Source organism: Chryseobacterium turcicum (genome assembly GCF_021010565.1).
GTDB lineage: Bacteria > Bacteroidota > Bacteroidia > Flavobacteriales > Weeksellaceae > Chryseobacterium > Chryseobacterium turcicum.
Genome location: NZ_JAJNAY010000001.1, coordinates 768,015 through 883,357 on the forward strand (window position 1 = coordinate 768,015; position 115,343 = coordinate 883,357).

104 protein-coding genes, 6 tRNA genes and 1 other RNA gene (2 of these 111 cut by a window edge) are annotated in these 115,343 nt (G+C 34.0%); 82 read left to right on the forward strand and 29 right to left on the reverse strand.

Annotation, left to right across the window (positions count from 1 at the left end; genetic code table 11):
• A protein-coding gene (locus tag LO744_RS03620; protein ID WP_230667225.1) for a bacteriocin-like protein crosses the window boundary here: on the forward strand, window positions 1-133 show its 3' portion. 32 nt of this gene lie to the left of the window's left edge; 133 of the gene's 165 nt are visible here — the last part of the coding sequence; its start codon lies beyond the left edge, outside the window; the stop codon is at window positions 131-133.
• 96 nt (window positions 134-229) lie between these two features.
• On the opposite strand, the gene ssrA is transcribed toward LO744_RS03620, so the two are convergent.
• Window positions 230-631, reverse strand: a transfer-messenger RNA (tmRNA) gene (gene ssrA, locus LO744_RS03625).
• A 147-nt stretch (window positions 632-778) separates the two neighbouring features.
• Here ssrA and rpsU point away from each other — a divergent pair.
• From rpsU to LO744_RS03685, 12 genes are all read left to right on the forward strand, one after another.
• Window positions 779-976, forward strand: coding sequence for a 30S ribosomal protein S21 (gene rpsU, locus LO744_RS03630; protein WP_034723363.1), 198 nt, complete (start codon window positions 779-781; stop codon window positions 974-976).
• Window positions 977-1,057: 81 nt separating this feature from the next.
• Window positions 1,058-1,945 carry a tyrosine-type recombinase/integrase gene (locus LO744_RS03635; protein ID WP_230667226.1) on the forward strand — a complete coding sequence of 296 codons (888 nt, stop codon included), beginning with the start codon at window positions 1,058-1,060 and terminating at the stop codon, window positions 1,943-1,945.
• Window positions 1,942-2,232, forward strand: coding sequence for an HPF/RaiA family ribosome-associated protein (locus LO744_RS03640; RefSeq protein WP_191181427.1), 291 nt, complete (start codon window positions 1,942-1,944; stop codon window positions 2,230-2,232). The genes LO744_RS03635 and LO744_RS03640 overlap by 4 nt, the downstream gene beginning before the upstream one ends.
• A 107-nt stretch (window positions 2,233-2,339) precedes the next feature.
• A tRNA-Thr gene (locus tag LO744_RS03645) sits at window positions 2,340-2,413 on the forward strand.
• A 20-nt stretch (window positions 2,414-2,433) separates the two neighbouring features.
• Window positions 2,434-2,514: transfer RNA gene (locus LO744_RS03650), tRNA-Tyr, on the forward strand.
• A gap of 86 nt (window positions 2,515-2,600) precedes the next feature.
• Window positions 2,601-2,673, forward strand: a tRNA-Gly gene (locus LO744_RS03655).
• Window positions 2,674-2,713: 40 nt separating this feature from the next.
• Window positions 2,714-2,785: transfer RNA gene (locus LO744_RS03660), tRNA-Thr, on the forward strand.
• 280 nt (window positions 2,786-3,065) lie between these two features.
• The gene (locus LO744_RS03665; protein WP_230667227.1) at window positions 3,066-3,746 is read left to right on the forward strand and encodes a response regulator transcription factor; all 681 of its coding nucleotides are present in this window, start codon (window positions 3,066-3,068) and stop codon (window positions 3,744-3,746) included.
• A 42-nt stretch (window positions 3,747-3,788) separates the two neighbouring features.
• Window positions 3,789-5,153: a sensor histidine kinase gene (locus LO744_RS03670; protein ID WP_230667228.1), complete on the forward strand. Its 1,365-nt coding sequence runs from the start codon at window positions 3,789-3,791 to the stop codon at window positions 5,151-5,153.
• A gap of 446 nt (window positions 5,154-5,599) precedes the next feature.
• On the forward strand, window positions 5,600-6,841 hold the full coding sequence (locus LO744_RS03675) for a TolC family protein (RefSeq protein WP_230667229.1): 1,242 nt from the start codon (window positions 5,600-5,602) through the stop codon (window positions 6,839-6,841).
• A gap of 7 nt (window positions 6,842-6,848) precedes the next feature.
• Complete coding sequence (locus tag LO744_RS03680; RefSeq protein ID WP_230667230.1) at window positions 6,849-7,931, forward strand: efflux RND transporter periplasmic adaptor subunit; 1,083 nt, start codon at window positions 6,849-6,851, stop codon at window positions 7,929-7,931.
• 203 nt (window positions 7,932-8,134) lie between these two features.
• Window positions 8,135-11,236 carry an efflux RND transporter permease subunit gene (locus tag LO744_RS03685; RefSeq protein ID WP_230667231.1) on the forward strand — a complete coding sequence of 1,034 codons (3,102 nt, stop codon included), beginning with the start codon at window positions 8,135-8,137 and terminating at the stop codon, window positions 11,234-11,236.
• Between the two features lie 92 nt (window positions 11,237-11,328).
• Here the strand turns inward: LO744_RS03685 and LO744_RS03690 are convergent, their stop codons facing one another.
• Window positions 11,329-12,831: a DUF4394 domain-containing protein gene (locus tag LO744_RS03690; RefSeq protein ID WP_230667232.1), complete on the reverse strand. Its 1,503-nt coding sequence runs from the start codon at window positions 12,829-12,831 to the stop codon at window positions 11,329-11,331.
• Window positions 12,832-13,079: 248 nt separating this feature from the next.
• Between LO744_RS03690 and tuf the strand changes: the two genes are divergently transcribed.
• From tuf to nusG, 4 genes are all read left to right on the forward strand, one after another.
• Window positions 13,080-14,294, forward strand: a complete 1,215-nt coding sequence (gene tuf / locus LO744_RS03695; protein ID WP_076452082.1) for an elongation factor Tu — start codon at window positions 13,080-13,082, stop codon at window positions 14,292-14,294.
• Window positions 14,295-14,346: 52 nt separating this feature from the next.
• A tRNA-Trp gene (locus LO744_RS03700) sits at window positions 14,347-14,417 on the forward strand.
• A 12-nt stretch (window positions 14,418-14,429) separates the two neighbouring features.
• The gene (gene secE, locus LO744_RS03705; protein ID WP_079466818.1) at window positions 14,430-14,636 is read left to right on the forward strand and encodes a preprotein translocase subunit SecE; all 207 of its coding nucleotides are present in this window, start codon (window positions 14,430-14,432) and stop codon (window positions 14,634-14,636) included.
• Between the two features lie 18 nt (window positions 14,637-14,654).
• Complete coding sequence (nusG, locus tag LO744_RS03710; protein ID WP_230667233.1) at window positions 14,655-15,197, forward strand: transcription termination/antitermination protein NusG; 543 nt, start codon at window positions 14,655-14,657, stop codon at window positions 15,195-15,197.
• A 182-nt stretch (window positions 15,198-15,379) separates the two neighbouring features.
• On the opposite strand, the gene LO744_RS03715 is transcribed toward nusG, so the two are convergent.
• Window positions 15,380-16,348: an ISAon1 family transposase gene (locus tag LO744_RS03715; RefSeq protein WP_230667234.1), complete on the reverse strand. Its 969-nt coding sequence runs from the start codon at window positions 16,346-16,348 to the stop codon at window positions 15,380-15,382.
• Between the two features lie 4 nt (window positions 16,349-16,352).
• Entirely contained in the window at window positions 16,353-16,706 is a 354-nt protein-coding gene (locus tag LO744_RS03720) for an ISAon1 family transposase N-terminal region protein (RefSeq protein ID WP_230667235.1), read from the reverse strand.
• Between the two features lie 529 nt (window positions 16,707-17,235).
• Here LO744_RS03720 and rplK point away from each other — a divergent pair.
• The 19 genes from rplK to LO744_RS03815 all read left to right on the forward strand — a co-directional run bounded on the left by rplK (window position 17,236) and on the right by LO744_RS03815 (window position 41,870).
• Window positions 17,236-17,682, forward strand: coding sequence for a 50S ribosomal protein L11 (gene rplK / locus LO744_RS03725; protein WP_230667236.1), 447 nt, complete (start codon window positions 17,236-17,238; stop codon window positions 17,680-17,682).
• Between the two features lie 11 nt (window positions 17,683-17,693).
• Window positions 17,694-18,386, forward strand: a complete 693-nt coding sequence (gene rplA, locus LO744_RS03730) for a 50S ribosomal protein L1 (protein ID WP_230667237.1) — start codon at window positions 17,694-17,696, stop codon at window positions 18,384-18,386.
• Window positions 18,387-18,403: 17 nt separating this feature from the next.
• Window positions 18,404-18,991 (forward strand): 50S ribosomal protein L10, encoded by a 588-nt coding sequence (gene rplJ, locus LO744_RS03735; protein ID WP_230667238.1) that lies wholly within the window; start codon window positions 18,404-18,406, stop codon window positions 18,989-18,991.
• A gap of 47 nt (window positions 18,992-19,038) precedes the next feature.
• A complete protein-coding gene (rplL, locus tag LO744_RS03740; protein WP_066678612.1) occupies window positions 19,039-19,404 on the forward strand; it encodes a 50S ribosomal protein L7/L12 in 366 nt (121 codons plus the stop codon).
• 289 nt (window positions 19,405-19,693) lie between these two features.
• The gene (locus tag LO744_RS03745; protein ID WP_230667239.1) at window positions 19,694-20,383 is read left to right on the forward strand and encodes a hypothetical protein; all 690 of its coding nucleotides are present in this window, start codon (window positions 19,694-19,696) and stop codon (window positions 20,381-20,383) included.
• A gap of 161 nt (window positions 20,384-20,544) precedes the next feature.
• The gene (locus LO744_RS03750) at window positions 20,545-23,958 is read left to right on the forward strand and encodes a hypothetical protein (protein ID WP_230667240.1); all 3,414 of its coding nucleotides are present in this window, start codon (window positions 20,545-20,547) and stop codon (window positions 23,956-23,958) included.
• Window positions 23,959-23,976: 18 nt separating this feature from the next.
• The gene (locus LO744_RS03755; RefSeq protein ID WP_230667241.1) at window positions 23,977-24,561 is read left to right on the forward strand and encodes a hypothetical protein; all 585 of its coding nucleotides are present in this window, start codon (window positions 23,977-23,979) and stop codon (window positions 24,559-24,561) included.
• A gap of 443 nt (window positions 24,562-25,004) precedes the next feature.
• A complete protein-coding gene (locus LO744_RS03760) occupies window positions 25,005-25,634 on the forward strand; it encodes a hypothetical protein (RefSeq protein WP_230667242.1) in 630 nt (209 codons plus the stop codon).
• 80 nt (window positions 25,635-25,714) lie between these two features.
• Window positions 25,715-28,135 carry a thrombospondin type 3 repeat-containing protein gene (locus tag LO744_RS03765; RefSeq protein WP_230667243.1) on the forward strand — a complete coding sequence of 807 codons (2,421 nt, stop codon included), beginning with the start codon at window positions 25,715-25,717 and terminating at the stop codon, window positions 28,133-28,135.
• A 19-nt stretch (window positions 28,136-28,154) separates the two neighbouring features.
• Complete coding sequence (locus LO744_RS03770) at window positions 28,155-28,748, forward strand: hypothetical protein (RefSeq protein WP_230667244.1); 594 nt, start codon at window positions 28,155-28,157, stop codon at window positions 28,746-28,748.
• Window positions 28,749-29,168: 420 nt separating this feature from the next.
• Window positions 29,169-32,990 carry a DNA-directed RNA polymerase subunit beta gene (gene rpoB / locus LO744_RS03775; RefSeq protein ID WP_230667245.1) on the forward strand — a complete coding sequence of 1,274 codons (3,822 nt, stop codon included), beginning with the start codon at window positions 29,169-29,171 and terminating at the stop codon, window positions 32,988-32,990.
• A 127-nt stretch (window positions 32,991-33,117) separates the two neighbouring features.
• Window positions 33,118-37,383, forward strand: a complete 4,266-nt coding sequence (gene rpoC / locus LO744_RS03780; RefSeq protein WP_230667246.1) for a DNA-directed RNA polymerase subunit beta' — start codon at window positions 33,118-33,120, stop codon at window positions 37,381-37,383.
• Between the two features lie 85 nt (window positions 37,384-37,468).
• Window positions 37,469-37,777 carry a DUF3467 domain-containing protein gene (locus LO744_RS03785; protein WP_066676059.1) on the forward strand — a complete coding sequence of 103 codons (309 nt, stop codon included), beginning with the start codon at window positions 37,469-37,471 and terminating at the stop codon, window positions 37,775-37,777.
• A gap of 176 nt (window positions 37,778-37,953) precedes the next feature.
• Window positions 37,954-38,604, forward strand: coding sequence for a Crp/Fnr family transcriptional regulator (locus LO744_RS03790; RefSeq protein WP_230667247.1), 651 nt, complete (start codon window positions 37,954-37,956; stop codon window positions 38,602-38,604).
• Window positions 38,605-38,727: 123 nt separating this feature from the next.
• The gene (locus LO744_RS03795) at window positions 38,728-39,573 is read left to right on the forward strand and encodes a DUF5777 family beta-barrel protein (protein ID WP_230667248.1); all 846 of its coding nucleotides are present in this window, start codon (window positions 38,728-38,730) and stop codon (window positions 39,571-39,573) included.
• A gap of 91 nt (window positions 39,574-39,664) precedes the next feature.
• Window positions 39,665-40,015: a hypothetical protein gene (locus LO744_RS03800; protein ID WP_230667249.1), complete on the forward strand. Its 351-nt coding sequence runs from the start codon at window positions 39,665-39,667 to the stop codon at window positions 40,013-40,015.
• A gap of 10 nt (window positions 40,016-40,025) precedes the next feature.
• Window positions 40,026-40,568, forward strand: a complete 543-nt coding sequence (locus tag LO744_RS03805) for a YceI family protein (RefSeq protein ID WP_230667250.1) — start codon at window positions 40,026-40,028, stop codon at window positions 40,566-40,568.
• Window positions 40,568-41,095, forward strand: coding sequence for an ankyrin repeat domain-containing protein (locus tag LO744_RS03810; protein ID WP_230667251.1), 528 nt, complete (start codon window positions 40,568-40,570; stop codon window positions 41,093-41,095). The genes LO744_RS03805 and LO744_RS03810 overlap by 1 nt, the downstream gene beginning before the upstream one ends.
• Window position 41,096: 1 nt before the next feature.
• Window positions 41,097-41,870, forward strand: a complete 774-nt coding sequence (locus LO744_RS03815) for a T9SS type A sorting domain-containing protein (RefSeq protein ID WP_230667252.1) — start codon at window positions 41,097-41,099, stop codon at window positions 41,868-41,870.
• A 141-nt stretch (window positions 41,871-42,011) separates the two neighbouring features.
• On the opposite strand, the gene LO744_RS03820 is transcribed toward LO744_RS03815, so the two are convergent.
• From LO744_RS03820 to LO744_RS03860, 9 genes are all read right to left on the reverse strand, one after another.
• A complete protein-coding gene (locus LO744_RS03820) occupies window positions 42,012-42,944 on the reverse strand; it encodes a hypothetical protein (protein ID WP_230667253.1) in 933 nt (310 codons plus the stop codon).
• Window positions 42,945-43,056: 112 nt separating this feature from the next.
• The gene (locus LO744_RS03825; protein WP_230667254.1) at window positions 43,057-43,302 is read right to left on the reverse strand and encodes a hypothetical protein; all 246 of its coding nucleotides are present in this window, start codon (window positions 43,300-43,302) and stop codon (window positions 43,057-43,059) included.
• A gap of 817 nt (window positions 43,303-44,119) precedes the next feature.
• Window positions 44,120-44,374, reverse strand: coding sequence for a hypothetical protein (locus LO744_RS03830; protein ID WP_230667255.1), 255 nt, complete (start codon window positions 44,372-44,374; stop codon window positions 44,120-44,122).
• Window positions 44,349-44,744 (reverse strand): hypothetical protein, encoded by a 396-nt coding sequence (locus LO744_RS03835; protein ID WP_230667256.1) that lies wholly within the window; start codon window positions 44,742-44,744, stop codon window positions 44,349-44,351. Before LO744_RS03835 ends, LO744_RS03830 begins: the two co-directional genes overlap by 26 nt.
• Entirely contained in the window at window positions 44,741-46,060 is a 1,320-nt protein-coding gene (locus LO744_RS03840; RefSeq protein ID WP_230667257.1) for a glycoside hydrolase family 19 protein, read from the reverse strand. Before LO744_RS03840 ends, LO744_RS03835 begins: the two co-directional genes overlap by 4 nt.
• Window positions 46,048-46,746, reverse strand: a complete 699-nt coding sequence (locus LO744_RS03845) for a hypothetical protein (RefSeq protein WP_230667258.1) — start codon at window positions 46,744-46,746, stop codon at window positions 46,048-46,050. The genes LO744_RS03840 and LO744_RS03845 overlap by 13 nt, the downstream gene beginning before the upstream one ends.
• A gap of 18 nt (window positions 46,747-46,764) precedes the next feature.
• Entirely contained in the window at window positions 46,765-48,432 is a 1,668-nt protein-coding gene (locus tag LO744_RS03850) for a phospholipase effector Tle1 domain-containing protein (protein ID WP_230667259.1), read from the reverse strand.
• Window positions 48,433-48,447: 15 nt separating this feature from the next.
• The gene (locus LO744_RS03855; RefSeq protein ID WP_230667260.1) at window positions 48,448-49,542 is read right to left on the reverse strand and encodes a DUF2931 family protein; all 1,095 of its coding nucleotides are present in this window, start codon (window positions 49,540-49,542) and stop codon (window positions 48,448-48,450) included.
• Between the two features lie 39 nt (window positions 49,543-49,581).
• A complete protein-coding gene (locus LO744_RS03860; protein WP_230667261.1) occupies window positions 49,582-51,444 on the reverse strand; it encodes a type VI secretion system Vgr family protein in 1,863 nt (620 codons plus the stop codon).
• A 270-nt stretch (window positions 51,445-51,714) separates the two neighbouring features.
• Here LO744_RS03860 and LO744_RS03865 point away from each other — a divergent pair, with 270 nt between their 5' ends.
• Both LO744_RS03865 and LO744_RS03870 read left to right on the forward strand, forming a co-directional pair.
• Window positions 51,715-52,560, forward strand: a complete 846-nt coding sequence (locus LO744_RS03865; protein WP_230667262.1) for a GNAT family N-acetyltransferase — start codon at window positions 51,715-51,717, stop codon at window positions 52,558-52,560.
• A 66-nt stretch (window positions 52,561-52,626) separates the two neighbouring features.
• Window positions 52,627-53,904, forward strand: a complete 1,278-nt coding sequence (locus LO744_RS03870) for an alkaline phosphatase family protein (protein WP_230667263.1) — start codon at window positions 52,627-52,629, stop codon at window positions 53,902-53,904.
• Between the two features lie 121 nt (window positions 53,905-54,025).
• On the opposite strand, the gene LO744_RS03875 is transcribed toward LO744_RS03870, so the two are convergent.
• Complete coding sequence (locus tag LO744_RS03875; RefSeq protein ID WP_230667264.1) at window positions 54,026-54,910, reverse strand: NmrA family NAD(P)-binding protein; 885 nt, start codon at window positions 54,908-54,910, stop codon at window positions 54,026-54,028.
• Between the two features lie 100 nt (window positions 54,911-55,010).
• Here LO744_RS03875 and LO744_RS03880 point away from each other — a divergent pair, with 100 nt between their 5' ends.
• Complete coding sequence (locus LO744_RS03880; RefSeq protein ID WP_317207245.1) at window positions 55,011-55,373, forward strand: winged helix-turn-helix transcriptional regulator; 363 nt, start codon at window positions 55,011-55,013, stop codon at window positions 55,371-55,373.
• Window positions 55,374-55,557: 184 nt separating this feature from the next.
• Here the strand turns inward: LO744_RS03880 and LO744_RS03885 are convergent, their stop codons facing one another.
• Window positions 55,558-56,610, reverse strand: a complete 1,053-nt coding sequence (locus LO744_RS03885; RefSeq protein WP_230667265.1) for an NAD(P)-dependent alcohol dehydrogenase — start codon at window positions 56,608-56,610, stop codon at window positions 55,558-55,560.
• A gap of 356 nt (window positions 56,611-56,966) precedes the next feature.
• Between LO744_RS03885 and LO744_RS03890 the strand changes: the two genes are divergently transcribed.
• From LO744_RS03890 to LO744_RS03990, 21 genes are all read left to right on the forward strand, one after another.
• Window positions 56,967-57,869 (forward strand): helix-turn-helix domain-containing protein, encoded by a 903-nt coding sequence (locus LO744_RS03890; protein WP_230667266.1) that lies wholly within the window; start codon window positions 56,967-56,969, stop codon window positions 57,867-57,869.
• 82 nt (window positions 57,870-57,951) lie between these two features.
• Window positions 57,952-59,283 (forward strand): carboxylesterase family protein, encoded by a 1,332-nt coding sequence (locus LO744_RS03895; RefSeq protein WP_230667267.1) that lies wholly within the window; start codon window positions 57,952-57,954, stop codon window positions 59,281-59,283.
• A gap of 563 nt (window positions 59,284-59,846) precedes the next feature.
• Window positions 59,847-61,166, forward strand: a complete 1,320-nt coding sequence (locus tag LO744_RS03900) for a phenylacetate--CoA ligase family protein (protein ID WP_230667268.1) — start codon at window positions 59,847-59,849, stop codon at window positions 61,164-61,166.
• Complete coding sequence (locus LO744_RS03905; protein WP_230667269.1) at window positions 61,163-62,248, forward strand: 2Fe-2S iron-sulfur cluster-binding protein; 1,086 nt, start codon at window positions 61,163-61,165, stop codon at window positions 62,246-62,248. Before LO744_RS03900 ends, LO744_RS03905 begins: the two co-directional genes overlap by 4 nt.
• A gap of 114 nt (window positions 62,249-62,362) precedes the next feature.
• Entirely contained in the window at window positions 62,363-63,301 is a 939-nt protein-coding gene (gene paaA, locus LO744_RS03910; RefSeq protein ID WP_230667270.1) for a 1,2-phenylacetyl-CoA epoxidase subunit PaaA, read from the forward strand.
• Window positions 63,302-63,410: 109 nt separating this feature from the next.
• Window positions 63,411-63,692 carry a 1,2-phenylacetyl-CoA epoxidase subunit PaaB gene (paaB, locus tag LO744_RS03915; RefSeq protein WP_039364405.1) on the forward strand — a complete coding sequence of 94 codons (282 nt, stop codon included), beginning with the start codon at window positions 63,411-63,413 and terminating at the stop codon, window positions 63,690-63,692.
• 110 nt (window positions 63,693-63,802) lie between these two features.
• A complete protein-coding gene (gene paaC / locus LO744_RS03920; protein WP_230667271.1) occupies window positions 63,803-64,552 on the forward strand; it encodes a 1,2-phenylacetyl-CoA epoxidase subunit PaaC in 750 nt (249 codons plus the stop codon).
• Between the two features lie 96 nt (window positions 64,553-64,648).
• Window positions 64,649-65,113 carry a 1,2-phenylacetyl-CoA epoxidase subunit PaaD gene (gene paaD / locus LO744_RS03925; protein ID WP_034679200.1) on the forward strand — a complete coding sequence of 155 codons (465 nt, stop codon included), beginning with the start codon at window positions 64,649-64,651 and terminating at the stop codon, window positions 65,111-65,113.
• Between the two features lie 105 nt (window positions 65,114-65,218).
• Window positions 65,219-66,019, forward strand: coding sequence for an enoyl-CoA hydratase/isomerase family protein (locus tag LO744_RS03930; RefSeq protein ID WP_230667272.1), 801 nt, complete (start codon window positions 65,219-65,221; stop codon window positions 66,017-66,019).
• A gap of 85 nt (window positions 66,020-66,104) precedes the next feature.
• A complete protein-coding gene (locus tag LO744_RS03935; RefSeq protein ID WP_230667273.1) occupies window positions 66,105-67,238 on the forward strand; it encodes a 3-hydroxyacyl-CoA dehydrogenase NAD-binding domain-containing protein in 1,134 nt (377 codons plus the stop codon).
• A gap of 92 nt (window positions 67,239-67,330) precedes the next feature.
• Complete coding sequence (locus LO744_RS03940; protein ID WP_230667274.1) at window positions 67,331-67,645, forward strand: hypothetical protein; 315 nt, start codon at window positions 67,331-67,333, stop codon at window positions 67,643-67,645.
• Window positions 67,646-67,647: 2 nt separating this feature from the next.
• Window positions 67,648-68,061: a hydroxyphenylacetyl-CoA thioesterase PaaI gene (paaI, locus tag LO744_RS03945; protein WP_230667275.1), complete on the forward strand. Its 414-nt coding sequence runs from the start codon at window positions 67,648-67,650 to the stop codon at window positions 68,059-68,061.
• 87 nt (window positions 68,062-68,148) lie between these two features.
• A complete protein-coding gene (pcaF, locus tag LO744_RS03950) occupies window positions 68,149-69,357 on the forward strand; it encodes a 3-oxoadipyl-CoA thiolase (RefSeq protein WP_230667276.1) in 1,209 nt (402 codons plus the stop codon).
• A gap of 129 nt (window positions 69,358-69,486) precedes the next feature.
• Window positions 69,487-70,080 carry an acyltransferase gene (locus tag LO744_RS03955; RefSeq protein WP_230667277.1) on the forward strand — a complete coding sequence of 198 codons (594 nt, stop codon included), beginning with the start codon at window positions 69,487-69,489 and terminating at the stop codon, window positions 70,078-70,080.
• Between the two features lie 10 nt (window positions 70,081-70,090).
• Complete coding sequence (locus LO744_RS03960) at window positions 70,091-70,918, forward strand: alpha/beta hydrolase (RefSeq protein WP_230667278.1); 828 nt, start codon at window positions 70,091-70,093, stop codon at window positions 70,916-70,918.
• 119 nt (window positions 70,919-71,037) lie between these two features.
• Window positions 71,038-73,527, forward strand: coding sequence for a phenylacetic acid degradation bifunctional protein PaaZ (gene paaZ, locus LO744_RS03965; RefSeq protein ID WP_230667279.1), 2,490 nt, complete (start codon window positions 71,038-71,040; stop codon window positions 73,525-73,527).
• Window positions 73,528-73,670: 143 nt separating this feature from the next.
• Window positions 73,671-74,405 (forward strand): DUF4241 domain-containing protein, encoded by a 735-nt coding sequence (locus LO744_RS03970; RefSeq protein ID WP_230667280.1) that lies wholly within the window; start codon window positions 73,671-73,673, stop codon window positions 74,403-74,405.
• 2 nt (window positions 74,406-74,407) lie between these two features.
• Window positions 74,408-75,103: an SMUG2 DNA glycosylase family protein gene (locus tag LO744_RS03975; RefSeq protein ID WP_230667281.1), complete on the forward strand. Its 696-nt coding sequence runs from the start codon at window positions 74,408-74,410 to the stop codon at window positions 75,101-75,103.
• A 992-nt stretch (window positions 75,104-76,095) separates the two neighbouring features.
• Window positions 76,096-76,560: an IS200/IS605 family transposase gene (tnpA, locus tag LO744_RS03980; protein WP_230667282.1), complete on the forward strand. Its 465-nt coding sequence runs from the start codon at window positions 76,096-76,098 to the stop codon at window positions 76,558-76,560.
• Window positions 76,561-76,679: 119 nt separating this feature from the next.
• On the forward strand, window positions 76,680-77,444 hold the full coding sequence (locus LO744_RS03985; RefSeq protein ID WP_230667283.1) for a methyltransferase domain-containing protein: 765 nt from the start codon (window positions 76,680-76,682) through the stop codon (window positions 77,442-77,444).
• Between the two features lie 298 nt (window positions 77,445-77,742).
• A complete protein-coding gene (locus LO744_RS03990; protein WP_230667284.1) occupies window positions 77,743-78,507 on the forward strand; it encodes an enoyl-CoA hydratase/isomerase family protein in 765 nt (254 codons plus the stop codon).
• Window positions 78,508-78,535: 28 nt separating this feature from the next.
• Here the strand turns inward: LO744_RS03990 and LO744_RS03995 are convergent, their stop codons facing one another.
• Together LO744_RS03995 and LO744_RS04000 are read right to left on the reverse strand one after the other, a co-directional pair.
• On the reverse strand, window positions 78,536-79,078 hold the full coding sequence (locus LO744_RS03995) for a GNAT family N-acetyltransferase (protein ID WP_230667285.1): 543 nt from the start codon (window positions 79,076-79,078) through the stop codon (window positions 78,536-78,538).
• Between the two features lie 146 nt (window positions 79,079-79,224).
• The gene (locus tag LO744_RS04000; protein ID WP_230667286.1) at window positions 79,225-80,826 is read right to left on the reverse strand and encodes a class I SAM-dependent methyltransferase; all 1,602 of its coding nucleotides are present in this window, start codon (window positions 80,824-80,826) and stop codon (window positions 79,225-79,227) included.
• Between the two features lie 101 nt (window positions 80,827-80,927).
• On the opposite strand from LO744_RS04000, the gene LO744_RS04005 reads away from it, so the two are divergent.
• The 10 genes from LO744_RS04005 to LO744_RS04050 all read left to right on the forward strand — a co-directional run bounded on the left by LO744_RS04005 (window position 80,928) and on the right by LO744_RS04050 (window position 86,890).
• Window positions 80,928-81,545, forward strand: a complete 618-nt coding sequence (locus tag LO744_RS04005; RefSeq protein ID WP_230667287.1) for a hypothetical protein — start codon at window positions 80,928-80,930, stop codon at window positions 81,543-81,545.
• Window positions 81,546-81,584: 39 nt separating this feature from the next.
• Window positions 81,585-82,067: a hypothetical protein gene (locus tag LO744_RS04010; protein ID WP_230667288.1), complete on the forward strand. Its 483-nt coding sequence runs from the start codon at window positions 81,585-81,587 to the stop codon at window positions 82,065-82,067.
• Window positions 82,064-82,354: a winged helix-turn-helix domain-containing protein gene (locus tag LO744_RS04015; protein WP_230667289.1), complete on the forward strand. Its 291-nt coding sequence runs from the start codon at window positions 82,064-82,066 to the stop codon at window positions 82,352-82,354. The genes LO744_RS04010 and LO744_RS04015 overlap by 4 nt, the downstream gene beginning before the upstream one ends.
• A 65-nt stretch (window positions 82,355-82,419) precedes the next feature.
• Entirely contained in the window at window positions 82,420-82,710 is a 291-nt protein-coding gene (locus LO744_RS04020; protein WP_230667290.1) for a hypothetical protein, read from the forward strand.
• A 17-nt stretch (window positions 82,711-82,727) separates the two neighbouring features.
• Window positions 82,728-83,567 carry a metallophosphoesterase gene (locus tag LO744_RS04025; RefSeq protein WP_230667291.1) on the forward strand — a complete coding sequence of 280 codons (840 nt, stop codon included), beginning with the start codon at window positions 82,728-82,730 and terminating at the stop codon, window positions 83,565-83,567.
• 10 nt (window positions 83,568-83,577) lie between these two features.
• A complete protein-coding gene (locus LO744_RS04030) occupies window positions 83,578-83,874 on the forward strand; it encodes a hypothetical protein (protein ID WP_230667292.1) in 297 nt (98 codons plus the stop codon).
• Between the two features lie 7 nt (window positions 83,875-83,881).
• Complete coding sequence (locus LO744_RS04035; protein WP_230667293.1) at window positions 83,882-84,367, forward strand: ubiquinone biosynthesis protein COQ4; 486 nt, start codon at window positions 83,882-83,884, stop codon at window positions 84,365-84,367.
• Window positions 84,368-84,427: 60 nt separating this feature from the next.
• On the forward strand, window positions 84,428-85,801 hold the full coding sequence (locus tag LO744_RS04040; protein ID WP_230667294.1) for a DUF4153 domain-containing protein: 1,374 nt from the start codon (window positions 84,428-84,430) through the stop codon (window positions 85,799-85,801).
• 5 nt (window positions 85,802-85,806) lie between these two features.
• Window positions 85,807-86,331 (forward strand): hypothetical protein, encoded by a 525-nt coding sequence (locus tag LO744_RS04045; protein ID WP_230667295.1) that lies wholly within the window; start codon window positions 85,807-85,809, stop codon window positions 86,329-86,331.
• Between the two features lie 43 nt (window positions 86,332-86,374).
• On the forward strand, window positions 86,375-86,890 hold the full coding sequence (locus LO744_RS04050; protein WP_230667296.1) for a hypothetical protein: 516 nt from the start codon (window positions 86,375-86,377) through the stop codon (window positions 86,888-86,890).
• Window positions 86,891-86,962: 72 nt separating this feature from the next.
• Here LO744_RS04050 and LO744_RS04055 read toward each other — a convergent pair whose 3' ends face one another.
• The 3 genes from LO744_RS04055 to LO744_RS04065 form a co-directional block, all read right to left on the reverse strand.
• Window positions 86,963-87,790 (reverse strand): hypothetical protein, encoded by an 828-nt coding sequence (locus LO744_RS04055; RefSeq protein ID WP_230667297.1) that lies wholly within the window; start codon window positions 87,788-87,790, stop codon window positions 86,963-86,965.
• Window positions 87,791-88,001: 211 nt separating this feature from the next.
• Window positions 88,002-88,451: a D-aminoacyl-tRNA deacylase gene (gene dtd / locus LO744_RS04060; protein ID WP_230667299.1), complete on the reverse strand. Its 450-nt coding sequence runs from the start codon at window positions 88,449-88,451 to the stop codon at window positions 88,002-88,004.
• Window positions 88,451-88,909: a hypothetical protein gene (locus tag LO744_RS04065; protein ID WP_230667300.1), complete on the reverse strand. Its 459-nt coding sequence runs from the start codon at window positions 88,907-88,909 to the stop codon at window positions 88,451-88,453. Before LO744_RS04065 ends, dtd begins: the two co-directional genes overlap by 1 nt.
• A 109-nt stretch (window positions 88,910-89,018) precedes the next feature.
• On the opposite strand from LO744_RS04065, the gene greA reads away from it, so the two are divergent.
• The 9 genes from greA to LO744_RS04110 all read left to right on the forward strand — a co-directional run bounded on the left by greA (window position 89,019) and on the right by LO744_RS04110 (window position 98,455).
• Window positions 89,019-89,489, forward strand: coding sequence for a transcription elongation factor GreA (gene greA, locus LO744_RS04070; RefSeq protein ID WP_230667302.1), 471 nt, complete (start codon window positions 89,019-89,021; stop codon window positions 89,487-89,489).
• Window positions 89,490-89,518: 29 nt separating this feature from the next.
• Complete coding sequence (locus LO744_RS04075) at window positions 89,519-89,908, forward strand: HIT family protein (RefSeq protein ID WP_230667303.1); 390 nt, start codon at window positions 89,519-89,521, stop codon at window positions 89,906-89,908.
• Between the two features lie 65 nt (window positions 89,909-89,973).
• Window positions 89,974-91,161 carry an ATP-dependent Clp protease ATP-binding subunit ClpX gene (gene clpX / locus LO744_RS04080; RefSeq protein ID WP_230667305.1) on the forward strand — a complete coding sequence of 396 codons (1,188 nt, stop codon included), beginning with the start codon at window positions 89,974-89,976 and terminating at the stop codon, window positions 91,159-91,161.
• A 73-nt stretch (window positions 91,162-91,234) separates the two neighbouring features.
• Window positions 91,235-93,253, forward strand: a complete 2,019-nt coding sequence (locus LO744_RS04085; protein ID WP_230667306.1) for a T9SS type A sorting domain-containing protein — start codon at window positions 91,235-91,237, stop codon at window positions 93,251-93,253.
• 9 nt (window positions 93,254-93,262) lie between these two features.
• Entirely contained in the window at window positions 93,263-93,502 is a 240-nt protein-coding gene (locus LO744_RS04090; RefSeq protein ID WP_230667307.1) for a signal peptidase, read from the forward strand.
• A gap of 61 nt (window positions 93,503-93,563) precedes the next feature.
• A complete protein-coding gene (locus tag LO744_RS04095) occupies window positions 93,564-94,847 on the forward strand; it encodes a TlpA family protein disulfide reductase (protein ID WP_230667309.1) in 1,284 nt (427 codons plus the stop codon).
• Window positions 94,848-94,891: 44 nt separating this feature from the next.
• Window positions 94,892-94,965 (forward strand) — tRNA-Met (locus tag LO744_RS04100).
• Between the two features lie 159 nt (window positions 94,966-95,124).
• Window positions 95,125-96,681, forward strand: a complete 1,557-nt coding sequence (locus tag LO744_RS04105) for a tetratricopeptide repeat protein (protein WP_230667311.1) — start codon at window positions 95,125-95,127, stop codon at window positions 96,679-96,681.
• A gap of 145 nt (window positions 96,682-96,826) precedes the next feature.
• Window positions 96,827-98,455 carry a T9SS type A sorting domain-containing protein gene (locus tag LO744_RS04110; RefSeq protein ID WP_230667313.1) on the forward strand — a complete coding sequence of 543 codons (1,629 nt, stop codon included), beginning with the start codon at window positions 96,827-96,829 and terminating at the stop codon, window positions 98,453-98,455.
• 664 nt (window positions 98,456-99,119) lie between these two features.
• Here the strand turns inward: LO744_RS04110 and LO744_RS04115 are convergent.
• From LO744_RS04115 to LO744_RS04130, 4 genes are all read right to left on the reverse strand, one after another.
• Window positions 99,120-100,082: a DUF3810 domain-containing protein gene (locus LO744_RS04115; protein WP_230667315.1), complete on the reverse strand. Its 963-nt coding sequence runs from the start codon at window positions 100,080-100,082 to the stop codon at window positions 99,120-99,122.
• A gap of 91 nt (window positions 100,083-100,173) precedes the next feature.
• On the reverse strand, window positions 100,174-101,946 hold the full coding sequence (locus LO744_RS04120) for an MFS transporter (protein WP_230667317.1): 1,773 nt from the start codon (window positions 101,944-101,946) through the stop codon (window positions 100,174-100,176).
• A gap of 48 nt (window positions 101,947-101,994) precedes the next feature.
• Window positions 101,995-102,720 carry a lysophospholipid acyltransferase family protein gene (locus LO744_RS04125; RefSeq protein WP_230667319.1) on the reverse strand — a complete coding sequence of 242 codons (726 nt, stop codon included), beginning with the start codon at window positions 102,718-102,720 and terminating at the stop codon, window positions 101,995-101,997.
• A 3-nt stretch (window positions 102,721-102,723) separates the two neighbouring features.
• Window positions 102,724-103,182: a GtrA family protein gene (locus LO744_RS04130; protein ID WP_230667320.1), complete on the reverse strand. Its 459-nt coding sequence runs from the start codon at window positions 103,180-103,182 to the stop codon at window positions 102,724-102,726.
• 230 nt (window positions 103,183-103,412) lie between these two features.
• Here LO744_RS04130 and LO744_RS04135 point away from each other — a divergent pair, with 230 nt between their 5' ends.
• From LO744_RS04135 to LO744_RS04145, 3 genes are all read left to right on the forward strand, one after another.
• A complete protein-coding gene (locus LO744_RS04135; protein ID WP_066680021.1) occupies window positions 103,413-103,676 on the forward strand; it encodes a hypothetical protein in 264 nt (87 codons plus the stop codon).
• An 86-nt stretch (window positions 103,677-103,762) separates the two neighbouring features.
• Window positions 103,763-104,614 carry an ATPase gene (locus LO744_RS04140; RefSeq protein WP_230667322.1) on the forward strand — a complete coding sequence of 284 codons (852 nt, stop codon included), beginning with the start codon at window positions 103,763-103,765 and terminating at the stop codon, window positions 104,612-104,614.
• Between the two features lie 316 nt (window positions 104,615-104,930).
• The gene (locus tag LO744_RS04145; protein ID WP_230667324.1) at window positions 104,931-107,219 is read left to right on the forward strand and encodes an NADP-dependent malic enzyme; all 2,289 of its coding nucleotides are present in this window, start codon (window positions 104,931-104,933) and stop codon (window positions 107,217-107,219) included.
• A gap of 132 nt (window positions 107,220-107,351) precedes the next feature.
• On the opposite strand, the gene LO744_RS04150 is transcribed toward LO744_RS04145, so the two are convergent.
• The 5 genes from LO744_RS04150 to LO744_RS04170 all read right to left on the reverse strand — a co-directional run.
• Entirely contained in the window at window positions 107,352-108,695 is a 1,344-nt protein-coding gene (locus LO744_RS04150; protein ID WP_230667325.1) for an MATE family efflux transporter, read from the reverse strand.
• Entirely contained in the window at window positions 108,671-109,984 is a 1,314-nt protein-coding gene (locus LO744_RS04155; RefSeq protein WP_230667327.1) for a lysine N(6)-hydroxylase/L-ornithine N(5)-oxygenase family protein, read from the reverse strand. Before LO744_RS04155 ends, LO744_RS04150 begins: the two co-directional genes overlap by 25 nt.
• A 127-nt stretch (window positions 109,985-110,111) precedes the next feature.
• Window positions 110,112-112,532, reverse strand: a complete 2,421-nt coding sequence (locus LO744_RS04160) for a GNAT family N-acetyltransferase (RefSeq protein WP_230667328.1) — start codon at window positions 112,530-112,532, stop codon at window positions 110,112-110,114.
• Complete coding sequence (locus tag LO744_RS04165) at window positions 112,510-114,027, reverse strand: pyridoxal phosphate-dependent decarboxylase family protein (protein WP_230667330.1); 1,518 nt, start codon at window positions 114,025-114,027, stop codon at window positions 112,510-112,512. Before LO744_RS04165 ends, LO744_RS04160 begins: the two co-directional genes overlap by 23 nt.
• A gap of 263 nt (window positions 114,028-114,290) precedes the next feature.
• A protein-coding gene (locus tag LO744_RS04170) for a TonB-dependent receptor (RefSeq protein ID WP_230667332.1) crosses the window boundary here: on the reverse strand, window positions 114,291-115,343 show its end. The gene runs 1,179 nt beyond the window's last position; only the last 1,053 of its 2,232 coding nucleotides appear in the window; its start codon lies beyond the right edge, outside the window — the gene reads right to left on this strand; the stop codon is at window positions 114,291-114,293.

The following is a 115,343-nucleotide window of genomic DNA, read 5'->3' on the forward strand; positions in this document are numbered from 1 at the left end:
ATTAAAAACAATTAAAGGGTCGGGTGGAGTTAAAGAATTACCGGATCCAGATTTTTGCATGTATTACTGTGATGGGATTGTAATTTGTGCAACTTGTAGTGATGATTTTAAATGCCCGGATAATTCTATTTAATTAGATGGTTTAAAAGGAGTTCTAAAAGAGTCTTTAGGATGTCTAATGTTAAGAAATTAAAAAACCACTGATTGTCAGTGGTTTTTTTTTTGTGTAATGTGGAGTTGGAGGGATTCGAACCCTCGTCCAAACAAGCAATACATAAGATTTCTACATGCTTATTTTGCTGTTGGTTTTCGAATATAAGCAGAGAGCAAACACCCAACTTATACCTTATCTTCTAAAATTTTCGAGTCTTGGCCGAAGCTTCCAAAACCTTATTTTTGCATTACTATATCCCAGAATCAAACGCCGCAAAACAGAGCATTTGTGAGACATCTTGCTTCCCTACTGAAATCTTCGGGAAAACGCTTGATCTACTATACTTCGATATTAAGCTGCAAGAGCGAACTCTTCGTTGCCAGTTAAAATTTTGTAGCAAGGGATTAAAGAGATCGCGCTACGGTTCTCTGCATGCTTACTTACCCATTGGTCTTGCTGTCGAAACCAGTCAACCCCATAGATTAGTAATGCAAATATACGTTTTTTTGTTTAAATTAAACTTATTTTGAGATGGCTGTTGTAAAATATTTAAATTTAAAGCTAGATAATTTTGTGGTCTCGTAAAAAACACTTAGTTTTGCAATCCAAAATGAGATGTAAATTATGTTAATAATACCTGTAAAAGATGGTGAATCCATCGATAGAGCACTGAAAAAATACAAGAGAAAATTTGATAAAACTGGTACAGTTCGTCAATTAAGATCTAGACAAGCTTTTATTAAGCCTTCTGTAACTCTTAGACAATCTAGGCTGAAAGCAGCTTATAAGCAAAGAGGATTAAGCAAGGAAGAGCAAGCTTAAGAAATTTTCTTAAACACATACTAAATCACTTCTTAAATAGTTATATTTGAGAAGTGATTTTTTGTTTTTATACTTACCAAAATGCGAGATAAATTTTTAGATTATTTACAGTTTGAAAAAAGGTATTCGCCTCATACCATTATAAGTTATCGTCGTGATCTTGACGATTTTTACTCTTTTTATCTTAAAACCGAATCTTCAGAAGATCTTCTTAAAGCTGATAAAAAAATTATAAGAAATTTTGTTGTCGAGCTTAGTGAAAGTGGCATTTCTAAAAGAACGGTTAATCGAAAGCTTTCTACGCTTCGTAGTTTTTATTTATTCCTTCTAAGGTTGGGCGAAATTGAAGTTTCTCCAGTTGAAAGCATATCATCATTAAAATTTTATCCCGAAAAGCAAATTCCCATCTCTCAGGATGAAATGGAGGTTCTGCAGGATGAAGTTTTTTCTAATGTGGAAGATTTGCTTCAAAAATCTATTGTCGAAATCTTATATCAAACAGGAATTAGGAAATCTGAACTTTGTGGCTTAATATTTGAACGGGTAAACTTAGAAGAAAATGAACTGAAAATCTTAGGAAAAGGGAATAAGGAAAGGTATATACCGATTTCTGAAAATTTGAGTTTAATGCTTAAAGACTATAGTAAGACACGAAAACCATTAGAGGAATTTAAGTCTTATTTTTTTATCAATAAAAAGGGAAAAAAACTTACAGAAAAATTTGTCTATGTAGTAGTTAATAAGTACCTTAGTCTTATAACTTCTAAACAAAAAAGAAGTCCTCACATTTTAAGGCACAGCTTCGCGACGCATGTTTTAGATAATGGGGCAGAGATATCAAAAGTTAAAAAAATATTGGGCCATTCAAGTCTTGCAAGCACACAAGTGTACACTAATGCCAATATTGAACAGTTGAAAAAAGTGTTTAATCAAGCTCATCCAAGAGCAATTAAAAAAGAAGAATTATGAAGATTTCAGTACAAGCAATCGGCTTAACTCCACACGAACCACTAGAGTCACATGTAGACAAAAAAGTAAGTAAACTAGGTACGTTTTATGACAAAATTCAAGAATGTAAAGTTTTTTTGAAAGTTGAAAACAATGCCGATAAAACAAATAAAACCACCGAATTGATTTTGGTCGTTCCAGGTGATGATATTGTAGTAAAAAAGACATCTTCGAGTTTTGAAGAAAGTTTAGATCTTTGTGTTGATGCGGCTAAGAAACTGTTAATCAAGAAAAAAGAGCTGGCTTAGAAAAAAAAGTAAAAAAACTTTGATAAAAAGTTTGAGATTTCAAAAAATCTGTTCTATATTTGCAATCGCAAAAAAGAACATCGATCTTTTGAAATCTTTTTAATTTTGCCTCCGTAGCTCAGCTGGCTAGAGCAGCTGATTTGTAATCAGCAGGTCGTGGGTTCGAGTCCCTCTGGAGGCTCAATTTAATATAAAATATCTGGGGAGATTCCAGAGTGGCTAAATGGGACTGACTGTAACTCAGTTGCTTCGGCTTCGCAGGTTCGAATCCTGCTCTCCCCACATTTTATATTAAAAAAAGTCTTGTAAGTTATAAAGGTTTTCCTTTAGATTTACATCCGTTAACCAATAGTTTTGGAAACAAAATTGCGAAAGTAGCTCAGTTGGTAGAGCGTCAGCCTTCCAAGCTGAATGTCGCGAGTTCGACCCTCGTCTTTCGCTCAAAAAAAATCATACTCTATAGTGTGATTTTTTTGTTTAGGCCGACTTAGCTCAGCGGTAGAGTGCTTCCTTGGTAAGGAAGAGGTCACGGGTTCAAGTCCCGTAGTTGGCTCACTTTTTATCCCGATTTCTTCGGGATTTTTTATGCCTTCCACATTATTATAAAACTCATTGCGTATTCTTAATTTTCAAAATATATTAAACGCTTTCGTTTCGCTTAAATCAAAGTTTAATATTATTTTAATCAATCATAATATAAAGATTAAAAGACTTTAGAAATAAGACTTTAGATATTTCAAATATTTTTATCCTTGTACTTTAATGTTTCCACAGCGTTTAATTCAACGGATAATCTTGAAATTTTCATTAAATTCGTCATAAATATATTCTTGATGAACATTCTCTTATTAGAAGACGACCTTATTCTCTCTGCAGAATTGTGTAAGTTTTTAGAATCAAATCATTTTACCTGTGATCGAATTTATGATGGTGAAACTTTTCTCCGTCAAATAAAGAATAACAGCTATGATTTGTATCTTTTAGACATTAATGTACCAAAAGTAAATGGGCTTGATGTTTGCCAAACCATTCGTTCTTTCGATAAAAATACACCGATTATCATTATTTCCGCTTACGGCGATATTTCAGATAAGAAAGATGCTTTTACAAGATTGGCTGATGATTATTTGGTGAAACCTTTTCAGTTTGAAGAATTATTACTTCGCATGAACTCTCTTTTAAGACGAAAGGTTCCTGCAGACAATATAGATTTAGATATTATAAGAATTGATGATTTAATTATCAATAAAACGGAGCAAAAGGTTTTTAGAGCAGGAAACGAAATTGCGTTGACTTTAAAAGAGTTTCAGCTTCTCGTTTATCTTGCGGAAGCGCAGGGTAGGACGGTTTCTAAGCAACAAATTACTGAGAATGTATGGGAACATAATTTTAATACCAATACCAATACAGTAGAAGTTTATATCAATTTTCTAAGAAAAAAAATTGACAAAGAATATAAAGTAAAGTTGATTCATACCAGATCGGGTTTCGGTTACTATTTAAATCCTTTGTAAACAAAACTAAAAATCGACAACCAAAAACCAATAACTATTTAGATGTCTTTAAAAAGAAAGATTGCGCTTACGCTAAGTGTTTCGTTTTCCCTGCTTTTTGGGGTTGTTTTAATCATTATTTATCTTTCGTTTAATGATTTCCGTAGGGAAGAGTTTAAAGACCGATTTGTAAGGCGATTAGGGTTTACCACCAACTTTATTTCAAAATCTAAAAATTTTGAGAACGAAGCGCCTATTTTTTTTAATGAAAATTCAGATAACTTCCTTCTCAATGAAACCATTTTAATTTTTAATGGTCAAAAAGAGCTAATATACAGCACCATTAAAGACCAAAAAGTAACATGGAATAAAGAACTTCTTGTTGAGCTCGATAAGAAAAAAGACATCTACAACGAAGATGTTGTACCGGAAGTGTATGCTGCTTTAAAAAACATCAACGGAGAAAATTACTACATTCTCACCAGTGCATACGATACCAACGGGAAATCGAAGTTGGAGTATTTGAAATATCTTTTAATTACCGCTTTTATTACCTGCACCTTACTGATTGGTTTTTTTAGTTATTATTTTATGGGTAAATTTCTTCAGCCTTTGGAAGATTTAAATAAAGAAATTTCTGAAGTCACTGCTCATAAACTTACCACACAAATTCCGGTAGAGCAGTCGAATGACGAAATAAGTATTTTGGCAAATTCATTTAATACAATGATTTCGAGATTGAATGACGTTTTTCAGTCACAGAAAGATTTTACGGCAAGTGCATCCCACGAAATCAGGACACCGATTACAAGAATGGCTTTTCAGTTGGAAAATTTAATTAAACTCGAGCAACATTCTCCTGAAACTCTTTCTGCTTTAAAACAGATGCTGAAAGATGTATATCAATTGTCTGACCTTACGAATTCTTTATTGCTTCTTACAAAATTTGATAAAGAAAATATTCAGAGTATTTATGAAGAGGTAAGAATTGATGAAGTCATTTTTGAATCTTTCGACCGTGTACAGAAAAGTTATCCCCATCTTAAAATGGATTTTCTTATTTCCGAAGAAACTCAGGAAAATGCTTTTCTTACCATTAACGGAGTGCAGTCGCTTTTAGATATTGTATTTATTAATTTACTGAAAAATGCAGCAGTCTATTCTGATAATGCTGATGTGAAAATTCTTATAACCGAAAATGAAAATCATTTAACAGTTGATGTACTTTCTCAAGGTAATACGATTTCTGAAGAAGAGCTGCCAAAACTTTTTGAAGCGTTTATGCGCGGAAATAATTCTCAGAATATTTCAGGCTCTGGTTTAGGGCTTCGTATTGCTAAAAGAATTTTAGAATATCATAATGCTAAAATCAATTACAATTCCCCTGCTGAAAATATGAATAAGTTTAGCGTGATTTTCAATAAATAAAATTTTAAAATAAAATCTGTGGGAAAATTATAAGAGACTGTTTAAATTTTATTAATATAAATTCTGCAAGATTGGCTTTTGATTTTTTTTCAATCATTTTTTATATAATTCTCGCAGATCGTACAGATTTAGCAGATTAAAAACAGAGGAATCAATCTGCTAAATCAGCAAAATCTGCGAGATAAATTATTTTCATTTAAATTTAAACATTCTCTAAACCATTAAGAAGACTTACTGAGTTAAGAATATTAAGCTGAGCTTTGCTTTAAGTACTTGTCATTTTAAAATCTATTTGATTTTTCTTAATAAAACTTAACTTCTTAAATCTCCTTAATGGTTCAAAAAACGTTTTATTTTTTTCTAAAATCCAAATTTAATTTTTTTTTAAGCCTCCTTTAAGTTCGTTTTAATCGAGCAACCGCATTTTTGTCATCAAAATAGAGAGAATGAACAAAATTGCAGGACTGCTCGTGATTATTTCTTCAGTCATTTCAGCGCAGCAGCAAATGTCGCTTTTGGAGTGCGAAAATGCCTTTCAGCAAAACAATCTTCAACTTCTTGCCGAGCAATACAGCATCAACATGGCAGATGCAGATATCTTGCAGGCGAAAATCTGGGAACTTCCACAGATGAGTGGTTATATCAACGCTTACAATCCCCAAGACAAAAGGATTTTAGATGCTGGAAGAGCCAAAGGCTTCGAAGTAACCCAGCTTATTTATATGGGCGGCAAAAAGAAAAATGAAATCGCTTTTGCAAAATCTAATAAAGAGCTTGCACAGTTGCAGTTTTCCCAACTTTTGGTAGAGTTACGAACTCAGCTTCACACCAATTACTACAATCTTTACTACGAAAATTTAAAGCTTGAAAATACCAACAAGCAATTGGGATATATGAATGACCTTCTGAAGGCGTATAAAGTACAGTCTGCAAAAGGAAATGTTTCGCTGAAAGATGAAGTGAGACTTCAAAGTATCGTTATTCAACTCAACAATGATAAAGTAGGCATCAATAAAAATCTTTTGGAATTTGAGCAAAATCTTAAAGTGCTTACCGGAATTACAGAAGATATCGAGCCTCAGATTTCTGACGAGGAGGCTAAACAGGTTTTGACGGCACAACCTTTCGGGGATAATGAAGAACTGAAAAGAAAAGCGCTCGAAAACAACGCTGATTATTTATTCATTTTAAAACTGATTGATAATTCCAAATTGTATGCGCAGTGGCAACAATCTTTAAATGTTCCTGATTTGAATGTCGGTGCAGAATACGACCAAGCTTCCGGAACTTTTAATAATGAAATTAACTTAAAAGTAGGAATTCCGATTCCATTATGGAAGAGTAATAAAGGAAATGTAGAGAAAGCCAATTATGCAATTAAGCAGAATCAGAAAAACGCAGAATATCAAAAACTCAATTTAGAAACCAAAGTGCAGTCGGCTTTTCAAATCTGGAAAACCCAATATGACCAGTTGGCTGAAATAAAATCTACCGACTTAAACAATCTTGATTTGGTGTATGACGGTATCCTTAAAAATTTCAGAAATGGAAATGTCAGTCTGATTGAATTTACCGATTTTATGGAAAGCTATCGCCAAACTGCATTGCAGATTTATGATATGAAAAATGGTTTAATGGAATCTGCCATTCAGCTTAATCAATTAGTACAAACCAAAATCTTCTATTAACAATACAATGAAAAAAATAATTATACCCTTGTTTTCGGCTTTGCTTTTATGGTCGTGTTCAAAACCTGAAGCTCCAAAAACTCCCGAACCAAAAGGTTTTGAGTTGAGCAACACCATGCTTGAATCAATTTCAACGGCGAAAGTTGAGAATAGAAATATAGAAGATTCTTACAGTTTTTACGGCAAAATTTCTGCTGACAGAAATTCCTACATCGATGTTTTTCCGTTAGTCGGAGGAAATGTAATGAGTGTAAATGTAGAACTGGGAGATTATGTGAGAAAAGGTCAGGTTTTAGCAACGATTAGAAGTACCGAATTGGCAGAAGTACAAAAAGATGTAAGTGATGCAAGAACAGATTTGCTGGTTGCCCAAAATAATCTACGTGTTGCCAAAGAAATGTATGAAGGAAAACTGAATACCGAAAGAGACGTTTTAGAGGCTAAAAGTCAGGTTCAGAAAGCACAAGACCAAATGCAGAGAGCTTCTGCAGTGAGTACAGTTTATAATGTTAAAAATGGGAATATTTATAGTGTTTTGGCGCCAATTAGCGGGTATATAGTGCATAAAGATATTAATAAAGATATGCAGCTGAGAAGCGATCGAAGTGAAAATATTTTTGATGTTGCCAATACCACCAATGTTTGGGCAATTATGAATATTAATGAAGCGGATATTGATAAAATAAGTCTTGGAATGCCGGCTCAGGTTTCTACATTGTCTTATCCGGATAAAGTTTTTAACGGAAAAATTGATAAAATATTTAAAATTATCGACCCCGAAACCAATGCAATGCAAGCAAGAGTAGTGCTTGACAACTCCAATGGATTATTGATTCCTGATAGCAAGGCGACGATAAAAGTTTCGAAATCTGAAAACAAAATGGCTCTGTCTATTCCTTCAAAAGCGATGATTTTTGATGATGACAGAAGCTATGTAGTCGTTTTTAAATCGAGAACGGATGTGAAGATTAAAGAAATTCAGGTTTTAAAACAACTTGGAGAGGTAGCCTATATTTCTGAAGGTCTTAAAGAAGGTGAAAATGTAATTACCAATAATCAGTTATTAATTTATCGCTCTCTAAAAAATTAATTCATCTAAACCATTAAGATTTTTTGAAGCAGTAAGTCGATTAAGAATGACCGATTACTTAACCTTTCAATTCAGACATCATGAGATGTTTCTTATTTACGCTTACAGTTTCATTTTCTTAATGGTTTTAAAATTATTTAGATACCATTAAACATTAGTGATTAGGCTAAAACCTAAAAATCTAATATCTAACATCTATTCACATGAATAAATTCATAAAAAATATAATCTCATTTTCACTTAAAAATAAAGCATTTACCTTTATTTGGGTAGCGATTTTGGCTGTTGCAGGATTTGTAAGTTTCAAAAACATGCCCATTGAGGCTTTTCCTGATGTTACCAATACCCAAATCGTAATTATTACCCAATGGGATGGTAGAAGTGCCGAAGAAGTGGAACGTTTTGTAACGACCCCTATTGAATTGGCAATGAGCCCGGTTCAGAAAAAAACAAGTGTGAGAAGCACCACCATGTTTGGGCTGTCTATTGTTAAAATTCTTTTCGATGACGGTGTAGATGATATGTTTGCTCGAAATATGGTCAACAATCAGCTTAGAAATATAAGCCTTCCCGAAGGAATTGACCCTGAAGTACAACCTCCTTACGGACCGACAGGTGAAATTTTCAGATATACTCTTGAAAGCAAGAAAAAAGATTCTCGTGAGCTGTTGACCTTACAAAATTGGGTTATTGACAGAGCACTGCGTGGTGTTCCAGGCGTTGCAGACATCAATGTTTTTGGTGGACAGGATAAAGTTTTTGAACTGAGTATCGACCCGAGAGCATTAGATAAATACAATTTAACACCACTTCAGGTTTATGAAGCGGTGACAAAGAGTAATCTGAATGTAGGAGGTGATGTTATTGAAAAAAACGGACAAGCCTATGTGGTACGAGGAATTGGTTTGGTACAGTCGATAGAAGATATCGGCAATATTACGATTCATAATGACAATGGAAATCCTATTTTGGTAAAATATGTTGCTGAAGTTCACGAAAGCTCACGACCGAGAGTAGGACAGGCAGGATTAAACAATCAGGATGATACCGTAGAAGGAATTGTCGTGATGAGGAAAGGTGAAAACCCACGTGAAGTTTTAGTAGGGGTGAAAGCTAAAATTAAAGAGCTTAACGAAAAAATACTTCCCAAAGATGTAAAAATGGTCACTTTCTACGACCGTGATAATCTGATGGATTTTACCACAGAAACCGTGATGCATAATTTATTGGAAGGAATCATCCTCGTTACGGTGATTGTCTTAATTTTTATGGCAGATTGGCGAACGACCTTGATTGTGTCTATCATCATTCCTTTGTCATTGCTTTTTGCGTTTTTATGTTTAAAAATAGCGGGAATGAGTGCCAATTTATTATCATTGGGAGCGGTAGATTTCGGGATTATCATTGATGGAGCCGTCGTCATGGTCGAAGGGATTTTTGTAATGCTCGACCATAAAGCCAAAAAATATGGTAATGAAAGATTCAATAAATTGGCAAAAGCCGGCTGGATAAAACAAACAGGAACGGGCTTAGGAAAAGCTATTTTCTTTTCAAAATTAATTATCATCACTTCATTAATCCCGATTTTCTCATTCCAGAAAGTGGAAGGTAAAATGTTTTCACCTTTAGCATTTACCCTTGGCTTTGCATTGTTGGGTGCTTTAATTTTTACATTGACTTTAGTTCCGGTGTTAACGCATTTGCTTTTAAATAAAAATGTAAGAGAGAAAAACAATCCATTTGTGAATTTCTGGGACAGAATTGTATTAAAAGGTTTCAGTTTTACATTTAAAAATAAGAGATTAAGTTTAATTATTTCTATTTCATTTGTAGCTGTAACTTTATTTTCAGGGAAATTTTTAGGAACTGAATTTTTACCTCAATTAAATGAAGGCTCACTTTGGATAACCGCAGAAATGCCGATGAGCTCATCTTTAAAAGAATCTTTGAAAACTGCCGATATTTTAAAGAAAGATATTATGAGTGTTCCTGAAGTGACTGATGTTTTGGCTCAAACAGGGCGAAGTAACGATGGAACCGATCCCAACGGATTTGGATTTGTACAGTTTGCAGTTAATCTAAAACCAAAAGCCGAATGGAAACGCAAGATTAATTACGAACAACTAACAGAAGAAATAGACAAAAAACTCAGGAATTATCAGGGAATAACATTTAATTATTCTCAACCGATTTCGGATAACGTAGCTGAAGCAGTTGCTGGTTTTAAAGCTGAGAATGGAATTAAAATTTATGGTGACAATCTTCAGACCTTAGATGAATTGGCAGATAAAGTTTTAAAATCAATAAAAGATGTGGATGGAGTAAGAGATGCCGGAATTATTAAAAATATCGGTCAGCCGGAAGTAAATGTCGTTTGGGACAGAAATAAAATGGCAGCTTATGGTGTAATGCCTGAAGATGCGCAAACTGTTTTGGAGATGGCTTTCGGTGGAAAAACAGCTTCAGAAATGTATGATGGAGAAAGAAAATTTCCGATTCGTTTAAGATATTCTCACGAATTCAGAAAAGATGAAAATGACATTGCCTCTCTGATGATTCCTACGCAAGACGGAACGATGATTCCACTGAAAGAAATAGGAAATATTGAGAAAAATAATGGTGCTGCATTTATTTATCGTGATGATATCAAACGTTATATTGGAATTAAATTTTCAATTCGTGACCGAGATTTAGGAGGAACGATTGCTGATGCCCAAAAAGAAGTGGCAAAAATAAATCTTCCTGAAGGCTATAAAGTAGGCTGGACCGGTCAGTTTGAAAACCAACAGCGAGCAACGGCACGTTTAACAGAAGTAGTACCGATTAGTATTTTGGGGATATTTTTCCTTTTGTTTATTCTGTTTGGAAATATGAAAGACTCTCTTTTGGTTTTGGCGAATGTACCTTTTGCTCTAATTGGAGGAATTATCGCATTGCATGTCACCAAGATGAATTTCGGAATTTCTGCCGGAGTGGGAATGATTGCTTTACTGGGAATCTGCATCCAAAACGGAGTTATTTTAATTACAGAGTTCCATCAAAATATCAAAGATGGCCTCAAATTGGACGAAGCTGTTTTTAATGGAGTAAAATCTAGAACAAGACCGGTAATTATGACGGCTTTAATGGCATCGATTGGGCTATTACCTGCAGCTTTATCAACAGGAATTGGTTCTGAATCTCAAAAACCTTTAGCCATTGTCATTATCGGAGGATTAATTACAGCTACAATTCTTACTTTATTAATTTTCCCAATTATTTTCTGGATTTTTAATAGAACGAAGAGAACAGAAGAAATTATTTAAAATTATCTTTCATTTACATTATATAGTTTGAAGCGCTGAAAAATTAATTTTTCAGCGCTTCTTTAATATTAAAATGATGTTAAATATATATTCTAGAAACCAAGTCCTATTGTAAATCCTCTTACCGAATTAGGATAATTGGCAAGTGGCGTGGTAGAACCGTTGGTTGTATTTACAGTGTATATTTTTGTAGTTCCAGCTGTAGTAGCCACCAAATAAGCCTTTTGGCTTGTACTTCCTATATCGAAACCATTTGCACCATCGATATTGATACCTAAAGATCCCAGCTCCATCAAAGTTCCATTGTTAGGCGGATTTTGTAAATATAATTTGTCGGTAGTATAATCAATCACAAAAAGTGAAGTTGTAGTGGCACCCGCAAAATTGTTGGTATATGCCGCTGCGCCTAAAGTAGGTGTCCCTGGATTAATTACGCCGTCTGTTGCTGTGATTCCTCCGGTTATAGGGTCTAGTCTTAAATTTTGTCCGGTATTGCTTACTACTCTTATTTTATCCACAGTAGGATTAAAATCAAAACCAAATTCTGTACCTGCCAATAGCGTAGGGAATTGCGACCCCACTGGAGTTGCGGCACCGTTTCCTAAATTAATGGTATAAATTCTACTTGAACTTCCTAATGCGTAAAGCTGCCCATTTAAAGGTCTGAAGTCTATTCCTAAAATATTTTCTCCAGATTGAAGCCCTGTGATTGCTTTTGTTACAGGTTGTGGATTATTAGGGTTAAATATTTGTAATGAATTGGTGTTGTCCACTGCATAAGCAACAGGATTGGTAGGAATGGCTAAATCTATAATTTTTTGTGAAAGATTTCCAAGGTTTGTTGCTTTTCCGTTGGTTAAATTTATAGTGTATAAACTGTTTTGGGTACCCGTTGTAGCTGCCATTACTGCTAAAGTATTATCAGGATTGATGTCAAATGCTGCTTGTCCTGTAAAAGTTATCCCCAAACTTCCTACTTCTGCCAAAGTACCATTATTAGGCGGGTCTTGTTTAAATAATTTTCCTGAAGTAGCATCAAGATCGTATAAAGTGGTAGATGTTGCTCCCGAAACACTGTTGGTGTACGCAATTCCCATAATAGAAGAAGTGGTGGCAATATTGGTGTCAACGGCTGCAATAGCACCTGTTTCAGGATGTAAACGAAGATTTTGCCCTGTATTGGTCACTAATCTGATTCTGTCTACAGTGGGATTAAAATCAATAGATGCAACGGTTCCGGAAATTAAAGGTGAAAAAGCGGTTGTGCTTAGCGCTCTGGTAGAAGCAGTAGAAGTATTAATGATATAAAATTTGCTTGCGTTAGATACAGCATATAATTCTCCGGTTACCGGTCTAAAATCTAAACTTAGTAGTTTTTCTCCCGTCGATAATCCTGTTATTGGCTTTATATTAGTGAATGAAGAAGAATTATTAGTATTAAAAGATACGAGTTGATTATTTTCTGTTAAAGCAAATACCATGAGATTGGGAGCTGGGATTGGTACTTCGGGTGTTATGTTAACATCTTCATTATCACATGATAATATCGAGACAAGGGCAAATGTAGCCATGCAGAAGTTTAATAGTTTTTTCATAATAATTTATTTTAAATGATTTCTGATATCATTTACGAAAGAAAATTAACTGCGGATTTTTACAAACACTTTTTTTTAATCCATTTTTTTGTTTAAATTTGCAACTCTGTTTTACAGAAATAGATGAGGTTTGCTAGTTTGTGGGTTTAATTATAAAATTTTTTGGATAAAAAGATTTTGGTATATAAAAATTCATTATATTTGCACACCGAAAATTTGGATAAACAATAAAATAAATAATTTAAATCATGGCAAAGGAAACGTTTAATCGTAACAAACCACACTTGAACATTGGTACTATTGGTCACGTTGACCATGGTAAAACTACACTTACTGCAGCTATTTCTGCTGTATTAGCGAGCAAAGGTCTTGCTGAGAAGAAAGATTTCTCTGCTATTGACTCTGCTCCTGAAGAGAAAGAAAGAGGTATTACTATTAATACTGCTCACATTGAATACGAAACTGAAAAAAGACATTACGCTCACGTTGACTGTCCAGGTCACGCGGATTACGTAAAGAACATGGTAACGGGTGCTGCTCAGATGGATGGTGCTATCGTTGTATGTGCTGCTACAGATGGACCAATGCCTCAAACTAGAGAGCATATCCTTCTTTGTCGTCAGGTAAACGTACCTAGAATCGTTGTTTTCATGAACAAAGTTGACATGGTAGACGATGCTGAATTGTTAGAGCTTGTTGAAATGGAATTAAGAGACTTATTGTCTACTTACGAATTCGACGGAGATAACTCTCCAGTAATTCAAGGTTCTGCATTAGGTGCTCTTACAGCTGCTACTGCTGAAGGAGGTGCTAAGACAGATGACCAATGGTTCAAATCTGTTGAGCAATTGATGGATGCTGTTGACGAATGGATCGAGCAACCACCAAGAGATACTGATAAGCCATTCTTGATGCCAATCGAAGACGTATTCTCTATTACAGGTAGAGGTACTGTTGCAACTGGTAGAATCGAAGCTGGTATTATCAACACAGGAGATCCTGTAGATATCATCGGTATGGGTGAAGAAAAATTAACTTCTACTATTACAGGAGTTGAGATGTTCAGAAAAATCCTTGATAGAGGTGAAGCTGGAGATAACGTAGGTTTATTGTTGAGAGGTATTGAAAAAACTGACATCAAGAGAGGTATGGTTATCGCTAAGAAAGACTCTGTGAAGCCTCACAAGAAATTCAAAGCTTCTGTTTATATCCTTTCTAAAGAAGAAGGTGGACGTCACACTCCATTCCACAACAAATACCGTCCTCAGTTCTATGTAAGAACTACAGACGTTACGGGTGAAATCTTCTTACCAGAAGGTGTAGAAATGGTAATGCCTGGTGATAACTTAGAGATCACTGTAGAATTGTTACAGCCAATCGCTCTTAACGTAGGTCTTAGATTTGCGATCAGAGAAGGAGGTAGAACAGTTGGTTCAGGTCAGGTTACTGAAATCTTAGACTAATCATCTTAAAATAATTAAAGTTCCGTAAGGAAACTTACGGAACTTTTAATCTACGGGCATCGTCCAATGGTAGGATACCGGTCTCCAACACCGTTGATCAGGGTTCGAATCCTTGTGCCCGTGCAAATATAAATTATGAGTTCATTTATCGATTTTTTAAAAGGTTCTTATAACGAATTCAGACATAAAGTTGAATGGCCAAAATGGTCAGACTTACAGTCTTCTACAATCGTAGTTACTGTTGCTACTGTCATTTTAGCATTATTTACTTTTGGTGTTGATGAATTGTTTTCAAAATCAATCAGCAATATCTTAGGGATACTAATTAACAGCTTCAACTAATAAAAACTATTTTCCATAATGAGCGAATTGAAATGGTATGTGCTGAAAGCAATCAGCGGACAGGAAAATAAAGTGAAAAACTATATTGAGACAGAAATCAAACGTTTAGGGTTTGAACAGTATGTTACTCAAGTGGTAATTCCTATGGAAAAGGTAATTCAGCTTAGAAACGGAAAAAAAGTTCCTAAAGAAAGACCTTACTATCCAGGTTACCTAATGGTGGAAGCAGAGCTGATGGGAGAGATTCCTCACGTTATAAAGAATATTCCAGGTGTAATTTCTTTCTTAAGTTTAACCAAAGGAGGAGATCCTGTACCAATGAGAAAATCCGAGGTTAACAGAATGTTAGGTAGAATGGATGAGCTTTCAGAATTTGCTTCTGATGCAGAAATTCCATTCATTGTTGGAGAGAATGTAAAAGTAGTAGATGGTCCTTTCAACGGATTCAACGGTACAGTAGAAAAAATTCTTGAAGATAAGAAGAAAGTAGAAGTATCAGTTTTGATTTTCGGAAGAAAAACTCCAATGGAGCTGAGCTATATGCAAGTAGAAAAAGTATAATTCATACTTTTATAAATATAAATACCGTTCAAATTTTGAACGGTATTTTTTTGTTTAATATTTTCAACTCACAAACAATTAATTCATTATTCTGAATATATTTTAAAATTAATCATTGTTGTCCGGTAAAAATTAGAAATACAATTAACAGCTTGCTTCGGATCAATGCCAAAACCTGGGGACTAGGCAAAAAGTTTTGATAATCTGAATAGGAAAAATGCTTTATCTCGTACACCTCGAAGTTGTAACCTGAAGTTTTTTATTTTGGCATTGAAAGATTCTGCTGAAGCATTTGTGCTTCGCTGGTTAAAATAATTGAGAATGCCGTTGTAGTTATGCATAATAGTTTTTGTTAAGGTATTAAAGGATTTAAATCCAGATTCTTCCACTTCTCTAAACCAATGGACTAACTTTAACATAGCGACAGATTTTTGAATGTTCTGATTATAAATTTTCCTGAGCCCATCTGATAAATTGTACGCCTTTTCTAAATCGGGATACTCCTTAAATAGGATTTTTGCTCTTTGTTTTTGTGATAAAGTCCACTTTTCTCTAGTTTTATAAAGCAGGTATCTGCTTCTTGCTAAAAGTTGCTTTCGGGTGTCATCGTTTTCAAAAACTTTAATTATAGGTTTTCGCTTCTTTTGTTTCGCTTCCGTGAGCAAGTTATTTTCTTGCTCAATGGCCTGCCAGCGATGCTTAATCCTTATTTCCTGAAGGGCTTCTGTGGCGAGTTTCTGAACATGGAAGCGATCGATAACCGGTGTTGCATTAGGAAAACATTTTTTGGCAATAAGTTTCATAGACCCAGCCATATCTAAAGTAATTTCCGTTACTTTTATTCTTAATTTTCTGTTGATTTTACAAAGATGTTCAATTACTGTTTCACTCTGTATTCCTCTGATAATGGCTACAATTGAGCCTTTTCTACCCTTTCCCTTTTTTGAGGTGAGAACGGTATAGAGTTCGCCATCAGAAAGGGCAACTTCATCCAGAGAGAGCTGCTCTGAAATATTTTGAGGATGCAAAATCCAGTCTTCGGCGTGCGGTTTTTGCTCCCAATTTTTAAAATCGCTGAGGGAATGTTTGTACTGTCTTTGAAATTTTCTGCCCTCCACACCGTAAAGCTCTCCAATGGTTTTGCAGGACAAGGCTTTAGCATCGGCAGATTTTTTTTAAGAACTCTGCAAAATCTTGTGTCATGCGTGTTCCTTGGGCAATAAGAGTCCAATCTCTTTGGAGAATATTCCCCGTTTTCGTGTCTGTCCACCTTCTTCGTTTGATGTGGAGTTTTACGGTTTTGCCACGAAGCGGAAAATCATCCACCGTAATTTCTTCTAAAAAACCTTTGGAATACAATGTTAAAGAAGAAAACTCTTTTGGAATCGTACTTTTCTCTTCGAAATAAAGATGTAAAATTTTGTTTTCTTCTTCAAAATTTATAATATCGAAGTGCTCGATTAAATATTCTGGTAATAATAATTTGAGTAGCCCGGCATCGTTAATCATACCCCAAAATTAAGTATTTTTATTTTTCTCCCCAGGTTTTGGCATTGATCCCTTGCTTCTCTGGAGCTTTAATGAAAAAAAAACATTATTTTCTATCAAGAGTTTGCTCCTAATGGAGCTTTATTAATTCCATCGGGATTTTCTGTTAATAGAAAAAATGAAATTATCCAAAACAAAGCTCCAGAGGAGCGATCTATCGATTTATCTTATTAACATTGAGTTTGTCAATTTGTTTATTGTTTTAATCGGATAACAATGAGAATTAATAGATATTGTTGCATTGTTGATGATTTAAATGCTTCCACATAATTTCTTTATGTAATCTTAGATTTAGTAGAATTCAAAAAATTAGAAATTTTGAAATATTATTTTTTTATTTCTGAATTTTAATGAGTTAAGTATTTGGTAATTCAAAAATATTTCATAATTTTGCAGTCCGAAAAGTAGGTTTACTTTATGTGAGTGCGGTAACCTGCTGAATAATAAATGCTTCCAAACTCATTAATTATTCAAATTTAAAAAACAAAAAATGGCTAAAAAAGTCTTTAAAATGGTTAAGCTCCAAGTAAAAGGAGGAGCAGCAAACCCATCTCCACCAGTAGGTCCAGCTTTGGGTTCTGCAGGGGTGAACATCATGGAGTTTTGTAAGCAATTTAACGGAAGAACTCAAGATAAGCCAGGACAAGTTTTACCTGTAGTAATTACAGTGTACGAAGACAAATCTTTTGAATTCGTAATTAAAACTCCTCCTGCAGCAATCCAGTTAATGGATGCAGCTAAAATCAAGAGTGGTTCTGGAGAACCAAACAGAAACAAAGTAGGTGCTGTATCTTGGACTCAGGTTCAAAAGATCGCTGAAGACAAGATGACTGACCTTAACTGCTTTACAATGGATTCTGCAGTTTCTATGGTTGCAGGTACTGCTAGATCTATGGGATTAAGAGTAACAGGAACTAAACCAACTTTTAACGCTTAATACTTAGAGAAATGGCAAAATTGACTAAAAAGCAAAAGGAAGCTTTAAGCAAAGTAGAAAAAGGAAGAATCTATAACCTTGAAGAAGGTTCTGCTCTTGTAAAAGAGGTGAACACTGCAAAGTTTGATGCTTCTGTAGATATCGCTGTAAGATTGGGTGTAGATCCAAGAAAAGCAAACCAAATGGTAAGAGGTGTAGTATCTCTTCCTCACGGTACTGGTAAAGATGTTAAAGTTTTGGCTTTAGTAACTCCAGATAAAGAAGCTGAAGCTAGAGAAGCTGGTGCTGATTATGTAGGTCTTGATGAATATTTACAAAAAATAAAAGAAGGTTGGACGGATGTTGACGTTATCGTTACTATGCCAGCTGTTATGGGTAAATTAGGACCTTTAGGTAGAGTATTAGGACCAAGAGGTTTGATGCCTAACCCTAAATCAGGTACTGTTACTATGGAAATTGGTAAAGCAGTAACTGAAGTGAAAGCTGGTAAAATTGACTTTAAAGTAGACAAATACGGTATTATCCATGCTGGTATTGGTAAAGTATCTTTCGATGCTGCTAAAATCAGAGAAAATGCTCAGGAATTGATCTCTACTTTGGTTAAAATGAAGCCTACTGCTGCTAAAGGTGTTTATGTAAAAAGCATTTATTTGTCTTCTACAATGAGCCCTGGTATTGCAATCGATACTAAATCTGTAAACTAATACTAAATCCTAAGACAATGACAAAAGACCAAAAAGTTGTAGCGATACAAGAGATCAAAGACTTGCTTCAGGATGCTAAAGTAGTATATGTTGCAGATCTTGAAGGATTGAATGCTGGTAAAGCATCTGACTTCAGAAGACAGGCTTTCAAGCAAAACATCAAAGTGAAAGTTGTAAAAAATACACTTTTGCAAAAAGCAATGGAACAAATCGAAGGAGTAGATTACTCTGAAATGTTCCAAACTTTCAAAGGTAACTCTGCATTAATGATTGCTGAAACAGCTAACGCTCCAGCAAAATTAATCAAAGACTTTAGAAAAAAAGAAGAGAAGCCGGCTTTAAAATCAGCTTTCGTACAAGAAACTTTCTATGTTGGTGACAACAACCTTGATGCTTTAGTAAGCATTAAGTCTAGAGAAGAAATGATCGGTGAAATCATCGGATTACTTCAGTCTCCAATCCAAAGAGTTATTTCTGCTCTTCAAAACCAATCTGAAACTGCAGAAGCTACAACTGAAGAAGTTGCTGCACCTGCTGTGGAAGAAACTCCAGCTACTGAAACTCCAGAAGCTGCTGCAGAAGGAGAAGCTCCAGCTGCAGAATAATTAGACTCTCAAAAAATCAATCAATAATCAACAAAAACATTACAACAATGTCAGATTTAAAAAATTTAGCTGAAACGCTAGTAAACTTAACAGTAAAAGACGTAAACGAATTAGCAACTATCCTTAAAGACGAGTACGGAATCGAGCCTGCTGCTGCTGCAGTTGTTATGGCTGGTCCTGGTGCTGAAGCTGCTGAAGAAAAGACTGAATTCGACGTAATTCTTAAGTCTGCAGGTGCTTCTAAATTGGCTATCGTTAAATTAGTAAAAGATTTAACTGGTGCAGGTCTTAAAGAAGCTAAAGACATCGTAGACGGAGCTCCTTCTGCTATCAAAGAAGGTATCTCTAAAGACGAAGCTGAAGCTCTTAAGAAGCAATTAGAAGAAGCTGGTGCTGAAGTAGAATTGAAGTAATCATTTACTTTCAAACATATAAGAGCAACTACATTTTTTGTAGTTGCTTTTTTTATGCATCATATTTAAAATTAAGTTCCCTTAAAAACAGATGTGCTTCAGTATTTCTGAATAATGTTTTTTTAATCCTACTATTTCATATTTTGTCATAAAATTTTAAATCTTTTTATCATCGAGAGTTTTATATATTAATCAATTGATTACAAAATGTTAAATTTGAGTATTTAACATTTAAAGAATACTCTGATATTGAATTAATTGCTTAATTTTGCCACATAAATAATTATAATTGGGTAAAATTTTACGCAATATCAATATTAATGTAAATGAAGTAAACTTAAACTTAAGTTTACATCGTTTTTGCATTTATGTTACATTTATATTTTCTTTTTTCTGCAGTAATGCATACGCGCAAGTTGAGATTGAGACAAGTGCTCCTCAAGCCACTATTATACTTAAACAAGGGGCTACGATTTTTTCTACCGATGCAAGTTTCAATCAGCAAATTAATTCAGACAAAATTACCATTAAGAATGCCGATGTTTCTACATCAGAAATACATAGTAATGCGCAGATTCTTACGGGAAGACTGAATAAAATTCCAGAAGCTGAAACTCTCAAAAAGACGTTTAGAAATGATGTAAAAATAGCTTTAGAAAATAAAAATAAGGAAACTTTAAAAAAGATAAAAAAAGAAATTGCCGATTATAAAAAAAGAATAAATCCTTTTAAGTCTGAAAATCTGCGTTTCCCTACCTCTCAAGAGTTTACTTCTGCCACACATACTAATCGAGATTATGTAGCACCAAGCTATAATCATCATCATTTTTCTAAAATACATGCTTCACAGAATCAATATGTCATAAAGTGTGCTTTAGATTTTTTACACAAGCAAGAATATATTTATTATAACAGTAAATCTTTAGATTACTGTTTTACTCATGTCTTTTCTGTAAGGCCACCTCCAGTTTTAGTATAAATTCTTATAAAGGCTAATTAAGGTCTTTTATACAAAAATTTATCAATCACCATCCTGTAGCTTTTTTTTAGGGCTAAAAATTGTTCACACTTCTATCATATTTTCATGTGGTAAATAAACGTTTGTTTTTATACACGCAGGTTGGTATTTAACTAAAAACTATGAGTAAATATTTAAAATTCAATAATTTTAGAATAGAAAAGCACGTAATCACTAGATTTTTGATGGTTGTTTCATTATTCTTTTTTCATCACGTTTTCGCAGATGGTACAAAGCAGGTTTCTCCTGGAAATGGAAGCGGAGCAGCAACGGCAAACGGTACTGCTTATCTCGTAAATCCAACCGGTGCTGCAGGTTCTTATCCCGGCTCAGCGGTTAACTCCAAATTAAAAGTTACAGTACAAAACTTCAATATCGAGAGTATTCTTTCAGGTTTTATGCCCCGTACGTTCAATAATTCTGCTACTACATTGGTTACCAATGCTTATGTCAGAATCCTTAATCCTTCAGGAGTAGAGGTTTATAAAAGGTTAATTCCTACAACGGCTGGGCTCCCAGGTTTTATTTCTACTTACGGTCAAGCTTGGAATGGCCCAAATGTAAGTGGTGGTTATAGCCCTTTTACTTATCAGCCTATTGTAAATGGAGAATTTACAATCGAATTGTATAGAAGTGATGATCTCGGCGTAACTGCAGTTACTGCTACTGCTGACGGAAATGTAACGTTTCCCTATTTTGATATTTCAGTAGCAACGGGAGCGGGAGCAACAACGAGCGTAATTAACGGCAGATTGTGGTCTAGAAACTGGAGTTTTATTACAACCAATATTATTGATACTAACTTTCCCAATGTTGTTACTTCTTCTTTTGAAGGAGATTTCTATGTTTTTACCAATGATGGCTTTAAGGCTCTTGTTGATTTTCAGAACGGATTTAAGCCTTTTGGTTTTCAATTGGTGATGAATTTTGAAGGAGTGGCAAGTACTGGAAACTTCGCAGCAGATAATAAATCCCGAAATGGTATTTTTACTGCTCCTAATACAATTACTTATCCTGCTTTACCAACTGGTTATCGACTCTTTCTTACAACACCAGATCCTGTAGCCTTTCAGAATGGTACAGTGGGTTCGCCAGCAATTACGGGAAATATCTATGGATGTCCGGGAGCTTATTTTATTCCGTATTATCTAGACAGAACAGGAGATGTTGCGGTTACATTAGATCTTAATGGTATTCCTGGTTATCAGCCAGGTACAGAAGATGTCGTTTTACAGGCTTTTAATGTACCTGTAGGAAATAATATTATGGCCTGGAATGGTCTTAATGGCCTAGGAGGAACACCGCCGGTCAATTTTTCGGCAGGAGTTTCGGTTCTTTTACTTCAAGGTCGTGTAAATCTTCCAATGATTGATGCAGAATTGAATACCAACGGTTTATCGGCAATTTCAATATTCCCTAACTTAGGAAATCGACCATTATTTTGGGATGATTCTGGTATTACAGCATTTGGTACTGCGGGAAATGCCAATGCAAATATAACGGTAGGAGGTACTTTTACTCCTAATCTGAGATCAGGTATTGTGGGACCAAGCCATGCTTGGGATGGTTCAAATCCTACGTTGGCAACGCCTGCACCTTTAACGGCGAATCAAGGAAGTAATACTACTACACTAGAAGATGATTATGGGAATGCTAGAATTATCAATACTTGGTTTTATGGTTCTCAGGTCGAATCTGCATTGCGTACTTTAAGTTTACCTGGCTGTGATAACGACTTTGATGGAATTCCTAATAATATAGATTTAGATGACGATAACGATGGCATTTTAGATACTGTTGAAAATAATGGTTTAACAGATCCTCTAGGTTATTATAATGGTAGTGCGATTCCTAATTATATAAATCCTCAATCTCCAGGATTTGTTGATACCAATTTTGATGGGGTAGATGATCGTTATGATTTAGATAAAGATGGTATTATCAACCAGTTTGATACCGATGTTGATGGAGACGGTTGTGCTGATGCAATAGAAGGAAGTGAATATGTAACTGCTGTTCAAATTCATTCGCTTACATTACCTGTGGGGGATGCTAATTACTCTTACAGAGGGCAGATTAAGGTCTTGGCAAATGGTATAACAACTGGTACTCCATCTCAGATTGTAAGTACGGTATCTGGAGCAAATGGAGTTCCTCTTTTGGTTAATCCAGCAGCAAGTAATACTGGAAATACCTTAGGGGTTGCCGACAATACTGATGGAACTTCTGATGTAGGGCAAGGTTTAGGGATTTCTCAAAATGCATCTTTTAATGGATGTACAGATTCAGATCAGGATGGTATTCCTGATGCTGATGATTTGGATGATGATAATGATGGAATTTTAGATAGTGTAGAATGTCCAGGTGTGAACACCGTTGTTAATGGAACATTTGATATTGGCTTTAACACTGGTAATTGGGCTTCTTCTGGAGGTTGGGTGATTTCTGGAGGTGTTGCATCTAATGTTACTGACAGTGCAGTAAATCAAACTCTATCTCAAACATTAACTAATTTAGATAAAGCACAAGGAGGAATTGTATCTTTAACGTTCACAGTAGGTGCGCAGGATGGTAATAATGCCTCTGGTTCTAGTGCTTCTTTGGATATTCTATTGAATGGAGTAGTTTATGCTACCTTAAATAATAGTACAGTAAGGGCATTGGGTACGAATAATATTACCATAAATACACAAAACGGTGCCACAACTACTTTTGTATCTTATTCTACATTTCCTCAATCAGGATATAATGTGCAGACATTTACATTAGACATATTCTATTCAGGACCAGCGTCTGCAGTATTAGGTTTCAGGATGAATTCTGCATTCGATGATTGGAGTGTTGATAATGTTTCGATACTTATTCGTGCTTGTGATACAGATAATGATGGAATACCCAATGATTTAGATTTAGATTCTGATGGTGATGGTTGTCCGGATGCTATTGAAGGTTCTGAAAGTGTAACTTATAAAATGATTAATCCTATGACGGCAACTTCTAATCCTGGACAGATTGGTGTATTGGCAAATGGTACTACAGCGGGAACTCCTGTGCAGGTGATTAGTACTTTTGCAGCAGCGAGAGGAGTACCACAGTTGCTAAATAATGGGGCTAATAACTATAATATTCTTAATAATACTAATAATACGGCAGGTGTTGTAGATAATACAGATGGTTCTGCAGATGTGGGGCAAGGTATAGGGACTTCTCTTAATTCTACACTGCAAGATCTAGAATGTAGATGTTACAAACCGGCTAATACTGCTACAGCAGGTCTTCCAACCAATCAAGGGATTACAGCTTTGGGAAGAGCGGGAGCAAGTAATGGAAACTGGCCAATGAAAATTACAGGTGCATACACCGCTTTAGACGCTAAAACCAAAGGTCTTGTGCTGAATAGACTAACGACAGCTCAGATTAATGGCCTTGCTCCAGTAAGAGGAATGATGGCTTATGATACTGATTTGAATTGCCTGAAAATCTATGACGGAACAGTATGGGCTTGCTACACCAAACAAACTTGCGATCAGTATTAATCTTTAAATTTTAAAAAAATGAAAAAATATAGCATAGCAATTTTGTCAATCGTTTCAGGATTATTTTACAGCCAGATAACCATAGGAAAAACCACCCCCTCTTTATTACCAGCCAATACAAGTGTTTCTATAGAGTTTGGAAATGCAACGGGAGGCAATAAAGGCATCGTTTTGCCTTGGGTATCGCAAACAAGCCTTGTTGCAGGAGCAGTTCCGGGAACGATTGTGTTTGATAGTCGTGCAACAGAGCAAAAGATATATTTTGCCAAAGCTGCCACCCCAAACTCTACGGTAGTTTCGCAATGGGTAGATTTATCGGTAGGTGCATTAACGCCAACTACAGCTTTTACTTCTGATGCCAATGATGAAAATACAGCTGCAAAAGTACTTGTTGGTGGTAATCCATTAACAGATTCTACCCCTGGAGTTTTGGTTTTGGGAGATACCAATAAAGCAATGGTCTTACCAAGAGTAAGTTCCATTGCAGATATTGTGAGCCCAAGTGCGGGAATGATGGTTTTTTTAACCGGAACGCCCACGGCTCCCATCAATCAACTTGCTGTTTTCAATGGCAGAGAATGGTCTTTTTGGGCTAAACAGTAATTCATACAATTAATTAATTTTTTATATAATAACCACTTCGCTTTGAAGTGGTTTTTTTTTTGGATGAAATATAATAGGGTAGAAATTTAATTATTACAGAAAGTTTTTGCGCTTTTCTCCTGAATTATTTCATGTTAATGGGAGCGATTCAGTAAATAAAATTGAAGGTCGAAATTTTCAATTAGAATTGACAATAATCATTGCTTCTTATAGAATGTATGGGTAAATTATTACCATATGTAATTAATTATCCCTAATTAATAAAAATAATGAATTATAGGTTGAAAATCAATTGTTTCGGGTCTGATTTTGAGGTTAAAAATCTTTCTTTTTTATATAGATTTTCAGTGAGAAATTAATTAAACAAACGCTTAGTTAATAAATAAAGCGATATCTTTGCAAAGCACAAATTAAGCATGGATAAAAGATTTTTTTTTAAAACAATGTTGAAGTTTTTTTGTTTCCACAAAATTTCTAAATTTCACCTTTTTCTGAAACTATCCATTCTTTTTCTTTTTCAAATTACTTCTTTTTCGGCAAAGGAAAATAGAAAAGATACTTTAAATGCATCTTTTATTTATATCGAAAAAAATATTGAGATATTTTCAAGCGATGTAAATTTTACAAAGCAGCTTCAAAATGCAAAGGTCATTACTGAGCAGAAATTAGTAATCTGTGAACGTCTGCCAAAAACTAATAATATTTCTAAACATATACAGGTTGGGATTGGGATTGAGGATAGAACCAGAGCTTTCCAAAATGATGAGTCTGCAAAACAAACAGAGAAAAGAATTAAAGATTTTCAAAAAAGTAAAATAAAAAAATCTCAATGGGAAATCTATTCTAATCATACTGAAGATTCTTTTCATGAATTTTCGGGCTTTCATAAAAAGTATATTTCATCTTCCGAGCACCAATATTTTTTAGATAAGTTTTTTGCAGAAAAAGATTTTGCGGCAAAAGAAAATTTGAAATTTATACATCAGCATCAGTATTTCCTATATAGTAGTAAATCTCTGGATTTCTGTTTTTCAACTGTTTTTTCTGTAAGGCCTCCGCCTTTTTTAAGTTAAAAAAAACAAGTGTCAATTTTTTACTAGAAAAGGTCAATTTGGTCTTTTCCAATATTCTTTTTTTTAAAATTTAAAATTTTATGATAAAAAATTATAAAATACTAAGTGTATTCTTGGTGTTGTTATTTAATATGTCTGCATATGCTCAAGAGGCTGGTAAGATGTATTTATCTTCTGGCCGCACAGGTAGGGTTTACGACATTTCTACAGATCTTCTTGCAGCTCCTTCATCTACAGTGAAGGCGCTACCAATACCATTATCAATAATTAATGTGAGTGGTAGCAATAGATTAAGAACAAGTAATTTGGCGATAGGATATGATGCTGTTGCAGGAAATAGTGGGCAATTGGTGTTTTTCCACTCTGATATATCAAAAAATACTGCTTTATACAAAAATGGAAATGCAGTGGGAGCAATTACCCTACCTGAAGATATCGGAGGGATCGGAACCAATAATGTGAAAGGACCCTATTTTGGATACACCTACGGTTTTAAAAGCTTAAAAAAAAACTTATACAGAATTAACCCAAATCCGGCTCTTGTAGGAGTAATTACTGCAGCGGTGCCTACAGATACAGATTGGGAAAACGGAACCGCTTTTGGAACAGACTCCTTTTGCGACTACCAAAATAATATTTATACGTTTATTAATAGTGGAGCGAATCGATTTTTATATAAAATATCAATAGCTAATCTAAAGGCTACGAAAGTGATAAAGCTTGCGGATGCAACAACACCATCAAACGATGATGGAATTCAGGGAATGGCATACTTGAATAATAAAGTTTTTATAGCAACCATTACAGGAGATTCTAGAATTACAGTTAGGGGTATTAATCTCTCTACAGGTGCTATTAATACACAAGCTATTTATGAATTTAATGAAACTTCGGCGAATATCGACTTGGCATCGGTAGATTATTTTGTACCGTTTACTTTTACTTGTGGGTCAATCGGATTTCTTAATGATACTCCTTATGTTGCAGGTGCTTCTTCTACCCGTACCTTGAGAGTTCCTATATCCAATATATATACTCCAGGTAATTATACCATTAATGTAACAGGTGCAGGTGTTAATACGGTTCATAATACAACCATTACAACTGCTACTACACATATCGATATTCCTGTAGCGTACAGTGGTTTGGGAAATGGAGGTAATTCTAACCTTACGATTGATTTGAACGGGAGTACAACTTCTTGTGTTTATACTACGTTTGTAGATAAAGATACAGATAATGATGGCATTAGAGATATGCTAGATTTAGATTCTGATAACGATGGTATTTTAGATATTTTCGAGTGTCCTAATTATTTTGTTAATCAGCCTTTTAACACTTCAAATGGTACAACGGTTAATTTTTCGGCTCCTTCTGCTGATTTAGGTTTTATTTTCGATGTTTTTACGTTAGATAATTCTTTTAATTTAACGATAAATGGTGTAAAGCTTGCCACAAGTGAAATTCAGTTTCAACCTAATCAAACCGATAATATAAGATTTGTTGGCGATAATCGTTACGGAAATGATGGTGTGCCTCAGGTTTATGATATGACGGGTAATTCTATCAATCCTTTGGTGAGAATTATTATTCATAAAAATGGCAGCATCAATATGTATGGTAGTAAAGCGGGAGATGGAAAATTATATCCTTTAGAGCTTTATAATGGAAATTCTTTTAATACAATCACATGGAATATTTCTGGAGCAAATGATGTTGTCCTTAGTCAGTTGGTTCAAGGAGCAACCTATATTAAAGGGAATGGATACGGTGTTAAAAATGGTTTTTGTGATCCTGATAACGACGGTATTTCAAATCAGTTTGATGTAGATTCAGATGGTGATGGTTGTCCCGATGCTATTGAAGGTTCTGAAAATGTAAAATACACTCAGGTTCATTCTTTAAGTCTTCCTTCTTCAGATCCAAATTACAATTACAGAGGTCAGATTAAGGTTTTAGGAAACGGAACAACTTCTGGTTCTCCGAGTCAGATTATCAGTATAAAAGCTGAAGGGTATGGAGTTCCTCTTCTGGTAAATAGTGCTAATGGAAATCATACCAATACTGCTGGAATTGTTGATAACACAGACGGAACAGTTGATATCGGGCAGGGAATCGGTAATTCTCAAAATGCAGCACTTAATGACTGTAAATGCTATAATACCCCAAATACAACAACCGGCACTGATAATCCTACAAAACATGGAATTACGGCTTTCAACAGAGCGGGTGCTGATAATTCAAACTGGCCGATGTTGAGAAATAATGGCTGGACGGCACTTGAGGCAGATACAAAAGCTTTAGTCATCAATAGAATGCCAAGTAGTACAACTGGAGCAAACGCTGGTGAACCACTTTCAGGAGGAAATCCTGCCATCACGGTACCTGTAATGGGGATGATGTATTATGATACAACGAGCGACTGTCTGAAAATTAATACGGATGGTACAAGAGCAGGTTGGAAATGTTTTAATACACAATCTTGTCCTCTAGAAAATTAATTTTAAAATCTTAAAAAAAATGAAATTTATATATTCAATCATGTTAGGAATCTCTTGTACGGTTACTTTTTCTGCACAGGTAGCGATTGGGAAATCTTCTTTAACTGTTCTTCCATCTACAACGACGCCTAATCCTTCCATTTCTTTAGAATTTGGATCAGGTTTTAAAGGATTGATTTTACCATGGGTAACCAATGCAGGAGCTGTTAGTCAACATCCCACTGCAAACCAAAAAGGCGGTGCTTTGGTTTTGGATCGTGCTGACCGCAAAGTAAAGTTTTCTAAAAACAACGGTACTTGGGTTGATTTAACGGTTCATACCAATGAATTGCCGGCAACAGGAGGGAATACCGCAGTAGACGCTGCTTTACAAACAAATGTTTCTTACCCTGAGAAAACAGAGGCTAAATCTCAAATCGGAGGAAGTCTTTCAGATCTTACTCCTGGGATTTTAGTGTTAGCAGATACCAACAAAGCGATGATTCCACCCTTGGTTGAGAATCCTGAAATAAATATTAAAAGCCCTGCACCGGGAATGATGGTTTTTGATCCGGTAAGAAAACTATTTTGTGTCTACAATGGTACAGTTTGGTCGTATTGGAGGGCAGGATAGCTGTTTTTAAAGCAAAAAAAATCATTTTTAAATGCTAACCACTTCATTTTGAAGTGGTTTTTTATTGTGTATGAAATTTAAATTTTGTAAATTTGCATTCTCTTTTGGCGCTAAAAATTAAACATATTACGGTAAAATACTGAAAATCAACTCTTTTATGAAAATAAAAGGGTCTTCTCTGTTTTATTTCGTTTAAAATTTATATTCCATTAGATAAAAATAAAGATATTTTGCATTACACTGTGAAAAGATATACCAGTGTTGCAGTTAGAATTTGATAAAGATATAAAGTTAAGGAATTAAGGTTCTTACGTGAGCGCCAAAAACACTTTTCCCTTTTTGCTTTTTACTTTGTTTCTTCTTCGTTCTGATATTTTTGAATAAAAACAAAATATTTTTTAACCCTTTCTTAAAAGTTTTATGAGTAAAACAACATCAACAACTAGGGGAGTTGAGAGAATTAATTTCTCTTCGGCTAAAGGAAAAATCATTACTCCGGATTTCTTAGATATCCAGTTAGAGTCATTTAAAGATTTTTTCCAGCTAGACACACTTCCTGAGGACAGAAAGAAAGAAGGTTTGCACAAAACCTTCCAAGAAAACTTTCCTATTACCGATTCTAGAAACCAATTCGTATTGGAATTCTTAGACTATTTGGTAGATTCTCCACGTTATTCTATCAACGAATGTGTGGAAAGAGGTTTAACGTATTCCGTGCCTCTAAAAGCTAGACTTAAATTATACTGTACAGACCCTGAACATGAAGATTTTCAGACAGTTGTGCAAGATGTATACTTAGGTCCGGTTCCTTATATGACTGATAGTGGTTCTTTCATCATCAATGGTGCAGAAAGAGTTATTGTTACGCAGCTTCACCGTTCACCTGGTGTATTCTTCGGGCAAACTTACCACGCAAACGGAACTAAACTATATTATTCAAGAATTATCCCTTTCAAAGGATCTTGGATGGAATTTACAACTGATATCAACAGCGTAATGTACGCGTATATCGACCGTAAGAAAAAATTACCTTTAACAACGTTATTAAGAGCAATCGGTTTTGAATCTGATAAAGATATCCTTCAAATCTTCGATCTTGCTGAAGAAGTGAAAGTTTCTAAAGCTGCCCTTAAAAAAGTAGAAGGTAGAACTTTGGCTGCGAGAGTATTGAACACTTGGTTCGAAGATTTCGTAGACGAAGACACTGGTGAGGTAGTTTCTATCGAAAGAAACGAAATCATCTTAGATAGAGAAACAATTCTTGAAAAAGAGCATTTAGATCTTATCATAGATGCAGGTGTGAAATCTATCTTGATTCACAAAGAAAATGCTAACGAATTCTCTATCATTCAGAATACGTTACAGAAAGACCCTACGAACTCTGAAAAAGAAGCAGTAGAATATATTTACCGTCAGCTAAGAAATGCAGATCCACCCGATGAGGAAACTGCAAGAGGAATTATCGAAAAATTATTCTTCTCTGAGCAAAGATATTCATTAGGTGAAGTAGGACGTTACAGACTAAACAAAAAGTTAGGTCTTAATATCCCTACTACAACTGAGGTTCTTACAAAAGAAGATATCATTGCAATTGTAAGACACTTAATTGAATTGGTAAATTCAAAAACAGATGTTGATGATATTGATCACCTTTCAAACAGAAGAATTAAAACTGTTGGTGAGCAATTAGCAGGGCAGTTCGGTGTAGGTCTTTCGAGAATTGCAAGAACTATTAAGGAAAGAATGAACGTTAGAGATAACGAGATATTTACTCCTCTAGATCTTGTTAATGCTAAAACTTTAACATCAGTAATTAATTCATTCTTTGGTACCAACCAGCTTTCTCAGTTCATGGACCAAACCAACCCTCTATCAGAAATCACGCACAAGCGTAGACTTTCTGCCCTAGGACCTGGTGGTTTATCAAGAGAAAGAGCAGGTTTCGAGGTACGTGACGTTCACCATACTCACTATGGTCGTATTTGTCCGATCGAAACTCCTGAGGGACCAAACATTGGTTTGATTTCATCTTTAGGTATTTATGCTAAAATCAATACGTTAGGTTTCATCGAAACTCCGTATAGAAAAGTAAATGCTGGAACTGTAGAATTAAATGGAGATCCTATTTATTTAAATGCAGAAGACGAAGAAGATAAAGTAATTGCTCAGGCAAACGTTGAGTTAGATGACAATGGTGTTTTCTTAACAGACAGAATTATTGCTCGTCTAGACGGTGATTATCCTGTAGTTGAGCCTTCTCAGGTTAATTTGATTGACGTTGCACCAAACCAGATTTCTGGTATTTCAGCTTCATTAATTCCTTTCTTGGAACATGATGATGCGAACAGAGCGTTGATGGGATCAAACATGATGCGTCAGGCAGTTCCTTTGTTGAAGCCACAAGCTCCAATTGTAGGTACAGGTCTGGAACAACAAGTTGCGAAAGATTCTAGAATCTTAATCAATGCTGAAGGTAGAGGTACTGTAGAGTATGTAGATGCTGATAAGATTACCATTAAATATGAAAGAAGCGAAGACGAAGATTTAGTATCATTCGAATCTGCTACAAAAACATATAACCTTACGAAGTTTAGAAAAACTAACCAGAGTACAACCATTACCCTAAGACCAAACGTAAGAATAGGTGATATCGTGGAAAAAGGACAAGTACTTTGCGACGGTTATGCTACTGAAAAAGGAGAATTAGCTCTTGGTAGAAACTTAGTAGTTGCGTTCATGCCTTGGAAGGGTTACAACTTTGAGGATGCGATCGTAATCAACGAAAAAGTAGTACGTGAAGACTGGTTTACTTCAATCCACGTAGATGAGTATTCTCTTGAAGTTCGTGATACCAAATTAGGTATGGAAGAATTGACAGCAGATATTCCAAACGTTTCTGAAGAAGCTACAAAAGATCTTGATGAGAACGGAATGATCAGAATCGGTGCTGAAGTGAAGCCTGGTGATATCATGATTGGTAAGATTACTCCAAAAGGTGAATCTGATCCTACTCCTGAAGAGAAACTTCTTAGAGCAATCTTTGGTGACAAAGCTGGTGATGTGAAAGATGCTTCATTAAAAGCAGATTCATCATTAAGAGGTGTTGTTATCAACAAAAAATTGTTCTCTAGAAACATTAAAGATAAAAAGAAAAGAACTGAAGAAAAACTTAAACTTGAAGAGATTGAAAACACTTACAAGGCTAGGTTTGATGAGTTGAGAAACAGTTTAATTGAAAAATTAAACACTTTGGTTAGCGGTAAAACTTCTCAAGGAGTTACCAATGACTTAGATGAGGAAATCATCGGTAAAGGAATGAAGTTTACTCACAAATTATTAACTTCAGTTGAAGATTACGTTAACGTAAGCGGTGCAGATTGGACGGTTGACAACGATAAAAACGAATTGATCAAGCAGTTGATTCACAACTATAAAATCAAATTCAACGATATTCAAGGAGTTAAAAACCGTGAGAAATTCGCAATTTCTATCGGAGATGAGCTTCCAGCAGGTATCATGAAGTTGGCTAAAGTATATATCGCTAAAAAACGTAAACTAAACGTTGGAGATAAAATGGCGGGTCGTCACGGTAACAAAGGTATCGTTTCGAGAATCGTTCGTGAAGAAGATATGCCATTCCTAGAAGACGGAACACCAGTAGATATCGTATTGAATCCACTTGGGGTACCTTCTCGTATGAACATCGGTCAGATCTATGAAACGGTTCTTGGATGGGCTGGTCAGAGATTAGGGATGACGTTTGCTACACCAATCTTTGACGGTGCTACTCTAGATCAAATCACTGAGTATACTGAGAAAGCAGGAGTTCCTAAATTCGGTCACACTCACCTTTATGATGGGGGTACTGGAGAGAGATTTACTCAGGCTGCAACGGTAGGTATTATCTACATGTTGAAATTAGGACACATGGTTGATGACAAAATGCACGCACGTTCTATCGGACCTTACTCATTGATTACTCAACAGCCATTAGGAGGTAAAGCTCAGTTTGGAGGTCAGAGATTCGGAGAGATGGAGGTTTGGGCTCTTGAAGCATTTGGAGCATCAAATATCTTGAGAGAGATCCTTACTGTGAAGTCAGATGACGTAATTGGTAGAGCAAAAACTTATGAAGCGATTGCGAAAGGAGAAGCAATGCCTGAACCAGGTATTCCTGAATCTTTCAACGTACTACTTCACGAGTTACAAGGTCTTGGATTAGACGTAAGACTTGAGGAATAAATTCGATTTGAAATTAATTTATTTGAAGTTTGAAATTCTGTCCGCAGATTTTTAATAAAATTCAAAATAAATTTTTAGAGATTCATTAATCTCAAATCTCAAATCTCAAATCTCAAATTCAAAAAAAATGTCAAATAAAAATAAAACAAGTCATTTTAATAAAATAACTATCGGTTTAGCTTCTCCTGAGTCTATTTTACAGCAATCTAGAGGGGAGATTCTTAAGCCAGAAACTATTAATTACAGAACGCACAAACCTGAAAGAGACGGTTTGTTCTGTGAAAAAATCTTCGGTCCTATCAAAGATTACGAATGTGCTTGTGGTAAATACAAGAGAATTCGTTACAAGGGGATCGTTTGTGACCGTTGTGGTGTAGAGGTTACGGAGAAAAAAGTACGTAGAGAAAGAATCGGACACATTGGTTTGGTTGTTCCTATTGCGCACATTTGGTATTTCCGTTCTTTACCAAACAAAATCGGTTACCTTTTGGGTATTCCTTCTAAGAAATTAGATATGATCATCTATTACGAGAGATATGTTGTTATTCAGCAAGGTATCGCTAAGAAATTAGATGGTTCTGATTTTGACGATAAAGAATTCCTTACAGAAGAAGAATACCTTGATATCATGGAAACTCTTCCTGTAGAAAATCAATATCTTGATGATGCAGATCCAAACAAATTCATCGCCAAAATGGGTGCTGAAGCTGTAGAAGAATTGTTGAGAAGAATTGATCTTGATTCATTATCTTTCGATTTGAGACACAAAGCTCACAACGAAGGTTCTAAGCAAAGAAGAACTGAAGCTCTAAAAAGATTAAACGTGGTAGAAGCATTGAGAGGTGCTAATACAAGAATGATCAACAGACCAGAGTGGATGATTATGCGTGTACTTCCTGTTATTCCACCAGAACTAAGACCATTGGTTCCATTGGATGGAGGGCGTTTCGCAACTTCAGATTTAAATGACCTTTACAGAAGAGTTATTATCAGAAACAACCGTTTGAAGAGATTATTGGAGATTAAAGCTCCTGAAGTAATCTTGAGAAACGAGAAGCGTATGCTTCAGGAATCTGTAGATTCATTATTCGATAATACAAGAAAATCTTCTGCAGTAAAATCTGAATCAAACAGACCATTGAAATCACTTTCAGATTCATTGAAAGGTAAGCAAGGTCGTTTCCGTCAGAACTTACTAGGGAAAAGGGTAGATTACTCGGCGCGTTCGGTAATTGTTGTAGGTCCAAACTTGCAGCTTCACGAATGTGGTATTCCTAAAGATATGGCAGCTGAATTATACAAACCGTTTATCATCAGAAAACTGATTGAAAGAGGAATTGTAAAAACAGTGAAATCTGCAAAGAGAATTATTGATAGAAAAGAACCAGTAGTATATGATATCCTAGAAAACGTGATGAAAGGTCACCCTGTTTTATTAAACAGAGCACCTACGCTTCACAGATTGGGTATTCAGGCTTTCCAACCTAAGATGATCGAAGGTAAGGCAATCCAACTACACCCGTTAGTAACAACAGCATTCAACGCCGATTTCGATGGTGACCAGATGGCGGTACACTTACCGTTAGGTCCAGAAGCGATTTTGGAAGCTCAGTTATTGATGTTAGGTTCTCAAAACATCTTGAACCCTGCAAACGGTTCTCCAATTACGGTACCTTCTCAAGACATGGTTCTTGGTCTATATTTCATGACCAAAGAATTAAGCTCTACAGAAGAGAAAAAAGTATTGGGTGAAGGTTTAGCATTCTATTCTCCTGAAGAAGCGGAAATCGCTTATGCTGAAGGTAGAGTTTCATTGAACGCTAAAGTAAGATGTAGATTACCAATCAAAGAAAACGGTGAAATCACTACGAAATTAACTGAAACTTCTGTTGGTAGAATCTTATTTAACCAAATCGTTCCTAAGCAGTCAGGATATATTAATGAACTTCTTACGAAGAAATCATTAAGAAATGTTATTGGTAAAGTACTTGCTGATACAGACTTCCCTACAACAGTGAAGTTCTTGGATGCAATGAAAGATTTAGGATATTCAAATGCATTCAAAGGAGGTCTTTCGTTCTCATTAGGGGACATTGTAGTTCCTGTTGAGAAAAAGCAAATGATTGCTACTTCTATTGAAACGGTAGACGAAATTAGAGCCAACTATAACATGGGTCTAATTACAGATACGGAAAGATATAACCAGGTAATCGACGTTTGGACAAACACCAACGCTGGATTAACTGAAATGATCATGAGCAGAATGAAAACTGACCAAGGTGGGTTCAACTCTGTATATATGATGCTTGATTCTGGAGCAAGGGGTTCTAAGGAACAGATCCGTCAGTTATCAGGAATGAGAGGTTTGATGGCAAAACCGCAAAAAGCTGGTTCTACTGGTGCGGAAATTATCGAAAACCCGATTCTTGCAAACTTTAAGGAAGGTCTTTCCATCTTAGAATACTTTATCTCTACTCACGGTGCTCGTAAAGGTCTTGCGGATACCGCTCTTAAGACTGCCGATGCGGGTTACTTAACGAGAAGATTGGTAGACGTTGCACAAGACGTTATCGTTACAGAAGACGACTGTGGAACATTAAGAGGTACAGAAGTTACGGCACTTAAGAAAAATGACGAGATCGTTGAAAAGATTTCTGAAAGAATCTTAGGTAGAGTTTCTTTACATAATATTTACGATCCTGAAACAGATGAGTTAATTGCTCACGCAGATCAGATTATTAATGAATCTTTAGCTAAAAAAATCGAAGAAATCGGTCTTGAGGCAGTTGAGGTTCGTTCACCACTGACTTGTGAAACTAAAAAAGGAATCTGTGCTAAATGTTACGGTAGAAACTTAGCTACAGGTAAACCTATTCACATGGGTGAAGCTGTAGGAGTTATTGCTGCACAATCAATTGGGGAACCGGGAACTCAGCTTACGTTGAGAACTTTCCACCAAGGGGGTGTATCTACAAACGTATCAGAAAACCCATCAATCATCGCAAGAAGAGATGGTATCGTAGAATTGGATGAGGTAAGAACAATTACTTCTGAAGACGAAAACGGAAACACTGCTGAGGTAGTAGTATCTCGTACAACAGAATTTAGATTGGTTGCTGATAACGAAACTAGAACTCCATTAATGGTTGCTAACGTACCTTATGGTGCTATATTATCTGTTAAATCGGGTGATAAAGTAAGCAAAGGTGATACAATCTGTAGATGGGATCCGTATAACGCGGTAATTATTGCAGAAACTGCTGGTAAGGTAGAATACGAGGATATCATCCAAGGTATTTCATTCCAACTAGAAATCGATGAGCAGACAGGTTTCGAAGAGAAAGTAATCTCTGAATCTAGAAATAAGAAAGCCGTACCTACTTTGAAGGTGGTAGATTCTAAAGGTGTTGAGCAGAAAGGCTACAACTTACCGGTAGGAGCCCACTTAATGGTAAACGATGGTGAAAAAATTAAAGCTGGTAAAGTTTTAATCAAGATCCCAAGAAAAGCTGCAAAGACAGGGGATATCACCGGAGGTCTTCCGAGAGTTACCGAATTATTCGAAGCAAGAAACCCTTCAAACCCGGCGGTTGTTACAGAAATCGATGGGGTAGTTTCTTACGGAAAAATCAAAAGAGGTAACCGTGAATTGATCGTTGAAGCTAAAACTGGGGAGAGAAAAATTTATTTAGTTAAATTATCAAACCAAATCTTAGTACAGGAGAATGACTTCGTGAGAGCTGGTTCGCCACTTTCTGACGGTTCAGTTACTCCAGACGACATCCTAAAAATCAAAGGGCCAACTGCGGTTCAGGAATATTTAGTAAACGAAATTCAGGAAGTTTACCGTCTACAAGGGGTAAAAATCGACGACAAACACTTCGAAATCATCGTTAGACAGATGATGACAAAAGTATCAATCGTTGATGGAGGTGATACTCAGTTCCTTGAAGCTGCTCTTGAGCACAAATACGATTTCCTAATGGAAAACAACAGAGTATTTGGTCTTAAAGTAGTAACAGAAGCTGGTGATTCTAAAGAATTTAAGCCAGGACAGATGATTACTGCAAGAGAACTAAGAGACGAAAACTCTAAGTTGAAGCGTGAAGATATGGCATTAGTTGAAGTAAGAGAAGCACTTCCTGCTACGGCTACGCCGGTATTGCAAGGGATTACAAGAGCCGCTCTACAAACGAAGTCGTTCATGTCTGCAGCATCGTTCCAGGAAACAACTAAAGTTCTAAACGAAGCAGCAGTTGCTGGTAAAGTAGACAGCTTGAATGGTCTTAAAGAAAATGTAATTGTAGGACACAGAATCCCTGCAGGTACAGGTCTTAAAGAATATCAAAATGTAATTGTTGGTTCTAAGAAAGAATTCGAAGACCTTAACTAAAATTAATGATTTGAAATTTGAGGTTTGAAATTATTTTTATATTTTCACAATCTCAAATTTCATTTTTAAAAATATAACTTATACAATGGACAATCAAAATCAAAACAACGATCCAAACAACATCAACATCCAACTTAACGAGATGGTAGCTTCAGGGGTTTACTGTAACCTTGCGTTAGTAAACCACTCTCCATCTGAGTTTGTAGTAGATTTCATCCAGTTAATGCCGGGTGTACAGCAAGCTAACGTGAGATCAAGAGTAATCTTGGCTCCTCTTCACGCTAAGAGAGTTTTGGCTGCACTTCAGCAAAACATCACTAACTACGAGCAACAATTCGGAGAAATCAAAGAAGTTGAGCCTTTCGTATTAGGAGGAAACAACGTTAACGCTTAAGATTTATCTTAACTATATAAGAATGCCTCAACGAAAGTTGAGGCATTTTTCTTTTTTACTCAATTATTATTTCCAGTATATTCAACTCATTATCATTGAAATTATAAATATTTAAATTAAAATAGAATACAGATTATTCAATTGTATATCTTTGTTTTTGAAAATAATTCATTAATATGGTAGATAATCAGTTTATTTTAAACAAATTTGGTTTTTTGGGTAATGATTTTTTAGAAGAAATAGACCAGCATTCTTCTCTTATAAAAGTAAAAGGAAAAACTGAAATCCTTGCAGAAGGAAATAAAATAAAAAACATTCCTTTTGTAATCAATGGAAGTTTAAAAGTGTATGCATTAAATGATGAAAGAGAGCTTATTTACAATTATATAAGATCGGGTGAAACATGTTTGATGAGTTTCTCAACAATTTTCAACGATTTTGTAAGCCGTGTATATGTTGTTTCAGAAGAAGACACAGAAATGCTGATAATACCGGCTTCCATTTTACTTGATTGGTTGATTAAATACCCTCAAATCAATAAACTTTTTTATTATGAATTTGATCTCCGTTTTACTGATATTATGAATATGGTGAATGATGCGGTTTTTCATAAATTAGATAAACGAGTTTTAAACTACATCAAACAGCAAATTTCTATCACCGGAAAAAATCCTATTAAACTTACTCATAAAGAAATTGCTAACAATTTGGGCACTTCTAGGGAGGTCGTAAGCAGAGTTTTAAAAAAAGTTGAAAATGAGGGTGAAATTATCCAAACGAAAGAAGGTATAAAAATCCCTGTAAATGAAAATGTTAGAATAAACTAATAAATGTTATTTAATTGTTTTAATAATCCGATTGATAAAAACAATTCACTCGGTGACTTTTATCACCAAGTTTTAGAATCATAAGTCTATAAGTTTGTCATACAAATATTAAACAATACGTGTATGACAAAAACTTTCCTTTTTTTGTCAATGTTTGCTTCAGGTTTTGCCTTTTCTCAGGAAGACCTATTGAAAGATATTGACACCATTCAAACAAAAAATACAGAAAATTCACCGCCCGCCTTTAAGGCTCTTCAGATTGTCACAGGTCAGTCAACAAAATTGACGGCTAAAAACGAATGGTATATTGTAGTTGCCCATCGTTTTAGTGATGTAAGCAGAGGCTTCAAAGATTTCTTTGGCTTAGATGATGCTTCTACAAAGCTAGGTGTCATCTATGGTGTAACCGATGGGATTTCATTAAGCCTTTCACGAGAAACCAACCTTAAAACTTTTGAAGGCGCTGCAAAATACAATCTCGTAAAGCAAAGCGAAAATTTCCCAGTTACTATTGTAGGGTATAATGTGATGGCTGTAAATACAGACCTCAGCAAAGATAATTATCCGCATCTTCAATTTGGGGATAGACTTTCTTATCTTACTCAGGCGCTGATTTCTAAAAGATTTAATGATAATTTTTCTTTACAGTTAACACCTTCTTACGTTCACAAAAACCTTTATGAACCTACAATTGAAGATAAAAATCAATTTTTAACAGGTTTAGGAGGGCGTTATAAGATTTCAAAAAGAATATCGATTAACGCTGAGTATTTTGTGAATTTTGATAATCACAGTTTCTATAAAAATCCGCTCTCTTTAGGGATGGATTTAGATACTGGGGGACATGTGTTCCAGCTATTATTTTCCAATTCCCAGTTGAATTCAGATATTGGTTACCTCACAAACGCTTCCGGAAAGTGGGAGAAAGGCCAGATTTTCTTTGGGTTTAATCTTTATAGAGTTTTTTAATAATGAAATGAGCATTGGCTAAATTGGTTACAAAGACCAATGAAAATTAGCGAATTCTATATGACAATTAAAAAACAAATAATATATACATATGAAAAGATTAATCTATATCATTTCATCGGCAACGGTATTAATTGCCTGTGAAAGCAGAACCTATGAAGAGATTTCAGATAAAACTCCCATTGTGGAATTGATAACTTATAATAAAGATGTAAAACCTATTATTGAAGCCAATTGTATCATGTGTCATTCACCGGGAGGTGCAGCTTCGTTTCAACCGTGGACGAGCTACAACCAAGTGAAAAATAATATTGATAAAATTATTGACAGAGTTAGCAGACCAGTCGGAGACCCACAAAAAATGCCTCAAGGCGGAAGTTTATCTCCTTCACAAATCACAATTATCACAAAATGGAAAGCCGATGGGCTAAACGAAAATTAAAAGAATTAATATGAAAAACCTACTATTATTAATTGTTACGATAAGTTTTTCAAACGTGATTTCGGCTCAGAAATATACGACCAAAACGGGTAAAGTAACATTTGAAGCCTCAGTGCCTTTATTTGAAGATATTTATGCACAGGATGATGATAATATTGCCGTCGTTAATGCTGATAACGGAGATTTTGCATCAATTTCATCTGTGAAAAACTTCCATTTTAAAGTGAAATTAATGGAAGAACATTTTAATGAAAATTATGCTGAATCGGCAACTTATCCAAAGACTACTTTTAAAGGAAAGATTGTGAACTTTGATAAAACAAAACTAACGACAACGCCTCAGAAATATACCGTTCAGGGAACTTTAAACTTTCACGGGGTGGATAGAGCAGTGAGTTCAAGTGCTGCAATTTATTCTAAAGACGGTAAAATTTATATGCAGGGAAATTTCGTTGCAAAACCTGCTGATTTTAAAGTCACTATTCCTAAAATGGTGACTAAAAAAGTAGCCGAAAATGTAAATGTTGAGTATAACTATATACTATCAAAATAATGAAGAAAATATTTTTTATTCTAAGTTTCATGCTGAGTTTTACAATAATGTCGGCTCAGAAAAAAGCAAAATCTATTTTTGATATTGCCAGAAACGGAACAGTAGCCGAAGTAAAAGAACTGATGGTTAAAGATCCTAATATAATTAATCAAACCAATGAAAATAGTTTTTCACCATTGATTTTAGCCTGTTACAGAAGTAATATAGAAGTTGCAAAATTTCTTATTGACAATGTAAGAGATGTTAATTATAAAAGCGAAGAAGGAACTGCTTTGGCAGGGCTTGCAGTAAAATATAATAAAGACTTGGTAGAATATTTATTAAAGAAAAATGCAGACCCAAATATTGCAGATTCTACAGGAGCTACCCCATTATTTTGGGCGGTAAAATTTGGTAACAAAGAATTGGTAGAATTGTTACTAAAATACAAAGCCGACCAATCAATAAAAGATTCACAAGGAATGACTCCTTTTGAATATGCCTTACAAACAAACAATAAAGACCTCATCAACTTATTAAAAAATTAAAATGAAAAAAGTTTTACTTACATTGAGCATTGCTCTTGCCAATTTAGCTTGGGCACAGTTTACGACAGGTACAGTTACTCTTTCCACAGGAATGACTGTAAAATTAGATACCTCTTCCACTTTAGCAACCTTAACACTTACAGGTCCCGATACTTCTTTTCTAGGAGTCGGATTTGGAGGCACCGGAACGAGTGGCGGGATGGGAAACGGAGTAGATGGATTTATTTATAATTCAGCATCAACGACCAATACCAATTTAGATTACACTTTTGCAGGAGTGGGAAATACACCAAACCCAGATGCTGTACAAGATTGGACGATAACTTCGAATACTGTAGCTTCAAGTACGAGAACAATTGTAGCAACGCGCTCACTTTCAGGTGGAACAGGAGATACAGCCTTTACCAACACTGCAGGAAGTATGAATATCTTTTTTGCAAAAGGTCCTTCTACCACTTTAGCGTATCATGGTTCAGGAACTGGAAATAGAGGATATGCCGTGTTAACAAAAGCTGCAACTTTAGGAGTTACCGATGTTTTGACGGAAAATAAAAAAGTTTATCTATATCCAAATCCGGCAAAGGAAACAATTGGTTTTAAAAATGCAGATAAAATTAAATCCGTTGATATTTACGACGCTAACGGTAGAAAAGTAAAAACAGTAAAAGTAGAAGGCGAAAAAATAAGTGTTTCTGATTTAAAATCTGGAAATTATTACTTTGAAATTAATCTAAAAGACGGATCTACGACTTATCAAAAATTAATTAAAGAATAAAATGAATGCCTCAGTGAAAACTGAGGCATTTTTTGATGATGATAATTTAGAACCTGTGATAAGAGTTCTCACTTAATGTCCAGAAGAAAGTTAGCAATTTTGAGTTGCTGTTCCATGTAAGAAAGATTTTTAGTAAAAACTTTATTTATTTAATTTTTCATAAACTTCAGCTAATTGATTTTCGTCTAATTTAAGTGTTGGAGAGGTTAATTTGATACTTTTCTTTGCTGTTGTTTCATAGTCGGTTTCTTTATTTAATCCTGTTTGTAAATATGTTCCTTTTTCTGAGTAATTGTTTTGAGTTACACAAAAGGTTATTTCTTTATCATCTGAAAACCTTTCGTCAACCTGCCAATATATTTTATATGAAAATGTATTTTTTATATTACTAATTAATGTTTTGGTATATCTTGTTTCGTCTTTTGTTTGTTGTTTCAAAGAAGTTAGAGTATTATTTTTATTGTATAAATAAAAAACATTCCAATTTTTTACAATACTTTCATTTTGCATATTCACTGTTGTTATTTTAGCTTTTAAAATTTTAAAATTCTTATTTTTATATTTTGCATTTGATTTGATATATTTTAAATCGTTTAGTTGATAAATATCTTCTTGTAAAAAATCATCTAATAAATCTACCAATTCTGAGATGTTTAGATTTTTCTTTAAATAAGAATAATACGACTGATTTAAAAAAAACGAACTCTTATTAATGTTAATACTTTTTAATTTGTCAGTAAATGATATATTCAAATTTTTAGTGACATTATCATTGTTTTTAATTATCAATTCTGCTTTATTAGATGAATTTTTTATGTATGTATATGAATTATAACTAGTATCGTCAGAATTTATAGGGCTGTTTTTTTTATACACCAAAATTGTATCTTTCGTTTTATTAAACGAATAGGTATAATAAAAAATGGTTAATGGATCTTCATTTTTTAGAACTTCATCTCCATTTCTTATTTCTAATGTACGGTTGTCTTCCCTAATTCCAAGAATTGTTCCTGATTGGCAAAAAGAAACGATGGGAATTAAAAAAACAATCTTAATTAAATATTTTAAAAACATAGCTTACTTGATTAGTTTAGTGGGTGATAGTTTCCAAAAAATGCTTTTTCCGACAATTTTCCTATTTTCAGTAAGAAATGTTTTGTCAATAAAACATAGTTGTCTTACACTTTTACATTACTGAAATCTTGACATTCAGTAAGGGAAAGAATTTGGAAGCCATCATAAAATATAAAATTTGAAATTGTTTTTCTACAATCGTTTCGGTGAGTTTTCCTTGTGTGGTGGGAATGTTATTCAGAACTATGGATTCCTCCAAATGTGCATTAAACTTTATTTTTGTGCCGTCTATTACCGATAATAAACCTTCTTTTTTTGCATAATTTTTTTTCTCATTTTTGGCAAGTTTTGCTTCCATTTTGTTCTCTTACAAAAATCAAATATTTGGCATTACAGTTTTCAAAATTGGTATACTGGTTCATTGCATTAACAGAATTTTGAATTATTATGCTATCATTAGTATATATACCAGCAATTTTTTTCATTCCAAAAACTCTTTGATCATTATCATTGGTATATATTGTTAATTTTCCATTATCTATTCTTTTTTTATTTTTATATATAGTAAAATAATAATTATTAGTCTTTAAGTTTTTTTTATGTTGATTATCATATTCGGGTTACAATAACTCTCTTTGGTAGATTTGTAATTGCCAACAATTGATGTATTATCATTTTCATACATTGAAAAAAATAACATTAATGGAATTATAAATAAATATTTCATTTCATTTTTTGCTTTCCTTGTTTCAATTTTTGTTTTATTTTTTTTTCTTTTGGCGACTCTTTTCCCATCCTTTTATTGATGGGCATTCTAAATAGTCATCTGTTAAATCTAAATATTGTTGATATGATATTTTTGACTCATCTGTTAATCATTATGCATATTTATATATAGCATTTAGTGATTTCCAACATTTACTATCCTTTACAAAATATTAACAAAAAACTCTACTTTTGAATATACCTAAAGAGGGGAAGATTACAATCTATTGAAAATTCTTTCTCGCAAAAACATTTTTTACAGGCACCAGCGCTCCTCTAGTATCAATACTTTACGGCTCATTAATCTGCCCCGAATCTACAAACTCTATCTTTCCTGTTTCGGGTGGGATGTTTCCCGGCAATTTGCCTATTAACGGTAAAAAAGATTTTTTCAATAAAACATAGTTGTCTTACACTTTTGCATTACCGAAATCTTGCCACTCTGTAAGGGAAAGCATCTGGAAGCCATCATAAAATGTAAAATTGGGAATTTGTTTTTCTACAATGGTTCCGGTGAGTTTTCCTTGTGTGGTGGGAATGTTATTCAGAACTATGGATTCCTCCAAATGTGCATTAAACTTTATTTTTGTGCCGTCTATTACCGATAATAAACCTTCTTTTTTTGCATAATTTTTTTTCTCATTTTTGGCAAGTTTTGCTTCCATTTTGTTCTCTTACAAAAATCAAATATTTGGCATTACAGTTTTCAAAATTGGTATACTGGTTCATTGCATTACCAGAATTTTGAATTATGATGCTATCATTAGTATATATACCAGCAATTTTTTTCATTCCAAAAACTCTTTGATCATTATCATTGGTATATATTGTTAATTTTCCATTATCTATTCTTTTTTTATTTTTATATATAGTAAAATAATAATTATTAGTCTTTAAGTTTTTTTTTATGTTGATTATCATATTCGGGTTACAATAACTCTCTTTGGTAGATTTGTAATTGCCAACAATTGATGTATTATCTTTTTCATACATTGAAAAAAATAACATTAATGGAATTATAAATAAATATTTCATTTTATTTTTTGTTTTGCTTTTGCTCTCCTTGTTTCAATTTTCGTTTTCTTTTTTTTCTTTTGGCGATTCTTTTCCCATCCCTTTATTGATGGCCATTCTAAATAGTCATCTGTTAAATCTAAATATTGTTGGTATGATATTTTTGACTCATCTGTAGATAATTGTGCATATTTATATATTGCATCTAATGATTTCCAACATTTACTATCCTTTATAGAATATTTATCATAGTTTATGTATTTTGAATTTTCACACTCAACACTATTTTTAATCATCTTAATTAATTTGGGTTTTCTGTCTTCTACATATCCGTTAAATCCACCATTAATTCTATATGTAATATAAATAATGTCATCTTTATCAGCATAATCACTCAAATTTACATCAAGCTTCTCACTCCAATACCAACCACCAGAATCTACACTGTATGGTATTTCCCCCATTTTCTTATTGTCGGGTTCTTTTGTAAAATCAATATCAATACCTTTACTTTTCTTATATTCAGTGTAGCTTGTATAGTTACACCTACCTGTTATCTGAATTAACCCTCTTCCTAAAAAGCGTTTACCATCTCCTTCCATTTTATGACATAGATCTTTTCTACCTTCATAACCAAGTTGTGTTTTTGTTGGTCCCCATATTTCTTCTTCATATATAAATTCTCCAGATTCGTGCCTCACCTGTGCTAAAAAATGTAGTTTTCTAATACAAGTATTTAGATTATAATTTGTAAAAGTTGAATTTAAAGCATCTTTATACTTGTCCGCATTTTTTTGAGAAATACCAATTTTAGTTAAATCCTCAACTTCCAAATCTCTATTACAAAAACACTTTTCCTCGTTTTTTTGTTCCGACACCGGCGCTCCTCTCGTATCAATACTTTCTGGCATATTAATCTGCCCCGAATCTACAAACTCTATCTTTCCTGTTTCGGGTGGGATGTTTCCCGGCAATTTGCCTATTCCCGGTAAAAAAGATTTTTTTAATAAAACATAGTTATCCTGCACTTTTGCATTACCGAAATCTTGCCACTCTGTAAGGGAAAGCATCTGGAAGCCATCATAAAATGTAAAATTGGGAATTTGTTTTTCTACAACCGTTCCGGTGAGTTTTCCTTGTGTGGTGGGAACATCATTCAATACTTTAAACTCGCCTAAATGGGCATTGAATTTTATTTTTGCTCCATCAATTGATAGCAACAGATTTTCGTCGTTTTTATCTTTTTCGGCTCGTTCTTCTCTTACCTTCTCCATTTTTTGGCTGTTTTGTTCAGTAATTGAAGAAGCCGTTTCTTCTTCGTGATTTAGCCTATCCATAATAATGAATGTTTTAAATGATATTGGTGTTTTTTTATTTCTATAAAGCTTTCAACAAGATTATTTTTGCTGAATATATTGATTCCTCTGAAATACGTAACGTCAGATTGTTCCAGATTTTCTGCTGAAATAATCTGTATTATCTTTCCACCTTTTTTTTCGGGAGTCATTATTTCTACGTATTCTTTTTTTGTTTTTCTTATCCTTCTTTCTTCAAAAGAATTCCATAATCCATTAAATAAGAGCCCGAACATATTATATTCTTGAAGGAATTCTATCAAAGATGGTTCGTTCTCTAATACCATGTTGATTTGATTAAAATAATTTTCCACTACATTTCCCTGATGTAATTTCAGTAAATCAGTCTGTATTTTCGTCCATCTTAACTGAAGAAAAAGCAAATTCTCTACCGAGATTATATTTCCTTCTTCATCTATGGTAAGTATTAATTCGTCAAACAGATAACTTATTTGTTTGATGAGTTTTCCCATGGCGTTGTCATCATCAGAAAAGTTAAAATCGACAATTAGAATTTGATATTTAAAATAATTATTCTCTTTTCCTAAATCATAAACTTCTGCAGTTCTTACATAACTTTTTTCTCTGCTGTAAGAAGTTTCTGGATTAGAAATTACAATAGTTTCTAACCGATACGTTTTGCATGAATTTGTAAGAAACTTTTCCAATATCAATTTAATTATGATTTAAAATTCCATTCTTTTGCGATTTTCGGCTGGTGAATAAGCAAGGTCATCCATCAATGAATTTAATTTTGCCGATCGATGCAAATATCTGTTTCTTAGTTTTCTAAGCAAAATATCAGATTTATAAGAGATAATTTTTACTTCTTCGAGTAAAACTGTAGGTGTTGTGATTTCATCTTTAACTTCGTCCGAAGATTTGTTGTCATCATCTTTTGTACTATCAATTTCATCATCTTCATAGTTAAAATACTTTTTAAGCGACCAATTTTCATTTTTATCAATGATATGTTCTTTCATGTAGGCCTTAACTTGATCTAAAAAACTATCGTTTAAAGCATAATCCGACATTATTTTTGATTGAAGTAGATTTTGCTTTTCTTCATTAAGATATGGCAATGCATAATCACACATGAAATGAAGAGGAATAAAACTATAACCTCTGTAGAGATTTCTGGTGCCCTTTAGAACATAAAAACTTCCCACAAAAGATTTGTAGTTTAATGATGCACTCATTTCTAATTGTTCTTTTTTAAACCAGCCTTGCCCAATCAATTCATTTCTAAAAGGGAGTAATGAATTTTTGAAACGAGCTTTTTCTAACCAAACCATCTCTCTTTCTGTAAAACCTTCTGCAGGGTCTGGCTGGTAATAGTTTTGGCTAATTTCCGTTGCAGAAAGAGCATCATGATTATAACTTCCACCGACGTCACTGTGTACTCCTGGAAAGTTTTTTTCAATTCCTGTATGAAGTTTTACGGGAAGAAATCTAGTGAGAGAAAAATTTTCACGGTGCTCATCGGTTGCTGTAAAATGCACTGCTTTTCTCGGTGAACCCAATTCATGCAAATGAAGTTCACCCACTTTTTTCTTAAAATTTGGAAGGAGAAGACAGGTCGGATCATAAGAAGCTACCGTATCGTAAACACCAATAAACCGTACATCGACCGTCATAGAATCTATAATTTCACGTTCTACACCTGCTTCCAAAAGTGATGTTCCGAGATGTCCGAATTTTGGAAGCAAACCGTCTTTAAGCCACCATTGCTCAACAGACTGAAATTCGCTGGTTGGATGGTCTACATCAATTCTGCTTGCACCTTGTACCGGAGGATAATAAGATTTTGGAGCATAAGCACCGAGCTGAAGATTGTACGCAAAATTTCTCGCAGCCGCCGCACCACGGCTAAAACCAAAAATGTCTATGGTTAATTCTATTGATTTAATTTTTTTCTTACTTTCACTAGAATCAATTGATTTTTTTACCTCTTTCGCCAAAGCTGTACATCCTATCCGTACTTTTCCAATAACTCCCGTTGTACCACGTCCATATTTAAAGCCTTCACCTTCATCATCATTTTTATCGATAGTAGCAATACCTTCTACATAGAGTGAGTATGTATCTCTTAATGTACACATATATTTTCTGGCAACATTGGTAAAATCGTTACCAAAACTATTGTCATCTTTGGCATATTTTTCAAAGATTTCTTTTTCTTCATCGGTTGCGGCAATCAATCCAAATTCTCCTTTTCCCTGAACTTTTTTACGAATTTCTGTGTTTTTTAGGTTGTTTCTAGTACCATCGAAAAATACTCCAAACGTAAATTTTAATTCTCCCTGTTCTGAAAGCTGAGGATTACCCGTGTTATAAACAAATGTCTGCCCCATGATCTAAAATCTAATTTAATTAATTGTTACTTTGTTCTTTTTTAACCAAATCTGCTGTTTGCCTTTGATTAACTGTACCGATGCAAAAGTTCGGGGTTCATTTATTTTAATGAGTACCTGAATTTCGTTTTGGTCTTCTTCATTTAAAGTTTCAAATGCCTTTAAGACTTCAGATTCATCAAATATGATTGTTCCTTCATAAATTTCTTTTCCTTCAAACCAACTGAGATAAATTTTCTTTGGAACTGCTCTTTGCTTTTCAAAATTCCACTTTAAATCTGAAGGAATATTTTTAAATGTATTTACTTCTTTTTCACCAAATAAAAATTCTTTTTCACTATTTATTAAATAATAGTCAACCTCATCCGTAATACCATTATTAGGAAGTTCAACATTAATTCTCCAATTATATTTTTTCCTGTAATCATCCCACAACCCGTACGGAATTGGCTTGCCTTCATTGGTTTCTGCAACTTCTTTTGGAACAATTCCAAACTCGTGTATTATTTTATGTTGGTAATCGGGATTAAACATATTTTTTCTAGGACCAGGGCTCAAAGCATCAATATCTTCTTTCGGAATAACTATTTTTTTACTCTGATATCTTCCGACTTCTACCTGTCGTCCTGCTCCTGAAAGCCAAACGACAACAACGCCTCCCGGAGCAAACCCTACAATAATTTGGTTGAAATTTTCTTTTCTTGGTTGCGGATTATCTTTACTCATAGATGGTACAAAATATCCATCATTAAAAAGTTTTAGCATCTTCTCATAATCAAGATCGGTGTCTATTTCATAAAAGATTTTCTCTGCATAAGAAACCCAAATCGTATGCAGATGATTAGGGATACTTTTTTCCCCGTTGCTCATGCCTCTGTTTGCCGCACCCCATTCTCCGCCAGTTGTTCCACTGAATAAGCTGGTGAATTCTCCATTCGGAGCCGTTAATCCTCCACTAAAAACATCTACAGGATAGCCCAAAGGAGCTGATGTAGCATCTAGCCATTCATATTTCGTCATTTTTTCTGTTTTTGGGTTCTGCTTTTTTTCCTGACACGACATTTGGATTAGAAAAACAAAGCTTACTATATATTTTAGTAATCTGATCATTGGTAAATTGTTTAGGATATTTTTTGTACTCAAATTCTGTTATCCTTTATTAACCTTAGCGTCTATTTTGCCTAATATCTTAGCAACACCTGAACTCTGAAGTAATAGGTCTCCATTTTCTGCTTTGTGCGTTGTAGTGGAAGTTGTTTCCTTTAAATTTCCAGCGATATCCACTGTTTTGTTTTCGTTCACCGTTTGCTGATAATTTTGCGAAGTAAATCGGTGATCTTTTGTTATATTAATTAAATGATCATTACCTACTTGCGTTTTCATATCTTTTCCGACATTGATAGTAAGGTTTTCTCCGGCATTGAAAGTCATATTTTTTGGTGCAGTCACAGTAATGCTTCCATCGCCATCCATAAAATAAGTATTACCACTTGGATCTAGAATGGTTACACTTTTGTCATCATCATTCATCAATATTCTGATTCCGCTTTTGGTTTGAATGGAGCGCATGTGATTGTTTAAACCTCCTCCCAAACCAATCTGTCCATGGAACATTCCGCCCATTACAAAAGGAAAATCAGGATGATGATATTCAAAACCCACCATTACCTGATCTCCAACTTCCGGTATGGCAATATATCCTCTGTTTTGTGTAATCTGATCAGTTCCTCCCGCATCAGGACTCATCATTCTAATAAAATGAGTCGTGTCGTTAAGTTGCCAGTCAAATCTTACCTGAATTCTTCCTTGATTTAACGGATCCGTATTTGAAATTACCGTTGCAATTTGTGGTTCTGCATTAGGTAAATTAAATTCGGGTTTAGGCAAAAAACCTGTTCCTTCTGCAATAGCTTCAAAGGTCCCAGTATAATATCCTCTGATATTTACTTCATGTGAAACCTCGGTAATCATTAACTTAGTGAAATAAGAAGTTTGATTGGTGTCTGATTTTCTCATTTCTAAATCTGCAATACAACCAGGGTGTAAAAAGGGAACAGATGTTGTTCCTGAAACGCCAAATACTTCCACGGCGGCACTTCCGGCAGCACTTTTTTGCGAATCATCTAAATCTATCGGCAGATTGGCATTGATGGGTGATGATATCAAAGAATGAACATTGTAAATACCACTGTTAAGCTGATATGCTTTATCCGCCAGTTCACCTAAATGTTTGATTTCGGAAGCAGAACTTTGAAGCTTTGAATGATTACCACTGTTGTATCCGAAGAATTCGGGCTTGATGTGTACTGCTTTTATTTCAACACAAATGTCGTTGACGTTACTTCCGTAAATAAGACGTATTGATTGTTCTTTCGGTGGCAATTTTCCGAAATGAAGGATTTCGCCATCATAGTAAAACTGTTCACCATAAGCTTCTGCTATTCTCGATAGGTAATTGTAATGAGTTTCTTTGTATTGTGCGCTGTAGCTGATGTAGCTTTTATTTTGAGTATTAATTTGATAATCAAATTTTTCTGAGCTTATAGTTTCTTTGATTATTCTCTCGGCAATAATAGAAGTATTGACGGCCTGAGTTCCTCCAAAACTTTGAGTATGTGGCGCAGAATCCATCAAAATAGTAGGGCTGAATCCTTTTAAAATGACATTTCCAAGGCTCATTTTTTCCTGACTGTATGCAACTTTCGTGATGATTCCTACAAAAGTTCTCTCCGGGCTCTCACTTTCAGAATCTTTATATTTAAAAACTACCGTTAGGCGCTTTCCTAAAAAAAATTGAGCCTCCTGCAAATCATGGTTTTCTACTTCTCCTAAAGAGTCATGTGCCAAAATCAATTCAAAAGCATGGTGCTTTCTGACGCTCTGCTGAAGTTTAAAATGTTTGAAGTGGGCAATGATTTTACCATCAATCACAATTTCTAGCTTTACTATACGCTGTACACCAGAAATATTGTTTTCTGCAATTTTATCTGCATTGGTTATAATATTTTTCATCGTGTTTTGATTTGGTTGTGATTTTATAATTAAAATTACATAAGTTTTATCATATCTTAAATTTGATTTTTAAATATTTGAAAAATTGTAGTAGAACTACGATATTTTTGATGACTAAATTTTTATTTTCAATGTTAATTTTTAATTAAGCAATCCTTTTCCACAAATGAATTTAGAACTTACCTTTGTGAAAAAGAATTAACCTTTTTATATTGAGTGACAATGAGAAGAAGGCTTAAATGCATCATACATCAGTTTTAAAATTAATTTATGGAAATTAGAAATTTAAAAAATAGTAATATTGAGGAGCTTTTATCGGTGTTTAATAGGTCTTTCTCAGATTATATTGTTCCTTTTCATCTGTCACTTGAGCAACTGGAACTAAAAATTGAATTAGAGAAAATAGATATGAATCTGTCTGTTGGTGTTTTTGAATCTGATAAGCTGGAGGGATTTATTCTTCAGGCTTGGAAAGAAGAAAACGGACAACACCTCATTTATAATGCAGGAACGGGAATTACTCCGGAATACAGAGGAAAAGGGTTGGTGAGGAAAATGTATGATTTCATACTTCCTGTTTTAGAAGAGAAAAAAGCAGATATACTTACTCTTGAAGTCATCGAAAGAAATCATCCTGCCATCAGGGCATATGAAAATCTAGGCTTTAAAATCACTAGAAAGCTCCTTTGCTTCAACGGGATTATTGAACTTAAAGAAAAAAATACAGATGTATCGATAGAAGAAATGGATAGCTTTCAATGGAAAGTATTTGAGCCTTTCTGGGATATAAAGCCGTCGTGGCAGAATTCCAGCGCTATCCTTACCGATAGAGAAAAGAAGTATAAAATCTTAGGTGCTTACAAACATCAACAACTTGTAGGATATGCTGTTTACAATCCTAGTGCGAGGAAAGTGTGTCAAATTGCTGTTGATAAAAATTATAGAAGACAGGGCATTGGAACAGAGCTTTTCAGAATCATTGAAAAGTTGTGTGGCGGGCAGGCTGTATCTGTGAATAATGTAGATGATAGTTCAGAAAATATTTCAGCTTTTCTAGAAAAAAGGATTGGACTTAAAAACTGGCTTTCTCAGTTTGAAATGAATAAAGAGATTTAATATACTTTTCATCGTATAAATTTTTATGGGAAAAGGGTAGGCCGTAACTTTGCGAAAAATTTACTAATGAAGCGAGGAATACAAATTGTACTGCTGTTTTTTTCTTTAATGATTTATGCTCAGAATGCCCCTGTCGATACGGCTCAGATAGTCGTTTCAGAACGAATAAATAATGCTGAAGCGATGCAAAAACCATATGTTATTATGATTTCTGCAGACGGTTTCAGATATGATTATGCTCAAAAATACAATGCTCAAAACCTTTTGAAGTATTCGACTAAAGGGATTCAGGCGAAAGCAATGATTCCGAGTTACCCAAGCATTACTTTCCCGAATCACTGGACATTGATTACCGGATTGTATCCTTCTCATCACGGTTTAATAGATAATTTTTTCTACGATTATCAACGTAAGCAAGCCTATGCAATGAGCAATCGCCAAAATGCAGAAGACGGAACTTGGTATGGTGGAACTCCACTTTGGAGCTTGGCAGAAAAACAAGGAATGATAAGTGCTTCTTTGCAATGGGTAGGTTCGGCAAGCGATGCTGGCGGAATGAGACCAACGTATTATTATCCATATCACGAAGAATTTAAACCTTCAGAAAAAATAGATAAAGTAATCAATTGGCTGAAACTTCCGGAAGATAAAAGACCACATTTTATTTCATTATATTTCCCTGAAGTAGATGGAGCAGGGCATCGTTTTGGCCCTGAAACGAAAGAAACTGAAACTTCAGTGCATCTAATTGATGAAGCAATTGGAAATCTGGTGAAAAAAGTAAATGAATTAGGATTAAAAAATGTGAATTTTATTTTCGTTTCCGACCACGGAATGATAAAAGTTGATAAGGGAAATCCTCTCGAAATCCCTCAAATCCTTTTTGATAAAACAAGGTTCGATTATTATAATTCTCAGACTTTATTAAGAGTCTATGTGAAAAATTCTGATGAGGTAAAAAGCGTTTACAAAGAATTGAAAGCCAATAAAACGGAAGACTACGAAGTTTATTTAGATAAAAAATTACCAAAATATCTTCACTTCGGAACGAAAGATGACCGATACAACAGAATAGGGCAAATTTTATTACTACCCAAAGCTCCAAAAATATTTCTGGAAAGAGATAAAAGAACTTCAATAGGAAAACATGGTTACAATCCAAGAGTTGTTCCTGAAATGAAGGCTACATTTTTTGCTTGGGGACCAGAATTTAAAAATAATCTGGTGATTGATGAGTTTGAAAATATTAATGTTTATCCTTTGGTTGCTGAAATTTTAGGTTTAAAAATGAATGAACCGATTGATGGAAAATTGAAAGTTTTAAAAGAAACATTAAAGAAATAATTCAAGAGTCCTGAAGGGACGATTTACTGAAGGATAGGATAAAATCCTATCAATAAAAAAATCAGCAAATAATTTCGGCGAGCCAAAGGCTCGCCGAAATTATTAAATTAACCAAAATAGATTAAGCATTAAACTTACCTGCAAATTCCTTAGCAAAATCTTCCAATTTAACTTTTCCATCAACAACAGAACCGTGCTCAATAAAATCTTTCTGTACAATTCCCGTTCTTATTCCTCTTCCCATTTCGGTGTAGAGTTCGGCCATTTCCTGAGGAAGTCCGGCTTGAAGCATTCCGTTCAGAGAATCTTCATCTTTAAACTCAATCCATGGAAGTTCTGGTTTGCCGATGGCTTTTCCAAAAACTTGGGCAAAATCAGTACCTGTAAGTTCATCACTTACAATATATTTTACATTTTTGCCCTCAGAATCTTTAACTAACTCTTCAGCTGCAGCTTTGGCAATATCTGTAGGATGTACCAACGGAACTTTCGCATCTTGAGGGAAATTAGCTCCGATAATTCCTGCGTTTTTTATCAAAGGAATATCATTAAGAAAGTTTAAGTAAAAATATCCGGCTCTTAGGAATGTTACTGATGTGTTTTCTAGATTATTGTAGAGTTTTTCGATAAAATGAAGACCTTTAATCGGTCCGTTTTCCACAGGAGATTCTGCACCGATACTGCTCAACATGACCACCTTTTTTACTTTAGTCAGATTGATAGCTTCTGCATAATTTTTTCCTGCATTAATGGTGTTTTCCACAATGTTTATTCCGCCCATGTTTGGGGGAGTCATTAAAAATGCTGCATCTGCTCCCTCAAATGTTTGTACTAAAAAATCTAAATCAGTGATAGAGCCAATCGCTGCTTGAGCTCCTAAGTTTTCAATTTCATTTTTTTTAGATTCATTGCTGCTTACAACGGTAATGTCGTGGCCTTCTGCGATTAATTGTTGAGTAAGAGGCTTTGCTACATTTCCTAACGAACCTGTGATGATAATTTTCATAATAATTTTTATTTTTTCGTTGATAAATATTTTTTATTTATGAGAACAAAGGTATATTTGTACATACTTTTATACAAGTACTTACCCTAAAGTATGTATTATGGCAGCTATTAAAGAAAGTTCTACTATTCAACAGAATAAAAAAATTGCATTAGGTCTTTGTCCGGTAACGTATGTGATGGAAAAGATTGGCGGCTATTGGAAACCGATTATTTTATATCATCTTTCGACAGGTGATAAAAGATACAGTGAACTAAAACGGGCTATTCCTGCGGTTACAGAAAAAATGCTCATCCAGCATTTAAAGCAATTGGAAAATGACGGATTAGTCATAAGAACGGCAAAACCTGTGGTTCCGCCGCACGTAACTTATAATTTAAGTGAATCAGGAAAAGGATTAATTCCCGTTATTCAAGCCATGGCAGAATGGGCTTTCAAAGAAATGGAAGGTGAGTACAAATAAAATTCCTCTTCTTTGAAGGAGTGGATTTTGCGAAAGTAAAAAGACAGGATATTTAAAAATAATTAATTAAATCCTCGGAAAAATCAATCATCCAATTTAGGCTTTAGCCAAAAGCTAATAATATTTACTTCAAAAAAAGACTCTCCAAAAAATGAAGAGTCTCCAATATTTTAAAGATTGAAAACTACAAAGACTGCATATCAATCACAAAACGGTATCTCACATCGCTTTTCAGCATTCTCTCATACGCTTCGTTAATGTCCTGCATTTTGATGATTTCAATTTCAGATACAATATTATGTTCACCGCAGAAATCAAGCATTTCCTGAGTTTCGGCAATACCTCCGATTACTGATCCTGCAACAGATTTTCTTCCCATAATCATTGTTGGAGTAAACAAGCTGTCTTCCATTTTACCAATAAATCCTACCAAAACATGAGTTCCGTTGATATTTAAAGTCGTGATATAAGGATTTACATCATGATCGTAAGGAACTGTGTCGATAATTAAATCAAATTTTCCTTTTACAGAATCCATTTGAGAATCATCCGTAGAAATAACGACATGATCTGCACCCAATTTTTTAGCATCTTCCGTTTTCCCAGGAGTTCTTGAGAATAAAGTTACTTCAGCACCCAAACCTTTTGCTAATTTAATCGCCATGTGTCCTAATCCACCTAAACCTACAACGGCAACTTTAGAATTGGCTCCAACTTTCCAGTGTTTTAGAGGTGACCATGTTGTAATCCCCGCACAAAGAAGAGGTGCAACAGCAGCCAAATCTAAGTTTTCAGGAATTCTTAAAACATGTTCCGCATCGACTACAACTTTTTGAGAATATCCTCCGAAAGTATGACCTCCCAAATGCTCATCTTTTCCGTTATATGTTCCTACGAAACCATTTAAACAGTATTGCTCCAAATCTTGTTTGCAGCTATCGCAATGTCCGCAAGAATCTACAATACAACCTACTCCGGCAAGATCACCTACTTTGAATTTTGATACTTCACTTCCTACTTTTGTAATCTTTCCGATAATTTCATGTCCGGGAACAGATGGATATTTCGATCCTCCCCAGTCATTTCTTGCAGTGTGAAGATCAGAGTGGCAAACTCCGCAGTACATAATTTCAATTTCTACATCTTTTGATGTGGTTTCTCTCCTTACGATGGTCATTTCTGCTAAATCGGCAGTTTTAGATTCCGCACCGAAAGCTTTTACAGTGAATGTGTTCATTTATTTTTAAGTTTTAATTTTCTGTTCTTAAGTATATGATATTTTTTAACCGCAAAAGCGACAAAATATTTTATGATGGATAAGTTATTCAAAAGCTAACAAAACAAGCGATAAATGAAAATTTTTCATTTTGTAAACTTTTAAAATTCTATTATTTCAATCATTTCTTTTGATTCTTTTGCGGTTAAAAAACATTTTAAGTTTTCTATTATGTATTAATTTTTTCTATTACAAAATTCGACAGTTTAAAGGTAAAAATACTTATACAAATTACAGAAAGATTTACCAATTTTACTTACAACTTAAAATGTCGATCAGAAAGTTATAATTTTGAATTAAAATTTAAAGTAGATTTCATGGAAAATCAAGTGGTTGAGGTTTTTAATAATGTTTCAGAATATAATAAAATGCTGAAACATGAAACGCTGCACCCGATGGTAAGTGTAGTTGATTTTTCGAAGTCAGATCCTATTTGTCAGCATATAAGGCAGTTTGGTTTCTATACCGTTTTTCTGAAAGATGTGATGTGCGGCGACATACAATACGGAAAACACAGCTATGATTATCAGGAAGGAACTTTGGTTTTTATTGCTCCGGGACAGACTTACGGAATTTATAATGCAGATGCTTACATTCAGCCTGCAGGTTTTGCCTTGATTTTTCACCCTGATTTAATTAAAGGAACCAATTTGGGTAAAAACATCAAAGATTATAATTTCTTTTCTTACGATGTTCATGAAGCATTACACCTTTCAGAAAAAGAAAGAGAGACTATTCTTGAATGTTTTAAAAACATCAAATTCGAACTTGAACAATCCATCGATAAACACAGCAAATCATTAATTGTAAACAATATTGAATTGTTTCTGAATTACTGTATGCGTTTCTACGACCGTCAGTTTATCACGAGAGATCACGTTAATCAGAATTTTATAGGAAAGTTTGAAAAATCCTTAGATGATTATTTAAAATCAGATAAACCTAAGAATTTAGGGTTTCCTATGGTCAATTATTTTGCTGAGCAACTCAATCTTTCTGCCAATTATTTTGGTGATCTTATTAAAAAAGAACTTGGGATTTCTGCCCAGGAATATATTCATAATAAACTGATTGATGTCGCCAAAGATCAGATTTTTGACTCTTCAAAATCCATCAGTGAAATTTCTTATGATTTAGGTTTTAAATATCCACAGCACTTTACAAGATTATTCAAAAGCAAGGTGGGAGTTTCTCCAAGTATATTTAAATCTCTAAACTAAATTTTTGATAGCATACAAGAAACAAAATTTGTAAATTGTATTCGTAAACAGATTTAAAGTTTATTGCTTGAAGAGATAACCAATGGGCACAAATCAAACTAAGGGTACACATACTTTTTACACTTCTTTTGGAAGAATTATTGCTTTCAGAGAAAACGGAATTTTAAAAGCTAAAAATATCCGTTATGCATATTCTGAAAGATTTAAAAAACCGATTGCTGTACAGCCGTCGCTTGGTGAAATTATGTTTCCTGAGAAAACACCTGCTTGTCCGCAAAATATAAGTCCGCTTTTAGAAAAAATGATTGGTAAGACCAATTTAGATAATTTTGAAGTGGATGAATCACCTCAATTTATTTCAGTTTTCAGACCAGAAAATTGTGCAGAAAACGAAAAGTTATCTGTCATTGTTTGGATTCATGGCGGCTCTTACGAAATTGGCTGTGGTGATATCCCTACTGCTGATCCCACCGATTGGGTAAAAGAGCAAAATGTTATCGTTGTAACGGTTTCTTACCGCTTAGGAATTTTTGGATTTCTAGGTGGAAACGAAGAAAAACCTGCTAACTTAGGCTTGTTTGATTTGATTGAAGCTCTGAAATGGATTAAAAATAATATCGAATCTTTTGGTGGAGATTCAGAAAATATTACCCTTTTTGGACAGTCTTCAGGTGGAGATCTCATCGCCCATCTTCTTCTTTCAGACGGAATCGAAAATTTATTCAAAAGAGTAATTATTCACAGTGCTCCTTTGGGTTTAAGGAAAAACCGACAAAAAATGGTTACTGAATTTTTGAAAAATACTCAGATTTTTAATGATAAGTCGGATATTTTAGAAATCATTGAAAACTATAAAAATCTTGCTCCTTCTTTTTTGAAATACGGATTAAAAGCAGCAATGCCTTTCGGGCCGCAATATGGTTTTCCTCCTTTGTGTAATGAATGGGAAGCCGAAGAAAAATGGAAAGAAAAAGCAAAAAAAATTGATGTTTTAATAGGTTTAAATGATGAAGAAACGTCTTTCTATCTAAAAACTTCAGATACGATAAATAAATATTTTCCCGTAAAGGTTTTAAATAGAGCAATTCGTACGACTACAGAAATTATTTATGGAAAACCGGCAGAAGATTTTGCGAAAGACTTTGCCCGTGCTGGTGGAAATTTATATTTATTTAGAATTTATCCACGTTTTATGGTTTCAAATTATTTTTTAGGAGCTCATGCGATTGATTTGCCTTTTATTTTTGGGAATGAATCTGCCTGGAAAAATGCCGGAATTTTAAAAAATATTCCCTGGAAATATATGGATGAAAACGGAAAAAAACTAAGAAAACTCTGGACTGAATTTGCCAATACCGGAAAGATCTCTGATGATTCTGAGAGACCTGAAATACTTGAAGTTTTTAAAGTGTAAGAACCAGGTTAAATTTAAATAATTTATCTCGTAGATTAGCAGGTTTATTTAAACCAAACGCATTAAAATCTGTGAAGTTTATTTTAATGTGAACTCGATATAAAATCAAACTCATTCATCACATTGACTTGAGTAAAATTGGCTTTATCCAAAATTTACACTAAGTTTTGGCTAAAGCCGAAGGAATATTTGCAATGTGTAAATGGGCTGAAGCTCAGTCCTATTGAATTAATTCGATGACAACTAAGATTATAAAAATACGTTAAATGATTCAATAGAGGTAGGCTTCAGCCCACTAATACAATCGAAATTCTTCAATGGCTTTAGCCGAAACTTAATATTCCGCAGGAATCTCTTTATCTTTAAATGGGTTTGGGAACATTCCTCGTTGCGCTTCGTTCTGCTTTATATGACAAAGTCATCATAGAACCAACCTTACAATCAATCTCAACCTTCATTTAATTATTTAGAATTATTCAAAATATGACGAATGTCATAAAAATTTTGTCACGTTGCAAATTCTTTTTAAATTTACACCTAACAAATGTTAGTTAGCTACAAGTATGGATTTTTCAGTTGAATATTTAGAGCTCAACCAATTGAGACAGCTCCAATCGGAAAGATTGGTGAATTTGGTGAGCTATTTAGAGCAGAAGTCAGATTTTTATAAAAGAAAATTTGAAGAATTAGAAATATCAACTGACGTAATAAGGACAATTGAAGATATTACGAAACTTCCGATTACTTACAAGCAGGATTTAAGAGACAATTATCCGTTCGGATTATTTACCGTTCCCAAAAATGAATTGCAAAGAATTCATTGTTCAAGTGGAACAACAGGAAAACCAACGGTTGTAGGATATACAAAAGAAGACGTTGATTTATTCAGCGAAGTGGTTGCAAGATCTTTAAATGCAGCCGGAGCAAAACCTGGAATGCAGTTACACAACGCTTATGGTTACGGAATTTTTACCGGTGGATTAGGACTTCATTACGGTGCTGAAAAATTAGGAATGAGCGTTCTTCCGATTTCTGGAGGAATGACGACAAGACAGGTCGATTTAATTATAGACTTTAAACCGGAAGTGATTTGTTGCTCGCCATCTTATGCATTAACAATCGCTGATGAATTTGCAAAAAGAGGGATCTCGGCAGATGAAATTAGTTTAAAATATGCTGTTTTAGGTTCAGAACCTTGGACGGAGATTATCAGACATCACATCGAAGAAAGATTGGGCGTTCATGCAACCAATATTTATGGGTTAAGTGAAATCATAGGTCCTGGAGTTTCAATGGAAGATTTTGAGGAAAAAGGAGGAGCTTATATTTGGGAAGATCATTTTTATCCTGAAATTTTAGATCCCATTACAAAACAACCCGTTCCATTTGGAGAAGAAGGTGTTTTGGTAATTACGACTTTGACAAAAAAAGCAATGCCGCTTTTACGATATTGGACGAATGATATCACAAGTCTTTTTTATGACGAAAACTCGAAAAGAACAATGGTTAAAATGAAACCCATTCTTGGAAGAGCTGATGATATGTTGATTGTAAGAGGGGTAAATGTATATCCGAGTCAGATTGAAGAAGCATTTTCTCATGTGGAAGGGGTCGTTCCTAATTATTATTTAACACCGATTGAGAAAGAACAAATGTGTGTTGCTTTGGATATTGATGTTGAAATTGATGACGAATTAATTGCTTCAAAAAAATTAAATCAAAATACCGATGATTATGCTATTTTTGTCGGAAACTTTGGCAAAAGCATCGAAAACGAAATAAAAAAACGAGTAGGAATCACCACGAAAGTGAAAATTCATGCTCAAGACAGTCTTCCAAAATGCGAAGGTGGAAAAATTAATAGAATACTAAAAACAAAATGAATTCATTTTATAAATTAAAAACCGTTAGGGTTCAGAAAGATACAACAGATGCCGTGAATGTAGCTGTTGAAATTCCTGATGAGCTGAAAGATAAATTCAGATTCAAGCAAGGCCAGTATCTTAACTTTAAAATGATGATTGACGGTAATGAAGAGCGTCGTTCATATTCAATCTGTAATGCTCCAAGTGAAAAAAGTAACACGCTGGAAGTTTTGGTTAAACTTTTAGAAAACGGAAAAGTTTCAGGTTATTTCAACGAACATCTTCATATGGATGAAATTCTTGAAGTAATGCCTCCAATGGGCGGTTTCAATACGTCTTATCACCCGACAAACGTGAAAACTTACGTTGGTTTGGCTGCAGGAAGCGGAATTTCTCCAGTTTTATCGAATATTAAAGAAAGTCTTTATCAGGAGCCGAATTCAAATGCTTATTTGTTCTACAGCAACAGAAGCATGAGTCAGGTGATGAAAAAGGCTGAAATCGATAAGTTGGTAGAAACTTTTAACGGAAGACTGAAAGTTGTTTATTTGGTAAGTCGTGAAGCACATGCAGACCCAATTTTTGAAGGTAGAATTTCTCCTGAAAAGCTAGACCATCTTTTTGAAAGATATGCAGATATCGATGTAAAAGAATCTACTTTCTTTATTTGTGGACCTTCAGAAATGATTAAAGGAATTGCTGATTATTTAAAGAAAGATAAAAAAGTTCCTGCCATTCAGGTTTTGTTTGAATATTTCTCGGCTCCGGATGAAGAAGATACTGCGGAAATGAGCGATGAATTCAAAGCGATTGCCAATATAGAAAGTATGGTAACGGTAATCATTGATGATGATGAGTATTCTTTCCATTTGAATTCTAAAAAAGAAAGTATCTTAGATAAAGCATTGAAAGACAATCTTCCAGTACCTTTTGCTTGCAAAGGAGGAGTTTGTTGTACGTGTAAAGCGGAAGTTCTCGAAGGAGAAGTTTTCATGGAGAAAAACTACGCGCTTACGGAAGAAGAAGTAGCCAGAGGCTTCGTTCTTACTTGTCAGTGTCACCCAACAACGAATGTGGTGATGCTAAATTATGATGTTTAATAGAATTTGAAAATGAGGAAATGTGCTAATTTGAAAATGCCATTATTGTGTTTCAATTTTCAATTTACCTAATTCTCAAATTTTCAAATTAATTAATTTTCAAATTAAAAAGAGATGGATTTAGAAAAATTTGTACAATATGTACACGACGAAAATAAAGTAGAACCAAAAGATGTAATGCCCGATGATTACAGAAAACTATTGGTTCGTCAGATTTCACAGCACGCACATTCTGAAATTGTCGGGATGTTGCCTGAAGCCAATTGGGTTTCAAGAGCGCCTTCATTGAGAAGAAAAATGGCTCTTTTGGCTAAAGTTCAGGATGAAGCAGGCCACGGTTTATACTTGTATTCTGCAACTGAAACTTTAGGAAACGGAACAATTAGAGCTGATAGAGACGCAACTTATGACGATATGTTGGAAGGAAAGGCGAAATATTCAAGTATTTTCAACTATCCGACGTTGAGTTGGGCAGATATTGGAGCAATCGGATGGTTGGTTGATGGTGCTGCGATTATGAACCAGGTAATGTTGATGGGGAATTCTTATGGTCCTTATTCAAGAGCGATGGTAAAAATCTGTAAAGAAGAATCTTTCCACCAAAGACAAGGGTATGAGATTTTAATGGCGCTTTGCCGTGGAACAAAACAGCAAAAAGAAATGGCTCAGGCTTCGTTAAATCGTTTCTGGTGGCCAGCTTTAATGATGTTTGGTCCAAATGACGACAGTTCTCCAAACTCTAAAATCTCTATGAATTACAGAGTAAAAAGAGAAAGTAACGACAGTCTTCGTCAAAGATTTATCGACGTTACGGTTTCTCAGGCTGAATTCTTAGGATTAACCATGCCCGATAAAGACTTGAAATGGAATGAGGAAAGACAACATTACGATTTCGGTGAACTTCCTTGGGATGAATTCATGGAAATCTTAAAAGGAAATGGTCCTTGTAACAAAAAAAGATTACAGACAAAAGTAAAAGCGCAGCAGGAAAACCTTTGGGTAAAAGAAGCGGCGATAGCTTTTGCAGAAAAACAACAACAAGAAGTAATATAAATAATGTGCTAATTTGAAAATGTGCTAATTTGAAAATGCCATTATTGTGTTTTAATTTTCAAATTGCGTAATTCTCAAATTTTCAAATTACCTAATTTTCAAATTAATTATGGCAAATTTAGATATGTGGGAAGTGTTTATTCAGACTAAACCGGGATTATCTCACAAACACGTTGGAATTGTACAGGCTCCAACAGCAGAAATGGCTTTGCAGAATGCAAGAGACGTTTATACAAGAAGAAAAGAAGGAACTTCTGTTTGGGTTGTTCCAAGTAAATATATTGTGACTTCAGAAGGAGTGGATAAAGAAGCTTTCTTCGACCCGGCTGATGACAAATTGTATCGTCACCCGACGTTCTACGATATTCCTAATGATGTAAAAAATATGTAATAAAAGACTTTGGAGATAATAGACGAATAGATAAAAGACATTAAGGTTTGTTTGTCTATTTTCTATCAGTCTATCAGTCTATCATCTATTTGTCTTTAAATTGATTAACAATGAACCCATTATATAATTATTTATTAAAACTAGCAGACGACAGTTTCATTATGGGACAGCGTTTGTCTGCGTGGTGCGGTGAAGGTCCTTATTTGGAGGAAGATATTGCATTAACGAACATCGCTTTGGATGAACTTGGACAGGCGAATAATTTTTACGTTTACGCTTCAAGAGTGATTGATAACGGTAAAAGTGAAGATGATTTAGCATTTTTAAGATACGAGCACGAGTATGTAAACGCACACTGGACAGAACTTCCAAACGAAGATTATGCTCAGACGATTTTAAAAGTATATGTTTTCGCAGTATATCAGAAATTAATGTACGAAGCATTATCAAATTCTGCGAATGAAGAGCTTTCTGCACTTGCTCAGAAATCTTTGAAAGAAGTGAGATACCACTATACTCACGCTGCATCTTGGATGAAAATTTTCGCTCAGGGAACAGAAGAAAGTAAAGCACGTTTGGTAAAATCTCTAGACAATATCTGGGAATACACCAAAGGTTTATTTGCAAAAACAGAAGGAGAAGATGATTTAGTAGCTTTAAATATCGCTCCCAATACAGATGTTCTTTACGAAGATTTTCTTGCCATTACACAGAAAGATTTTGCAGATTTCGGTTTAGAATATCCAGCAAACCCTTTCATGCAACCAAAATCAAGAACAGGTTATCACACCGAATATTTCGGATTTATGCTTTGTGAATTGCAGTATATGCAGAGAGCGTATCCTGGTTGTACTTGGTAAAAAAAATAATGAGTTAATTTGAAAATATGTCAATTTGAAAATGGCGAAAAGTCTTCAATTTTCAAATTCACTTATTTTCAAATTTTCAAATTAATTATGAAAAATCCTTTAGAAATATTAGAATTAGTTCCCGATCCGGAAATTCCGGTCATCAATATTGTGGAATTGGGTATTGTAAGAGAAGCAAAAGTTACGAGCGAAAATTCTTGTGAAGTAACGATTACGCCGACTTATTCTGCCTGCCCCGCTATGTTTACCATTGAGGAAGACATCATGAAAATCATGAAAGAAAATGGGTGGGATGCGAAAGTAGTCACCAAAATGTTTCCGATTTGGACGACAGATTGGTTGACAGATGAAGCGAGAGAAAAACTTCGTGTTTACGGAATTTCACCTCCCGAAAAAGGAGCCGACGAACATCACATTGGGAAACCGAAAAAATGTCCGCGTTGTGGTTCTATGAATTCAAAACAGATTAGCAGATTCGGGTCTACTTTATGTAAGGCTTCGTATCAATGTTTAGACTGTTTAGAGCCATTTGATTATTTTAAATGTCATTAAAATTAATTTGAAAATGTGCTAATTTGCTAATTTGAAAATGAGTAAATTAGTTGTGGACTAAAAATTTTCAAATTCTCTAATTTTCAAATTAAAAAATTATAAACTATGTACACACAACTTGATATTGAATCACACTTTGACGGAAAGCTTAAAATCGCTTACCTGAATCAACCGGAAACAATGAATGCATTGACAAAACCCTCTTTATCAGATTTAAGAGATTTTGTTAAAGAATGTAGTGATGACCCTACAGTAAGATGTGTGGCAATTTCGGGTAGAGGAAGAGCTTTTTGTTCTGGTCAGAATTTGGATGATGCATTTGTTCAAGGTAGTGAGCATCATGATAACGATATTATCAGAAGAATTGTAACAGATTATTATAATCCTTTGGTAATGGAAATTACACGTTGCAAAAAACCTGTCGTTGCATTAGTAAATGGTCCTGCAGTAGGAGCGGGTGCTATGTTGGCGTTAATTTGTGACTTTGTTTTAGCCAATAATAAAGCCTATTTTTCTCAGGCATTTTCAAATATCGGATTAATTCCTGATACGGGAGGAACTTATTTCTTGCCAAAATTATTGGGAAGACAACTGGCCAATTATTTAGCATTTACAGGAAAAAAATTATCGGCAGAAGAATCAAAATCTTATGGTTTGGTAGCTGAAGTTTTTTCTGAAGAAGAATTCAATTCAAAATCATTAGAAATTTTAGAAAAAGTTTCAAATATGCCAACTGTTGGTTTAAAATTAACCAAAAAAGCTTTCGCTAATTCTTATAACAACACCTTAAAAGAACAGTTGGAATTAGAAGGTGATTTACAGCAGGAAGCAGCAGAAACAGAAGATTTTAAAGAAGGAGTAAGTGCCTTTTTAGAAAAAAGAAAACCTGAATATAAAGGAAAATAAAAATTATAGAATTTAGAAATTAGAGGTTAGAAATTAGTTTATAAAAGTCTAACTTCTAACTTCTAGCTTCTAATATCTATAAAATATGAATGTAGGAATTATCGGTGCCGGAACAATGGGAATCGGCATTGCACAAGTAGCCGCAACGAACGGATGCAAAGTTTGGGTCTATGATGCCAACGCAAAACAAGTAGAAACGGCAACCGTAGGTTTGGAAAAAACATTGACCAAATTGGTTGATAAACAAAAAATTTCGTCTGAGAAAATGACTGAAATTTTAGCTAATATTTCCATTGCTACAGAATTGAAAGACTTCAAAGATTGCGAATTAATCATTGAAGCCATCATTGAAAATAAAGAAATTAAAACTAAAGTTTTCACAGAATTAGAGAAATATGTTTCAGAAAATTGTGTGATTGCTTCCAATACATCTTCTATTTCTATCACCTCTCTTGGTGCAGAATTACAAAAACCAGAGCGTTTCATCGGAATTCATTTTTTCAATCCGGCTCCTTTAATGCCTTTGGTTGAGGTTATTCCATCTTTACTTACCGAAAAATCTTTAGCGGAAAAAATCTACAGTCTGATGAAAGATTGGGGGAAAACTCCTGTGATTGCGAAAGATATTCCTGGGTTTATTGTTAACAGAATCGCTCGTCCTTATTACGGTGAAGGTCTGAGGATTGTTGAGGAAAACATCGCAACTTTAGAACAAGTTGATGATGCAATGAAAACATTAGGAAACTTCAAAATGGGACCTTTTGAATTAATGGATTTAATTGGTGTTGATGTTAATTTCTCAGTAACAAAAACGGTTTATAACGAATATTTCTACGACCCGAAATACAAACCGTCTCTTCTTCAGCAAAGAATGTCTGAAGCAAAACTTCACGGCAGAAAAACGGGGAAAGGTTTTTACGATTATTCTGAAGGAGCTGTAAAACCAGAACCTAAAAAAGATGATGCGCTTTATCAACAAATATTTTTGAGAATTATATCAATGCTAATCAACGAAGCTGTTGAAGCTAAAAGATTAGGTATTGCAAGCGATGAAGATTTAGAGTTGGCAATGCAGAAAGGTGTTAATTATCCAAAAGGATTATTGGCTTGGGGAAAAGAAATAGGATATGCAAAAATCTCCGAAACCCTACAAAATCTCTATGAAGAATATCAGGAAGAAAGATACAGACAAAGCCCGTTGCTTCGTAAGCTGAATTAGACAATTTGAAAATATGCTAATTTGAAAATGAATTACAACGTTTTTTTTTAATTTTCAAATTCTCAAATGGATTAAATTTTCAAATTAATATTATGGATATAGATAGTTTCAGAGCCGAATTGGAAACAAGGCTTATCATTGAAAAAGAATATTTAATTCAGGCACTTTCTTCGATTGAAGATGATAAGGAAAAACTTGATTTATTAGGAAGATTTAATGAAAAATATAAAGAGTTAATTAAAAGAATTGCCAATGAAGAAGGCATTGATTTGGGAGTTCCATTTCCAACTGAAAATTTATCAGATTCAGAAAACCTCACTTACGAACAAATAATTCTAGGGAAAACCATGAGCGTTTACGACAATCTGGCTGATGAATTATATGAAAAAATAACAAGAATACATTAAAAATGAATCCAAGACAGGTTGTAGATTATATGATGGAGAAAGATTATTTCTCCCAATTTTTAGGAATAAAAATCATCGACATCAAAGAAAATTATTCTTTAATCGAGATGGAAATCACCAAACAGATGCTCAACGGATTAAAAACGGTTCATGGAGGAGTAACTTTTGCTTTTGCAGATTCAGCATTTGCTTTTTCATCAAACAATGACGGAAATGCTGCCGTTGCGTTAAGCGTAACCATCAATTTTACTAAAGCCGGAAGAGAAGGTGATATTTTCAGAGCAGAAAGCATTTTGGTAAATGATACCAGAAAAACTGCGATTTATGACATTAAAATCACCAATCAAAATAACGAACAAGTTGCGAAATTTGTAGGTACAGTTTATAAAATAGGAAAAAAAGTAACAGAATTATAAATTTGAAAATTTAGAAATGAGGCAATTTGAAAATTAATTTTAATGCTTTATTTCATTCTCAAATTAACACATTTTCAAATTAATAAAATGAACAACGTATACATCATAGATTACATCAGAACTCCCATTTCAAAATTAAGCGGAGGTCTTTCAGAAGTGAGAGCAGACGATTTGGCTGCCATTGTTTTAAAAGAAATTGTTGCAAGAAACCCTGAAGTTCCTGTTGAGGAAATTGAGGATGTTATTTTCGGATGTGCTAATCAGGCAGGTGAAGATAACAGAAATGTTGCAAGAATGGGACTTTTATTGGCTGGTCTTCCTTACAAAATTGGAGGTGAAACCGTAAACAGGCTGTGTGCTTCAGGAATGTCTGCAGTAGCCAATGCTTTCCGTTCGATTGCTTCAGGAGAAGGTGAAATTTACATTGCAGGTGGAGTTGAGCAAATGACGCGTTCACCTTATGTAATGTCAAAACCAAGTTCGGCTTTTGGAAGAGATAGTCAGATGTTTGATACGACTTTCGGATGGAGATTTGTTAATCCAAAAATGAAAGAAATGTATGGCGTAGATGCGATGGGAGATACTGCTGAAAATTTAGCAGAAATGCATAACATCAGCCGTGAAGACCAAGACAAATTTGCACTTTGGTCCCAACAAAAAGCGACGAAAGCTCAGGAAAGCGGAAGATTAGCAGAAGAAATTGTAAAAGTTGAAATTCCTCAAAGAAAAGGCGATTCTAAAATATTCGATACAGACGAATTCATCAAACCAACTTCTTCAATGGAAGGTTTAGGAAAACTTCGTCCAGCTTTCAAAAAAGAAGGCGGAACGGTAACTGCCGGAAATGCTTCTGGAATGAATGACGGTGCTGCTGCATTAATTTTAGCAAGTGAAGAAGCTGTAAAAAAATATGGATTAAAACCTAAAGCTAAGATTTTAGGGTCTTCAGTTGCCGGTGTTGAGCCAAGAATTATGGGAATTGGACCTGTTGAAGCGACTCAAAAATTATTAAAAAGACTGAATCTTTCATTAGAAGATATGGATATCATTGAGTTGAATGAAGCTTTTGCAGCTCAAGCTTTAGCAGTAACAAGAAGTTTAGGTTTACAAGATGATGATTCAAGAATCAATCCAAACGGAGGAGCGATTGCAATTGGTCATCCACTTGGAGTTTCCGGAGCAAGAATCGTTGGTTCTGCTGCAATTGAACTTCAAAAACAAAATAAAAAATATGCATTGTGTACCCTTTGTATCGGTGTCGGACAAGGCTATGCAATGGTGATTGAAAAAATTTAATTTGAAAATGGGCTAATTTGAGAATTTGAAAATGTTTCTGAGCGTTTAATTTTCAAATTTTCTCATTCTCAAATTTCCAAATTGATTTATTTTCAAATTAACTCATTCTCAAATTTTCAAATTAAAATTATGAATATTTACTCATACCACGGAATTCGTCCTATCATAAAACCTTCTGCTTACATTCATCCACAAGCGGTGATTATTGGCAATGTAGAAATTGGAGAAGACGTTTATATCGGTCCCAATGCGGTTATTCGTGGCGATTGGGGGAAAATTATCATCAAAGATGGCGCAAATGTGCAGGAAAACTGCACACTTCACGTTTTTCCGGGCATTGAAACGATTTTAGAAGAATCGGCACACATTGGTCATGGAGCAATCATCCATTCCGGACATATCGGTAGAAATTGTTTAGTTGGAATGAATGCGGTGGTGATGGATAAAGCGGTTATCGGTGACGAATGTATTATCGGTGCTTTAGCTTTTGTTCCTGCAAATTTTAAATGTGATGCAAGAAAACTTATTGTTGGAAGTCCAGCAAAAATTATCCGTGATGTTTCTGATGAAATGATTAAATGGAAAACGGAAGGAACAAGATTGTATCAGGAGTTGGCAAGAGAAGGAAAAGATGCAATTGTACCTTGTGAGCCGTTTACAGAATATGTAGAACAAATTCCTACAAAGGTTGTTGATTACAGTATTTGGGATGATGTGAAATAAAAAATAAAAGATGACAAAAAAACTTCTCATTTTCTGCAGTATTCTCTTTACATTTTACTTTATGGCTTTTGCCCAAACGAATAATGTAAAACCATTAACAATCGGAGAAATCAGAACGATAAATTCTAAAATCTTAAATGAAGATAGAACGTTAAACATCTATCTTCCACAAAATTTCGACAAAACAAAATCTTATCCTATTATCTATCTTTTGGATGGAAGTATGAATGAAGATTTTATCCACGTTACCGGATTGATTCAATTCTTTAATCAAATGTATGCTATGCCGGAAACCATTGTGGTGGGGATTGCGAATATTGACAGAAAGAAAGATTTTACTTTTCATACAGATTTAAAAGATTTGCAGAAAGATTATCCTACAACAGGACATTCAGATAAATTTATCGGTTTTCTTGAAAAAGAATTAAAACCTTACATCAAAAGTCAGTTTAAAACTACAAATAACTATTTATTCGGACAATCGTTGGGCGGACTTTTAGCAACAGAAATTTTGCTTAAAAAGCCTGAAATGTTTGATAACTATTTTATCATTAGTCCGAGTTTGTGGTGGGATGATGAAAGTCTTTTGAAACAGGCTAATCAGTTATTATCTAAAATTCCGGATACGAAGAAATTTATTTATGTTTCTGTTGGAAAAGGGGAACATCCGGTAATGATTAAAGATGCCGAAAATCTATATGATATTCTTAAAAAGTCAAATAAAAAAAACTGGACAGTAGAATATAAAATGATGGAAACAGACAATCATGCAACGATTCTTCACAGAAGTTTGTATGAAGGTTTGGTGAAATTATTTCCTTATCAAGAACCGAAATAAATGTAACAATATACCAATGTAAAAATCTAACATTTGCATAATGTCATACTGAGATTTTCGAATCATCATTGGTAAACTGCTAGATTGATACATTGTTAAATTAAAGTATTAAATATTATATGGAAAAATTAAAAAACTATATCCACGGCGAATGGATTGAAGGTACTGGAAACGGAATTCCTTTATACAATGCCGTGACGGGAGAGCAAGTTGCTGTTTCTGATACTGAAGGTCTGAATTTTGAACAGGCTTTGGATTACGGGAGAACAGTCGGTTACAAAAATCTTTCATCGATGACGTTCTATGACCGTGGAGAGATGTTGAAAAAAGTAGCGCTTTACCTTTTAGAAAGAAAGAAAAAATATTACGAATTATCATATAAAACCGGAGCTACGCACGCAGATTCTTGGGTAGATATTGAAGGAGGTTTTGGTACTTTCTTCACGTATTCTGGTTTAGCAAAAAGAATGCTTCCGAACACTCCGTTTTGGGTAGATGGAGAAACTCAGAAAATTTCGGCGAACGGAACGTTTTTAGGAGCTCATATTTTAACGCCGAGTGAAGGTGTTTCAGTACAAATTAATGCGTACAACTTTCCGGTTTGGGGAATGTTAGAAAAGTTATCCACATCTTTATTGGCAGGTGTTCCGTCAATTGTGAAGCCTTCTCCGTTTGGTTCTTATTTAACGAATGCGGTTTTCCAGGATATGATTGAAAGTGGAGTTCTTCCGGAAGGAGCGCTTCAATTGGTTTGTGGAGAACCCGGAAATATTTTAGATTATGTTCAGGATGGAGATTCTGTATTATTTACGGGTTCTGCAAATACGGGTAGAAAATTAAAATCTTTGCCTTCAATTTCAGGAAATTCTGTTCGTTTCAATATGGAAGCAGATTCTTTAAACTGTTCGATTCTTGGATTGGATGCAAAACCGGGAACTCCGGAATTTGATTTATTCATCAAAGAAGTTCGTACAGAAATGACTACAAAAGCGGGACAAAAATGTACGGCAATCAGAAGAATTATTGTTCCTGAAAACTTAATCGGAGATGTTCAAAATGCTTTGTCTAAAGCTTTAGACCAGACAAAAATAGGAAATCCGTTAAGTAGAGAAACAAGAATGGGTTCTTTGGTTGGAAAACAGCAGTATGACGAAGTTTTAAGAAAAGTTGATATTCTAAAAACTGAGAATGAGCTTATCTATGACGGAAAACACGAATTGGTAGATGCAAACTATGAAAATGGAGCATTTATGAGTCCTAAATTATTCTTAAACGATTCTCCGTTCACTAAAAATATTTCTCACGATGTCGAAGCTTTCGGTCCCGTTTCTACGTTGATGCCTTACAAAGATGCAGAAGAAGCTGCAGCATTAGCAAAAAGAGGAAAAGGAAGTTTAGTAGGTTCAATTGTTTCTCGCGATGAGAAATTTGTTGCCGAAACTTCTTGGAAAATGGCCTCTCAACACGGTAGAATTTTTGTGTTAAACAGAGACAATGCGAAAGAAAGTACAGGTCACGGTTCGCCGCTTCCTACTTTGATGCACGGTGGTCCCGGAAGAGCAGGAGGTGGTGAAGAAATGGGTGGATTAAACGGTCTTCATTTCTTCCTTCAAAAAACAGCAATTCAAGGTTCTCCCGATATTTTGACCGCGATTACAAAAGTTTATCAGCAAGGAGCCGAGAAAAAATTTGCAGATAAGCATCCTTTCCAAAAATATTTTGAAGATGTTGAGGTTGGAGATTCTCTAGAAACAGCAGGTAGAACCGTTACCGATGCAGATATTGTAAATTTCTCTAATGTTTCTTGGGACCATTTCTATGCACATACAGACGCAACAAGCTTATCGGGAACTATTTTCGATAAAACCGTTGCTCACGGATATTTCATTCTTTCTGCAGCAGCAGGATTGTTCGTTTCTGGTAAAAAAGGACCTGTTATCGCCAACTACGGATTGGAAAACTGCTCGTTCTTCAAACCAGTTTACGCAGGAGATACGATTACAGTTTATTTAACGGCAAAAGAAAAAATCAATCGTGGAGTAAAAGGAAGAAATATTCCTTCTGGTGTTGTGAAGTGGTTGGTTGAGGTTGTAAATCAAAGAGATGAAATCGTTTGTGTAGCGACTATTTTAACATTGGTGGCAAAACATTCTCCTTTTATCGACCTTAAAAATGTTCAGAAAATTGTAAAAGGTTTGACTGAAACAACTCCATCAATTTGGGGTAAAATGTCTCCTCAACAGATGATTGAACATCTGGAACACGGAATTTTGGTAAGCTTAGGCGAGCCAGAAGCTGATAAATGTTTCACACCAGAAGAACAGTTAGAAAAATGGCAAGATTCTCTTTACAGTCACAGAAAAATGCCAAAAGATTTCTCTGCGCCTTTCCTAGTGGAAGATGGAACTTTGTTAGAATTGAAACATAAAAATCTGGATGCTGCAAAACAGTCTTTCTTAGATAATTTGAAGAGATTCTCTATTTATTATAAAGAAAATCCACAAGCTGAACATATGAATTTTGTGTTTGGAAAACTGAATAAAGAAATGTGGGAACTGATGCATAAGAAGCATTTTACGCATCATTTTGAACAGTTTGGATTGATTTAATTTTTAAAATTTAATAATATACCAATTTAACAGTGTAGCAATTTTGCTACGCTGTTTTTTTATAATCTTTTGTTAAAAACTTATTGATATTTGATGTGTTTGTTTTTATTTCCTATTTTCAAGCTTAAATTAAATCATAAAAAATGAACGATAGCTGGATGAAAAAATGGGAAGAAGTAAAAGATATTCTTACTTGCCCTACCGATTTGGAAACCTATTTTACTTCAAATGAAATTGCGGGTCAACAATTGGAAACTATGGAAATCGGAAACGTTTCTCTTCCTTCCGGAAAAGTAGTCGTGAGAGACCCATTGGTTGCTTTGGATGCGAATCAATCGCCTTATTTTGTTCAGGCTCCGAAAGGAAATTTCCCCGTTACAATTGCAGTGGTGAAATCAGAAGATTGGGGCGACAGGTATGCTGTAGTAAAAGTAGAATTTACCAAAGAAAAACCGATTGTTTACAGAGAAGCTTTAGTCGGAATTGAAGAATTGGAAGATGTAACTAAAGATGATTTTTTCGGTTTTGGAGTAGATGCAGGGTTAGGATGTATCACCGATGCAGATGTGCTTCCGTTTGTGGATAAATTTACAGATGAATCTGATGTCGATAATCTTTACGATGATTATTTTGCTGAAATTTTTGCGCAGAGCTACAAAGATAATCCCGACAATCAAAGGGATGCCGGAGATTGGATTAATTGGAAAGTTCCGAATACAGAATACCAGATTCCTATGTTTGCAAGTGGTTTTGGCGATGGTGAATATCCTGTGTATTTCGCTTATGATGCAAATGGAGAAATTTGTGGCTTATACATTCAGTTTATAGATATTGAATTGGCTTTAAGTGAAGAAGGAGACGAGGATGACGTAGAATAAAGATGGATAAAAGTTTTGCCCATCAAATCATAGAATTTAATCGGAATTTACAATATTCCGGGAAGTTGCCGGACGATTTTCAGGTTATCAATCCATATTTAGATAATCCTGAAACGATGGTTGTTATGAAAAAGTTTTATCATAAATATTACAACGATTCAAACCAAAGAAAATTTTTAATCGGAATTAATCCAAGCCGGCATGGAGCAGGAGTTACTGGAGTTCCATTCACCGACACAAAACGTTTGGAAAGTATTTGCGGAATTAAAATGGAGTCGGCTCATACCCATGAGATTTCTTCAGTGTTTATATATGACATGATTGAAGCTTACGGCGGAGCAGATGAGTTTTACAGAGATATATACATTAATTCACCTTTTCCTTTGGCGATTGTCAGGAAATCGAAAGGAAACTGGATTAACGCCAATTATTATGATGATAAAGAACTTTTTAATGATGTAAAAGATTTTATGATTGATTCTTTGAAAAAACATCTCAGCTTAAATCTTGATACTTCTGAAGTCTTTATTTTAGGAACGAAAAATGCAGATTTCATCTCAAAATTAAATAAAGAAGCTCATTTGTTTGAAAAAATGACCGTTTTAGAACATCCAAGATATATTCAACAATATAAATCCAAAGAAAAAGATTTGTATATTGATAAGTATATTTTAGCATTAAAGAACAATAAAATTTAAGATTGAAAAATTCAATTCGTGATGAAATTAAATTTAAGGAATAATATTTATTGAATTGTTATAATTAGATAATAGCGATAGCGTTCCTACGGAACGCGCTTCATTGTAATATTCTAATTTTCTACACAGATAAGGTTCCTCTGGAATCTGTACTTAAATGTAACTGTATGAAATCAAAGTTACCTGAAATTTATTGTAAGAGGGAGCATTCCATAGGAATGCAATCTGTGTAGAAAATTAAGTTTGAAAAAATGGCGCGTTCCGTAGGAACGCTATATAAAAAAATAAACAATGTTAAACACATATACGTAAGTTTACATTCCGCTTATTTTTTTGCTACAAAAGAAAGAAACAATGAAATCATAGATTCAGTTTATGATAAATTTAAGGAATAATATTTGTTTGAATTTTATAATTAGATGTTAGAGATAGCGTTCCTACAGAACGCGCCTCATCGTCCTATTCTAATTTTCTACACAGATAAGATTCCTCTGGAATCTGTACTTAAATGTAACTCTATGAAATCAAAGTGATCTGAAATTTATTGTAAGAGGGAGCATTCCATAGGAATGCAATCTGTGTAGAAAATATCAGTTTGAAAAAATAGCGCGTTCCGTAGGAACGCTATCTAAAAATCAACAATGTTAAACACATATACGTAAGTTTACATTCCGTTTGTTTTTGCTACAAAAGAAAGAGACAATGAAATCATAGATTCAGTTTATGATAAATTTAAGGAATAATATTTGTTTGAATTTTATAATTAGATGTTAGACTATAGCGTTCCTACGGAACGCGCCTCATTGTCTTATTCTAATTTTCTACACAGATAAGATTCCTCTGGAATCTGTACTTAAATGTAACTCTATTAAATTAAAGTTATCTGAAATTTATTGTAAGAGGGAGCATTCTGTAGGAATGCAATCTGTGTAGAAGATATTAATTTAAAAAAATGCAGTGTTCCGTAGGAACGCTATATAAAAAAATAAGAAATGCCAAATACGTATACACAAATTTACATTCAGCTTGTTTTTGCTACAAAAGGGAGAGACAATAAAATCATAGATTCAGTTCGTGACGAAATTGAAAAATATATTTGTGGAATTTTTAAAAATAAAGGGCAAAAAGTTTTGGCTATTTATGCTAATCCGGACCATATTCATATTTTTTTTAGTTATAAAAATTTACAAATCACTATCTCAGATTTGGTGAAAATAGTCAAAACAGAATCTACAAATTTTATTAATGAAAAAAAACTGTGTTTAAATCACTTTGCATGGCAACAAGGGTATGGAGCATTTTCTTATGCAAAAAGCCAGAAAGAGCAAGTTGTAAATTATATTTTAAATCAAGAATTGCATCATAAGAAAAAAACTTTTAAAGATGAATATATAGAATTTTTAAATGCTTTTGAAATTGAATTTCAGGAACAATATTTGTTTGAATTTTATGATTAGATTTAGTAGATAACGTTCCTACGGAAAACGCCCTCATCGTCATATTCTAATTTTCTACACAGATATGATTCCTCTGGAATCTGCCTTTATGATTCAGTCTAATAATAAAAAATAAAAATATGCCCTGGAATCCCGAAGTTTACAACCAATTTAAAAATATCCGTTATCAGCCTTTTTTTGATTTAATGCAGCTTATTTCATCAGACGGTTTAAAAAAAGCAATCGATATTGGTTGCGGAACGGGTGAACAGACGCATATTCTTTCAGAAAAGTTTACTGATGCCGAATTTTTAGGAATTGACGCTTCTGATGAAATGCTTCAGAAATCTTTAGAATTTCAAAATAAAAATTTAAGTTTTCAGCAAAAAGCAATTGAAGAATTGTATAATTCCGAAGAAAAATGGGATTTAATTTTTAGCAATGCCGCTTTGCAATGGTCGGACAATCATGAAAAATTGTTTCCAAAATTGCTTTCTCTATTAAGTGAAAACGGACAGTTTGCGGTTCAAATGCCTGTACAATCTGAAAATATACTCAATCAAATTCTGTTTCAGCTCGCTTCGGAAGAACCTTATAAAACACAGCTTCAAGATTGGAACAGAGTTTCTCCGGTTTTAAATTTGGATGATTATACTAAAATGATGTTTGATAGTGGTTTAAAAGACTTACAGATTTCTATTAAAGTCTATCCGATTATCGCTGAAGATGCCGAAAAACTGTTTCAGTTTATTTCAGGTTCGGCTCTTATTCCGTATTTGGAACGATTGAGTGAAGCGAACAAAGAGACTTTTATTAATGAGTATAAAAATAGAATTGCTGAGAAATTTAATACTTTTCCTGCGATGTATGCATTCAAAAGAGTGTTGCTATACGGACGAAAATAGAGTAAAAATTTCACATAATAAATTCCCTGCACAACAGGGAATTTTCATTTATGTCTAGAATCGTTTTTTGAAAACCTTTATTGTTAATAAAAAGTTTTCATGATAATTAGTTTTTGTTTCTATCGCAAAATAACGGCTTTCAGGGAGAGTAAAATAGAGTATAAATACCAATTTTTAAAATCAGTATTTATACTGATGGAATTTTAATTTAAATATATTTAAGTCTAAAAACTCTAGGATTAGTTTTCTCAAAAGTCCTTTATTTAGTACTTTTGTATAAATCGAATATACACTAAGAATGAGTGATTTTGTAACATCAGAAATTAAAAATAATATTGCCGAAATTACTTTCGGAACGGCAAAAAGTAATGCGCTTCCCGGAGCTATTCTTGAGAGCCTGGCTCAAACTATTTTAGATGAAGGAGCTAAAAAAGAAGTAAAAGCGATTCTTGTAAAAAGTGAAGGCGAAAAAGCTTTTTGTGCAGGAGCAAGTTTTGATGAACTTTTAGCCATCGAAGAGTTAGAAGCTTCTACAAAATTTTTTGGAGGTTTTGCTAAAGTTTTAAATGCAATGAGAAATTGCGGGAAAATTGTTGTCGTAAGAGTTCAGGGAAAAACAACTGGCGGTGGAGTAGGATTGGCTTGCGGTGCAGATTATTGTTTTGCAACCAAAGATTCGGCATTAGCTTTAACTGAAATTAATTTAGGAATTGGGCCTTTTGTAATAGGGCCTTATGTTGAAAGAAAAATTGGGAAATCTCAGTTTTCGGCAATGGCGATTGATGCAGATTTCAGGTCGGCAGAATGGGCAGAGCAGCATAATGTTTACCACTCAGTTTCAGAAAACATTGCTGAGATGGATTCTAAATTGGAGAAATTCTTAAATACTCTGGCTACAAGAAGCGAAGATGCTTTGGCGCTTATCAAAAAAGTTTCTTGGGAAGGTACGGAACATTTTAATGAATTAATGCCTGCAAGAATTCATATGAGTGCAAGTTTAATTCTCGAAGATTCTGCTAAGAAAAATATTGAGGCGATTAAAGAAAGATTAAGAGCTAAATAAAAATAAAAGCGTTGAAATTTTCAACGCTTTATTTTTTGTATTCAGATTGTAATAAAGAATATAAAACTGAATCTTCAAATATTCCGTTTACTAGATAATGACCGCGCATCACACCTTCCCAGTTAAACCCAAAATGTTTTAGTAATTTTTTTGAAGGGATATTATTTTCGTCAATTAATGCTTCAATTCTGTTGAGTTTCATTTCTTCGAAGCCAAACTCAATTATTTTTTCAAGAGCTTCTTTCATAAAACCTTTATTTTTAAATTCATCAATATTCAAGGCATAACCAATCTCTGCACGATGATGTTGAGGATTCCAGGTGTGAAAACCACAATTTCCAATAATTACTGAGCTTTGTTTTTCAACAATTTGAAAATTCAGCATTGTTCGGTTGTACGATTCATACCCTTTTTGGTGAATTTTTTTCTGTCGGGTAAATTCGTCTTCTGTAGTAATGCCTAGTATTTTCCTGATTTCGTCATCATTATTCAAATCAAAAATTTGATTCATTGTTTCTGAATCTAGTTTTTGAATCAGAAGATGCTCAGTCTCTATCGTTTGAAATGTCATTTTTTATTTGTTTAAATTTTATCAATTTTAAATTATTAATATTGATTTGTACAACTTTTTACTTCTCGCTGATTATGCAGGTTTAGCAGATGTAAAGTTGTGAAAAATCTGCTTAATCAAAATAATCTGCGTGAGATTTTAAAATTTTAGCTCTTCAATAAATTAATTGAAACTGTAGCCAAATCAGAATTTGGAAACTTTCTGAATAATTCTTTATCAATATTCAGTCCTGTTTCTATACAAATTTTCTTAAAAACATCTACTTCCAAAATATATTGGTCAGAAAAACCGTGGGTAGCTTCATACGCTGTAGCCGGAGTTTTTCCTAAATTTTCAGCAGTGAGTTTAGAATCTAAAGCATGAAGTTCTATAATTAAGAGCCCGTTTTTTCTGATGTAGGGAAGCCAAAGTTCGAGATGTTCTTTTAAGCTTTCTTCCACCAGGTTATTCGGAAGTCTTTTTCCACGATGAGCAAATGCTCCGGTTGAAGTGCTTACTCTCTTTATATTACTATTTTCTGGAGCTTTCCAAACTCTGTTGTGGTCGAGAAAAGTTCGGATATTCAATAAATCTGAAAGGTCAATTTCGTAATTTTCCTTTAAATCATCCGCCAACTGTTTTGGGTTTCCAATGTCTCCCCAGATTACTTTTGCCCAAATATCATTGTTGATGAGATTAGCTCGTGTTACTTTCAAAGCAGCTTGGTTGTAATCTGCTCCTACCAAAAACAAAGGATGTTCTTCCAGCATTTTTCCACGAACTGTATATCTTTCTATGGTTTCAAAAATGTGTTGAATAAAAGCGCCGTTTCCACAACCCATATCCAAGACACCTTTTGGCTGTAAATGAATAGGTTGATTGAAAATTTGAATAATAAAATCATTAGCCACCTTAAAATAATTGGAGTGAGAGCCCCCACTTCCCCAAACATTCATTGCTCGGTCTACATGAATTTCATCTTCACCTTCTGAAATTTCTCTTATTTTTGAAGCATCACCAAATAAAAGGTCATTCATTTTGTTGAGCAATGGAAGATAAGAAACCGTGACTCCATAAGACGGAGCTCTTTTGGCAAAGTAAATTCCGGTATCGGTAAATTTATAATTGTCACCAGTCTTTTTAAACCATCCCAAATAAGTAAGGAAATCTAAAACCACCTCAAAATTCTCTGAATTTTTATGAAACTCTGCTGCCTGAAATGAGGTTTCCATAAAGTATTTATGAAACATTCCTGTCATTCCCAGATAGACGATAACCGGACCGATAATACAACCTTCGATATGTTTTAAAATCTGTTTCTGAACCTCTTTTTCTAAAGAATCTTCAGAAAACTGAATTCCAAAATGGTCTTTTACAGCATTGCTCAATTGGGTAAACTCTTCAATAAAAGAATTTTCTTTAATTTGATTTTTAATATCTGTGGAAAGTCTTAGAAAAGAAATTACTTTAAGATAGAGCAAACTGTATTTTTGTAGAAATTGAGTCTTATCATTCGCTGAAAATAGAATAAGGTCGTTTTCGTTATCGACTTCATAATCTAAAAATCCCTGTGATGCCAAAGTGCGAATCGCTACATTCAGATAACCTTCATTGGCTTTAAATTCTTCAGAAAGTTCACTCATAGACATACTTTTTCGCTGGATAATAAAAGCGATGATTTCTTTTTTTATCAAGGAGGCTACAATAGGAGCGGTAACAACGCCATCCAGATGACGGAATATTTCTGAGCGTAAAATATCTTTGTCCATACAATACATTTTTCTAAAGTTAAGAATTTGAACAAATTATTTGAATAAAAGTTTTGCTATTTCAAAATTAAATATAACTTTGCAATTCAAAGTTCTTTTATATGGAATCAAAAAACTATCACGAAGACTTATCACACATTCGCTCTATGATGGAGCGTTCTTCAAGATTTATTTCATTAAGTGGCTTATCTGGAGTTGTTGCTGGTTTAGCTGCAATACTTGGAGCGGCGTATGTCTGTTTCGTTTTTGAAAGAGAAGGGCTGAATTATTTTGATGGTGAAAGAGGTATTTCAAATTCAAAGGTTATCAATGAATTGGTGATTACTGGAATTGTAATTCTGATTGTTGCCGTTTTGAGTGGATACTTTTTTACCGCCAATAAAAGCAAGAAAAAAGGTCTGAAAATTTGGGATGCGACTACTAAAAGACTTTTGTTTACCTTTGCAATCCCTTTGGTGACAGGTGGATTTGTTTGTTTGGGATTATTATACCATCATCTTTTTTCACTGGTTGCTCCTGCTACCTTGATTTTTTACGGATTGGCTTTAGTGAATGCAGAAAGATATACTTTGACAGATGTAAAATATTTAGGGTTTTGCCAAATTGCTTTGGGATTGATTTCCTTGTTTTTTCTCGGATGGGGATTAATTGCTTGGACTTTTGGGTTTGGGGTTTTACATATTGTGTATGGCTTGATTATGCACAAGAAGTATAAGTAAACAATGAAGAAGTTTTATACTTTTCTTTTAATTATACTTTTGATTGTTTTGTTTAGGAGCTTTTTATTCAATTTTTTATTTTCATATAAAATAATTGATGAAAGACAAGTTTTAAAATTAGAACAAAAAATGTCTGGTGAAAATTCAATTGTTGTAGAAGATATTATTCATGATGAATTAAATAAAACTTCTTCATTATTAAGATTTACGTTTGATAAATGCGATAGTGAACCTAACGAGCTTTTGAAATCGAAAAAAGCAAATTGTATTGGATATTCAGCTTTTTTAGCAGCTTCAATTAATAATAAACTTCATTCAAACAGTTTAAATAATGAATGGAAAGCTAGGCATAAAGTAGGGGAGATTTATTTGTTAGGGTATAATATTCATCCGCTTTTTAAGTCAGGATTTTTTAAAAATCATGATTTTGTAGTGATTGAAAATAGAAAAACAAACGAGGTAATTGCAGTGGATCCTGCATTGTATGATTATTTCGGAATTAATAAAATTAGATTAAAGTGATTAACATCAGTCAACTCAATAAAGAATTCGAAAGCCGTGTAAGATTGGGCATTATGTCCGTTCTTATGGTTAACGATTGGGTTGATTTTTCTGAAATGAAAAACCTTCTTGAAATTACCGACGGAAATATGGCAAGTCACAGCAATGCGCTTGAAAAATCAAATTATATTGAAGTTAAAAAAGAATTTGTAGGCAAAAAGCCTAAAACTTCATACCGAGTAACGCAGTTGGGAAGAACTGCTTTTACAGAACATTTAAATGCATTAGAAAAATTAATAGGCAGATAAAAGCTATATTTTTTTGAAAATTTACTTTGAAATACAAAGTACTTTATCTTTTAAAATTAAATATTATGATGACACAAAAACAAAAAACAACAGTGATTTATGCTGTACCAGCCATTTTAATGGGGATTGCAGTACTCGGAAATCTATTTTCTAAAGAATTCAGCTGGTCTTCTTCTGATTTTCTTATTGCCGGTATACTTTTATTTGGTACCGCAATGATTGTCGATTTAATTCGAAGAATTGTTAAAAACAAAACTTACAAAATACTCCTATGCATCGTGGTTTTATTGGTGCTTATTCTTACTTGGATGGAGTTTGCTGTAGGACTTTTTGGAACTCCATTCGCAGGAAGTTAATTTGATTGATATAGATAATGACTAGGAAAAAATTTCTAAAAAGATTGTTGCAGCTTTCTGCTGTTGGAGCCTTACCTTTTTTGTATTCATGGCAGATTGAGCCATTTTGGGTTGAATTTGTACAGCGAAAACTACCCATCAAAAATTTGCCTCAAGAATTAGAAGGTAAAACGTTGATGCAGATTTCAGATTTACATGTGGGAAACAGATTCGACTGGAATTTTCTCATAGAATCTTTCCAAAAAGCGCAAGATTTCAATCCTGATTTTGTGGTTTACACAGGCGATTACGTTAATCATGGAACTCCTGAAGACCACAAAAATTTAGAAAAAGTAATGCAAAATGCCATTTATGGAAGATTAGGAACTTTCGGAATTATGGGAAATCACGACTATGGAAAAAACTGGAAAGACCTGGGTTCATCAGAAGAAATCTGTCGCATTCTGGAAAATAATGGATTGACAATGCTTAAAAACCAACAAACAGAATCTCATGGTTTAAATATTATTGGTTTTGATGATTTGTGGTCGCCCAATTTTGACCCGATGAAAGTGATGAAAGATTACAATCCCGAAAAAGCCAATCTTGTACTTTGTCATAATCCTGATGTTTGCGATAAAGACGTATGGAACGGCTATCAAGGCTGGATTTTGAGCGGGCATACCCATGGCGGACAATGTAGAATCCCAGGTGTGATTACCCCAATTCTTCCCGTAGAAAACAGAAAATATGTTTCAGGAGAGATTGATTTGGAAGATGGAAGAATGTTGTACATCAACCGTGCTTTGGGACATTCTTATCAGGTGCGTTTTATGGTGCGTCCGGAAATTACTGTTTTTACTTTAACTGAGGCTTAAAAATATAATGATGAAAAACGAAAGTATTATTTATTTTGGAAAATGTGTCTTCGGACTTTTTTTCGTATTGGGAAACATCTGCCTTTTTGGATATTTATTAACGAAAGATGATGGTTTTGCAGTTTTCGGTTTCTTACTTCTTATTTATGGAAAAGTTATTAATCTTTTACTAGTCATAATTCTATTAGTTTATGGTTTTTTAATGAAAGATCAATTGAAATATTGCTTAAAGGCAGTCTGTTTTATCTGTTTAAATATTCCGATAGCAATTGCTTATGCAGCAATTGGTTTAAATCTAAATTTATAATATAGCTATGAAAAAAGTACGCGTTCAATTCCTTCTTTTCGTCTACGACAAAACACAAAAACTCTACAGAAAATATTTCAAAAAGAAAAAAAGACAATGGCAGTTTAATGAAAAACAATTGCTGGAATTTCACAAAGATTCTTTAGGTAGAACATTGGGTGAGTTTTATAGAAAACATGGTTTTACAATGATTCCTAAAATGGAAAACCACGATGTACATCATTTGTTGACAGGTTGTGGAACTAATTTCGAAGATGAAATCGCCATGCAGTTTCTTCTTCTTGGAAACGGAAAACTCAATGCTCATCTCTTGGCAGCCATTATTTTAGGATGCATTATTCTCCCCGAATATTATAAAATGTATACACAAGCTTATAAAAAAGGGAAAAGTATGAGAGCATTTCACCACATCGATTTTGAATCTCTATTGTGGCAGAATTTTGAAAATATTCAGGATTTTTTCAAACAAAAAGAAACCCCGGTTTTATATTAAATTTCCATTAACCATTAACCATTAACCATTAACCATTAACTAACAACCAACAACCAAAAAATGAAAACACATCACTATATATTTCTCAGCACCATCACATTTATCGTTTTGTTTTATAACGAAAATGTAGGATTGAATCTTGGTATTTTAGGCGTTTTATATTCAGTTTTAACGCTTATAAAAACCCCGGAAAGAAACCGCAGCAAAAGTTTCCTGCTACTTTTTGCAACAAGTATTTTGTCGAGCATGGCTTTTGCTTGGTTTGGAGATTTTAGCTCTTTTCTCGCATTGGTAATTTCGCTTTTGCTGCTTTCTTTCCGGTCTAAAAACAGGAGGTTGAAGAGTCTTTTTCTCGTTCCTGTTTTTGTAGTTACACTTTTTACATTTATCTGCAGAGTTTTTAGCTTTAACGAATGGCTTCCGAAAAGCGAAAACTCAGGTTTAGGGAAGAAAATATTTGCTTTTGTTTTTATTCCTTTTGTTTTTGTAGCCATATTTTTCGGAATTTATGCTACCGGAAGCAATCACTTTGCAAGTCTTTTTACCGATTACGAATTAGATATTAATGTTTGGCAGATTTTCTGCCTGGGAGCTTTAGGATTTTTCATTGCTTTCAATTTTTTCAATTTCGTGGTTGAAAAACAAATTTATAAGCAGAATCATTTTTTAGATAACGATTTTAAAAAAGAAGATACCATTCAAAAACAAACATTTTCCTTTCTTGATTTAGATTCTGAGAGAATGGGTGGCGTTATTTCTTTTATCTGTTTAAATGTTTTGTTGATATTCTTTATTATCACCTACAATTACGAACAGTTTTACGAAGCCGTTAAATCTCCCAATCAGCTTTCTGAAGAAACACACGAAAGAGTAAATGCTGTAATTATGTCTATTATAATGGCAATTTTGGTGATTATGTTTTATTTTAAATCTAATTTTAATTTCGATTCTAAAGCTGGTTCTTTGAAAATTTTTGCTAAAATCTGGATTTTTCTGAATGCAGTTTTAGTCCTTTCAGCAATGTTAAAAAATACAGAATACATTACAAGTTACGGTTTTACCTATAAAAGACTTGGGGTTTATGCTTTTCTGCTTCTGTCTTTAATCGGTTTGATTCTTACCTTTTACAAAATACAGTTTAAAAAGAAAAACGCATTTCTGTTCAACTCGATGAGCTGGTGTTTTTATGGAATGGTTTTAGTATGCAGTTTTATTAATTGGGGTGGAATAATCACTTCACAAAATATGAAGCGTCCTGATTTTGCAGTAAATTATCATGTGGTCTCCATCAACTTTAGTGAAAAGTATCTTTTAAAATATGCTGAAGAAAAGAAAGATTTAGCGCTTAAAAAAGAAGTTTTAGAAAATGTGAAAGCTGAAAAATCGCCAACCTTTTTATCTAAAATTCTTTATTACGAAACCATTCAAAAATAAATACGATGAAAAATTCAGTTTTATTAATAAGCCTTTTATTAATTGTATCCTGTAAAAAGGCAGTTTCTTCACAAGAAAAGCAAACGGATTCGGTGATTGTTTCCGAGCAGTCTTCAAATGCTTTAAACTCAGATTCTGCCAAGGTGAAAGTGAATAATGATACTTTAATGAAGCAAAATGTAAAATCAGATACTCTTTTAAATAAACAAAATGGTGAAGCTGTAAAGTTGATTGATGGAGAAAAACTTCCATCTACGTTAGAGTATGAGTTTACAGACAAGATTCAAAAATTAATTGTGAGAATAACAAATTATCATAAAGCGCAATTAAAGGCAACTATTATTCCTGAAAATAACCAGATGAACATCCGTTTTAATCAAATAAAATTAAAAGATGGTCAATATGACGGCCCGTTTGGAAGAGAGATTTCTTATAAAATTTCAGGTAAGGGTGAAGTTTGGCTTATTATTGGGAAAAATCTAATGGCTGATGGTGAAAATACAGGTAGATTTTCTGTAAGAATAGAATAAATTGGTATAGTTTATGCAAATGTAATTTTCAAATTTTTATAGTATGAAAAATATATTTTCATTAGCAATAGCTTCCACAGTGATTTTAACGAGTTGTGGAGCGGTACAGTCGATTGTACAGAATACTTTTCCGTACACAACCAATGTTTTGGTTTCTACGGGAGTTCCTGCAGATAAAGAAGTTTCCTCTACTGCAACTGCATCAAATGTGCAGACTTGGGTAGGCGGAAATAATAATGCACAGATAAAAGATGTAAGAATTTCTGATGCTAAAATCTCTGTAGCTTCACCAAGCGGAGGTAATTTAAGTGCCTTAAAATCTGTGAAAATCTATATTTCTTCCAACGGAACTGGCGAAAAACTAGTAGCGTCAAGGTCGGCTATTGATACCAACTCATCAAGTTTAAATTTAGATTTAAATAATGATACCGGTTTTCTAGATACTGTGGTGAAAAGTTCTGGACTTACAGTGAGAACAGTATATGAACTTAAAAATCAGACCAGCTCTGATATGAATCTGAAAGTAGCGCTAAACTTTAGCAGTGTACCTGTGAGATAATTTTAATTAATAAAAACAAAAAAGCTTTCTTAAATTTTTAAGAAAGCTTTTTTTATACTATGAATTTGTTTACTATTGGATTTTATAAATACTTACATCTGCTTGAATAGCAGTTAAAAGATCTGCCGAAAGTAAAGATTGCCTGTTAATCCCGAACTGAATTTTATCACCTGCTGTAAGATTGTAAATATGACTAATTGTTGTTTGAGTTATACTGACTGTAAGAACTAAAACAACGCTTACTCCGCCAAACCCTCTAGAATCTAAAGCTGTTGCTGTACTAGAGCCAACAGGTGTTCTGTTGATGACAATTCCTGAATTTGTAAGTAGGGAAACACTGGCTCCAGAACCTTCTTTATAATTATAAGTAATGTGATATATACCACTCGATGGAACTGTATAGACGCCGTTGCTCATGCTTGTAGATGGAACCTCTACTGTAGTGGTCGTATTCGCTGTGCTTCCTCCAATATTTAAATTGAGAATTCCCCCACCAACTGTTAATCCTATTGCACTTAAACTGCCGTTGAACTTTGCTGAATAAGCACCATCTCCGGGACCTTGTGCTAGTTTTGACCATGCGCCTACATTTGAAAATGCTGTAGAGTCAAAAATATACAGACCTGTACTTGATATATTTGCTGTTTTAGAGTCTGTTGTTCCCGTTGTAACATCTGTTACATAGACTATAGCTCCGTTTTGAGCAGCTCCATAAGCTGAATTTTTTTGCCTAAGAGAGTCTCTTGAAGTTCTGGGAGGAATAATACCATCTGCATAAGTAAGGTCGGCTTTTTTTTGAACATGCAGTGTCGATTTGGGATTGCTTGTGTTAATACCCACTTGTGCATTGGTATTGTAACCCATTACAAATAGGACTACAATTAGGTAGTAGTTTTTCATGGTAATTTAGTTTTTGGTGTTATAAAGATATATAAAAAATATGCTATATATCCAAAAATAAATAACTTTTAATGTGAATTTTAATAAAATGCCGTATTTATACGGTGTTTTATTTGTTTTTAAGCGGGTTTTGTTACGGATTTTATAGTTATAATCTATTGAGGGGTATTAATTCATTAGAAAGAGACAATTATTGCAGAGGTAGGGATTGCTATTGTTTTGTAATACTGTCCATTATAATAGTGACAGGACCATCATTGGTAAGCGAAACTTTCATATCTACACCAAAAATGCCACTTTCAATTCGTAAGTCTGATTTTGAAAGTGTTTCTTTAAAATATTCAAAAAGAGGAATGGCTTTATCGGGTTTTGCTGCTTTTATAAATGATGGGCGATTGCCTTTTTTGTAATCTGCAATTAAAGTAAACTGGCTGATGCACAAAATTTCCCCATTGATATCTTTAATAGATAAATTGAGCTTGTCGTTTTCATCACTAAAAACTCTGAGGTTTAAAATTTTCTGTACAAGCCAGTCAGCATCTGTTTTTTCATCGTTTTCATCAATTCCAATCAGAAGCATAAAGCCGGTGTTTATTTTGCCTACGATATTTCCGTCTACTTTTACAGAAGCTTCGGAAACTCTTTGAATCACTACTTTCATTAATTATATAAGCTTAAATTTTTTGTAGATGGGTCGTAGTTCCAGAAGTAGGTTTTTGGAGGAAGGGTAGAAACTGCTGTCGGCTGTCCGGTGATTAAAATCCATGTCGCATTATCTTTAGGGCAAAAAATACTGTTGCCGTTTTTTATTTCCAGAGTAGTATTGGTATCGGGACAAAGATGTGGTGCATTTCTGTCATATACTTTAAAAGTAGCCGGATTGTCAACGGTTCTTACAACAATTAATCCTCTTGTTCCAGATTGCTGTTCATCAATATAAATAGGGAGTCCCACAAAGTTAAGATTATTATAAGCCGCAAGATTCAGATTTAGATTTACATTGATTGTTGAAATGGGAAAACAACTCACGGTATCATCGCGGTTACTGCATGAGTTTATATTTAAAAAACTGAATGCCAGTAAGATGAAAATTGATATGATTGAGAAAGTTTTTTTCATTACTATATAAATTTTTATATATTTGTAAAACAATAACGATTAACACACAAAAACATTGTCCGGCAAATGTCGGATAATTTTTTTTATACCAAAACTAAATTTTAAAATTATGGCGAGCTATGTAACTAAGGTAGGATTAGATAAAATGAAAGCTGAGCTGGAGCAATTGGAAAAAATAGAAAGACCAAAAATTACTCAACAGATTGCTGAGGCAAGAGATAAAGGAGATTTGTCGGAAAATGCAGAATATGATGCAGCCAAAGAAGCGCAGGGAATGTTGGAAATGAGAATTTCTAAACTGAAAGATGTTGTTACTACTTCAAAAGTGATTGATGAAACGTTACTTGATACTTCAAAAGTTTCTATCCTTACTACGGTAAGATTGATGAATAACGATACAAACAAAGAACAGACTTTTAAATTGGTTCCAGATAACGAAAGCGATTTGAAAACAGGTAAGATTTCTGTAAATACTCCTATTGCAAAAGGCTTATTAGGAAAAGTAGTGGGAGAAGCGGCTGAGATTGTTCTTCCAAACGGTAATAAATTATCATTTGAAGTGTTAGAAATTACACTTTAGAAAATTTAAAATTTTTAACTTTTATAAAAATGAGTTCAATTTTCACAAAAATAATCAATGGAGAAATTCCTGCTTATAAAATTGCAGAAGACGAAAATTTTGTGGCATTCTTAGATGCTATGCCTTTGGTAAAAGGTCATACACTCGTTGTTCCCAAAAAAGAAGTAGACCTTATTTTTGATTTGGAAACCGAAGAATACAAAAATCTTTGGGCTTTTGCTCAGGAAGTTGCTCAAAAAGTGAAAAATGCAATACCTTGTGTAAGAGTAGGTGTAGCAGTGGTGGGACTAGAGGTTCCCCATGCTCATATACATTTGATTCCGCTAAATAAAGTGGAAGAGATGAATTTTCGAAACGAAAGACTAAAGCTTTCAGCGGAAGAGTACTCTGAAATACAAAATTTAATTATTAATTCTTAACAATTACAGAAGGTCGTAAAAAAGAAATTTTTTACGACCTTCTTTACATAATATATTATATAACAATGAATTCAAACCAATGTTCTTTTTGTGGTAAGAAAAGAAATGAAGTGCAAATGCTGATTTCAGGAAAGGATGGCTTTATTTGCGAAAATTGTATCGAGCAGGCGCATTCTATTGTAAAAGATACCGTTTCGCCAGCCGGATTTTCACCAGCTGAGTCTATGGGGGAGCTTAAAAAGCCAAAAGAAATAAAAGAATTTCTGAATCAGTATGTTATAGGACAAGACCAGGCAAAAAAACAACTTTCAATTGCGGTATATAACCATTACAAAAGATTGTTACATGCAAAAGATGAAAACCGTGAAGTAGAGCTTGAGAAATCAAACATCATCATGATTGGTGAAACAGGAACGGGAAAAACGCTTTTGGCTAAAACAATTGCTAAAGAGCTTAATGTTCCTTTCTGCATTGTTGATGCAACGATTTTAACGGAAGCGGGTTATGTAGGGGAAGATGTAGAAAGTATTCTTTCGAGACTTTTAATGGTTGCCGATTACGATGTAGAAAAAGCGGAAAAAGGAATTGTTTTTATTGATGAAATTGATAAAATTGCCAGAAAATCTGATAATCCAAGTATTACGAGAGACGTTTCTGGTGAAGGTGTACAGCAAGGCTTATTGAAACTTTTGGAGGGGAGTATTGTAAATGTTCCGCCACAAGGGGGGAGAAAACATCCTGACCAAAAATATATTCAGGTAAATACTCAGAATATTTTATTTATTGCAGGGGGAGCTTTTGACGGTATTAAAGAAATTATCGAAAGAAGAATGAATAAGCAAGCCATTGGTTTCAGTGCTGAAAAAATTAAAAAAGTAGAAGAAGATGAGTATATTTTAACAAATATTAATGCTATCGACCTTCGTTCATTTGGATTAATTCCTGAGCTTTTAGGAAGGTTCCCAATCATTACTTATCTTGAAAAATTGACCAAAGAGACGATGATTAGAATTATGAAAGAACCTAAAAACTCTATTGTAAATCAGTTTGTGGAGCTTTTTAAAATGGACGGTACAAAATTGGTGTTTACTGATGAGGCTATAGAGATTATTGTTGATGCGACCATGGAGAAGGGGTTGGGCGCTAGAGGTTTACGAGGAACTACAGAAAAAGTCTTAGAAGACTACATGTTTACCGTGGGTGAGCATGATGAGATTATTCTTACAAAAGATAATATTTTGATTCTTAAGTGATTTTGTGTTTTTTTTAGAAAAAATTTATATCTTTACACTGAATATTTTTTTTGACACAAAAAAACAGTATACAATGAAAAAAAGTTTATTAACTATCGGAATTTTAGCAACCGGTTTATCTGTTCAGGCGCAGACTATTCTACTTCATGTAGATGATACCGCTAAAATGTATGTAAGTAATGGTGCTCTCGTTTACAACGGGGGAGGAGTACAGACCAGAGGCAATGGTAACATTGATCTACATGGTAATATGATGGTTGTAGGAAGTAATGCGACTGATGTTTTCAGGACAATTGATACCAATGTAACACCTGGTCTCAAAACGACTGGTGCAAATATTATTTTACGATTAAATTCCCCTGCGATAGCAACTTATGCAAATTCTACCTATGGACAATTGTACATAACGAATTTGGCGCAAGATAAAATTACAGGTATTGTAGATAAGGAATATAAAGCTGTTAACCAAGGAAGTTTTCAGCAAATGGCATTGCCTTTTTCTAATAAGACCATTTTATCTTTATCACAAGATTTATTACAGGCTTCTAATTTTACAGGTAACAGATCTACTTCGTCTTTAGCATATTGGGATAATGCAAAGACCGTAATGAGAATTGTTAATCCTGCTACCTCTACGGATTTAGGAAACTCAACCGTACTGTATGGCCCAACTACTTATTTCGCAGTAGGAACTAGTGGATGGAATCCTACTCCTGCAAATTCAGGTGTTCTTACTTTAAAAGGAATTCCTTTTTCAGATGCTGTAGCTTCTACAAGTAGTGTAAATCTTGCAAATGGAGGTTTAGGAATTAATTATGGAAGTTCGGGGCAAAACCTTAATGTTTTTGGTGAAAGATATTACTCTTATATTAATGACCCATTTGATACAAGCTGGACCACTAATTATGGAAAAGAACTTTATCAGTATGGAAATCCTTTTTTAACCAATATTGATTTAAGCTGGATTGGTGCAGATGTAAATGAACCAGGAGCAACAACAGATGGTAATCGACTTCCGATTAAAGGGATTAGATTCTCACAAGAAGGTGTAAATTATACTGCCTCAGGAGGAACAACAACGTCCACCAATAGAACCGTAACATTTAGCCGTAATACTTCTACAGGTGCTACTATTCCTGCAGGTGATGTGAATAGCTTAGTGATTAAGCCTTTAGGAGTTGTTTATATTAAACTTGATGCCAGTTTAATCACTACATATGCTTCTGCTAATTTAAATAGATCATTAAATTTTAATACGGTAAGACGTTTTTCAAGTACTGCAAGAGCTACGGGATCTTATTCTGTTACAGCTGCAAAGAATAGCCCTTCACCAACGTTGAAGCAATTAGGTGTTATTGCTTTAGATAGTCAGGATAATGAAATTTCTAGAACGTATTATGTAGTTCGTGATAATGCAACGACTGGATATAGCTCAGTGGCTACTTTACAAGCTAATTTAGGATATAATAGTAGCAATGCACCTATCAATGGACCTATTTATACCAATGAAGAGTATATTACTGGTGGGATAGATCCTACTTACGCTTCTCAATATAATTTATATATTAATGAAGCTAATGAGGTAAACTTTTTACATAAAAAAATACCATTAACACTTAACTCTCCTGAGATAAGTAAGCTGAAATTTGAAATTAGAGAAGATGCTGCTTTAATTCCGGCAAACCAATCTGCATTAAGTGCAGGTGAAAGCTTTTGGATAAAGATTAACGGAGCCAACGTTATGCTATCTCAAAATCAGGTTATAAGCGCAGGATCAGTAACTCAAGCAGGTCTTTATTATGGAGAACCTCAGCCTGAAACTGTTTTAGGAACTTCAGATTTAGCTAAAAAGAATGGTACAGTTGTAACTTATGAAAAATCTTCAGATAATTTTGTAGTAATATTTGACAAAAATTGGAAAAATGCAGATATTACAATTTTTGATATGAGCGGCAAATTAATTAACTCGGAAAAAAGAGTTAATACGACATCTAATCATACGTTAAGCATCCCGAAACAATTAAATAATGGTTATTTGATTACAATTAAGGCTGATAACGGGCAAGTATATAACACAAAAGTAATGAGATAAAAAATATTTATGAAAAACAAATTAATTATTCTATTCGCATTGTTTGTATCTCACCTATCTTTGTTTGCTCAAGGGAATTCGGGGCCAATCTTAGGGGGTCCTAATACTCCTCCTGATCCGCAAACTGAATCTGATGGTCCTGGTGCATTCGCTACTTCTCCCATCGATATGTACGTTTATGTATTAGCGATAGTAGCAATTCTGGTAATTGCCTATTTTGCTAAAAGATACAAAACTCAAAAAATATAAAAATAACATTAAAATATTTGAAACTCTCTGATTAATCGGAGAGTTTTTTTATTTTTACATTATGAAAAAGTTATTTGTATTGTCAGGAATGCTGTTTGCATTTTCAATGAACGCACAGTTTTCTGTAAGTATCCAGTCGCAACCGGATTTTAATGAGCAAGAAGCTATTCTATATACATTGAATGGCTCAAAAGATATTATTGTTACCAAAGAAAAAAGTAAAGGAAATACCTGGACTTTTAAATATCCCAAAAATTATTCTGGGATGATGAAAGTTTATTTCCCTAATACCAATAATTCTGTAAGTTTTATTTCTGAAAATAAAAATATAAATATTCAGCTTGATACAAAAGCAAATAAAATTCAGAACATAATTTATCAGGATGAATCAAATGAGTTGATGAATAGCATTCAGGAATCTTCTCAGAAAAAAGAAATTATTCTTCCCGCATTAGTGCAAATTAAAGAATATTATAAAGACAATACAGAGTTTGGGAAAGCGCTAACCAGCGAGATGGGTAGATTGTCTGGAACGAGCAGTATAGACCAGTCAAAACATCCATTTGTGTATTATTATAATACCAATTATAATAAATTCCTTTCAAACAATCCTGCAAAAAAAGTTACGCAAGAGGAAATCGTAAATTTTATAGATAAATCAAATGATATGTTGGAGAGTTCTTCTCTTCTGCGTCCAATTCTGGTGTCGTATCTTAACGTAGGTGGTAATACCAACGTCAATGCTTCAGTAGATACATTGATCAATAAACTGAATGTGGAGACACCGAGAGGTCAAACTGTACTTTCTGAATTGATTGATATTTTTGATGTGTACGATATGAATGAATTTAAAACTAAATATCTTACGCTAGCAAAAGATTTAAAATGTACCATAAATGACCGTTTGGCTTCTACTTTGAAGTCTAATGCTGCTACAGACATTGGAGCTGTTTTTCCGGACTATAAATTCCACGCTGCGGTCAATACCAATGCCAAGTCAATTGCTGAGGTAAAAGCCGATAAAAAAGTGATTGTTTTTTGGTCTTCCACTTGCTCACATTGTGAAAGCGAATTGCCACAGCTTTTAACTAAATATAAAGAACTACAGGCAAAAAATATTCAGATAATCGGGATGTCTTTAGACACGGATAAAAATGCTTATACAACGAAGATTGCTGCATTTCCTTGGATTAATGATTCAGAATTAAGAGGGTGGAACAGTTCTTTTGCTGAAATTTATAATATTCATGCAACACCAACGTATTTTATTTTGGATGCTAACAACAAGATAATCAGCAAGCCTAGCCATGTTGGCGATGTTTTGCAATATTTTAATGTAAAATAATTTTGGAGGTTGCATAATATTTTATATATTTGCACCACCAAAACGGCGAGGTAGCTCAGTTGGTTAGAGCGCAGGATTCATAACCCTGAGGTCACGGGTTCAATTCCCGTCTTCGCTACAATATTAAACCGCAATCATTGATTGCGGTTTTTTTATGTCCAAAATGTTCTTAATTTTTTTAAACCTTGAATTAATACTTCCGATTAAAAAAAAAATGATAAATTTAGATGAGAATTACTGATTTCAATCTGAAATGAGACTATTTTTATATTAAATGATGAAAAAGAAAGTGTTTTTTGTTTTTTTATTTTTAAATCTTATCAATTTTTGTATTGCGCAAGATAAAAAGTCTTATGTTGCATACATAGATTCTGCGAATGCCATAAAGTATAAAGACGGGGAAAAGGCAAATCTATATATTCAAAAAGCTAAAAAAGCAGTTCCTGAGAAAGATTTGGGAGATTTTTATCTTAAAACTATTCAGATTTATATTGACATTAATCATTTTGATGAAGCATTAGAATACTGCACCAAAGCTCATCATGCATTTACTGAAAGCAATACCCCTGAAAAATTGGCGATTGTTAATAGTTATTTTGCGTTCATTTATGGACAACTCAATGATCCTCACAGAGCGATTAAATATTATAAAATAACGTTAGATTTTTACCAAAAGAAAAATGATAAAGCCAGAATTATTAAGTCTCTGAATAATTTAGGAAATGCATATTTCTCGTTATCAAAGTATGATTTGTCACAGTATTATTTTCAGAAAAGCCTGCTTGTTTTTAAAGATTATGATGATCCGGCTTTAAAGGCATTTGTCATGTCAAATTTGGGGAAACTCTTCTTTAGTAAAAAACAATATGTACAATCGGAAAAATATTTACTAGAAGCAAAAAATATTTTAGAACAAAATAAAATTACCGATGTAGATGCAAATTACAATGTTATCTATAATCTCGCAACTTTTTATGTTAACCGAAAAGAGCCTATAAAAGCGTTATTGTATGCTAAAAAAGCAGGTGAATTTATTGAGGAAAAATCTGTAGATTTTGATAATATAAAATACTTAGATAATCTGTACAAAGCCTATCTCTTAAATGACGATTATAAAAATGCTGCATTTACCTTTCAAAAGTATGATTCTATTCGGGAGATGTTGAATATTGAAGAGAAAGCAGTAAATGTAGAAAGAATCAAAGCTCAGCATGAGTACGAATTAAAGCAAAAACTCACCAGCTTAAAGCAAGAAAAAAAGAATCTAATCTACATTATCGTCTTGGTGGTTTTTCTATTAATCGTTGTTATCTGTATTCTCTACACAATTAATTATCGCAATAAAACGGAAGCGTTGAATCTTGAGAAAAAATTGATAGAAGCTAGAGAAAAAGAATTGGAGTTTGATAACCACATGAAAGAGAAGCTATTGGTGTATCAGTCGATGGAGCAGCAAAAAGTTGATTCTATTTTTAAATCTATCTTGGAAAAAGTAAATGCTCTAAAAATAAAATATCAGCATGCGGAAGAAATTTCTGAGATTATTAATGAAATTAAAATAAGCGTGAAACCCAATACTTGGGAAGATTTTGAGTATCACTTTTTACAGATTCATGAATCGTTTTATAAAAATTTAGAACAAAAACATCCGAACCTTACCAATTATGATAAACGGTTAGCTGCTATGCTAAAACTTCGGCTATCGACTAAAGAAATTTCAAATCTATTGAATGTTACTCCTAAAACAATAGAGAATTCACGCACAAGACTTCGGAAAAAACTAGAACTTACCAATACGAAAGAAGATTTATCTAAATATCTGGATGATTTTTAAGTTTCTGTATTTTAGTTGTTTATGTTTATGTGTGTGCTTAGTATGGGGATGGTTTTTAAGGTGTAGGTGGTAACTGTGTAATGTTTTTTAATCAGACTTTCAGAATACTTTATTCCTTTGTTTCAAACAAGAAATAATAGAGAGTATGAAAAAATTAATTACATTATTATTGACAGGATTCATGATATCTGCAACATCTGCACAATGGAATCCTAATACAGATCAAAATCTATTTGTTGCCGATCCAGGAAATGGAGGTTCTTTTTCTGCAATGACTAAAGATGGGAAAACGTACATCGCATTTTGGAAACAGGTAGCAGCACCCACAAATTTCGAGCTGTGGTTGCAAATATTAGATCAAAATGGAAATAAATTATTAGACAATGGCGTAATGCTTAGCAACCAGATTCCAATGTCTAGTTATACAACTGTTGGAGATATTGTAGTTGACAGTGCTGATAATCTTTTTATAGGAGTAACAGGTACAGGAGCCGGTACTCCATTACTTGTTTTTAAAGTAACTCCACAAGGAACATCAATATGGCCAAACGGAATCAACGCTGGAGAAGGGTATGCTCCAGAGATTCTACCATTATCGAATGGAGATATTATTGTTGGTAATCTTGCAACTACTCAAGCTCAAATGAGAGTACAAAGATACAATGCCGCAGGGCAGCCGGTTTGGGCAGCACCAATAAGTATTGCGTCTGATGATCCGGCTAAGCAAACAGCTCCTTCTGATTTTTTTGAATTACCAAACAGCGAAGTAGCCCTTTTATTTCATAAAAAAATATCAGCGCAAACTACAAGTTATTTATTTGCTCAAAAAATAGATTTTAATGGGAATATTATTTGGTCAGATGGTCCGTTGCAGGTAAGTACAAAAACATTGTCTTATAATACCAAATATTCTGCTGTGCTAGATGGTAGCGTGGTGTATTACGGGTACAGTACAGGGCAAGGGAATAGATTTGACTCTTACTTGCAGAGAGTTAATTTTTCTGATGGTACTAAACCTTGGGGAGTTGATGGGGTAGACTTTGATATTAACCAAACTAGCTTTGAGAAGAATACAAGAATAGCATTTGCTACAGGCTCTCCATATATTTGGGCTGTAGCGAATTATACCACTACCGGACAAGGTGCAGGCGGGGAATATGTTCAAAAATTTGATAAAAACACGGGAAACAGGTTATTTACAGATAATGCCAAGCAGGTTTTCCCTATCACAGGTGAATTTATGATGCATAGTGGTGATTTGCATTTAGCGCAAGGTAAACCTTATTTTGTCGTAGAAAAAAGAATTAATACAGCATTGTTGCCTACCTCTTTAAACGCTGTTTTGCTTAATGATAACGGAGATTTTGCATGGACACAACAATACATTCCGATGGCTACCTTTAATGGCTCTAAAACTTCTATTGATATTTTAAAGCCTATTAATAACCAAGCGGTAATTGTATTCAAAGAGCAAAAGCCTAGTGATGCAAACTCTGTAGTGTATGCACAGAATCTTGTTCTTCCTGCTGCTGCATTAGGAACTCGTGATATTGTAAAAACAAAGTCGATTAGTTTGTATCCAAATCCGGCTACCGATGTTATTCATTTGGATGGAGCAGATAATTCTAATTTTGTTATTTATAATTCAGTAGGCCAATTGGTGAAGTCTGGAGAAATGAAGTCTGGAGATATCATGGTACACGAACTTGTAAAAGGACAGTATATTCTGAAACTAAAAGGCGAAGAAAAAGCAATCAAATTCATTAAAAAATAAAAAGTATAATCAAAGAATGGTAGCTGTACAATTATTAATAATTTACAAAATTTAGTAATAAAACGTTTTCGATTTATTATTGAATATTAAAATTTACGAAGCCATATTCCATGAGACCTAAAGTCATTTAGGTCTCTTTTTTATGAAAGCTTTCGAACGGCTTAGTCTAAATGTTTGAACTAATTTTTAGGTTCTGAATTGTTGTTAGGAATATATTTTTTGCTCTTTATTTGTAAAATCACTTTGTTTATGCTTCTATTAGAAACAAAGATTCAGATTTCTATTTTACTTTTTAATATTGTTGAAAGATAATTCACTAATCGATAGGGGAAAATTCTATTAAAATTAGTTAAGATTTTCGCCATAAAATAATTTACTTGTTTTTAAACTATTTTTTATTTTTTGAATGATTTCTTCCTTAAAATTCTTTTATAATCAATTTTCACAGCATATGTGTAAATCATATTGTCGGGAAAAGTAAAAAGGGGAATAGTTTCAAATCATAAAGTTTTCATAAAACTTGAATAAAAAGAGGGGCTATATTTTGATTTTTAAAAAAAAATCGTACTTTTACAGTGCCTTGAATGAGGGAACAAGTCAAGGTAATAAATTTTTTTTCATCATTTGTGTTTTTAGAATCGTATCGCCTGATACGATTCTTTTTTTATGGATTCATTCTTTTGTAGCGCACCAAAAGTTCAATAAAATAAGAATAGGTAATCGAGCCTTCTTGTTGATTACTTTTAAGAAAAATATTGTTAGTAAATCCAAAAAACTCATTAAGAAAACCCTGATGTTCTGTTATGAATTTCTTTTCATTTAAGCGGTCTCTTTTCATTTCTTCAGAATAATTTTCTAAAGCGGTCTTTACAAAATTCTCATCTTCATTAACGATAGAATTCAATAGACTTTTTAACGTAAAATATTCTGTGCTGTATCTGAGTTCAGAATTTTTTGATGTTGCACCAATCAGATAGCCTATAAAATTAGCTTCCTGTTCTCTTGCAAATCCCAATTGATGAGAACTTTCATGAGAAAGAGTAAATAAGAGGTAAGAAGATGGTAATTGTGCGTTGAACTGAGCTTCTGCAGTAAAAGGATTGTAATATCCTAGAATCCCAGTAAAACTCATTGTTTTCCCAAATAAACTAGGTTTGAAAGAATTAATATCATTGCTCTTTTTTTGATTGATAAAAGAAGGAAGTGTTTTTTGTCGATTTAATATTTCTTGCTGAATGGCATTTAAATCACTGCTTAGAAAAACTCCGTTTTTATTTTCTTTAACGAGCTTTCTGGTCGCTTTAGATTTTTCAAGATATTCTAATGCCAATGCTTTTCTTACTTCCAGCGTAACTTCTGTTTTGGGAAGTTTTGCGATAATTGGTGTCTGGAAATAAAGCATTCCCCAAAATATTTGGTAGATGAAATAAGTGATATTTAAAACGATTAATATTTTAAATAAAGCGGTACTTCTTGTTCTCTTTTTTAAAAGTTTAATGATTAGATAAACCAATAAAATTCCTAATAAGATATACATCAAATCTCCAAATGAAAAAGGAACCCACGCAAAGAGCTGTTGATGGATTTCTTTCTGAAATTCAAATAATTTTTCAAAAACAGAAACCATGATTTGCAGTTTTGAAAAAGTATAGAACAAAAGAAATTGGGCAAGTAAAATACCCGCCCAAAATCTCTTTTTTTTATATGTTTTTGTAGTATTAATGCGCACCTTCAGATTCTAAAACGTCAACATCAATTCCTTGTTTGCTTAAGGTCTTCTTTGCAAGATATGCAAATAGTGTAATATAGGCAAAGCAAAGTACCGGGATAATATACGAACTGTGGATTCCAATTATATCAGAAAGCTTTCCTTGTAATGGAGGGATAATTCCACCACCCAAAATCATCATGACCAAAAATGCAGAACCTTGAGCAGTATATTTTCCTAAACCTGTAATGGCAAGTGTAAAGATTGACGGCCACATAATGCTACATGCTAAACCTCCTGATAAGAAGGCATAGATTGCAAAATTTCCGGTGGTCATTAACCCGACAATCATTGCTGTCACCCCAAAAATTCCGAAAATAATAAGCGTTAAAGCTGGTTTATTTTTACTTATAAGGAATAAAATCACCTGGATTACGATGCAGATTGCATAAAAATATAGGTTAGACATGTCTTTTTGCGCAATCATGTTAATTCCTATAATGACCAAGAAAGCAATAAACGGAACCACAATAGTAGCAATCATTTGCTGTTGCTTATTAAGGTTGAAAACAGTGATTGCACCGGTCCATCTTCCAATCATTAAACTTCCCCAATACATCGAAATGTAAGGTGCTAAATCTGAAGACTGATGTCCCCCGAATTCTGGTAAGCTTAAAAGTTCACCCAAGTTACTACCAATGGCAACTTCCACACCTACATAAGCAAGAATGGCGAGCATTCCCAAAACAAGTTGTGGATATTTCATCGCTCCCCATCCTTCAGGATTTTTTTTAGAGCTTGTGTTAGCATAAACAAGACATAGAACTACGGCTAACAAAGCACCGCCTAAATAATACATTCTTGTTTTTTCTAAAGGATGTTTTACCTCTTGTAATTCTGCTTTTTTAGCATCAATATTTTGTTGAATATTTTCTATCGTGGCAGCATTAGTTTCAGCTTTTTTACTGGTGTCTAAAGCGGTTATTTCTTTATTTAAATCCTCAATTTTTAGAGCTGCATCAGAATTATAACTTGCAAATACTGGGATGAAACACAGGATGACCAAAACAGTCATCGCAATCAAATTCTTTCTTGCTTTTCCTGCTTTTTCCATCGGTTCTGTAGAAATTCCGGCAGGTAGTTTTTTAGAAAAATAAAAAATTCCCGCGGCAACTAAAAATAAAGCTCCTACAGCGGTATACAATAAAATTACTTTGTCTAAAGCTAAATGTTTAATCTGGTCGTCATCTACACTGGCAGTAGTTCCGAAAAGAGCTAAGCCTACAATGATAGGACCTATTGAGGTACCAAAAGAGTTTACTCCGCCTGCAAGATTTTGTCGGCTGGTTCCTGTTTTGGGGTCTCCCAATAACACGGCGAAAGGATTGGCTGCTGTTTGCTGGATAGAAAAACCAAGCGCTACAACGAATAATCCAATCAGCATTCCGTAGTAAACGTTTGCTTTTACCGCAATTATCATAATAGCTGCTCCGATTGCGGAGAGGAGAAGACCGTAAACAATACTTTTTTTGTAGCCCCATTTGCCAATGATATCGATGCCTTTAATGGTACTGAATATGAAAAGCAATAATGCTCCCAAAAAGTACGCGGTATAAAATGCAAAATCGATAAGCTGCGATTGAAACTGGTCGAGTGAGAAATAATTTTTACAGAAAGGAATAAAAATGCTGTTTCCTGCTGCAATAAAACCCCAAAAGAAAAACACTAAAATAAGTGTATAAAGTGCGGGGTAATTAGTAGGTTGAGTAGTTGTTTTTGACATATTTGTTGAAAATAAATTCGTAATAACAAATATATATTTTTTATGTGATTAACTGTGTTCTGTTAAAGTTTTTTTTATCATCTCAAAAGCAGACTGTTTCAAGTTTTTTGGTGAGTCGGTGGGTTCTAAGATGCCGTTGAAAAATACTTTTACTTTCCCGGGATGTCCTTTAGAATTGTCAAAAGGAAAGATTTCTTTTAAACCTACAAAAGTAAAGACTGCGATAGGAGAGTTATGTTTTGATGAAAGTGTAAAAGCTCCATCTTTAAATTCATCTAGAACAATTGACGTGTCATCAGGAACGCCGCCTTCAGGAAAAATAACAATGCTGTTACCTTCTTCCATTTTTTCGGCACATCTACGGTAGACATCGGCACGGCTTCTGGCACTGCTTCGGTCTACCATCACACAGATTCTTTTGTAGATGGTTCCAAAAATCGGAATTTTCATCAGTTCTTTCTTTCCAACATAACAAAGTTGATGGTTAGGAAATAAAATACAGGGAAGCATAATATCCATAATCGAAGTATGGTTTGAAATAATAACATACTGCTTGTTTTTGTCAATCTTTTTATCAGTTAGATTGATGAGCTGGTATCTTAAACCCATTCCGAAAAACATTCCGTAGCACCAAATTCTTATTAAGATATTGGCATATTTAAAGGTACTTTTCTTTAAAGATAAAATATAAACGGGTAATCCCAGAATAGTAGTGAGAATAGTAGCCAATATAATCAGCCAGAATCTCCAGAGGTAATTTAAAATTTTAGTCACAAATCAACCGTTAAATATTACTTTTTTCTTTACAGAATAATTAAGAATAGAAACCAGCAGTATAGCAGCAATCTTACTCGTCATTTCCGGACTCAAGGTATAAAAAATTAAATCAATATTGTCTTTAAATATAAAACTGTAAAATACCTGAAAGAAAGTTAAACTTAAAATGGTTGACATAAAAGAAACCCCCATAAAGTAGACAAACTCTTTTCGTTTAGAATGTTTTCCGCGCTCAAAAACAAACCAGATGCTCAGGAAATAATTAAATAAAATTCCGCAGCTTGTCGAGAAAATATTACTTAACGGATAATGAATTCCGTGAAAATTCTGTTCCTGAGAAATAATTTGCGGAAGATAGGTGCTGAAGGTTTTGAAACTCCCGATTTCCACAATCGCACTGAGTCCGCCTGCAACGATAAATAAAAGTACTTGTTTGTGGCGTAGTAATAATGCTGTCATCTATTTTAATAATATGCAAATTTATAACTATATGTTAAACAGTGAAAAAAGTTGTTAATTTTTTTTTTCGTGTTAAAATAATTTCTAAATTTAATTTTCAGAACGAAAGAAACTGTACCTGATAAAAAATTCATTTTCAACTTTTTCTGTTGATGGTCTTTCTATCTTGTAATGCACGATAAGGAGTATCTGCACAAGTTTTATAAACCACATTTAACCCCACTATTTGTATGAAATCTCAAAACAAATACAGAAAATTTCAGCTTCAACAGAAAAATATTGAAGTTTTAGAAAAAGAAAATACCCGTTTCAAAAGGGTATACTCAGAGTACGAAAATATGTCAGACGACCTTTGGAATCTTGAAAATTCAAACGGCGATCCTGTACCCGACGATTTTATCAACGCCATGGTGATGCAAGCCACTTATCTTGAAGAAGAGATAGAAGACTGGTTGATACAGTTTAATCAAAATAAAAACGAAATCAAAAGCTGAACTTAATCATAAATGAAAGTATCTGTACCCGTTTTTGAGGGCTAATTAAAGATAAATTCATAATTTAGCCCTTTAAAACTAGAAATATGGTTGCTATTGTTGATAGTGGTTCTACTAAATCTGACTGGGTAATCTTGGATGACTTCAAAAACGTTTTCTTAAAGACCGAAACCATTGGTTTCAACCCCAATTTTATCAGCAAAGAGCTTATCGTACCCGAAATTGAAAAAAATAATAGCTTAATATCAGTTAAGAATTCTATTACCAAGATTTTTTTCTATGGCTCAGGATGTGGCGTGAAAAAAAACTGTCAAACGATAGAAGAGGAAGTAGGTAAAGTTTTTACCAATGCTCAAATCGTTGTAAAAGAAGACCTTTATGCCGCTGCTTATGCTGCTTATAATGGTAAGCCGACGATAGTGTGTATTTTAGGAACAGGATCAAACTCATGCTATTTTGATGGAGAAAATTTAAAAATAAAACTTCCTTCGTTAGGATATCTTATGGGAGATGAGGGAAGCGGAAGCGCGATTGGAAAACAATTGGTGCGCAGATTTTTTATGCAAAAACTTCCTCAGGATTTACATCTTGCGTTTAAAGAAATATATGGTTTAACGATTGACGAAGCGTTAAAAAACATGTATCATACCACCAGACCAAATGCTTACTTGGCCAATTTCAATAAATTTGTAGTCGAAAGAAAAGAGCATCCTTACTTCCAGAATATGGTTTTGGAAGAGATGAAAAATTTCTTCGATTATCAGGTTCTTCCGTATGAAGAATCTCAGAATGCCGAGATTAATTTTATAGGCTCAATTGCTTATTATTACGAAAATATTTTACGTTCTGCTGCGTCAGAACTCAATTTAAATGTGGGGCATATCGTACAGAAACCCATCGAAAGTTTAGTCGATTACCACATTAAATATATTTTATAGTAGATAATAAGTTTAAGTAAAAAATAATATATAAATAAATGTCAAATTAAGTAATAAAACTTTCTAAACGACTTAGGAGTTCGCAGCGTAAAGAAATTTTAAAAAATTCCGTAAAGAAATTTCCACTGTTTGAGTGGCGGCAGAAAATAGGATTAGCATCTGAAATATTGTTTCCGCCCGAGTTTGGAAATTTTAGGAAGTTTTTTAAATTTTAGCGGAGAAATCCAGTCTTGAATTTTTGGTTCTTTTGTTTTAAGACAAAAGAACATTTATAACTTCTAATTTGATAAATATTAAATAAAAAACAGAAAATTCTATGTCAAGTAAAACTCATCGCGACGAAAAAAACTTCAATCAGGCCGCGTTAGATTATCATAAAGCTGAACCTAAAGGAAAAATTGAAGTTATTCCTTCAAAACCGCACTCTTCACAGAGAGATTTGTCGTTGGCATATTCTCCGGGGGTTGCTATTCCGTGTCTGGAGATTGAAAAAAATCCTGAAACAGTTTACGATTATACAGGAAAAGGAAATTTGGTGGCTGTAATTTCAAACGGAACAGCAGTTCTTGGTTTGGGAGATATTGGTGCTGAAGCTTCAAAACCTGTAATGGAAGGGAAAGGTCTTTTGTTTAAAATCTTTGCAGACATCAATGTTTTTGATATTGAAATTGACGAAAAAGACCCTGATAAATTTATACAAATTGTAAAAGGAATTGCTCCTACTTTTGGAGGAATCAACCTTGAAGATATCAAAGCTCCTGAAGCTTTTTATATTGAGCAAAAACTAAAAGAAGAATTAGATATTCCGTTGATGCATGATGATCAGCACGGAACAGCGATTATTTCTGCAGCTGCTTTAATTAATTCTCTTCAGATTGCCAATAAGAATATTGAAGAAGTGAAAATGGTGGTCAACGGAGCAGGAGCTGCGGCAATTGCTTGTACCAATCTTTATATTTCTTTAGGTTTAAAAAGAGAAAATGTATTGATGTGCGATAGTAAAGGTGTCATCAATCATAAAAGAGAAAATCTTACTCCGGAAAAACTAGATTTCATTGCTCAAACAGATATTGAAACTTTAGAAGATGCCGTAAAAGGTTCAGATGTTTTCATTGGTTTGTCTAAAGGAAATGTGATGACGCCAGAAATGTTGAGCAGCATGACTGAGAACCCAATTGTTTTTGCATTGGCAAATCCTGATCCTGAGATTGCTTATGATTTGGCACTTTCTACAAGAAAAGACGTCATCATGGCAACTGGAAGAAGTGATTATCCTAATCAGGTGAACAATGTTCTTGGTTTCCCATATATTTTCCGTGGTGCATTAGATGTTCAGGCAAAAGGAATTAATGAAGAGATGAAATTAGCTGCGGTTCATGCTATTGCTAATTTGGCGAAAGAGCCGGTTCCAGAAGCGGTAATTTTAGCATACAATGTTAAGAATTTGCAGTTTGGAAGAGAATATTTTATTCCAAAACCATTTGACAACAGATTAATTACCAAAGTTTCGAGCGCAGTAGCAAAAGCTGCTATTGATAGTGGTGTGGCAAGAAAAACAATTACCGATTTCGACGAATACGAAAATCAACTTCTCGACAGAATGGGAAGAGATGAGAAGTTGGTAAGAATGATGCAAAACCGCGCAAAAGCTAATCCTAAGAGAATTACTTTAGGAAATGCTGAAGAATATAATGTTCTAAAAGCTGCACAAATTTTATATGAAGAAGGTATTGCGCATCCTATTCTTTTAGGAGACAAAAAATATGTGAAAGAACAAATGGAGCGTTTCGGAATCGACATTGACGTTCCGATTATCGATCCTAGTGACGACGACCAGAAAGAAAACAGAAAAAAATACAGAGAAACCCTTTGGAAACTTCGTCAGAGAAAAGGGATGAACGAGTACAAGGCAAAAAGATACGTTCGCCAGAGAGATTATTTTGGTCCTTTGATGTTAAAACATGGGGATACAGACGGATTGATTATTGGTTTTTCTAAAAATTATGTTTCTACTTTAAGACCTGTTTTAGAAGTAATCGAAAAAGAGAAAGGTGTTGATAAAGTGGCGGCAATGATGATGATTTTGTCTGAAAAGAAACCTATTTTCTTTGCAGATACTTCTATCAATCAAAATCCTACTGCTGAAGATTTGGTGAATATTGCTAAAATGGCAGAACACACCGTAAAATCTTTCGCTATCGAACCAAGAATTGCAATGTTAGGTTTTGAAAACTTTTCTGCCATTTCTGATACGTCTAAAAAAGTAGCAAAAGCAGTCAATATTCTTCATGAAAAATTTCCGAAAATGATTGTGGATGGAGAAATTCAGCCGGATTTTGCGATGAATGCAGATCATTTAAGTGATTATCCGTTCTCAAAATTAGGAACTACTCCAGCCAATACATTTATTTTCCCAAATCTTGAATCGGCTAACTTGTCGTACAAAATCATCAGAGGAATGAAGGTTGCACAAGTAATCGGACCAATTTTGATGGGACTAAAACAACCGGTTCACGTTTTACAGATGCGTTCAAGTGTTGATGAGATTGTAAACTTAGCAACGGTTGCAGTTTTGGATGCACAGAGAAGAGAAGGTAAAAAATAATTGTTAATAGAAGTCCCGAAGGGACGACTTAACAAAGGATAGGATAAAATCCTATCAACAATATAATAACATCCAACAATTAATAAGAAAAAAGTCGGGCAGAATTTTACGAATTCTGCCCGACTTATGTTTTTACGTAAGTTGCATCTTCGTTTTCACAATTCCTTTCCTTAATATAATAAAAGTAGTCACCCCAACAATGACCTCTATCAAAGCACTTCCCCAATAAATACTTTTCACTCCGAAATAATAAGGAAGGATAAGCATTAATGGAATGTAGAGAATCAATTGTCGTAGGAAAACTAAGAAACTTGCTTTTTTGCTGTCATTTACGGCAGGGTAATAGGAGAGTGCCAAAACCGTAACTGGTAGTAAAGGAAGCACAGAAAAAAATAATCTGAAATCCTGAATCTGACTTGCATTTACAATATATCCCGGAAGCATTAAGCCAATTAACTGTTGCGGAAATAAGAGAGCAATCAAAAAGAATGGTGAGAGTATTGCGACGCCTGCCAAAATATAGGTTTTTAAAAATTTTCTGGCTCTGTCAAATTGTCCCGCGCCGAAATTGATTCCTACAACGGGCTGTAAACCTCGCATTAATCCAAATAATGGAGTTAATAAAAACAGAAAAAATCGATTCAAAACAGTAAAAAAAGAAATGTCATCTTCAGTTCCGTAAGAAGCGATTGCATTAAAAATAATGATACTTTGTACCACTCCCATTACCGATAAAATCATTTCCGGAAGTCCTAATTTTAAAATTCTCTTTCCTATTTCAGGATGATAAGAAACCGATTTCCAATTGGTTTTAAACGAGCTTTTTCCTTTAGCATAATAATAAAAACCGAGTAGGGAATAAATCAGCATTCCGCAATTGGTTGCCCAAGCTGCACCGGAAACTCCCATATTAAAGGTTGAAATAAAAATAGGTTTTAAAATAATATCGATGACTAATCCAACGGCAATCATCATTGCAGCGGTTTTCATTTTTCCTTCTGCACGAATCAACATATTTAAGGCTAAACCATAAATCCAGAAAATTGTTCCAATTAAAGTGACCCTAAAATATTCTACTGCAATCGTTTGTAAATCTCCTTTTGCACCCATCATTGCCATCAACTCGTGTGCAAAAATATAAGCAGGAATGGTACAAATTAAAGAGAAAAAAATACACAGAAAGTTGAAACTTCCAAATAGATTGTATAGTTTGTTTTGTTTATTTTCGCCAATCCACATACTTACTGCGGCACCGGCGCCAATTCCTACCAATCTTCCGAAACCTAAAACGATTTGAGACAGTGGAAAAGCGATTCCCACTGCGGCAAGAGCTTTTGTATTAATTAAATAACCAACAAAAATGGCATCTAAAAAATTATTAATTCCGTACAAGACGATTGCTGCAACGGCTGGCCATGAAGTTTCCCACATGACCTTTTTTAAGTCACCTTTTAAGATGAAGGTTTTGCGATCCATTCTTTTGAGGTATTGAATTGCTGAAAGGCAATATGTTTTTCAATTGTATAAATTTCTTTTCCGGCTAAAGCATTAATGATAATTGCATTTCGATAAGCGCCCATTCCTAAATCGGGAGTGACAAAACCATGGGTGTGAAGTTCTACATTTTGTACAAAAATACTTCCATCATTATCAATGGTGTAGTAACGGCTTACATCAAATAATCCATCTTCGTTTCTATTGATTTTATTTTCAATTCCTTTCAGAAACTTAGGTTCTTTGTATTTGTAGCCTGTCGCCAGAATCACATAATCTGAGATATTGGTAAAGGTAACTTCATCCTGAATATGTGTGAAATTTAACACATAAGAATTTCCTTCAGGAGAAATGTTATCCAGTTGGCAACTTGGTTTTAATGCCACATTTAACGGAATATTCCCAACACTCATCTCATACATCGTATCAAAAATATCATTGATGAGGTCAAAATTAATTCCTTTATAAAGCGGATGTTGTTTTGCTAAAATATTTTTACGTTGATTAGATGGCATCTGATAAAAATGATCTACATATTCTGGCGAAGTTAATTCCAATGTCAGTTTCGAATATTCCATCGGGAAAAAACGGTCGGGTCTTGTAAACCAACTCATCGATAAATTATCATTGGTTTCAGGAAGTAAGTCCTGAAAAATTTCTGCTGCACTTTGTCCGGAACCGATAATAGAAACTGATTTTGCATTCAGAATATCTTCTTTATGATTGAGGTATTCTGAAGTATGAATAATATTCGGATAGTTTTTATCTTTCATAAATTCAGGTAACTTCGGCTGAGTTCCTGTTCCTAAAGCCAGTTTTTTAGTATAATATTTTTTAACATCATTGTTTTTTAAATCTAGAACCTCGATGATATATACATTTTCAGATTCATTAAAAGTGATATTCTCAACCTTTTTTCCGAAAAGGCAATTCTCTAATTGATTGACGGTCCATTGACAATACAGATTGTATTCTTTTCTTAAAATAAAGAAATCTTCCCGAATGAAAAATTTATATAACCGATCTGTTTTCTTTAGAAAATTTAAGAAACTGTATTTACTTTTCGGATCTGCCATTGTCACCAAGTCTGCCATGAAAGGAACCTGAAGTGTAGCATTGTCAAGCATCAACCCGGGATGCCAATCAAAACCTTCTGCCTGATCCAGAAAAAGTGACTGAATAGATTCTATGGGCTCTAAAAGTGCAGCTAAGCCAAGATTAAAAGGACCGATTCCGATTCCGATGATGTCGTATATTTTATTGTTTTCCAATGTTTTTATTTTTTGAAATTAATATTGTAAAGATCCTTCGACAGGCTCAGGATGACACCGCTAATACTAAGTGTAAAAATCAGCAGTGTCAGGCTGAGCCCGTCGAAGCCTTTATGAAAGAATGTTTTTAAATACTTTTTGCTTCCAATCTGCTTTCAGGGCATTTTTCCCAATATCCTTCACGGGTACAGAAAGTAAGATAAGCCGTTTTGTGAGGCATTTCAATTACACCTTCACGAGTGTACCCTAATTTTGTAATGATTCTATCAGTAGGAACAGCATCAACAGAGGCTTCACCAATACATTTTCCCACTTCCGGAAGCATAAAAATATAATCTAAAGCAACCTGAAATGACTGAAAAGAATATTTTTTATCCTTCTGTGTTTCTGCAACAAAAAAATGGGTTCCGTAATCAGTCGGAAGCGCGTCATAATAGGCTCCTACGATATCTCGCATTGGCCAATACGGTTCAAAACTGAATTGTGGAACATCATTTACATAACCAATAAAACTATGTTGCTCATCACTTGGAAGAATTGTTCTGAACCAAAGTTCTAAGTCTTTTTTGGGTCCATCCATTTTCCAAAAAGGTTTTGCATGTTCCCTATTAAACCATTCGTGAATCATTTCAAAATCATTGTCGATGTTGAAAGGACGAATGCTGATGTTTACATTCTCTTCTTCAAAATATCTTGAATAAACAATTTCTTTAGTTTCGGGCTTAATTAATTTATGAGAGAAAAAATATTTGTTTAAAGGATTTGGGGTGTCTAGAAAAACCGCAGGATATTCCAGGTTTTCGTCTGCTTCATTGATGTTTTGAAGGCTTGTAATTAAATTTCCTTTCGTGTACCAATTTCTTTTGTTGATTATGTAATCTACTAAACCTGTTTCATCTTCATTTTCAAGTTCTTTGAATGATTTATAAACAAGATTGATTAATTTTCTTTCATCAGCTAATTGATTACAGCCTAATGCATTCACAACCCCTAAAATATTATTGGTCACCAGATAATACGTGTATTTTGGAGCCAAAGATTCTTCATCAATAATCGACTGACTTTTATCTGCAATTCCGGGAAGCGCATTAGAAACCAGTGCTTTTCTGCCTTCTCTGAAGAAAAACCCTTGATTGTCTCTAAAATAAATTTTCGCAGGAAAACCTTTTTTATCAAGCTCAATCATGACGTTTTGCTGATGAAATTCACAGGCTAATCCATACGTATTCAAAATTCCGACGATAGGTCTTACGCAGATATGAAGATATTGTTTAAACCAGTCTAAAGCGACCTGTTCTACTGATAAATCGAGATTTCTTGCAGTGTTGACAATAATATTTTGAAGTCTCGAAGGCTGACCAAAAATTCCGTCCTGACAAAGTGCTGCTAAAAGCGTTACGTTTTTAGTCTTATTTTCACCCTGAAAAGGGTTTCTTCTGATGCTGATATTAAACCCATTAATTACTTTATCATTAAACTTTACGGCAATAAAAGCTGGGTCAACCATAAAATCAATTTCAGGATGGTCTTTTTGTAAATTTTTTCCCCAATCTGTTTTTAATAAATTGCTGATGTCGTGACCACGATGAAGCTCAGGATATAAATTAATTCTCTCCGAGTTGGTAATTTTTACATGAAGAGAAAATTTGTACATCCATTTGCTGTTTTCACTGTAGACCGTTCTTACCGATGAAGTAGGAGTGAAGAATTCTCCATAATGACCTAAAGCAAACAAAATTCCCTGCTCCTGCATAACCTGAACATCTTCCTGAACCAGCAAATATTCTGCTTCCCAAGGATGCATCGGAACAATCTGATAATCCGGAAACTCATCCCATAATTTTTTATGTTCTGAATTTAAAAGTGGATATATTTTTTCGCCCAATTCTTTAGTAACAAGCTTTCCGTCTGCATTTTTCTCAATGACATTTTCAGGATTAATTAAGAAATAAAACAACTGAAATTGCCCGGAAGTTTCAGGCGAATATTTCAACAAATCTTTCTGATCAAAACCTTGCTTCGATTTTGGAACCGGGTGTAAAATGTGGCCTAAAACAAGGGATTGTTCAGCTTCAATGAAAGACATTTCCAAATCATTCACCGATTTATTGTTTTCAGATAAATAATCTAAATATGTTGTAAGATTTTCAATGCTGTTATTCAATCTTTTTAAAACTGTAGAAGCATCAATATCGGAATGAATTCCTCTTGAATATTCTGCGATTAAGGTCATAAAACCGTAAATATCAACTTCCGAAACTTCATCCGTTTCTAAAACTCTTCGCAAAACTGGAAAATCAAAAAGATGCCTTCCCGTTTCAGAAAAATAATTTACAGGAATATAAACATCGCATCCTATCGAAGAAAAATCGATTCTGATATGAAGATTTGTCGATGTTTTTCTGATATTTTTAGCAATGGCAATATCATATTTAGGGATTCCCAGATAACGGCTCCAGTTGGTAAATTCTCTCATATAGCAATTAATGAGAGCGGTATAATTAATATTTTCTGCGTATTCCTGATTAGTTAACTTCAATGTATTCATTTCCGTATTTTTTTATTGTGATTAAAATAGATTTGATGTCTTCAACTGTTGTTAAAGGATTTAGAATAGTAAATTTCAAGTAAAACTGCCCATTTACTTTTGTTCCTGCGACAAGCGCATTTCCGTTTTTATAGAGTTGTGATTTGATGTAGGTATTGATTCTGCTCAGATCAAAAGTTTTGAAAGGGTCCGCAGAATAACGGAAGACCAACGCTGAAATATCAGAACGGTTTAATAATTCAAAATGAGGGTCATTTTCAAGAAGAATGGCAGCTTCTTTTGCTGTGGAAATAATTCTTTCAATATAATTTCCAAGTCCTTTTTTACCGATAATTCTTAAAGTAAACCAAAGTTTCAACGCATCAAATCTTCTTGTCGTCTGAATTGATTTATTTACCTGATTCGGAATTTCATTTTCGTCGTGATCCTTTGGATTTAAATAATCTGCATAATGCGTGATTAAACTGAAATAATTTCTGTCTTTTACCAAAAATCCGCTGCTGCTTACAGGCTGGAAAAAAGATTTGTGGTAATCAACGGTCACAGAATCTGCATTTTCAATTCCATTGATTAAATGACGGTGTTGTTCAGTTAAAAGTAATCCGCAACCGTAAGCTGCATCTACGTGAAACCACATCCCATATTGTTTTGCAATAGCTGAAATATTCGTTAAAGGATCGATGTTTCCAAAATCTGTGGTTCCTGCTGTCGCTACCACTGCAATAGGAATATTGCCATTTTCAATTTCTTTCTGAATAGCATCTTCCAATAAAATACTGTTCATTTTAAAAGAGCGGTCGGTTTTGATTTTAACTACAGCTTGCTCTCCTAATCCTAAAATTGATGCACTTTTCTGAATACTGAAATGCGCCATTTCCGAAACAAAAATCCTGAAACGATGTGCATTTTCTGGCAATCCATCTTTTTTGATGTTATGATTAAAATTTTTGATTGAATAATAATCTCTCGCCAACAACATTCCCATCAGATTACTTTGAGAACCGCCACTCGTGAAAATCCCGTCTGAATTTTTTCCATAACCGATTTCATTGCACGTCCATTCGATGAGTTTTTGTTCCATCAAGGTTCCTCCTGCACTTTGATCCCAAGTGTCTAAAGATGAATTAATAGAGCTAATCAACATTTCAGCCGCAACTGCAGGAATAACAACCGGACAATTGAGATGCGCAACATATTTTGGATGATGGAAAGCAACGGCATGTTGTGTATAAAGTGTTTTTACTTCTTCAAAAACCTCTTCGTAATTTTGAGGAGCATCGTTAAGATTGATGTTTTCAAAATGTTTTCTCAGTTCTTTTGGAGAAACTCCACTGAAAGGTTGAGTGTTATCTTCTAAAAATGCAATCACTGTTTCCTGTGTTTTCTGCATTACATTTTGATACTCGTGAATATTGATATCACAAAATAAACTCTCCAGATTTGGGAAAAGACTTTCCTTTTCCGAAACCAATTGTTCGGTAATAAATGTATTCATAAAAATTTTTGGTTGGTGTTTTTTACTTTTTAATTAGTACTTCTAAGATTCTTTAATTGAACCATTAAGATTTATTAAGGAGTTAAGAATTATTAAAAATAGCTTCACGTAAGTAAATCAAAATGATTAATCTTAATTAAGCTGGCGCTCTTTATAAAATCTTAATGGTTTTTAAAAATTTAATTCTAGTATAAAACTTCTCGATACGTTTTTTTTCAAAATCTACTCGAAGTGACGGAATGTTTCAATTTTATTTTAAATAATTAATAATTTATCGTGTATCCTACAGAAAATGTAGTTCCTCTTCCTTGATAAGCGAAAGCTTTTTGAGGAGCGCCGTAGAAAAATACAGAACGTTGTCCCCAAATGGTCGTGTATTGTTTGTTGAAGATATTTTGTACTCCGAAATTGATGACTCCTTTGTTTAATTTTACATCTCCAACCAAATCAAATAAGGTGTAACCCATCATTTTCATGTCTGCTAAATCGGTGTAATTCATAGAATTTTGCATTTGTAGTCTTAATGAAAAACTTTTCGCATTCCATCCTGTAAACACCATAAATTTTGAAGGATTAGTCGTGTAAACCGATTGGTTTTGCCAACCTTTATCAACGGTTTCTGTTTCAGACTGCATTAATAAAACATTTCCTCCTAGTTCTAAACCTTGAGAGAATCTATAGCTTAAAGCTCCTTCAAAACCATAGTTTCTTAATTTCTGATCAAGCAAAGAAATAGTAAAAGCTGCGTTATCTATTTTCAAAGTTTTGTTGGAAAGTGCGTAGAAAACTGATCCTTGAGCAGAAAGTCCTTCTTCTGAAGTTCTGTTGTGTCTGAAACCAAGCTCCATCTGATCCGTTTTAATTCCGCTTAAAGGTTGTTCTGCGATATTCATGCTGTTGAGTAAATTCCAACGGTTGTTCGTTAATTGATATTTACCGAAACCATACGATTTTGCAGCATCAGGAACGGCAAATCCCTGAGAAAAATTAAACCAAGTCTGCCAAGAAGGATTGAATTTGTACAATAAACTTCCATTAAGCAAAGTAACATCGTAATTGTTTTTGCCTCCTTTCACGGCATCTGCAGAATTTCCGTATCCGAAATGCATATAAACCTGCTCTTTGAATCCTACAAAATCATCCAGTTTTACATTAATCAACTGTTGACGTACACCTCCTGAAAAAGTTAGTTTGTTGGTAATATTCCAATCTGCCTGAATAAAACCCGAAAGCGCAGAAGTTTTGGTGTCGGGATATCTTCCTACAAAAGCATCGGTCTGATTGACTAAACCTCCAGACTGTGCACTTTTTTGTGG

What these genes read in the sequence shown, in the direction of transcription:
- rpsU (WP_034723363.1), top strand. Translation starts at nt 779, where the DNA reads ATGTTAATAATACCTGTAAAAGATGGTGAATCCATCGATAGAGCACTG.
- LO744_RS03635 (WP_230667226.1), top strand. Translation starts at nt 1,058, where the DNA reads ATGCGAGATAAATTTTTAGATTATTTACAGTTTGAAAAAAGGTATTCG.
- LO744_RS03640 (WP_191181427.1), top strand. Translation starts at nt 1,942, where the DNA reads ATGAAGATTTCAGTACAAGCAATCGGCTTAACTCCACACGAACCACTA.
- LO744_RS03665 (WP_230667227.1), top strand. Translation starts at nt 3,066, where the DNA reads ATGAACATTCTCTTATTAGAAGACGACCTTATTCTCTCTGCAGAATTG.
- LO744_RS03670 (WP_230667228.1), top strand. Translation starts at nt 3,789, where the DNA reads ATGTCTTTAAAAAGAAAGATTGCGCTTACGCTAAGTGTTTCGTTTTCC.
- LO744_RS03675 (WP_230667229.1), top strand. Translation starts at nt 5,600, where the DNA reads ATGAACAAAATTGCAGGACTGCTCGTGATTATTTCTTCAGTCATTTCA.
- LO744_RS03680 (WP_230667230.1), top strand. Translation starts at nt 6,849, where the DNA reads ATGAAAAAAATAATTATACCCTTGTTTTCGGCTTTGCTTTTATGGTCG.
- LO744_RS03685 (WP_230667231.1), top strand. Translation starts at nt 8,135, where the DNA reads ATGAATAAATTCATAAAAAATATAATCTCATTTTCACTTAAAAATAAA.
- LO744_RS03690 (WP_230667232.1), bottom strand. Translation starts at nt 12,831, where the DNA reads ATGAAAAAACTATTAAACTTCTGCATGGCTACATTTGCCCTTGTCTCG.
- tuf (WP_076452082.1), top strand. Translation starts at nt 13,080, where the DNA reads ATGGCAAAGGAAACGTTTAATCGTAACAAACCACACTTGAACATTGGT.
- secE (WP_079466818.1), top strand. Translation starts at nt 14,430, where the DNA reads ATGAGTTCATTTATCGATTTTTTAAAAGGTTCTTATAACGAATTCAGA.
- nusG (WP_230667233.1), top strand. Translation starts at nt 14,655, where the DNA reads ATGAGCGAATTGAAATGGTATGTGCTGAAAGCAATCAGCGGACAGGAA.
- LO744_RS03720 (WP_230667235.1), bottom strand. Translation starts at nt 16,706, where the DNA reads ATGATTAACGATGCCGGGCTACTCAAATTATTATTACCAGAATATTTA.
- rplK (WP_230667236.1), top strand. Translation starts at nt 17,236, where the DNA reads ATGGCTAAAAAAGTCTTTAAAATGGTTAAGCTCCAAGTAAAAGGAGGA.
- rplA (WP_230667237.1), top strand. Translation starts at nt 17,694, where the DNA reads ATGGCAAAATTGACTAAAAAGCAAAAGGAAGCTTTAAGCAAAGTAGAA.
- rplJ (WP_230667238.1), top strand. Translation starts at nt 18,404, where the DNA reads ATGACAAAAGACCAAAAAGTTGTAGCGATACAAGAGATCAAAGACTTG.
- rplL (WP_066678612.1), top strand. Translation starts at nt 19,039, where the DNA reads ATGTCAGATTTAAAAAATTTAGCTGAAACGCTAGTAAACTTAACAGTA.
- LO744_RS03750 (WP_230667240.1), top strand. Translation starts at nt 20,545, where the DNA reads ATGAGTAAATATTTAAAATTCAATAATTTTAGAATAGAAAAGCACGTA.
- LO744_RS03755 (WP_230667241.1), top strand. Translation starts at nt 23,977, where the DNA reads ATGAAAAAATATAGCATAGCAATTTTGTCAATCGTTTCAGGATTATTT.
- LO744_RS03760 (WP_230667242.1), top strand. Translation starts at nt 25,005, where the DNA reads ATGTTGAAGTTTTTTTGTTTCCACAAAATTTCTAAATTTCACCTTTTT.
- LO744_RS03765 (WP_230667243.1), top strand. Translation starts at nt 25,715, where the DNA reads ATGATAAAAAATTATAAAATACTAAGTGTATTCTTGGTGTTGTTATTT.
- LO744_RS03770 (WP_230667244.1), top strand. Translation starts at nt 28,155, where the DNA reads ATGAAATTTATATATTCAATCATGTTAGGAATCTCTTGTACGGTTACT.
- rpoB (WP_230667245.1), top strand. Translation starts at nt 29,169, where the DNA reads ATGAGTAAAACAACATCAACAACTAGGGGAGTTGAGAGAATTAATTTC.
- rpoC (WP_230667246.1), top strand. Translation starts at nt 33,118, where the DNA reads ATGTCAAATAAAAATAAAACAAGTCATTTTAATAAAATAACTATCGGT.
- LO744_RS03785 (WP_066676059.1), top strand. Translation starts at nt 37,469, where the DNA reads ATGGACAATCAAAATCAAAACAACGATCCAAACAACATCAACATCCAA.
- LO744_RS03790 (WP_230667247.1), top strand. Translation starts at nt 37,954, where the DNA reads ATGGTAGATAATCAGTTTATTTTAAACAAATTTGGTTTTTTGGGTAAT.
- LO744_RS03795 (WP_230667248.1), top strand. Translation starts at nt 38,728, where the DNA reads ATGACAAAAACTTTCCTTTTTTTGTCAATGTTTGCTTCAGGTTTTGCC.
- LO744_RS03800 (WP_230667249.1), top strand. Translation starts at nt 39,665, where the DNA reads ATGAAAAGATTAATCTATATCATTTCATCGGCAACGGTATTAATTGCC.
- LO744_RS03805 (WP_230667250.1), top strand. Translation starts at nt 40,026, where the DNA reads ATGAAAAACCTACTATTATTAATTGTTACGATAAGTTTTTCAAACGTG.
- LO744_RS03810 (WP_230667251.1), top strand. Translation starts at nt 40,568, where the DNA reads ATGAAGAAAATATTTTTTATTCTAAGTTTCATGCTGAGTTTTACAATA.
- LO744_RS03815 (WP_230667252.1), top strand. Translation starts at nt 41,097, where the DNA reads ATGAAAAAAGTTTTACTTACATTGAGCATTGCTCTTGCCAATTTAGCT.
- LO744_RS03820 (WP_230667253.1), bottom strand. Translation starts at nt 42,944, where the DNA reads ATGTTTTTAAAATATTTAATTAAGATTGTTTTTTTAATTCCCATCGTT.
- LO744_RS03825 (WP_230667254.1), bottom strand. Translation starts at nt 43,302, where the DNA reads ATGGAAGCAAAACTTGCCAAAAATGAGAAAAAAAATTATGCAAAAAAA.
- LO744_RS03830 (WP_230667255.1), bottom strand. Translation starts at nt 44,374, where the DNA reads ATGGAAGCAAAACTTGCCAAAAATGAGAAAAAAAATTATGCAAAAAAA.
- LO744_RS03835 (WP_230667256.1), bottom strand. Translation starts at nt 44,744, where the DNA reads ATGAAATATTTATTTATAATTCCATTAATGTTATTTTTTTCAATGTAT.
- LO744_RS03840 (WP_230667257.1), bottom strand. Translation starts at nt 46,060, where the DNA reads ATGGATAGGCTAAATCACGAAGAAGAAACGGCTTCTTCAATTACTGAA.
- LO744_RS03850 (WP_230667259.1), bottom strand. Translation starts at nt 48,432, where the DNA reads ATGGGGCAGACATTTGTTTATAACACGGGTAATCCTCAGCTTTCAGAA.
- LO744_RS03855 (WP_230667260.1), bottom strand. Translation starts at nt 49,542, where the DNA reads ATGATCAGATTACTAAAATATATAGTAAGCTTTGTTTTTCTAATCCAA.
- LO744_RS03860 (WP_230667261.1), bottom strand. Translation starts at nt 51,444, where the DNA reads ATGAAAAATATTATAACCAATGCAGATAAAATTGCAGAAAACAATATT.
- LO744_RS03865 (WP_230667262.1), top strand. Translation starts at nt 51,715, where the DNA reads ATGGAAATTAGAAATTTAAAAAATAGTAATATTGAGGAGCTTTTATCG.
- LO744_RS03870 (WP_230667263.1), top strand. Translation starts at nt 52,627, where the DNA reads ATGAAGCGAGGAATACAAATTGTACTGCTGTTTTTTTCTTTAATGATT.
- LO744_RS03875 (WP_230667264.1), bottom strand. Translation starts at nt 54,910, where the DNA reads ATGAAAATTATCATCACAGGTTCGTTAGGAAATGTAGCAAAGCCTCTT.
- LO744_RS03880 (WP_317207245.1), top strand. Translation starts at nt 55,011, where the DNA reads ATGGCAGCTATTAAAGAAAGTTCTACTATTCAACAGAATAAAAAAATT.
- LO744_RS03885 (WP_230667265.1), bottom strand. Translation starts at nt 56,610, where the DNA reads ATGAACACATTCACTGTAAAAGCTTTCGGTGCGGAATCTAAAACTGCC.
- LO744_RS03890 (WP_230667266.1), top strand. Translation starts at nt 56,967, where the DNA reads ATGGAAAATCAAGTGGTTGAGGTTTTTAATAATGTTTCAGAATATAAT.
- LO744_RS03895 (WP_230667267.1), top strand. Translation starts at nt 57,952, where the DNA reads ATGGGCACAAATCAAACTAAGGGTACACATACTTTTTACACTTCTTTT.
- LO744_RS03900 (WP_230667268.1), top strand. Translation starts at nt 59,847, where the DNA reads ATGGATTTTTCAGTTGAATATTTAGAGCTCAACCAATTGAGACAGCTC.
- LO744_RS03905 (WP_230667269.1), top strand. Translation starts at nt 61,163, where the DNA reads ATGAATTCATTTTATAAATTAAAAACCGTTAGGGTTCAGAAAGATACA.
- paaA (WP_230667270.1), top strand. Translation starts at nt 62,363, where the DNA reads ATGGATTTAGAAAAATTTGTACAATATGTACACGACGAAAATAAAGTA.
- paaB (WP_039364405.1), top strand. Translation starts at nt 63,411, where the DNA reads ATGGCAAATTTAGATATGTGGGAAGTGTTTATTCAGACTAAACCGGGA.
- paaC (WP_230667271.1), top strand. Translation starts at nt 63,803, where the DNA reads ATGAACCCATTATATAATTATTTATTAAAACTAGCAGACGACAGTTTC.
- paaD (WP_034679200.1), top strand. Translation starts at nt 64,649, where the DNA reads ATGAAAAATCCTTTAGAAATATTAGAATTAGTTCCCGATCCGGAAATT.
- LO744_RS03930 (WP_230667272.1), top strand. Translation starts at nt 65,219, where the DNA reads ATGTACACACAACTTGATATTGAATCACACTTTGACGGAAAGCTTAAA.
- LO744_RS03935 (WP_230667273.1), top strand. Translation starts at nt 66,105, where the DNA reads ATGAATGTAGGAATTATCGGTGCCGGAACAATGGGAATCGGCATTGCA.
- LO744_RS03940 (WP_230667274.1), top strand. Translation starts at nt 67,331, where the DNA reads ATGGATATAGATAGTTTCAGAGCCGAATTGGAAACAAGGCTTATCATT.
- paaI (WP_230667275.1), top strand. Translation starts at nt 67,648, where the DNA reads ATGAATCCAAGACAGGTTGTAGATTATATGATGGAGAAAGATTATTTC.
- pcaF (WP_230667276.1), top strand. Translation starts at nt 68,149, where the DNA reads ATGAACAACGTATACATCATAGATTACATCAGAACTCCCATTTCAAAA.
- LO744_RS03955 (WP_230667277.1), top strand. Translation starts at nt 69,487, where the DNA reads ATGAATATTTACTCATACCACGGAATTCGTCCTATCATAAAACCTTCT.
- LO744_RS03960 (WP_230667278.1), top strand. Translation starts at nt 70,091, where the DNA reads ATGACAAAAAAACTTCTCATTTTCTGCAGTATTCTCTTTACATTTTAC.
- paaZ (WP_230667279.1), top strand. Translation starts at nt 71,038, where the DNA reads ATGGAAAAATTAAAAAACTATATCCACGGCGAATGGATTGAAGGTACT.
- LO744_RS03970 (WP_230667280.1), top strand. Translation starts at nt 73,671, where the DNA reads ATGAACGATAGCTGGATGAAAAAATGGGAAGAAGTAAAAGATATTCTT.
- LO744_RS03975 (WP_230667281.1), top strand. Translation starts at nt 74,408, where the DNA reads ATGGATAAAAGTTTTGCCCATCAAATCATAGAATTTAATCGGAATTTA.
- tnpA (WP_230667282.1), top strand. Translation starts at nt 76,096, where the DNA reads ATGCCAAATACGTATACACAAATTTACATTCAGCTTGTTTTTGCTACA.
- LO744_RS03985 (WP_230667283.1), top strand. Translation starts at nt 76,680, where the DNA reads ATGCCCTGGAATCCCGAAGTTTACAACCAATTTAAAAATATCCGTTAT.
- LO744_RS03990 (WP_230667284.1), top strand. Translation starts at nt 77,743, where the DNA reads ATGAGTGATTTTGTAACATCAGAAATTAAAAATAATATTGCCGAAATT.
- LO744_RS03995 (WP_230667285.1), bottom strand. Translation starts at nt 79,078, where the DNA reads ATGACATTTCAAACGATAGAGACTGAGCATCTTCTGATTCAAAAACTA.
- LO744_RS04000 (WP_230667286.1), bottom strand. Translation starts at nt 80,826, where the DNA reads ATGGACAAAGATATTTTACGCTCAGAAATATTCCGTCATCTGGATGGC.
- LO744_RS04005 (WP_230667287.1), top strand. Translation starts at nt 80,928, where the DNA reads ATGGAATCAAAAAACTATCACGAAGACTTATCACACATTCGCTCTATG.
- LO744_RS04020 (WP_230667290.1), top strand. Translation starts at nt 82,420, where the DNA reads ATGATGACACAAAAACAAAAAACAACAGTGATTTATGCTGTACCAGCC.
- LO744_RS04025 (WP_230667291.1), top strand. Translation starts at nt 82,728, where the DNA reads ATGACTAGGAAAAAATTTCTAAAAAGATTGTTGCAGCTTTCTGCTGTT.
- LO744_RS04030 (WP_230667292.1), top strand. Translation starts at nt 83,578, where the DNA reads ATGAAAAACGAAAGTATTATTTATTTTGGAAAATGTGTCTTCGGACTT.
- LO744_RS04035 (WP_230667293.1), top strand. Translation starts at nt 83,882, where the DNA reads ATGAAAAAAGTACGCGTTCAATTCCTTCTTTTCGTCTACGACAAAACA.
- LO744_RS04040 (WP_230667294.1), top strand. Translation starts at nt 84,428, where the DNA reads ATGAAAACACATCACTATATATTTCTCAGCACCATCACATTTATCGTT.
- LO744_RS04045 (WP_230667295.1), top strand. Translation starts at nt 85,807, where the DNA reads ATGAAAAATTCAGTTTTATTAATAAGCCTTTTATTAATTGTATCCTGT.
- LO744_RS04050 (WP_230667296.1), top strand. Translation starts at nt 86,375, where the DNA reads ATGAAAAATATATTTTCATTAGCAATAGCTTCCACAGTGATTTTAACG.
- LO744_RS04055 (WP_230667297.1), bottom strand. Translation starts at nt 87,790, where the DNA reads ATGAAAAACTACTACCTAATTGTAGTCCTATTTGTAATGGGTTACAAT.
- dtd (WP_230667299.1), bottom strand. Translation starts at nt 88,451, where the DNA reads ATGAAAGTAGTGATTCAAAGAGTTTCCGAAGCTTCTGTAAAAGTAGAC.
- LO744_RS04065 (WP_230667300.1), bottom strand. Translation starts at nt 88,909, where the DNA reads ATGAAAAAAACTTTCTCAATCATATCAATTTTCATCTTACTGGCATTC.
- greA (WP_230667302.1), top strand. Translation starts at nt 89,019, where the DNA reads ATGGCGAGCTATGTAACTAAGGTAGGATTAGATAAAATGAAAGCTGAG.
- LO744_RS04075 (WP_230667303.1), top strand. Translation starts at nt 89,519, where the DNA reads ATGAGTTCAATTTTCACAAAAATAATCAATGGAGAAATTCCTGCTTAT.
- clpX (WP_230667305.1), top strand. Translation starts at nt 89,974, where the DNA reads ATGAATTCAAACCAATGTTCTTTTTGTGGTAAGAAAAGAAATGAAGTG.
- LO744_RS04085 (WP_230667306.1), top strand. Translation starts at nt 91,235, where the DNA reads ATGAAAAAAAGTTTATTAACTATCGGAATTTTAGCAACCGGTTTATCT.
- LO744_RS04090 (WP_230667307.1), top strand. Translation starts at nt 93,263, where the DNA reads ATGAAAAACAAATTAATTATTCTATTCGCATTGTTTGTATCTCACCTA.
- LO744_RS04095 (WP_230667309.1), top strand. Translation starts at nt 93,564, where the DNA reads ATGAAAAAGTTATTTGTATTGTCAGGAATGCTGTTTGCATTTTCAATG.
- LO744_RS04105 (WP_230667311.1), top strand. Translation starts at nt 95,125, where the DNA reads ATGAAAAAGAAAGTGTTTTTTGTTTTTTTATTTTTAAATCTTATCAAT.
- LO744_RS04110 (WP_230667313.1), top strand. Translation starts at nt 96,827, where the DNA reads ATGAAAAAATTAATTACATTATTATTGACAGGATTCATGATATCTGCA.
- LO744_RS04115 (WP_230667315.1), bottom strand. Translation starts at nt 100,082, where the DNA reads ATGGTTTCTGTTTTTGAAAAATTATTTGAATTTCAGAAAGAAATCCAT.
- LO744_RS04120 (WP_230667317.1), bottom strand. Translation starts at nt 101,946, where the DNA reads ATGTCAAAAACAACTACTCAACCTACTAATTACCCCGCACTTTATACA.
- LO744_RS04130 (WP_230667320.1), bottom strand. Translation starts at nt 103,182, where the DNA reads ATGACAGCATTATTACTACGCCACAAACAAGTACTTTTATTTATCGTT.
- LO744_RS04135 (WP_066680021.1), top strand. Translation starts at nt 103,413, where the DNA reads ATGAAATCTCAAAACAAATACAGAAAATTTCAGCTTCAACAGAAAAAT.
- LO744_RS04140 (WP_230667322.1), top strand. Translation starts at nt 103,763, where the DNA reads ATGGTTGCTATTGTTGATAGTGGTTCTACTAAATCTGACTGGGTAATC.
- LO744_RS04145 (WP_230667324.1), top strand. Translation starts at nt 104,931, where the DNA reads ATGTCAAGTAAAACTCATCGCGACGAAAAAAACTTCAATCAGGCCGCG.
- LO744_RS04150 (WP_230667325.1), bottom strand. Translation starts at nt 108,695, where the DNA reads ATGGATCGCAAAACCTTCATCTTAAAAGGTGACTTAAAAAAGGTCATG.
- LO744_RS04160 (WP_230667328.1), bottom strand. Translation starts at nt 112,532, where the DNA reads ATGAATACATTGAAGTTAACTAATCAGGAATACGCAGAAAATATTAAT.
- LO744_RS04165 (WP_230667330.1), bottom strand. Translation starts at nt 114,027, where the DNA reads ATGAATACATTTATTACCGAACAATTGGTTTCGGAAAAGGAAAGTCTT.